Origin of the sequence: Serratia sp. AKBS12 (assembly GCF_024793895.1) — a bacterium.
Taxonomy (GTDB): Bacteria; Pseudomonadota; Gammaproteobacteria; order Enterobacterales; family Enterobacteriaceae; genus Serratia_F.
This window is the reverse complement of the sequence record NZ_JANUSB010000016.1, coordinates 115343-228258: the sequence shown is the minus strand read 5'-3', so window position 1 is coordinate 228258 and position 112916 is coordinate 115343. Positions and strand designations below refer to the sequence as shown.

The window sequence follows — 112916 nt, the reverse complement described above, 5'->3', positions numbered from 1 at the left end:
CCAGACCGCAACCAATCGTGGGTAATCGTCGGGCGTGCCGGCTCTGATAACCATCTTTTCTACCTCCTGCATTAGCCCACCGGCTACTCTATAACAAAGCCGAACCACGGGAAACGCTCCGTCATCCTATACTTCGCGCTGCAATCCTGACCGGGCTGGCATTCGCCTGCGCCATGGCGGCCTAACTTGTCTTATGCGGCCAGAGTGCGCGGCCTGGCGGTGAAAAATGGTAAAAAATCGGCCGCTTGGCGGAATTTTGAGAATTTTACGCGTGATCCGGTTGGCGAATGCGTTTTACACTGGCAAAAAGCAGATTTCTATTTCGCGCAGGATTATTTTTCTTGTCTGCGCAGTGACCCTATTGAGGCGATATGAACCAGTCATATGTACTTGCTGAAGTCAGTAATGAAAACCAAACGCTGGTGGCGGTGGTTCAGCAAGATCACCGGGCAGCCTATTTTTATATTTATCCCGCAGAGGCGTTCAGCGAACGTTTTCAGGTGCGCGCCTGCTGGCTGCGTAACCTGGCGGCCGCGCCGCAGCAGGAAGATCGCGCCGCGCTGGAACTGGGCCAGCCGCCGATGCTGGCTGCGGAATTTTGCCGCAATCTGGAGGGAGAAGCGCCGCTGAACCCGGAAGGGTTACAGGTGATTTGGAATGAAAGCGATGACGGCGCCGCGTTGTGGTATTACGGCCAGCTGCTGTCGGTGATCCCCGGTTGGAGCCTGTATATCGATCATTCGGTGTGTTATTCCGCCAGCTGCATCAAGGAAAGCCCGCTGGCTTATCCACTGGGTTCTGCATCAACCAATACGCAATATGCGCTGGCGGAAAATACCCGACAGTTTTGGCGCAGTTGGCAGCGCGAGGAAGGCAACCCGTGGCCGAAAATGCAGCGTGACTATCTGGCGCAGTATGAACAGCATTTTGGTCCGTCGGTTAAATACTACGCGATCGATCAGGGTAAGTGGCCGCCGATGGCCATCAGCCAACATGAACGCGACGGTATATACTATTTTCTGACCATGGGGGTCAGCATTCGACCGATGCCGTGGGTCGAGATCCTGTTCAATGACGATGCCGCGCAATACCGGCGCATGGAGCTGGCTATCGCCATCGACGGCCAGTACATGACCGAAGACAACGCGGTGCAGATGGCCAGCGCGCTGGCGGGCTTTGCCCACGTGCCCTGGGCGCAGGTAACCTGGATGGGGGAAGGGCACACTCTGGCGTCGGAAGTGGCGCCGCAGGGCTATGAAGGCTATGTGCTGTCTTCGCTGTTCTACCCTTATCAGCAGCATTTGACGTTGCCGACCCAGTACGGCGATCCGGTCAATCTTTACTGGGCCAGCCCGGTGTTTGAAAACGAACGTACCCAGGCCCAGGCGACGCCGAACGGCGGGCATGAACTGGTGGCTAGCCTGTGCGAGCAGGGGGTTGACCATATCTTTCGCCCACGTCAGCCGCTATGCTGACGTGAAACTCATTGATGGAGACCTGCAATGACCGCAGCGCTGTTGATTATTGATGTGCAAAAAGGCCTGTTTACGCCGCCGCCGGCCGATGCCGATGCGGTGATTGATCGGATCAATATGCTGAGCGCCGCCGCGCGTCAGGCGCAGGTGCCGGTGATTTTCATCCAGCATCAGACTGCCGATGATGAACTGCCCCACGGCAGCGATGCCTGGCAGGTTGATTCGCGTTTACGGCAGGTTGCGGGGGATTTGCGGGTAGAAAAAACCACGCCGGATTCTTTTTTGCGCACCAATCTGCAAGCGCTGTTGCAACAGCACGGCGTTACGCAGCTGGTGATTTGCGGTTATTCGTCCGAATATTGCGTTGACAGCACCACCCGCCGTGCTGCCGGGCTCGGTTATCCGGTGGTGCTGGCAGCTGATGCTCACACCAGCCATGACAAGGCGCACGCCAGCGGTGAGTGGATACGTCAGCACCATAATGCCGCGCTGTCGAGCATGGAAAGTTTCGGCGTGCCGATCCGCGCGGTTGCCAGCGCAGCTATCCGCTTCTGATCCTTCCGAACGCCTGGTGGGCGCTCCCCGTCGGTTAACTGCCGACGCGGGCCCCGCCGTTAATCGGTAACAGCGTACCGGTAATGAACGCCGCCGCCGGCGACGCCAGCCAAAGTGCCGCTTCGGCGACGTCCTCCACCTGGCCGGTACGTGCCAGCGGCGTGTCGGCGGTAATGGCGTCAATGGTGGCGGCTGGCAGACCGGTGCCAAAAAACCGCGTATCGGCGATGTAGCCAGGCGCAATGGCGTTAACGGTAATGCCTTGCGGCCCCAGTTCACGCGCCAGACTGACGGTCAGGCCAACCACGCCGGCCTTGGCGGCGGAATAGCCCAGCGCGCCGGGGTTGCCGCTGCCGCATTGCGCAGCGATCGAACTGATATTGACGATGCGTCCGCCCGGCTTGCGCAGGTGCGGCAGCATGGCCTGGGTAAACAGAAAGGTGCTCTTCAGGTTACCGTCAATCACCGCATTCCACTGCTGCTCGGCCTGCGCCAATGGCGTGTCGACGCTGATGACACGGGTAAATCCGGCGTTGTTGATCAGCACATCTACCGTGCCCAAAGCCTGTATCAGACGCGGCATCAACGCTTCTATCTCGGCGCGTTGGCTGAGATCCGCCGAAAAGTGCAGCGTGCCGTTGCCGATCCGTTGCGCCGCCGCCTGCAAACGTTGCAGGCAGCGCGCCACGATGGCGACACGATACCCCTGCATTGCCATTCGTTGTGCGGTGGCCAGCCCAATGCCGCTTGAGCCACCGCTAATCACGACCGTAGGTTGTGTCATGTGATATTCCTCCAACTGTCTGTGGCGCGTCTGCGCCGGTGATGTCGACGGAAAGTATTGGTATTTACCATCGATACCGCCAATACTGTTTTTATGATTCGATGATATGAAAAAGGTATCGCGTGATTGAACTACGCCAATTACGGCAGTTTATTGCCGTGGCTGAAGAGATGAGCTTTCACCGCGCCGCGCAACGCTTGCATATGGCGCAGCCGCCGCTGACGGCGGCAATTCGTAAAATCGAGCAGGAACTGGGGGTTACGCTGCTGGAACGCGGCAACCGCATTACGCGCATTACCGACGCCGGGCAGGTATTTTTGCTCGAAGCGCGGCGCACGCTGGCGCAGTTCGAGCGTACGCTGTTGCATACCCGGCGTGCCGCGCAGGGGCAGACGGCGTCGCTGCGACTGACCTTTGTCGACAGCACGGTCAATGCGCTGCTGCCGGGACTGTTGCGCCAGTTTCGCCAACGCTATCCGCAGATTGATTTTCAACTGCAGGAAGCCGCCACGGCGGAACAGCTGATTGCCTTGCGCGACGATCGCGCCGATGTCGGTCTGGTGGTGCTGCCGATTGCGCCGCAAGCGGGCATACAGTTAACGCCGCTGCTGTTGGAGCGCATGGTGCTGGCGCTGCCGGAACACCATCCGCTGGCAAACGCCGCACAGGTCGGTTTATCGGACGTGGCCGATGAGCCCTGGGTATTGTTCCCGGCGCATTATGGGCCGGGGATGCACGCGGCGATTCTACAGGCATGCGCAATGGCCGGTTTTACCCCGCGAGTAGTGCAGCAGGCGCGGCAAATGCAAACCATTGGTGGGCTGGTGGCCGGTGGGGAAGGCGTTGCGCTGATGCCGTCGCTGTTTGCGGCGTTGCAACCGCCCGGTGTGGTATTCCGCGAACTCAGCGGTATCGGCACGCCGGTGGCGTATTCGCTGGCTCTGGCCTACCGTCAGGCATCGCCATTGATCGAGGACTTCATCCAGCTTGCGGTGCGGCACGCGGCGGAGTATCAGCAAGAGATACTGCACCTCACGCCCTGAGGCGACAAGCGCGTCGGCGACATGTCAGGGAGCGCCATTCCTGCCACATTGGCAACAGGAATGGCAGTGATATTGCAGCTTAGGCCGGGCTATCGGTAATCGGCTGTTTGACCACGAAGATATACGACAGGGCGCCAATCAGGGTAAAGCAGGAACACAGCGTCAGCGCCAGGCTAAACGAGTTGGTGGTATCAAGGATCCAGCCGGTGATCACCGGCGCAAACGAGGCGAAGATAAAGCTGGCGAAGTTCTGGATGCTGCCCACCGAGGCGGTCATGCGCGAAGTAACCGCCACGTGGATCAATCCCCAGCAGGAGGTACCGGCAAAGTGAATGCAGAACAGCGCCATGCCGATCAACAATACCGCGCTGTAGGTGGTGGTGGCCTGCGCCACTACCGAGGTGAAGGCGGCGGAAAGCAGCATGCCGGCAACGATGCAGATCTTGCGGCTCTTGAGCGGCGCCATGCCGCGCTTGACCAGCCAGTCGGTGACGAAGCCGTTGGACAACATGCCGGCGGCGCCGAACAGGAACGGAATGGCTGACAGCATCCCGGTGCTTTTCAAATCCAGATGGTAGGTAGTTTGCAGATAGCCGGGCAACCAGGCCAGATACAGCCAGGCGGTGTAGTTGATGCCGCTAAAGCCGATCATCATGCCCCACATGGTGCGATTCTTGAACAATGCACGCCATTCCTTCAGGTTCATCGGTTCGCGACGCGCGCTGACGCTGCCGGCATTCAGATAGGTTTGCTCCTGTGCGCTGAGGTCGAGATCCTGGCGGTTGCGATAAATCATGTACCAGCCGATCGACAGCGCGATGCCAAGCACGCCAATGGTAATGAACATGCCGCGCCAGCCAAATGCGATCATCATGGCTGTGAGGATGGGCGGGCTGATGGCCAGGCCGATGGTCGAGGCGGCGTTGAAAATGCCCATTGGCATCCCGCGATCTTTAATGTTGAACCAGTCGTTAATCACTTTTACGCCGCACGGGTTCATGGGCGCTTCACCAATGCCCAGACCGATGCGCACCCAGATAAACTGGGTAAAGCTCTGGATCATGCCGGACAGAGTCTGGAACAGCGACCAGACAAACATCCCCAGCCCGAGCATGATGCGCGGCCCCTTGCGATCCAGCAGCGGGCCGCACGGCAGTTGCGCAATGCCGTAGGCCAATGAAAACGCCGAAAGCAGCAGGCCGATTTCGGTACCGCTCAGCCCCATTTCTTCGCGAATCGTCGAGTTGGCAACCGACAGTGAACTGCGATCGAGAAAGTTAATGATTGCCGCCAAGAATAATAAAATCATTGAGGTAGTCTGAATTTTTTTTATTCTGGCTGAACGAATGATGGCACCGTCCGGTGGCATAGGAATAATGGTATCCGAGTAATTTTCCTCTTGTCTATCACCGGTGCTGGCAGGGCTCACTTTTTCCATCTTTTTCTCCAGATGTGTATTTGGTATGTGACTGCAAGTAATCGGTATAGAGGGCGCGGCGATTTGGTGGTGTGATTAATGCGCATTCCGTGCGCCGGATAGGCTTTTGCTGTTTTTTATCGGCTTTAAATATGCCGATGGCAAATAAAAGGGCGGCATTCAGGCTACGGACTGGTTAATCGAACGAATCATCGATTGCTTGGCGGTGTCGAGATGATGGTGCAGTTCACGGGTAGCTTCCTGGTCGTTGCGGCAGATAAGCGCACTGAGGATCGCCATATGCTCCTCGATGGCAATAATGTTCCGCTGCTTGAGATCGGTTTCATCCCATTGATAATGAAAGTGGAAAATCACCGAAATAATCTCCAGCGACTGGTTGAAGAACGGGTTGTTGGCGGCAGAAAGGATCAGTCCGTGCAGATCCCGATCGAGTTGCGAAAACAGCCGGTAATTGCTGCTGATGGTTTCACGCAGTTCACGGTGGCGGCTCAATAGCTCTTTGGCCTGCAACCAGCGTTCATCATGCGCCGGCAAATTCAAAAAGCGTGACAGGGCGTGGGTTTCCAGCATCTGCCGCAGTTCAAACAGCTGCTCGGCATAGTGCCGATCGAACTGCTTCATGCGCCACTGGCCGCGTTTGACGTTGTCGAGCAGATTGTAGCGGCTAAAGCGCAGCAGAAATTCCCGCACCACTACCGGGCTGACGTTGACCAGCCGCGCTAGTTGCAGTTCGCTGAAGCTGTCGCCGGCGCGCAGCTGTTTTTGGTTAATCATCTGGTAAAACGCCTTTTCAAACAGCGTGCTTTGCGCCTCCGGAGTTTGTGCCATACAGTCGAAGCCGTCTTCCTCCTGCGGCATACGCAGGATCGCATAATTATCCTGCACCTTTTCCAACACCCCGCAGCGCTGAAAATGGTCCAGGGCATGACGTACCGTGGTGCGGCTGATGTTGTACATTTCGGCCAGCGCCGCCTGGGAGGGCAGCGGCGAGCGGATATGTCCGTGAATCAGGCCATCGATCATCTGGTTAATCACATTTTGCCGCAGATTTTGGGTTCGGCTCATGGCGTACCTCAGCTGTTTTTTATGAATTTAAAACCAATTTAAAACGGTTTATTTGGCGCTGAATCACAAATCACCATAATTAAAACGTCAGCCGGTTATTTTTATTTAATAACCAACTCCAGATAACTGGAGGAACGATAATGACCACAATGAATACATTGATTTGCCAGCAACCCACACAATTGGTTTATCAACAGCGGCCGATACCGACGCCGGCGGCGAATGAGGCGGTGATTAAAATGATTACCGTGGGTATCTGCGGCACGGATATTCATGCCTGGTCGGGTAATCAGCCTTATTTCAGCTATCCACGGGTTTTGGGTCATGAAATATGCGGAGATATCGTTAGCGTGGGGAGCCAGGTTAGCGGCTTGCGCGTTGGACAGCGCATGGCGGTGATCCCGTATCTGTCCTGTGGCCAGTGCGGGGCCTGCCACAGCGGGCGCAGCAACTGTTGTGAAAACATTTCGGTGATCGGCGTGCATCAGGACGGCGGTTTCTGCCAGTATCTCAGCGTACCGGCCAGCAATTTATTGCCGGTGGGGGATATCGCGCCGGAGGCCGCAGCGCTGATCGAACCGTTTGCCATTGCCGCCCATGCGGTGCGACGGGCAGCCATCGTTGCCGGCGATCATCTGCTGGTGGTAGGTGCCGGGCCGATTGGCCTTGGCGTGGCGGCGATTGCCCTGGCGGATGGCGCCCGGGTGGTGGTGGCCGATACCAGCGAACAGCGGCGGGCGCATGTTGAGCAGGTGCTTGGCGTCGCCACGCTGGATCCGGCGCAGGCGGGATTCGACGCGGCGCTGCGCGAGCTGTTTGACGGCAGTCTGGCGGCGAAGGTGATTGATGCCACCGGCAATCAGCGGGCGATGAATAACACCGTTAACCTGATCCGCCATGGTGGTAGCATCGTGTTTGTCGGGCTGTTCAAAGGTGAATTCAGCTTCTCCGATCCGGAGTTTCATAAAAAGGAAACCACCTTGATGGGTAGCCGCAACGCCACCCATGAAGACTTCGTCAAGGTGGGCCGATTGATGGCGGCCGGCAGCATCACCGCCGGCATGATGCTGTCGCATCATTTTGACTTCGATACCCTGGCACAACGTTACGAAAGCGAGGTGATCAATAATAAATCATTGATTAAAGGCGTGATTCATTTCAGCTGAATAATTACTCCCCGCTTGCCAGCGACGGGTGCAGCACGCAGTGCCCGTCGTTCGGTCGTCATTTTCCGGCCATAAAACCATCATCCAGATGTCATAAACTTATCCCTTAATAGGTGCCGATAACGAATAGCCAACCTAACCAATGAGAGATGGCTTATGGCTCAGGCACAGTTAAAACTTGCAACAACCGATTTCCCAGGGCACCAGTCGATCCCGCTGCGCAAAGTCCTTGCGGTCAAAGGGCTGGGTAAAGCCTATAAATCCCAGCAGCGGGTATTGGACGATATCAATTTCGATTTGCACGCCGGCGAGTTTGTCGCGGTGATTGGCCGCTCCGGCGCGGGCAAATCCACTCTGCTGCACACGCTCAACGGCACCATTCCTTCCAGCTGCGGTGAAATGCTGCACTTTGACGAGGCTGGCGTGGCGCAGGATATAGCACAACTTTCCGCCCGTCAGATGCGCCAATGGCGCGCCCGTTGCGGCATGATCTTCCAGGATTTCTGCCTGGTGCCGCGTCTGGACGTGATTACCAACGTGTTGCTCGGGCGGCTCAGCCACACCTCTACGCTCAAGTCTTTTTTCAAAGTATTCGACGATGTCGATCGTGCGCGGGCCATCGAGCTGTTGCAGTGGCTCAATATGCTGCCGCATGCGCTGCAGCGGGCCGAGAACCTGTCCGGCGGGCAGATGCAGCGAGTGGCGATTTGTCGCGCATTGATGCAGAACCCCAAGATCCTGCTGGCGGACGAGCCGGTCGCCTCACTGGATCCGAAGAACACCCGCCGCATTATGGACGCCTTGCAGAAAGTCAGCGAAAACGACATTGCGGTGATGGTGAATCTGCACTCGGTTGAACTGGTGCAGGAATACTGCACGCGGGTGATTGGTATCGCGCAGGGAAAAATTGTTTTTGACGGTCATCCATCACAGCTGAATGACCGGATTTTGCACCAGTTGTACGGCGAAGACGTTAATCAAATACATTAATTTAAAAGGCTACAGCAATGAAAAAAATATTCAGTCTGACCACCATGATGGCCGGCGCGATGATGGTATTTAACGCTGGCGCAGCGGACGCGCCCAAGGAGCTTAATTTAGGCATTCTCGGCGGTCAGAACGCCACCCAGCAGATTGGCGACAACCAGTGTGTGAAGCAGTTCTTTGACAAGGAACTGAACGTTGATACCAAACTGCGCAACTCGTCCGACTATTCCGGCGTGATCCAGGGGCTGCTGGGTGGCAAGATCGACCTGGTGCTCAGCATGTCGCCGGCGTCGTTTGCCTCGGTGTATATCAAGGATCCGCAGGCGGTCGATCTGGTCGGCATTGCCGTCGACGATGTCGATCGGTCGCGTGGTTATCATTCGGTAGTGATCGTCAAGGCCGACAGTCCTTACAAGAAACTGGAAGATCTGAAAGGCAAATCGTTCGGTTTTGCCGATCCGGATTCTACCTCCGGTTTCCTGATGCCGGATCACAGCTTCAAAAAACTGTTCGGCGGTAGCTCGGACAATAAATATAACGGCTTTTTCTCCAGCGTCACCTTTTCCGGCGGCCATGAGCAGGACATTCTCGGCGTGCTGAATGGCCAGTTTGAAGGTGCCGTTACCTGGACATCGCTGATTGGCGATTACAACACCGGCTATACCAGCGGCGCGTTCACCCGCATGATTCGCATGGATCAACCGGATCTGATGAAAAAGATCCGCATCATCTGGCAATCTCCGCTGATCCCGAACGGCCCGATCCTGGTGCGCAATGCGTTGCCGGCCGACTTCAAGGCCAAGGTCGTGGCAGCGATCAAAAAGCTGGATAAGGAAGATCACGGCTGCTTTATCAAAGCGATGGGCGGCAAGCAGCATATCGGCGAAACCACGCTGGCGGAATACCAGCCGGTGATTGACCTGAAGCGCGCGTTGGCGAAAGGCGAACGCTAAACCAGCGCTGGACGTTCAGGCATGGGGCGTGGTACGCCGCGCCCGTTTGACATCAACAGGTTAAGGTGGACCGCGCGGTTCAGTCTCTGACGGTGAGTTATTTTGAATACAGATTTTGCGCATTACTACCAGCGGGTTCGCAGCAAGCAAAAGCGTGAAACGCTGATATGGTCGCTGACGCTGGCGGTACTTTATCTTGGCGCCGGCAGGCTGGCCGAGTTCAATTTGCATACCGTCTGGGTATCGCTACCGAATTTCTTTGATTATCTTGCCGAAACGTTGCCGATCCTGCATTGGGATCGCCTGTTCGCCGATGGCCATACCGAAGGCTCGTTGGCCTATTGGGGCTACCGCCTGCATATCCAGCTGCCGTTACTGTGGGAGACCCTGAATCTGGCGCTGGCGGCAACCCTGCTGTCGGTACTGATTGCCGGCGTGCTGGCATTTCTGGCTGCCAACAACACCCATAGCCCGGCGTCGCTACGCATGGCCATTCGCACGCTGGTGGCCTTTTTGCGCACCATGCCGGAGCTGGCCTGGGCGGTGATGTTTGTGATGGCGTTTGGCATCGGCGCGATACCCGGCTTTATGGCGCTGGCGTTGCACACCATCGGTAGCCTGACCAAGCTGTTCTACGAAGCATTGGAAACCAGTTCCAACAAGCCGGTGCGCGGTCTGGTTGCCTGTGGCGCGACGCCGTTGCAACGCATGCGTTTTGGCCTGTGGCCGCAGGTCAAACCGGTGTTTCTGTCGTACAGTTTCATGCGGCTGGAAATCAACTTCCGTCAGTCTACCATTCTGGGGCTGGTGGGCGCGGGCGGCATCGGTCAGGAACTGATGACCAATATCAAACTGGACCGTTACGATCAGGTCAGCATGACGCTGTTGCTGATTATCGTAGTGGTGTCGTTGCTGGACTACGTCTCCGGCAATCTGCGCAAACGCGTGGTGGAGGGGGGCAAATGATGCTCGGACAAACGGTTTCCGCAGAACGGTTGCAAGCCCTGCAACGGCAGCATACGGTCATTTTTTCGCAGCAACGCCGTTATCTGCGTACCCTGGGCCTGATTGCCGCGGCAATTGGCGTATATTATCTGTTCTTCTTTCTGTATTTCGGCATTTCCTGGCCACAGCTGCTGAATGGCTGCCAGCAAATCGGCCGCTATTTCATGCGTATGTTCGTCTGGCGTGACTTTGTCAACTGGCCGTTCGGCTATTATTTCCAGCAGATCTTCATCACCATCGGCATCGTGTTTGCCGGCACGCTGACCGCGACGCTGCTGGCATTGCCGCTGTCGTTCCTGGCGGCACGCAACGTGATGTCTACCCCGCTGTTGCGGCCGATCGCCGCGCTGGTGCGCCGCTTGCTGGATCTGCTACGCGGCATCGATATGGCGATCTGGGGGCTGATTTTCGTGCGCGCCGTCGGCATGGGGCCACTGGCCGGGGTGCTGGCGATTGTGGTGCAGGATGTCGGCTTGCTGGGCAAGCTGTATGCCGAAGGGCATGAAGCGGTGGACAAGTCACCGGGGCGTGGCCTGACGGCGGTGGGCGCCAACGGTTTGCAGAAACATCGCTACGGCATCTTTACCCAGTCGTTTCCCACCTTTCTGGCGCTCAGCCTGTATCAGATTGAATCCAATACCCGTTCTGCGGCCGTGCTCGGCTTTGTCGGTGCTGGCGGTATTGGTCTGGTGTATGCCGAAAACATGCGGTTGTGGAACTGGGACGTGGTGATGTTTATCACGCTGCTGCTGGTGGCGGTGGTGATGACCATGGACAAGGTTTCTTCAGTACTGCGCAACAAATACATTATTGGCGAAGACATTCCGTTGTATCAGCAAAAAAGCCAAATCGATTGAGAAACCCCTTACCGATCCCTATACTGCCGCACATATTCAAGGCGTGCGGCAGTCTTTCCATTTCGCGCTGCGCGTCTTCCCGCTTTACCAGCTATAAAGGCAATTCCATGATTAACAATGACGTCCTGCGCAGTGTGCGCTACATGCTGAGCATTAACGACGCAAAAATGGTTGAGATCGTCAAACTGGACGGTTTTGACGTTGATGTCGCGGCGATGGGCGCTTATGTCATCAAAGAAGGCGAGCCGGGCTTTGAAAAATGCCCCGACGAGGTGATGGCGCATTTCCTGAATGGCCTGGTGTTCTTTAAACGCGGCAAGGATGACAAATTCCCGGCACCGCCGGTTGAACTGCCGATCACCAATAACCTGGTGCTGAAGAAACTGCGCGTGGCGTTCGAACTGAAAGATACCGATCTGTTCCAGATCTTCACCGCCGTGGATTTCCGCATTTCCAAGCCGGAGCTGAGCGCGCTGTTCCGCAAGCAGGGCACCAAGAACTACCGCCCATGTGGCGATCAGATGCTGCGCTACTTCCTGAAAGGGCTGGCGCAGCGCGTACGCGGCGCATAATCCGTACCTGGCCTGGCGACCCCGCTTTAACGGACAAGGTCGCGGCAATCACCAGCACCTCTTTCGAGGTGCTTAGGTTGCTGACAAAGCAGGAAAAAGCGTGGTTTTTCCTGCTTTGTGGTGAGCGGCCGAAAATCAATAAATTGATTTTCCTGATTTTTTATTTATTGACCTCTATTCGTTCAGTGCAGGAATGAGGTTTGTCATCAGTCTGAGCACCTCTTTCGAGGTGCTTTTTTTTTGCACTTTTTTGTTCGCCGTCTGCACAGCGCTGGCGCCTGTTTTCTGACCGCCGAACAACCTGCCGAGCGCTAGAGAGAATGGGGGGCCGCGGAGTTGTCAAAAGGGGCCGAGACGTGGCCGACGGCATACCACTGGGCCGCACGGCTGCACCGTGCCGGCAGCGTTCGCCACAGCCGCATGTGCAGCAGTTGCCAGGCAGCGGGATCGAACGCGGTGACGCTGGCCAATGCCAGAGGATCGGCGCGTTGCCGGCTGCGCAAGCGCGACAGATTGCTGAAGGGGGCAATTGGCCGCCGCTCAATACTGGCAAAGCGCGCGTGCGACAACTGCGCGCGATCGAAGTGTGTCAACCAGGGCAGCCAATGGTCGACCTGCGGCCAGCCGAACGACTGCGTCAAGCCGACAAAACCCTGGCCGAGCAAAAACTCGCTCATGCCCTGACTGCTATTCCACAGATAAAACGGCGCGTAGCGGTTTTCCGCGCCGTGCTCCCCTTTTAACGCATAAAGATAGGCTTTAACCATCAGCTGTGGACAGTTGTCGAGCTGCGGGCCGGCGGTGGCGATGCGTTGGCGAATGATTTCCATCGGGTAGTCGGCCGGCAGGGTAAAGCTGTATTGCATGGCAAGCATGATGATTCTCCGCAAAGTCGTTGACACCTTCAGCCTGACACGCGATGTTTATTATTAAAATCGACATTATTTTGACTAACAGTCCATAAAATCAGGATGGTCAGCATGGGGCGAATCACCTTTGATCTCGACGACTTGCGTAGCTTCGTCACTGGCATTGAGCTGGGCAGTTTTGCCCGGGCGGCGCAACGCCTGGGGCGTTCGACCTCTGCCGTCAGCGCGCACCTGAAAAAACTGGAGCAGCAGGTGGGAGCGCCCATTCTGCGCAAATCCGGGCGTGGCATGGTGATGACCGAAGCGGGAGAAATGCTGCTCGGCTATGCCCGTCGGCTGCTGGAGTTGAATGATGAGGCCGCCTGCGCGGTGCGTGGCTGGGATCTGCACGGCACGGTACGACTCGGGCTACAGGAGGATTTTGGCGAAACCTTTTTGCCGCAGGTGCTTGGCAGTTTTGCCCGGGCGCACCCACGGGTGCGCATTGAAGCACGCATTGCCCGCAACGCCGAATTGCTTGACTGGGTGAACAACGGGCAGCTTGATTTGTCGTTGGCCTGGGATGGCGGCGTCAGTACCCCCTTTCAGCAGGCGCTGGGGCAACGCATGATGCGTTGGATAGCTCCGCCGGCGTTTGCTATGGCGCCATGGCAAGCCAGTGGCCAGCCGTTGCCGCTGGTGGTGTTTGACGCCCCCTGCCTGATGCGCAGTGCGGCGACGCAGGCGTTGGATCGTGCTGGCATCCCCTGGCGTATTGCCTTCACCAGCCGCAGTTTGAACGGCATATGGGCAGCCGTCAGCGCCGGCTTGGGAGTCACGGTGCGTACCGAGGTCGGCATGCCGGCAAGAGTGGCGCCGTTGCCTGACGGGCAGTTGCCGGCGCTCAACCCATTGGGCGTGGTGCTGCACCGCGCCGAGGATCGGCCAGACGCCGCGGTGCAGCGTCTGGCGCAGATTGTCGTTGAACGGCTGGCGCTTTAGCGGGTTGCTATCGGCTGACTGCCGTCCAGCGCTCCCCACTCGGTCCAGGAACCGTCGTACAGCCGTACCTGCGGCGCTTGCAGTGAAAGCAGAGCAAACGCCAGCACCGCAGCGGTAACCCCGGAGCCACAGCTGGTGACGATCGGGCCGTTGAGATCGACCCCTTTATCGCTAAACAGTTGTTTCATTGCCTCCAACGACTTGAAACGGCCATTTTCCAGCAGTTCCGGATAGGGAATATTGATGCTGCCGGGAATGTGCCCACGGTGCAGGCCCGGGCGTGGTTCCGGCGCATCGCCATAAAAACGCGGCGCGGCGCGAGCGTCGAGAATTTGCGTCGGCCCACCCAGCGCCTGTTCAACCTGTCGCAGGTTCACCAGCGCATCGGCGTTGAAACGGGCATTGAACCGGGTCGACGCGCGGGTGCCATCACCGGTAGCCAAGGCGTTGCCGCGCGCTTTCCAGCCGTCCAGCCCCTCGTCCAGTACATAAACCTGTTGCGCGCCGAAGGTGCGGAAGGTCCACCAGCCGCGTGGCGCGGAAAACTGGTTGCCCTGGTCGTAAAACACAATGGTGCTGTTTTCGCTGATGCCCAATTGACCAGCGGCGGCGCCAAAGGTCTCGGCGTCAGGCAACATATGCGGCAACGCGGTGGTGGTGTCTGCGACCGCGTCGATGTCGAAATACACCGCGCCCGGGATGTGGCCGGCGGCAAATTCTGCCTGCATGTCTTTTTTCGGCACCAGCCCGACGGGCGACATGCGTACGTCGACCACCACCAGATCGCCGTCGTCAAGGTGTTGTTCAAGCCATTGAGGAGTCACTAAAAAGGGAGAGTTCATCGATCCTGTTCGCCTGTAGAAAAACCGTTTTTTACTATACCCTAAATTATTCGGCTTGCATTAGGGCTGTATGGCTTGAGGTGCCAGCGAGGTTTACTTCTACCGGTTGGGTATCATCGGCGGCGCGGGTCGTCAGGGGAGCAGGCATGCAAGCGCAGAGTTTCGGTGGGGCAAAAATTGCCTTGCTGCATCAGGATCGGGTATTGGTTTATTTACGTGATGAGCGCTCGGACATCCCGTGGCCCGGCCTGTGGGACCTTCCCGGCGGTGGACGCGAAGGCAACGAAACGCCGTTGGAGTGTGTGCAGCGAGAAACACAGGAAGAGTTCGGGCTGCTATTGCCGCCGCAGCATGTGCTGTGGCAGCGCCGTTATCACGGTATTCAAGCCGGCAGTCCCGCGACCTGGTTTATGGTCGGCATTATCACTGCACGGCAAATCGCCGCGGTGCAATTTGGCGAGGAAGGCCAATATTGGCAGATGATGGCGGTTGAGCAATTCGTGCACCACCCGCAAGGGATCCCCCACCTGCGCCAGCGACTGTCGAGTTACCTCGCCCGGCGCTGAGCCTGTTGTTGCTGTTCGACGCGTTCGATCAGCGCCGTTATCTGGCGGTGCGAGAACACTTCAATACCGTGTTGACGCAACAATGCGCTGGTGACGCCGTTGCCGGGCTTGCTGCGGCCGGCGAAGGCGCCGTCATAAATCAGCTGGCTACCGCAGGACGGGCTGCCGTCGGTGAGCAAGGCGAAACGACAGCCTTGTCGGCGGGCGGTTTCCAGCGCCAGATGCGCGCCGAGCAAATATTGCGCCGTGACGTCGTTGCCAGTGGCCTCAATCACCTGCGCACGCTGTGCCAGCACCGCGTCGCCGTCGGCCGCCGGGCTGATTTCCGCCGGCGGGCGCGGCGTGGCAAAGCCGGCAGCCAGTTCCGGACAACACACCACCAGACGGCCTTCCCGCTGCCAGCGAGCCAGCGTGGCATCGACCAGCGGTTTGTCAGAACCGTTATAACGTACTTTAAAGCCTGCCAGGCAGGCGCTGATGAGGATTTTGGCCGACATGGTTAAGAGTCCCTAATCGCGAGGGCGAAAGTGCAGGGCATCGCCGCTGCACGCGCGACATTATGCTAGCAAAATCGCGCGGGCAAAACATCTGTCATCAGCATCAGCGCATCAAGGATGGCCAAGTTGATGGTGTAAAATGAAATTTTTCATTCATTATTTCAGATTTTTTTTATCGTGATGTGGCGCAGTGTATCGTCAAAAAGTCAATTGTTGCTGAATGAATGGCGAATCATGAACGCCATCACGAATAGCGAGGTTTGTTTTTCATTTCACTTGATTTTGAAATGTTGATTCCATATAAATCAGCGATAAATTACTCATTCCATTTTATGGCCGACTGGCGACAGCCCGGCCCAACGCTGAGGAAACAACGATGAAACAGGTTCGCGTCGGATTAATTGGTACCGGTTATATTGGCCGTTGCCATGCCATTGCTTACGCACAGGCAAGCACGGTTTTTCCACTGAAAGGCGAGTTGGTGTTGGAAATGCTGGCGGAAGTGACGCCAGAACTGGCCAGCCAGCGCGCCATGGAGTTTGGTTTTGCACGTTCTACAGGCGATTGGCGGCAGTTGGTGGCCGATCCTGACATTGACGTGGTGGATATCTGTGCGCCCAATTTCCTGCACAAGGAAATGGCACTGGAAGCGATTCGTCATGGCAAGCATGTCTATTCGGAAAAGCCGCTGGCGCTGGATGCCGGCGACGCGGCGATTATGGTGCAGGCGGCGCGTGAACGGGGTGTCAAGACGCTGGTGGGTTTCAACTATATGAAGAACCCGACCAGCCAACTGGCGCGTGAAATTATCGCCAATGGTGAAATCGGCGAGGTGGTGCATTTTTACGGCACCCATAATGAAGACTATCTGGCCGATCCGCGTACGCCGATTGACTGGCATTGCCGCAAGGCCAGCGCCGGCCTTGGGGCATTGGGCGATTTGGCGGCGCATATCGTCAATATGGCGCATTATCTGGTGGGGGACATCGTGGCGGTCTCCGGCGACATGCAAACCCTGATCAAACAGCGGCCGGATCCGCAGGATGCAACCCGGTTATGCGAGGTGGAAAACGAAGATCAGGCCAGCGCACTGGTTCGTTTTGCCAGTGGTGCCATGGGGACCATTGAAACCTCGCGTATTGCCTGCGGCCGCAAGATGGGGCTGACCTATGTGGTTACCGGTACCAAAGGAACGCTCAGCTACACCCAGGAGCGGATGGCTGAATTAAAGGTTTATCGCCACGATGAGCCAGCCGAACGGCAAGGATTCAAAACGCTGCTGGTGGGGCCGAAGCACCCGGACTATGCCGCATTCTGTATCAGCGCTGGGCACGGCATTGGTTTCAACGATCAAAAAACCGTGGAAGTGCGCGATCTGGTGAACGGCATTGCGGCCGGCGATCGCCTGTGGCCGGATTTTGAAGAGGGCTGGAAAGTGTCTTGCGTGCTGGATGCTATCGCCGCGTCGGCGCAGCAGCGTCGCTGGCTGGAGGTCAATAATAAATAGTTAACCTGTTAAGTTAATTGGCTGGCAAGTTGTGCTGGCCAAGTGGCTTAATGGCTTACGATGCTGCTAGCTTAATAAGCTATTTTGTTGGCAAGTGAGTAGGCTGTTGAGTTGCCTGGCTATTAAATTAGGCGGTTGGTAAACTGACAGGCTGCCAGGGTATGACGCTGGCAGCCTGTTCAATTAGCCGGTTGTGTGCTTAGAACGCAAAGCAGGAACAGCCAAAGGCGCCCCAGAACGCATGTTCATCGGCCACCGGGATGCTGGAGCGGCGGGCAAGGTCATGCTGATGCGCGTGTACGCCGCACGGGCCACAGCATTGATGCGCCTGACTCAGCACCCCGTTGCCGACCATGGCGGCAGGCGGCGCAGCGCGGTAATGTCCCGGTACCTGGCTGACCGGCGACCATTCCGGCAGCACCGGTAGCGGCGGCGGTGCCAACGGCGAGAAGCTGCCGGCGGCATACACCACTTTACCGTCGACCACCGTCATCAGCGCTTCGATGTCCTTGATCTGCTCCTCCGGCACGCTGAAATAGTCCTGCGACAGCACCGCCAGATCCGCCAGTTGTCCGACCTTGATTTGCCCCTTCTTGCCCTGTTCGGTCGAAAACCAGGCGCTACCCTGGGTCCATAGCATCAACGCGGTGTCGCGATCCAGTCGTGCATCGTCGTGGTACATCGCCATGCCGCCGACGGTACGGCCGGAAACCAGCCAGTACAGCGCGGTCCACGGGTTGTAGCTGGCAACGCGAGTGGCGTCGGTACCCAGTCCGACCGGCAGTTCCGCTGCCAGCATTTTCGCCACCGGCGGGGTGTGGCTGGTCGCTTCCTTGCCGTAGCGTTCGGCAAAATACTCTCCCTGGAAGGCCATGCGATGCTGTACCGCGATGCCACCGCCCAACGCTTTTACCCGTTCGATATTGCGTTCGGAAATGGTCTCGGCATGATCAAAAATCCAGTGCAGACCGTTAAACGGGATTTCACGGTTAACCTTTTCAAACACGTTAAGCATACGGCTGATGGATTCGTCGTAGGTGGCATGCAGGCGGAATGGCCAGCGGTGTTCGACCAGGTGGCGTACTACGCGCTCCAGCTCATCCTCGGTGCCTGCCGGCAGATCCGGACGCGGCTGCAGGAAGTCTTCAAAATCGGCGGCGGAAAACACCAGCATTTCGCCGGCGCCGTTATGGCGATAGAAATCCGTTCCCTGGCCCGGTTTCAGCATATCGGTCCACAGCTGGAAATCCTCCAGCTCCTGTTTTGGCCGTTGGGTAAACAGGTTGTAGGCGATGCGGATGGTCAACTGCCGTTTTTCATGCAGTTCGGCAATGACCTGATAATCATCCGGGTAGTTCTGGAAGCCGCCGCCGGCGTCGATGGCGCTGGTCAAACCGAGGCGGTTCAGTTCGCGCATAAACTGGCGGGTGGAGTTCACCTGTTGCTCCAACGGCAGTTTCGGCCCTTTCGCCAGCGTGGCATACAGGATCATGGCGTTGGGTTTTGCAATCAGCATGCCGGTCGGATTACCGTTGCGATCGCGCTGAATCTCGCCGCCCGGAGGATTAGGCGTGTCTTTGGTATAGCCGACCACCTTCAGGGCAGCCCGATTGAGCAGGGCGCGATCGTACAGGTGCAGGATGAACACTGGCGTATCCGGCGCGGCCTGGTTGATTTCCTCCAGCGTCGGCATACGGCGTTCGGCAAACTGGAATTCGCTCCAGCCGCCCACCACCCGCACCCATTGCGGACTCGGCGTGCGTAATGCCTGTTGCTTGAGCATGCGCAGGGCGTCAGCCAGCGAAGGCACGCCTTCCCAGCGCAACTCCAGATTGTAGTTAAGCCCACCACGAATCAGGTGCAGGTGGGAATCGTTCAGACCGGGAATGGCGGTATGGCCCTGCAAGTCGACAATCTGCGTTTGTGGGCCGGCGTGGCGCATCACCTCGCTTTGGTCGCCGACCGCCAGAAACTTGCCGTCCTTGATGGCAACCGCCTGCGCGGTAGGGTTGTCGCGATCGACGGTATGAAACTTGCCATTGGTGATAATCAATGAGGCCGTATTACTCATTTCTTTTCTCCCGACGCCGTCTCAGTGACGGGTCAGCCATTGATGAAAGACGCGCGTCACGATCGGCATCCACAGGAACACCACTAATGCCACCACGCTGGCGTCGTTGAGCAGGTGGCCGCCGAGTGTCCCTTGCAGGCTTGGCAGCAGCGTGCTCCAAAACCACGGTACCAGATTGGTCGACGGAAAGATCACCAACAGGGTGATCAGGAACTGCTTCCACTTGGCGGGTGGGCGTACCTGCGCATTGGCAGGCGTGAACCAGAATTCCGCGCCGGGGCGAATTTCAATGTGATCCTGTTCCAGCAGCAGCGGTGACACCTCGGCAATGTATTGATTGCGTTTGGGGGAATGCAGCCAATGATAAAGATTGTCGATGTTGTCGAAACGCACCAGGATGGTATAGGCCTGTTCCGTGCTGGACGGGCGGATCACGTTGACGCCAAGGTGCCCGTGGTATTCGGCGGCGTCCGGCATAATGCGCTTGAGCCAGGCTTCATAGGCCTGTTGCTGGCCCGGCGCCAGCCGGTGGGTGATAACCAGGGTGACATGCTGCGGGTGTGACATAAACGCGCGCTCCTAAACCGGTCCTCCCCGGCTGGCAGGCCGGGGAGGGGCATCTTATTTGAGTTCGCGCGCCGGCGCGTGGTGCACCATGGTGTAGGCATAGTCAACGCCCATGCCATAGGCGCCGCTGTGTTCGCGTACCAGTTCCATTACCGCGTCATAGGTTTCCTTGCGCGCCCAGTCGCGTTGGTACTCAAGCAGTACCTGTTGCCAGGTCACCGGGATGGCGCCGGCCTGTACCATGCGTTCGACCGAGCGTTCATGCGCATCCACCGAGGTGCCACCCGAGGTATCGGTTACCACATACACCTCATAGCCGGCTTCCAGTGCCATCAACGCCGGGAAGGTCAGGCAGACTTCGGTCCATAGCGCCGAAATGACCAGTTTTTTGCGACCGGTGGCTTCGACGGCGCGCACGAACGCGGCGTCTTCCCATGAGTTCATTGAGGTGCGTTCAATGGGTTTCACCTGCGGGTGAACCGCCAATAATTCTGGCCAGATATAACCACTGAAGCTTTCGGTTTCAACCGAGGTAAACAGGGTTGGCACATTGAAGATTTTACCGGCCTTTGCCAGCGCCACCACGTTGTTTTTCAACTGCTGGCGATCGATATTGGCGACGCCAAAAGCCATTTGCGGTTGATGATCGATAAAGATCAATGCGGAATTGGTTGGGTCAAGCAATTGAAACTTGGACATGTTTTACCTTCCTAGTGGTACACCAGTTGAACGAGCTTTCAGGGTTGCTGCAATGGAATGCATGGTAGGCAGGTGGTGATTTCAAAGATAGCGTAGAATTTTCGTGGTCTTGTTAAGTTTTTTTATACACAGGGGAACAGTGTGAGATTAAATCTGGATGCGTTGCTGATTCTTGATGCGCTTGACCGTCACGGTTCGTTCGCCGCGGCCGCGGCCCGGCTGTATAAAACGCCGTCGGCGCTCAGTTACATGGTGCAGAAATTGGAAAGCGATCTCGACGTGACGATTCTCGACCGCTCCGGTCATCGCGCCAAATTTACCGATACCGGTAAGTTGATGTTGGAGAAAGGCCGTTTACTGTTACGGGCGGCGCAGGATCTGGAACAACAGGCGCGTTATGTCGAAAGCGGCTGGGAAAGTGAGATCACCCTCGGTATCGATGCCTCGTTTCCCTTTGAGCGACTGCTGCCGCTGATCGACAGTTTTTACCGTCAGCATCACCATACGCGTCTGCGGTTTAGCCATGAAGTGTTGGCCGGCTCCTGGGAGTCGCTGATTTACGGCTGCGCCGACATTATCATCGGCGCCATTTGCGAACCGCCGTCACGTACCGGCTATGCCTTCAGGCCGTTGGGCAAGTTGGAATACGTATTTGCCGTAGCGCCGCAGCACCCGTTGGCTACGCTGCCTGAACCGTTGGTCAAAGACACGGTGCGCCAGCATCGGGCGGTGGTGGTGCGTGACACTTCACGTATCAATACGCCGCAAAATCTGCATATTCTGGATGAGCAAGACACGCTGACGGTGTTTAATTTCGATGCCAAGCTGGCTGCACAGCTTGCCGGGCTCGGCTGTGGCTATTTGCCGCGCTATCTGGCACAACCTTATCTGGCGCGTGGCGAACTGGTGGCGAAGAGCGTCGAAGGTGAATATTGCAGTGATGCGGCCTATTTCGGCTGGCGTGAAAGCGCCACCGGGCTGGCGGTGAAGTGGTGGCGTGAGCGCTTGCAGGCCTACGCCGACGGTGAACAGGCCTACCCAGACTAATCATGGTCCGGCGCGGCGCGCAGCGATAACACCTGCGCGCCGCCGGGGAGCGAGAGGGTAAAATGCCCGCAGGGTGCGGTCACCCGTGCTGGAAGTCTTCCGCGTCGACGTCATAGCCGGCCGGTTCCCAGCGGATCGCCAGCAGGGCCGTCAAGCCGGCTAACGGCGCTAGCGCAATCACCCAGAACACGCCGGTGCCGAGCGTTGCCGACAGCACCGGAAACAGGAACAGCGACAGGGTGGAGCTGGAACGCATCAGGGTTTGGTTAAAGCCGACGCCGACGCCGCGCAATGACGTCGGATAGCTCAAGGAGGCAAACGTCATGCTGTGCGAGCCGGGGCCAAAACCCTGCCCGAGCAGGAACAGCGCCAGCATGGCGATGGAAAATGCCGCCTGCCCGCCGTTGTCCGGCAGACCAGTCAGCGCCAGACCAAGCAGTGCCGCCAGTTGGCAGGCGTAACCGAGCACCGTCATCTTCCAGGCACCGAAGGTCGGCACCAGCCGTACTGCCAGCAGGCCGCCGACAAAGGCGAACAGCAGGTTAAGTGCCAGCGACACCAGAATGGTGCTCAGCATGGACTGCGCCAGGAAGGTCGACAGGATCACCGGCAGTCCAAACGCCACCGCGTTATAGGCGAAGGAAGAGGCAATCGCGATGATGGTCGCCAGTACCGTACGCCGCAAATATACGCCTTGCAGCAGCGTGCCGTAGTTGCGCCACGAGGCTTGCCGCGTCTGCGGCGGTCGGCCGGTTTCGGCGTCATCAGCCACCACCACGTTGACGTTGTACGAGCGGCGTAAAATGGCCGCCGCGCCCTGCAAATCGCCCTGATTGGCCGCCCAGACCGGAGATTCGCTCATATAGCGGCTGCGAATGGCGATAATCAGCAGCGCCGGCACCGCGCCGAAGCCGAGAATCAGCCGCCATAGCCAGTCGGTATGGCTTTCCGGCAGCACGGCGTAAAGCAGCAGCACCAGCAGATAGGAAATGCCGATCGCCGCGTACCAGGTGGGGCACCACATGGCGATACGCGCAGCCTTGTTGCCGCGGCCGGAAAGGCGTGAAAACTCTGCGAGAAACGCCATTGCCACCGGCAGGTCGATGCCGACCCCCAACCCCATGACAAACCGTGCGCCGCCCAAGACCCATTCGTTGGGCGCAAACGCGCAGGCCAGCGCCGCAACCACAAAGAAAAACATATCGGCCATAAATACCCGATAGCGGCCGATTTTATCAGTCAGATAACCGCCGATAAATGCGCCGATAATGGCGCCGAACGTGATGGCCGAGGCCACCAGCCCGGTACCGGTTGGCGACAGATTGAACTCGCGTGCCACGTCCTTGATGCCAAACGCCAGTGCGCCGAGATCGTAGGCATCAAGGAACACCCCGCCCAGCGCGATGGCGACCACAATGCGCGCATCGTTACGCTTGGCCGCGCCGCCGTTGACCAGCCTGGCGACGTCGGCGGCGCTGCGGATCGCTATTGCCTCGTGATTGCTGGCCGGTGGGGTCCCTGTTGAAACGCTGGCGTCAGGCGCCACAATGGTTGTCGACATGTTGATTCTACTTTATAGGCAAAAATCCGAGCATAACGGCGTGGCCTGACGTTCAACCAATTCTTTCTGGTTATAAGCTTACAACCAGAAGATGTTGAAAAATCATCATGTTAAACGCGGACTCAGGGTGTGGTTTTATGCGCTTAGGGAAAACGTAGCACCGCCTTGATGCTCTTACCCGACCGCGCCGCGGCCAATGCCTGATTAATCGCCTCAAAGGGGTAGAAATCAATCAACCGTTCGAAGGGAAAATGCCCGGCCTGCCACTGCGCGATCAGATAGGGGATGAAACGCTGCGGGACGGCATCCCCCTGAATAACGCTGATAATCTGTCGATGATGAGAAAGTTTCATCGCGCCGCCGCCGGTCAGGCGCACCAGCGTGCCCCCCGGGCGTAACCGCTCCAGCGCCTGTTTTTCCAGATCCGCGTTGCCGGTGGTGTCGATGACGTAATCCAGCGGCGCCAACTGAAGCAACTGCTGCGCCGTCTGCAACATCTGGGTTGCCCCCAGTTCGCCTGCCAGCCGTAAACGTCGGGCCTGGCTGTCCAGCGCGACGATCGACGCCGCTCGCCGCAGCCTGGCCGCCATCACCGCCGCCAGGCCGACGGTGCCGACGCCCAGCACCAACAGGCGCTCGCCGCTTTGCAGGTTCAGTGAGTTGAGCACCGTGCCGGCGCCGGTTTGTAGCCCGCAGCCGAGCGGTGCCAGCGTTGCCAACGGCAGGGTATTGGCAACGCGCACCACATTGCGTTCGCTGACCAGCGCATGGCTGGCAAAAGAGGACTGACCAAAAAAATGGCCGTGTAGCGGGGCAAGATAGCCGCTGCTGCCGTCCAGCCGCTGAAAGTCGAAATTCAACTGCCAAAAATTGTCGCAGTGCGCAGGACGTTGCTGCCGGCAGGGAACGCAGCAACCACAGGACTGATAAGAAAGCACCACCGCATCGCCGGGCTGTACGGCACGCACCGCGCTACCGGTTTGTTCGACGATGCCAGCGCCCTCGTGGCCGAGTATCGAGCCGGCGCTGGCGCTGGCGCACATGGCGAGATCGGTATGACAGATGCCGCAGGCTACCAGGCGCACCCGCAGCTCATCGACGCGTGGCGGCCGCAGGCGCAGCGGGCGCATCACCAGTTGAGTGCCGGTGGTATCAACCACCGCGGCACGGCGTTTGGCAGTCATGGGGTCTCCTCGTCGTTGGCGGCGTATCTCTCCAGTATAGTTTTCGAACAACGGGCGGATTTTCGCTAAGCTTTGCCATTTTGTTTATTTTGCGCGCCGATCCGGCTCGCGGATACTGTGGCAAATTATTGCCAGCGAGCCGCTAACCGATGTCAACGCCAGCGCATCATAGCCACTATCTTCACCCCGCGCAGCGGGCCTGGATCCAGCAACTCAAGCGACAGTGGCTATGGCGGCTGGAACTGCCGACCTGGTGGGTGTTGGCGCTGGTGTACGGCGGCTGGTTCGGCGTTGTGCTGTGTTGGCAGACCCTCGGTCCCTGGCTGGGGACACCGTTGCTGATCTTGCTCACCACCGGTTATATGTCGTTGCAGCATGAGCTGATCCATGGTCACCCGACGCGCTGGCCACGGCTCAATCAGCTGTTTGGTCTGGCGCCGTTGGCGGTGTGGTATCCCTATGGTTTGTATCGCGATACGCATTTGCAGCACCACCGCAACCAGCAGTTGACCGATCCACGGCACGATCCGGAAAGTTACTATTTTACCGCCGCGCAATGGCAACGCCTGCCCGCTGCCGTCGTCTGGTTGGTAACAATTCGTAACACCTTGCCCGGGCGAATTTTTCTTGCTCCGCTATGGGATATCGGCACCACGGCGTTTGGCGCGCTGAAAAGCGTAACGGCTGGCGATGGTGCCGCGCTGATGATGTGGTTGGTCCACGGTGCGCTGCTGACATGCCTGCTGGGCTGGCTGCAGCGGCAGGGGGTATCGCCGCTGTTTTATCTGCTGGCGGTCAGTTACCCGGCGTTAGCCATCACCAAAATCCGTTCTTTTTATGAACATCGTGCAGAAAAAGCGGTGGCGGCCCGTTCGGTGATCAACGAGGCTGGCTGGCCGTGGCGGCTGCTGTTCCTCAATTTGAACTATCATTTAGTGCATCACGACTTACCCGGGTTGCCGTGGTACGGACTGCGAAAAGTCTATCAGGCAGAACGCGTTGCCTATCAACAACGCAGCCAGGGATTCGTGGTACTCGGCTATGGCAGGTGGTTTGCTGCGCATGCCGTTTCGCCGGTCAGCGTCGCCGTACACCCGTTTTTAGCCGGGGAGTCGACGGGACATCAGGGGGCCGTCGCACCGTCGGCGGCGATTGTGGCTCGTGGGACACAGGCCGCAGCGGATTTCTGCATCGAAAAATAATCAAGGGGAAGCAACAATGGCATTTATCTCTTCACGCGGCCGTTTTCTGGCGTTGGCGCTGGGTATCGTCACGTTGGCCACCGGTGCGGCACAGGCTGCCGATTCGGTGCGCGTAGGGTCAAAAATCGACACCGAAGGCTCGCTGCTGGGCAATATCATTGTTCAGGTACTGGAAGCCAATGGCATCAAAACCACCAATAAATTACAGCTTGGCACCACCAAAGTGCTGCGCGGGGCGATCGTCGCCGGTGAGATCGACATCTACCCGGAATACACCGGCAACGGGGCGTTTTTCTTTGCCGATGAGAAAGATCCGGCGTGGAAGGATGCCAAGGCCGGCTTTGACAAGGTGAAGAAGCTCGATTATGACAAAAACAAACTGGTGTGGCTGGACGCCGCACCGGCCAATAATACCTGGACCATCGCGGTGCGCCAGGACGTCGCCGATGCCAACCATTTGAAGACCCTGGCCGATCTGGGCAAGTGGATCAACGGCGGCGGCAAGTTCAAACTGGCCGCCTCGGCAGAATTCATTGAGCGCCCGGATGCGTTGCCGGCTTTCCAAAACGCCTACGGCTTTAAACTGAACCAGGATCAGCTGCTGTCATTGGCCGGTGGAGATACTGCGGTGACCATCAAGGCGGCGGCGGAGCAAACCTCTGGCGTCAATGCGGCGATGGCCTACGGTACCGATGGTCCGGTGGCGGCGCTTGGCCTGCAGACGCTGGAAGATCCGCAGGGTGTCCAGCCGATTTATGCACCGGCACCGGTGATCCGCGAGGCGACGCTTAAACAGCATGCCAATATTGCCGAGTTGCTCAAGCCGGTATTCGCTACCCTGGACGGTCCGACGTTGCAGCAACTGAACGCGCAGATAGCGGTAGAAGGGCAAGATGCGAAACAGGTTGCGGCAAGCTATCTGAAACAAAAAGGGTTGATAAAAGGATAATGCATCGCCAGGGCGAAGCACGGTCTTCGTCCTGGCGACATGGGCACACCATGGAGCCGGAGAATTTGTTTGATTAGCCTCCTGAAAAACCGCGTCTTGCTGACGCTGTTTATCCTGTTGATACTGGCAGCGTTCAGCCTGCCATTCCTTAGTTATGCCCCCAACCGCCTGTTGTCGGGTAAAAGCATCGGCCTGCTCTCGCTGTTGCATGGACCTGCGCTGTGGCTATTGCTGCCGCTGGGCGCACTGGCGCTGCTCAGCCTGCTGCCGCCGCTGCGGCGCCATGCGGTGCTGACGGCGGTCTGCGCATCGGCGCTGCTGTGCCTGACCTTTTGGCTCAGCGGTCACGGCGCGCAGCAGTTGGCGCTGGAGGGCTCCCGGCTGGCTCGCACTTCCTGGGGCAGCGGCTGCTGGCTGATGCTGGTGCTGAGCCTGCTGATGGCGGCTGACGCCATCGCGCGCATTACTCCCTCGCACCTGTGGCGCATTGTCGGTAATACGCTGGTGCTGCTGCCGACGGTGGCGCTGCTGTTCAGCCATCAGTTGGACGGGTTATCGCTGCTGAAGGAGTACCGCAACCGGCAAGAGGTGTTCGACGCCGCGCTGTTGCAGCACCTGACCATTTTGCTGCTTACCGTGTTGCCGACGCTGGCGATCGGCATACCGCTCGGGGTGCTGTGCTACCGTTCGCAACGCTGGCAGACGCCGATTTTCTCGACCCTGAATATCATTCAGACGGTGCCGTCCATCGCCCTGTTCGGGCTGTTGATCGCACCGCTGGCCGGGCTGGCGGCGGCTTTCCCCTGGCTGGCACAGCATGGTATCAACGGCATTGGCCTGGCGCCGGCGATCGTGGCGCTGGTGATGTACGCGCTGCTGCCGCTGGTGCGCAGCGTGGTGGCGGGGCTGCAAAGCGTGCCGGCCAACGTGATTGAATCTGCGGTTGGCATGGGCATGACGCGCGGACAGATTTTCCTGCGCATCCAGCTACCGCTGGCGTTGCCGCTGTTCCTGACCGGCGTGCGCATTCTGGCGGTGCAAACCGTCGGCATGGCGGTGGTGGCGGCGCTGATCGGCGCCGGCGGTTTCGGCGCCATCGTTTTCCAGGGATTGCTCAGCAGCGCGCTCGATCTGGTGCTGCTTGGCGTGATCCCGGTGATCGCGATGGCCGTGATTGTCGACTCGTTGTTTAAATTCATTATTTCAGCTTTGGAAGTGAAGCGCCGATGATTGACTTTGACCAGGTAAGCAAAATATTTCAGGGCAAAGCGGCGGTGGATACGCTGTCGCTGAACATTGCCGAAGGGGATTTCACCGTACTGATCGGTACCTCCGGATCTGGCAAGTCCACGACCTTGAAAATGATCAACCGTTTGATCGAGCATGACCAAGGCAAGATTTATTTCGCCGGTGAAGAGATCCACAGGTTCAAACCGCAGGATCTGCGGCGACGCATGGGCTATGCCATCCAGTCGATTGGCCTGTTCCCGCACTGGACGGTGGAGGAGAACATTGCCACGGTGCCGCAGTTGCTGAAGTGGCCGCGCGCGCGCATTCGCGACCGGGTAACCGAGCTGATGGAATTGCTGCATCTGGATGCCGAGCTGTTCCGGCGGCGCTATCCGCATCAGCTGTCCGGCGGGCAGCAGCAGCGCGTCGGCGTGGCGCGCGCGTTGGCGGCCGATCCCGAGGTATTGCTGATGGACGAGCCGTTCGGCGCGCTCGATCCGGTAACCCGCGCGGCACTGCAAACCGAGGTGGCGCGTATTCACCAGCTGTCTGGACGAACCATCGTATTGGTGACGCACGATATTGACGAGGCGCTGGCGCTGGCCGATCGTATCGTGCTGATGGACGCCGGTCGGGTGGTGCAGCAGGGCACGCCGCTGGAAATGCTGACCGCGCCGGCGAACGACTTTGTGCGCGATTTCTTTGGCCGCAGCGATCGCGGCATCAAGCTGCTGGCGCTAGGCTGCGTCGGCGAACGGGTGCGACCGGGACAGGCGCAAGGAGAGCCGATTGCCGCCGAAATGAACCTGCGTGAGGCGCTGTCGGTGTTCGTGGCGCGCGGCAGTGATTGCCTACCGGTGGTCAATGCGCGCGGCGAAGCGCTCGGCGTGCTGCATTTTGCCGATCTGATCGCGCAGCGGGCACTGTCATGAGCCGCGCCGGCGCGCCACAGGGCGCTGGCAGGCAACGTGGATGGCGCGACCCGCTGCCGTGGCTGATTGCGCTACTGCTGGCGCTGGTGTTCGGGATGAACCATCTGCATGGGCTGTTTGCCGCCTGGTTCCCCGATCTGCAACGGCCGGTCTACCAGCAGGACAGCTTTGTTTCACTGCTGCTGGCGCACCTGCTGCTGGTGGCGGTTTCCAGCCTGATCGCGGTGCTGATCGGCGTGACGGCAGGCGTGGCGGTAACCCGACCGGCCGGCAAAGAGTTTCGTTCGCTGGTAGAAACGGTGGTGGCGGTTGGCCAGACATTTCCACCGGTGGCGGTGCTGGCGATCGCGGTGCCGGTAATGGGATTCAGCGAACAACCGGCGATTATCGCACTGGTGCTGTATGGCCTGTTGCCGATCCTGCAGGGCACGCTGGCAGGCATTGATTCGCTGCCAGCCGCCACGCGCGAGGTGGCGCAAGGCGTTGGCATGAGTCCGCGGCAGATTCTCTGGCGCGTCGAGTTGCCGCTGGCTGCTCCGGTGATCGTGGCCGGTATTCGCACCTCGGTAATCATCAATATCGGCACCGCGGCGATTGCCTCTACGGTGGGTACCAAATCGCTGGGATCGCCGATTATTATCGGCTTGAGCGGTTTTAATACCGCCTATGTGATTCAGGGCGCGCTGGTGGTGGCTTTACTGGCTATCATTATCGATAGGATCTTTGAGCGTTGGGTGAATCATCTCACCGCCTGGCGTCAGCAGACGCTGACCACATCGTCTACCGTAGGATGAGGGAGTTATCATGCAGGTCTCTTTGCCCATGTATGGCGTCACTCGACAACAGGTTGAACCTTTCTGGCACGCGTTGCGTGACAAGTTGCTGCGGCTTGGGCTGACGGAGGTGCCGGAAGCCTTGAGCTGGCCACAGGATCTGGCACAGCACTGGCAACGACCGGACCTGCTGCTCAGCCAAACCTGTGGTTATCCGCTGGTGGCCTATCTGCCGCAGGTGCAACTGGTGGGGACCTATCACTTCCGGGTTGAAGGGTGCAACGGCCCGAACTACAGCAGCTGGCTAGTGGTGCGGGACAGCGATCCAGGCCAGCGGCTGGCGGATTTTCGCGGTCGGGTGGCCGCCTATAACAGCAGCGACTCGCATTCCGGCTACAACAGTTTGCGTGCCCTGATTGCGCCGCTGGCGGAGAACGGCCGTTTCTTCAGCAAGGCGATTGTCTCTGGCGCACATTATCAGTCGCTGCAGATGATAATGCGCGGCGAGGCGGATATTGCCGCCATCGACAGCGTCAGTCTGGAATTGCTGAAACGCGCGCAGCCGCAGGCATTGGTCGGGGTGAAAATCATCGGGCGTACCGCGTCGGTACCCGGCCTGCCGTTAATCACCGCGGCGGGCACTTCGGCGGAACGGTTGGAAATATTGCGTGCCGCGGCCAACGAAATGGTCAACCATCCGGCCAGCGATAGCCTGTTGATCGGTGACTTTAGCCTGGTGACGCGTGCGGATTATCAGGTGATTGCACAATTGGAACAGCAGGCCGCCGAGGCTGGCGTAACGGCGCTGTAACGCCGCCCGGGGATCAGTGCGTCTCGACCACCGGGGCAGGGGTTACGCTCGGAGCCGCGCTTTCGCCGGTGGTTTCTTGCTGTGGCGTGGTGGAGCGGGTATAGATGTTCAGCCCGGCCAGGAATACGCCGCCGAGAGAACCAAAGGCGCACAGGGCGATGATGATGACGAACGCTTTTTTCAGCATGGAATTATTTTCGCAGGTTGCTTAGAACAGCGGCAATTATAATCCTTGTGCGTGCTTTGTGAAGCACCTTGCCGAGTGCGGATTTTTATTGCAATAAATTCAAAAACCTACCGAGCCCTTGTTAAGGCTGAACGCTAGCTCTGCTGGCCAAACGCCTCCCGCGCCTGACGAAATTCCTCGGCATGACCCAGTATCCACTCCCACAGTGGAAACATATTAAGCAGCATGCCTTCGCCTAATGTCGTCAATTGATAATCCACCCGCGGATGCGGCGTTTTCTGCTGATGGTCGTGGCGGGAGATCAAGCCGTCGCGCTCCAGCTGGCGCAGCGTTCTGGTCAGCATGCGCTGGGTCACGCCGGGCAAGGCGCGCGCCAGTTGCGCATGGCGTAGCGTGCCTTGCGTACCCAGTGCGTAAATTACTCCCAGTGACCAGCGGTTGCCGGCATGGGTCAATACTTCGCGCTTCAGGCTGTCGTCCTGTTCACTGAGCGCATCACAAATGTGTGAAAATTGTGCTGTCTGCTCCGCGCTGAGTTTCATAAATTCCCCCGGTATCATTGGTGTACCTGATTGCAACTGCTGCGCTGGGTTGGCAGCATGAGGCCGCAATCACAGGAGGAGCATATGAACGATACCATGCAGCGTCAATGGCGCAACATACTGATTCTCGGCGCAGGTGAACTGGGAATGGCAGTGCTTGAAGGGTTTGTCAAACAGCGCGCGATGCATCCGGAGATGCGCCTGAGCGTGTTGTTGCGGCCGGCGTCGTTGCAGCGACAGCACGCCAGCGATCTGGCTCGGCGTCGGCAATTGGCTGACTGGAATATTGCCACCATCGGCGCAGATTTCAGCCACCAATCAACGCAGCAGCTGGCGCAGTGCTTTGCCGATTATGATGCAGTGATCAATTGCAGCGGCTTCGTCGGCGGGCTCGGCACGCAGCTGAAGATCACCCGTGCGGTGCTGGCCGCCGGAGTTGACTGCTATATCCCCTGGCAGTTTGGCGTTGATTATGACCGCATTGGCCAGGGTAGCGGACAGCCGGTGTGGGATGAGCAACTGCAGGTGCGTGAACTGCTGCGCAGCCAGCAGCAAACCCGCTGGATTATCGTGTCGACCGGTATGTTTACCAGCTACCTGTTCGAGCCAGATTTTGGCGTGGTAGATGTGCCGGCACGCAGGGTAGTTGCGCTCGGTGATGCGGATTATGCCTTGACCCTGACGACGCCGCAGGATATTGGCAGCCTGACGGCGGCGATATTCTGTCATCGCCCCGAGTACCAAAACCAGGTTGTCTATGTGGCCGGCGATACGTTGAGCTACCGTCAATTGGCCGAGGTCTTGAGCCAGCATTATCGCCAGCGGTTTACCCTGACGGTGGCGGAACTGCAAACGCTGCGCGCGGCGGTTGATGCACGTCCCGACGATAATGCCGCCGCGTATCGGCTGGCTTTTGCCCGCCCTGACGGCGTAGCCTGGCCGTTGTCGGCCAGCTATAACGCGCGCCATGGCATTGCGCTCACCGACGTCAAGGGGTGGCTGGCCGCCAATGACCGCTGAATCAGGCGGCCTGCCGGCCGCTGTCGGTTATTCCAGCGATTCGACGCGGCTTGGCCGCTGGAACAGATACTTGCCCAGCGTCACCAGCACCACGGCGGAAACGATCACCAGCAGCGCCAGCCATTCGCGCAGTTCCAGCGTCTCGCCGGCGAAGCCGACGCCGAGCAGCACCGCCACCACCGGATTGACATAGGCGTAGCTGGTTGCGACCACCGGACGTACGTTTTTCAGCAGAAACATATAGGCGCTGATCGCCAGCATCGAACCGAAAACAATCAGGTAGCCAAGCGCGAAAAAGCCGCCGGCGGTTGGCATGCTGGTCAAGCGCTCACCGCTGAGCTGGCTGACTAGCAGCAACACCACGCCGGCGACCAGCATTTCGGCGGCGCCGGCCATCGGTCCGGCGGGCAGCGAAATGCGTGACCCAAGCACCGAGCCAAATGCCCAACTGGCAGAAGCCAGCAGGATCAACAGCGCGCCGGTGGGATTGCCAATCAGGTTATTGCCAGTATTGAGCAGCACGATGCCAACCAGTCCAAGCACGATGCCAGCCCATTCCAGCTTGGTGTTGCGGATACCCCAGATCATGCTGAAGCACAGGGTAAACAGCGGCACCGTCGCCACCATTACCGCCGCGATGCCGGAAGGCACCTCCTGATGCTCCGCCACGGTCACCAGCCCATTGCCGACCGCCAGCAACAAAATGCCGATGGTGCCGGCGGCGAACCATTGCTTCAGCGTTGGCAAGGCATGGCCGCGTAGCGCCAGAAAGCTGAACAGAATAATGCCGGCGCTCAGAAAACGGATCCCGGCCAACATCAATGGCGGCCAACTGGCGACCCCGATGCGAATAACGAGGTAGGTTGAGCCCCAGACAATATACAACGTGAACAGGGCGCCGATCAGCGGTAGCAGACTACGACTTTGTTGACTCAACATGGGTTTTTATCGGTAGGGCAAAAAAGTGGGAAGAGGTTTTAGTAAACCCCAAGCTGCAGGTAATACGCAATGAATTTTATTATTAAAGTTCGCTAAAAATACGCGGATGACAGCATGAAATCCGCGCAATTTGTCGGCGTCAGCGCGCGGTGAACTGGCGCATCAGTGGCCAGCTTACCGCAGGCAGGTAGATGGCCCAGCCAATGGCCAACGCCAATAACATCAATTCGGGGGCAATCAGCGGCGTGATGGCGGTCAGTTTCCAGCTAATCAGAGAGCTTAGAGGGCCAAAGACCGCGCCAAATACCGCCACCGGCCAGCCTGCACTTCTCACCAGGCTCAACAACCAGCACCACCAGCAGCTAAAGGTCAGCCACAGTGCCATCATCCACAGCGGCACGACGCTGCCGTGCCCGCTAAATTTCAGCACCCCGGCGTAACACCAGGCCGCATCCATCGCGATACCGCTCAACGTCGCCAACAGCACCCACTTGCGGCGCGGCGCGGCGGTAAACATCAAGGACAGGGCCGCCCCCGCCAGCAGTAGCGCCACCGTGGTGTCTCGCCCCAGCACGGCCAGTGCCCAGTAAGCGCCGAGGCCAAGCGTCGCCAGCCAGAATCCGGCGTGCAGTCTCATGGATGCTCCATCTCGGTCAATAACGCGCTGCTGCCGATCAGGGTAATATCCAGCCCGTGATCCTGCCAGATGGCGAGCTGTTTGCGCTGCGGTGCGCTCAATGCCCCTTCGGCACGCAGAAAATAGCGATCGGCCTTGAACAACTGTGGCTGCGGCTGCGCCAACGGCTCAGGCAATAGATCAACCCGCATACCGGACTTGGCCAGAACGATCGCCTCCAGCCACAGTTCGGTGCGATCGGCGCTTGCCCCCCACGCCAGCAACAGTGCGTTCTGCCCCGGTTTTTTTCGCGCGGCCGCCATGCAAAATGCAGCGTATTCAACAATGATGCCGTCCAGCAACGCGCGCAGGGATTGCAACAGGGGATTTGCCGCGCTCAATTGAGCGCGCAGCGGGCGCAGCACGTTGTCGATAAGCGCATTGACCGGGTATTCGCGGCCCAATTCATAGAGACGGTTGCGCAGCGCGTTGGCCGCCGGCGCATGCAGCAGGCCCATCAGCTGTTGCTGCAGCAGGGCCCAATTGGCCTGGCTGTTGGCCGGCGCATCACCGGCCAACAACGCCTTGACCTGGCTAACCGGTACGCCAAGGGCGATCCAGCTGATTATCGCACGAATGCGCGCCACGTCGCTGTCATCAAATTGACGATGTCCGCCTTCGCTGCGCTGCGGCTTTAACAGCCCGTAACGGCGTTGCCAGGCGCGTAACGTCACCGGATTGATTCCGCACAGCTGCGCCACTTCGCCAATGCTGTAAACCGCCATTGCGTCTCCTCGTTTCATGCGCCACCGCAGGAAACAGGGTGACGAAAGGTAAACTTATACAAGTCGCAACGGTGGTACAACTGCTCGGGTTCCTAATTCACCCTGCGGCGGCCGATTAAACCGGAGAAATGTGATAGGCGCAGCGTCGCGCACCGGCAAGAATATGTTCAACGCGTTCGACCTGTGCCCGTAGCACCTCGCTGAAAATATTCAGCTCGGTGCGGCAAAAGCCCTGGCATACGCTGGCTGCCGCGCAGATTGGGCAATGATTTTCCACCAGTTGGAAAGTTCCGTCCTGCAATTGGCGCCATTCGGCCATATAGCCTTCCTGGCAGCGGATGGCCGCCAGCCGTGCCACGCGTTCCTGTAGCGTGGCGGCACCCACCATCGCCTGAATGTAATTGATGCGGTTTTCCTGCTCGCGGCTTTCAATCAGCACATCCAGCGCGTTTTCTCCCAGCTTGTCGCGTACCGTGCGCAGTAATTGCACCGTCAGTTCGGCATGGGTGTCAGGAAAGCAGGCGACGCCGGCCGGCGTCAGCTGCCACTGTTGCACCGGGCGGCCCACGCCACGGGTTTCCGCCTTGGCTTCGACCAGCCCCTCTTTCGCCAGTTTGACAAACTGCTGGCGTGCGGCTTCGCCGGTGGTACCGAGGGCTTTGCCTGCGTCGGATGCTTGTTGCGGGCCACGGGTTTTCAAGAGCTTCAACAAACGGTCGCTAACAGAATGTGCTGTGCACTCGCCATTTTCCAAGCTAATCCTTGACATATTTCACCGCCTCACCCTTACTTATTCCAAGTTAATACTTGTTAAATTTAACGCACTCTAATCTTTAACTCAATCACCGATGCGCGGAAACGGAAGGATAAACGTGATAACTGATGATGAAACTCGCTGGAGCGACCTGTTCTCCGCTCAAAACGCCGCCAGCGCCATTGCGCTGGCGCTGGGGGTGGCGCTGCATGCCGTCAACATTCTGGTGGCTACCACTATTCTGCCGTCGGTGGTACAGGATATCGGCGGGCTGAATCTGTATGCCTGGAACACCACGCTGTTTGTGGTGGCGTCGATTCTGGGTTCCGCCCTGTCGGCGCGGTTGCTGAGCGCTTACGGCGCCCGCAGCGCCTATCTGGTGGCATCGCTGTTTTTCATCATCGGTGCGGCGCTGTGCGCGTTGGCACCTTCGATGCCGGTGATGTTGATTGGCCGCACGGTGCAGGGGTTTGGCGGCGGCCTGATATTTGCGCTGTCGTATGCGATGATCAATCTGGTCTTTCATCAATCGCTCTGGCCACGCGCCATGGCGCTGGTTTCTGCCATGTGGGGCATTGCGACGTTGGTCGGCCCGGCGGTAGGCGGTATCTTCGCCGAGCTGCACGCCTGGCGCTGGGCATTTGGCATTCTGCTGCCGATCATGGTGCTGTACGCGGCGTTTACCTTCAGCATCCTGCCGAAGGGTAAACCGCAGCAGGCGGCGGCACCGCTGCCGCTGGCACAGTTGACCCTGTTGGCAGCCTCGGTGCTGATCGTCTCGGCTGGCAGTCTGGCGAGCAACCCGTGGGTCAACGTGGGCGGCATTGTGTTGGCACTGTTGCTGATGGCATGGTTGCTGCAACGTGAGGCGCATTCCCGCGCCCGCCTGCTGCCACAGGGCGCGCTGCGGCGTGGATCGACCCAGGCGGCGCTATATCTGACAGTTTCACTGTTGGTGATCGGCATGACCAGCGAGATCTTCGTTCCGTATTTTCTGCAGATACTGCACGGCCAGTCCCCGCTGATCGCCGGTTACATTGCCGCCACCATGGCCGCCGGCTGGACGCTGGCTGAAATCCTCAGTTCCGGCTGGCGCGGTGCCGGCATTCGCCGGGCGATTTTCAGCGGGCCGCTGCTGGTGATGACAGGCTTGCTGGCGTTGGGGCTGCTGATGCCGATAGCGTCTGGCGGCCACTGGGCGACGTTGGCGCCGATCGTTATCGCATTGACGCTGGTGGGTTTTGGCATCGGCTTCGGTTGGCCGCATTTGCTGACGCGGATACTGCAAACGGCGCCGGAAAGCGACAAGGACATCGCCGGTGCGTCGATTACCACGGTGCAACTGTTTGCTACCGCGTTCGGCGCCGCGCTGGCCGGCCTGATAGCCAACCTGGCGGGGCTGAACGTACCGGGTGGCAGCGCCGGCGCAAGCTCTGCCGCACGCTGGCTGTTCCTGCTGTTTGCCCTGGCGCCGCTGGCGGCGGTCTATTATGCCTGGCGCTGCGCCTACCTGCCGCCGAAAGCGGGCAATATTGTACAAAACCCGACTTCCGACCGATGCTAGAATAGCCGATATTGGCGGAGGTAACGATGACCAGGCAAACCCCGACGGGGCGACAAGAACAAACGCATTTTATGCACCTCGATGAACTCGGTGGGCTGGAGGTATTGCAGGCCAGTTATCTGCGCCAGTCGTTTTCCCGTCACAGTCATGAAGGCTATTGCATTGGCGTCATCGACGATGGCGCGCAGCGGTTTTACCGTTCCGGCGGCGAGCACGTTGCGCCGCACGGCAGCATCATTCTGGTGAACGCTGACGAAGTCCACACCGGCAGCTCGGCGGCAGAAAACGGCTGGGCCTATCAGGCGATGTATCCCACACCGGAACTGCTGGCCAACCTGGCGCGAGATCTGAAAACCGGCAGCGGCGGCGCGCCCCATTTTCCGCAGGCGGTGGTGCATGACGTCGGGCTGGCGAGCCAGCTGCGGCTGGCGTTTGGCCTGTTGCACAGCAAGGAAAACCGACTGCTGAAGGAAACCATGCTGTTCTCCGCCCTGACCTGGCTGATGTTGCGCCACGGCAAAAGCCGCATTGAGCCGGCGGCGCAGAGCAGGGCGCAACGTCAGGTGGCACTGGTCAAGGCGTTGCTCGACGACTTTCCGGAGATTGACATCTCGCTGCTTGAACTGGCCGATCGGGTGGCGCTCAGCCCGTATTATCTGCTGCGCCAATTTCAACGGGTTACCGGTTTGCCGCCGCATGCCTATCAGATCCAGGCGCGCCTGCGCAAAGCGCGCGACATGTTAAAACGCGGGCATGGCGTGCTGGAAAGCGCGCTGGCCTGCGGTTTTCACGATCAGAGCCATTTTCACCGCCATTTCCGTAAATCGATGGGCGTCACCCCTGGCGATTACGTCAATTCGCTGCGCTAACTGCGCAACGGCGTGCAATACCGGCGCCGCGTCCATGTTCTAGGCTGCTCTTTTTTGCCGGAGAGCGCCATGAACCATCCCAACACACTGACATCTACGCCAATACTGCGGCCTGCGCTACAGGGGGCAGTTGCGATGCTACCGTTGTGTCTGGCGGTGCTGCCCTGGGGCATGCTGGCCGGTTCGATGGCGATGCAAAGTGGCCTGACCGCCGCGCAGGGGCTGGGCATGTCGGCTATTGTCTTTGCCGGTGCCTCGCAGCTGGTGGCGCTGGGAATGCTCAAAACCGGTGCCGGGTTGCTGGCGATCCTGGTTTCCACCTTTTTTATTACCGCGCAGCATTTTCTCTATGCGCTGCGATTGCGAGACTGTGTTGCGCCTCTGCCGCTGCGTTGGCGGCTGCTGTTGGGCTTTTTGCTGACCGACGAGCTGTTTGCCCTGACCGGCGAGCAAGGGCCGGCGCGTTTTAACCGCTGGTATGCGCTGGGTGCCGGGCTGACGTTTTATATTTGCTGGTTTTTGGCCACCTGGCTTGGGATCGCTGCCGCCAGTCTCGGCGACCTTGATGGTTACGGGCTGGATTTTTCCATTGCCGCTACCTTTATCGCCATCGTGGTCCCACTGATCCGCACCCTGCCGGTACTGGCCTGTTCGCTTACCGCGCTGCTGCTGTCGGTGGTGTTGCATCGCTATCAGATCCCCGGCGCGCTGGTGATTGCCACCCTGACGGCGATGCTGGTGGGGCTGCTATGCAGCAAGGGGGCGCAATAATGGTGTGGCTAGTCATCGTGCTGATGGCATTGGTGGTGTTTTTTAACCGTTACTTTTTTCTGGCACCGAGCCTGCGTTTGCGGCTGTCGGCTCGCATGCATGCGCTGCTGGGATTTTCGGTGCCGGCGGTGTTGAGCGCCATCTGTGGACCGATCGTGATGTATAGCGACGATCGCTGGCGCGGCGTGGCGGAAAACCCCTACCTCTGGGGCGCGCTGTTTGCGGTTATTCTGGCGTTCTTTCTACGAAATATGCTGCTGGTGGTGCTGTTCAGCATGCTGATTTTTGTGACCCTGCGTGGGCTGATGTGAAAATGCGCTTGCGATTTCTCTTATTTGAGATATTTTCTCTTTATTGAGATTTCAGGCGAGGGTAAGCATGCAGCAGATACAGGACGACATCGACCAGCGCCTGGCGCAGCGGTTGGTGGCATTGCGCCAGCAGCAGGGGTGGTCGCTGGAGGCGTTGGCGCAGCATACCGGCATCAGCCGTGCAACGCTGTCGCGCATTGAGCGCATGGAAACCAGCCCGACGGCGTCGCTGCTCAACAAGCTGTGCGCGGCATATGGCCTGACCATGTCACGCTTGCTGAGCGAACTGGATAATGAGCCGCCGGAGTTGTTGTCACGCCAACAGCAGCCGGTGTGGGTCGATCATGCCAGCGGATTTCATCGGCGTTCGGTGTCGCCGCCTAGCGCGCTGTACCAGGCCGAATTTATTGAAGGCACGCTGCAGCCCGGAGCCCGCATCGATTACGACGCGCCGTCGATTCACGGCCTGGAACACCATCTGTGGATGCTGGACGGCGAGCTGACGCTGACCCTCGACGCGCGGCCGTTTCGACTGCAGGCCGGGGATTGCCTGCGCTATTGCCTGACCGGCAGTTCACAGTTTCACGCCAGCGGCGCACAGCCGGCCCATTACACCATCATTATTTGCAGGCCATAACCATGATTGACATTCGGCAATTGGACGTCGCCGCGGCGCAAGCTGCCATCCCCGATCTGGCGCAGGTGCTGCACGCCAGCGTCTGGCAGGGGGCCAGCATTGGCTTTATTACCCCGTTCAGCGTCGAGCAGGCGGCGGCGTTTTGGCACAGTCTGCTGCCGGCGATCGCCAGCGGCGAGCGGCTGATGTTGGCGGCACTGGATGGGCAACGCATTGTCGGCACGGTGCAACTGCTGCTGGCGATGCCGGCTAACGGTGCCCACCGGGCCGAGATAGTCAAGCTGATGGTGCACCCACAGGCGCGTCGTCAGGGCATCGCCCGGAGCCTGATGCAGCACGCCGAGCGATTGGCCGTGGCGCATCAGCGTCGGCTGCTGGTGTTGGACACCGTCAGCGATTCGCCTGCGGAGAGCCTGTACCGTCTGCTGGGGTTCCAGCTGGCAGGGCGCATCCCACAGTATGCCCGCGCCAGCCTTGGCGATACGCTGGATGCCACCAGCTATATGTTCAAGCTGTTGTAGCGACGATGGTGGTACTCAGTACATGCTGAGCGATAGGGTCATTTCGCATTGCCGTAGCGACTCCTCGCGCCAGCCGATGCGGGTAAAGAAACCGGCTGCGCACTGCGGAACGTAGACGTTGGCCATTAGCGGCAAGGGTGCGCACCGGCTCTGCAACGCCAGCAGCAGCTCACGGGCATGGCCCATGCCGCGCAGCGCCAGCGGGACGTAAATCATACGCAGGGCACACTGCTTGGCGCCGGGCACCACCAGGGCGAACGCCTGTTGATTCAGGGTAAAGGCGCGCGATTCGCCCGGCAATTTGTACAGCGTTTCTGGTGCGATCAACCACGGCAATGGGCCAATGTTGTCCGCAATCAAACGGCGTGACAGCACTAGTGGGTCTATCTCTTGCAGCGGTTGCGGGGGCGGTACGGCGTCGAGCGGGGCATGAAAACCGCGCAACGAACCGCTGACGGTTAACCCGGCCTGTTGATACAGCGCCAGCGCCGCATGGTTACCGTCGATCACCTCGAGAGAAAGCTGCCGGTCGCCGCGCGCCCGCGCGTCGGCGATCAGACGCGCCATCAGCGCCTTGCCCAGCCCCTGACCGCGCATTTCGGGGCGAATCGACAGGGCGGCTATCCGGCTGTGGTGACCGCGGCGGGCGATGAGCGCCAGAGCCACCGGCTGCTGGTGGTAAGTGACCACCAGGCTGTCGTTCAGGCTGAGATCTTCGGCGTGGAAACGGCTGGCAAAGTTGCTGCCCTCCATGGCAAACGGCACGATATAGTTTTCAAAACAGTGGGTAAGAATTTGCGCCAGCCGATCGCTGCTGTATCGCAGGGCATTGTGGTATTCAACCTTGGCGGCGTGCATGGAATGGTTCCGGATGGCGACAGAAGAAGCTATACATGTAGACCGAATTGCCAGATATGACAAGCCGTGTTGCCGGTTAATGGCAAAAAACAAAAAAACCGGGCGCAGCCGCCCGGCAAAAGATGCATGAACAGATTAATTAGCCGCAGCTAAAATTGCAGTGGTGGTTATGCATGACGATTTAGAACTGATAAACCAGGCCTACGGCGACCACATCATCATCGGTCAGACCCAGTTTATTATCGCTATCAAGCTGGTTGATTTTATAATCCACATAAGTAGACATGTTTTTATTGAAGTAATAATAGGCGCCGATATCGACATATTTAACCAGGTCTACGTCGCCGATATTTTCAATATCCTTGCCTTTGGACTGCACATAGCCAATCGACGGACGCAGGCCAAAGTCGAATTGATATTGCGCCACTACTTCAAAGCCCTGGGCTTTATTGGCGAAGCCGCTGACTGAGGTCGCGGAACTGTTAATGGTGGCGGTACCGGAAATTGGCACGATATTGCGGCTTTCCGAGTAGGTTGCGGCCAGGTAAACGTTGTTATTGTCGTACTTCACGCCGGCGGCCCAGATGTCGGCCTTGTCGCCTTTGCCGAAGCTGCCCTGTTTCTGGCTTGTGGTACGGTTGGACGAGGCATAGGCTGCACCGAGGCTGAAGCCGTCAATGATTTCGTAGCTGGATGACAAGCCCCAGCCGTCGCCGTTGGCCTTGCTGCTGGAGCGGCCATCGTTTTCATTTTTGCCCTGGTACTGTACGGCAAACTTCAGGCCGTCGACCAGACCAAAGAAGTCGTTGTTACGGTAGGTGGCGACGCCATTGGTACGGCCGTTCATAAAGTTGTCGGTCTTGACGTAGGCGTCATCACCGAACTCCGGCAGCATATCGGTCCAGGCGCCGACGTCATAAATAATGCCGTAGTTGCGGCCGTAATCGATTGAGCCGACGTCTTTCAGTTTCAGACCGGCAAAGCCCAGACGGGTCTTGGTGTCCTTGGCGCTGTCAGATTCGGTATGGTTGGCGGAAATCTGGTATTCCCACTGACCATAACCGGTCAGTTGGTCATTAATTTGCGTGGCGCCCTTAAAGCCAAAACGGACGTAGGATTTGTCACCATCGCTGCCGGCATCATCAGAAAAATAATGCAATCCTTTGACTTTACCGTACAGGTCGAGTTTATTTCCGTCTTTATTATAGATTTCTGCTGCGTACGTCGAAGGCGCGATCAAAAGTGCCGGAATAATAACGGCAAGAAGTTTACGTTTCATATTTATCCCTGCTTTTCTCTATTAAAAGACGCTTATCATCAAGCTTATTGCTGTTAGGTTTGCTGGCGGATTTATCGCAGCGCAGAATTTTTACCAAGGTTGTGTGATGTATTTATGACAGAATATTTATTTCTATGTTGAATGATGAAAAAAACGTCGCCAAAGGCACGATTAGCTGCCGGACAAGGCCAAATCGGTGGTCTACAGTTAACGGTACGGCTAATTTGTCTGCGGAGGAATCATGCGTGAGGCTTATACATTACTCGGTTGTCGTGGTTGCGGTTCCACTATCGTTGCCGCCGCTCTGGAGTTGACCGGCTTTCCCTGGGGTTATGAAGAGGTCGACTACGATGTCGACAGCCCCGAACGCGACCGCCTGCTGGAGTTGAATCCGCTGGGGCAGGTACCGACGCTGATCCTGCCGGATGACGAGATAATGACCGAAAGCGCGGCGATCATTCTGCTGCTGCACGATCGGGCACCGCATGCCGAACTGGTACCCGATGCCGGCGCGGCAATGCTACCGCGCTTTCTGCGTTGGCTGATGTTCATCAACTGTGCCATCTACCCGACCTTTACCTATGGCGACGATCCGGAAAAATGGCTGCCGAAAACCCGCAATCCGGAACGACTGGAGGAGACCATCGGACCGCACCGCCAGCAGCTGTGGCTGACGTTTGCCGCGGCAGCCAGCGATGCGGGGCCCTGGTTCCTTGGCCGCACCTTCAGCGCGCTGGATTTGTACATTGCGGTCATGTGCAATTGGCGTCCGGGACGCCGCTGGTTCGATCGGCACTGCCCGCAGCTGGTGGCGATTGCCGAAAGGGTAGAGCAGCTGCCGGAGCTGAACGCGCTGTTTCATGCGCATTTCGATCATGTCGCCCCGCTGGAGTAGCGGCGCATTATCGTCCTGTTTTTCTGAACCATGGATGCCGAAAATGCCGATTTTCCTCACGGCCGGTGACGGGTAGCGTAAGGCCATCGATCACCGACCGGAGAACATCATGCAGATGCAAAACACGCTTCCCCCCCAATCACGCGCCGGCCAACAGGCCTTTGGCGATATCGCGCCCAAGCTGGCGCAGCTCAGCGATGCGGTACTGTTCGATGACGTCTGGCAGCGCCCCGAACTTGGTTCGCGTGAGCGCAGCCTGATCACCGTGGCGGCGCTGGTGGCGCTTAACCGGCAGGAGCAGCTGCCGTTCCATTTGCAACTGGCGCAGCGCAACGGCGTCAGCCGCGAGCAGTTGGCGGAGCTTATCACCCACCTGGCTTTTTATGCCGGCTGGCCTGCGGCGGCCTCGGCGGTAGCGCGCCTGCGTGAAACGGAGGAATAACCCATGCCGTTTACCCGCATCGCACTGCATGACGGTAAAACGCCGGCCTATCTGCAAACGCTGTCAGACTCGCTGCATCAGGCGCTGGTTGAAGCGTTCGAAGTGCCGCCGGACGACAGGTTCCAGGTTATTGACCAGTATCGTCCCGGTGAACTGATTTATGATGTCCATTACCTCGGTGGGCCGCGTTCCGAGGACTACGTGCTGTTTTACATTACCGTGGGTCGGGCGCGCACTGCGGCGACCAAGCAGCGTTTCTACCAGCGACTGGCGGCGCTATTGCAGCAAAACCTGCAACTGCGGCCACAGGATGTGATGGTGGTGGTGGTGAGCTCGCAGCGGGAAGACTGGTCATTTGGCCCCGATGATGTCTGAACCCCGCCACGATACGCGGGGCATTGCGCAATATTGAACGCTGGGCGAGACGTGGGCTGACTGGACGCAACGCTTGTGGGACAATAGCGCCATCATTTCGTTTAGATAAGAGTTGAATGGCGCTCTCTACCTCAGTTAAAACTCAGATCGGTCAGTGGTATAAAGCCCTGCAACAGCAAATACCGGATTTTATTTCCCGCGCGCCGCAACGGCAGATGATTGCCGAAGTGGCGAAAACCCTGGCCGGTGACTACCCACGCCATTTGGCGATCGAAGCCCCGACCGGCGTGGGCAAAACCTTGTCGTATCTGATCCCCGGCATCGCCGTCGGGCGCGACGAAGGCAAACCGTTGGTGGTCAGCACCGCTAACGTGGCCTTGCAGGACCAGATCTTCAGCAAGGATTTGCCGCTGCTCAAGAAGATCATTCCCGATCTGAAATTCACCGGGGCGTTTGGCCGCCGGCGCTACGTGTGTCCGCGTAATCTGGCGTCGATGAGTACCGACGTGGCCGAGCAGGGCGATTTGATGCTTTACCTGGATGACGACGAACGACTGCCGTCCAATGGCGAAGAGCAGGCGCTGTGCCAGAAATTGTCCACCTCGCTCAGCCGACATGAGTGGGACGGCCTGCGTGACCACTATGCCCAGTCGATCGACGACACGCTGTGGGCCAAGCTGAGCACCGACAAGGTCAACTGCCTGGGGCGTAACTGCCATTACATTCGCGAATGCCCGTTTTACCTTGCCCGTAAGGAAATCGAAAGCGCTGACGTGGTGGTGGCCAATCATGCGTTGGTGATGGCGGCGCTGGAAAGCGAATCGGTGCTGCCGAATCCGAAAGAGCTGCTATTGGTGCTGGACGAAGGGCACCATCTGCCGGAGGTGGCACGCGACGCGCTGGAAATTGAAGGTGAAATTACCGCGCTGTCGACCAACCTGCAGCTCGATATGATCGTGCGCCAGGTGGAACAGTGCATGGCGCAGTACCGGCCGAAAAACCCACCGGGCCTGGCGAATAGCGAACGCTTGAAGAATCACTGCGAGGAGCTGCGCGAGCTGGTGCAGATCTTCGAACAGCAGCTGAGCGCCTACCTGCCGGGCGATAGCGCAGAGGCGCAATACCGTTTCGAGATGGGCGCGCTGCCGCCGGAAATGGTCGAGGCGTGCGCACGGCTGTTCAAATTGACCGATGCGCTGCGTGGGCTGGCGGAATTTATCCTCAACGATCTGACCGAGCAGAGCGGCAAGCATGATATCGTGCGGCTGCACCGCGCCATTTTACAAATGAGCCGCACGTTGGGTTATCTGGAGGCAATGAGCAAACTGTGGAAGCTGGCCGCGCTGGAGAAATCCTCCAATGCGCCGATCTCCAAATGGGTGACGCGCGAGCTGCGCGATAACGTCACTCATCTGTATCTGCACTGCGTTGGCATTCGCGTCAGCGATCAGCTGGAAAAACTGTTGTGGCGTAATGTGCCGCACGTAGTGGTCACCTCGGCCACCCTGCGTTCGCTTAACAGCTTTGCGCGGTTGCAGGAGATGAGCGGGCTGAACGAAAAGGCCGGCGATCGCTTCGAGGTGCTGGCTTCGCCGTTTAACCACGTCGAACAGGGTAAAATCGTCATCCCGCAGATGACGTTCGAACCGGCGATCGCCACCGAAGCGGAGCACCTGGAGGAGATGGCACGTTTCTTCCGGGCGCAGGTGGCCGGCGCACAGCACAAGGGCATGCTGATCCTGTTCAGCAGCAACCGGGCGATGCAAACCTTCCTTGGCTACGTGACCGATCTGCGCCTGATGTTGCTGGTGCAGGGCGATCAGCCGCGTTATCGGCTGGTGGAAGAACACCGCAAGCGGGTGGAAAAAGGCGTGGCCAGCGTTCTGGTCGGTCTGCAGTCGTTCGCCGAAGGGCTGGATCTCAAGGGCGACCTGCTGACCCAGGTGCATATCCATAAAATTGCGTTTCCACCCATCGACAGTCCGGTGATCCTCACCGAAGGTGAATGGCTGAAAACCCTGAAACGTTATCCTTTTGAAGTGCAAAGTTTGCCCAGCGCGTCGTTTAATTTGATCCAGCAGGTCGGTCGATTAATTCGCAGCAATGAATGTCGTGGTGAAATCGTGATTTACGATCGCCGGCTGTTGACCAAAAGCTACGGTGCACGTTTGCTGTCGGCGCTGCCGGTATTCCCGATTGAGCAGCGCGAGGTACCGGCGGCCGACAAGGCGCACAAAGCGGCGCTGAAATCGGTGGCGGAGGCGACGAAAAAGCAGAAAAAAGCCGCCAATCCGTTTGCCCGCCGTCGACGCCGCTGAGCGTCACAGCGGCGGCAGGCGGCGTTTTACCGGCGTGGTTTTCACTATCGAGGTATTGCTCTGCGCCCGCTCGGCCAGCCGATCGAGGATCTGGTCGAGCTGCTCGAGCGAATGGGCCACCAGACGCACGATAAAACAGTCTTCGCCGGTGACCTTGTCGCATTCGATCGCCTCGGGCGTCTCGACGATCATCTGTTCCACCTTTTTCAGCATGCCCGGCAGCGGTTTGACGCGCACCAGCGACTGGAACGCGTAGCCCAGCGCCGGCAGATTGACGTTCAGGGTGTAGCCCTGGATCACGCCGCTCTCCTCCAGCCGCCGCAGCCGTTCCGAAGTACTCGGTGACGACAGGCCCACTTTGGCGCTCAGCGTCTTCAGCGACATGCGCGCATCCTCGGCCAGCAAGGCCAACATTTGGCGATCGATATCGTCCATAGCGACTCCGTTAGGGTAAATAAGGCAATTTCCTTAGATAAAAAGGAATTTAAACACCAATGCCTTTTTTATTCCATGTATTGTCGTCAAAAATCGTTGCACACTATTTCCTCTGTCCAAGAGGGGAACGAGATGAACACAGACATTAAACGCGGCTCGCTGGAGATGATTGCGGCAATGCTGATTTCCGGCAGCATTGGCTGGTTTGTACTGATGTCCGGTCAGCCGGTGGTCAACGTAGTGTTTTGGCGCTGTGTGTTTGGCGCCGCGGCGCTGTTGGTGGCCTGTGGGCTACGGGGGCAACTGCGCCGCTCGAGGTTGACCCGCGCTATGTTGCTGTTGGCGGTGGCGGGTGGCGTTGCGCTGGTGATCAACTGGCTGCTGTTGTTTGCGGCCTATGCCTACGCCTCTATTTCCATCGCCACTGCGGTGTACAACACCCAACCGTTTATGCTGGTGGTATTGGCTGCGCTATTGTTTGGTGAAAAGCTGACGGCGCGTAAAATACTGTGGCTGACGCTGGCGTTTATCGGCATGGCGCTGGTGGTGCTGTCGCAGCCAGGGCAGCAGAGCGAACAGCAACATTATCTGTTGGGCATTTTGCTGTCGCTGGGCGCGGCATTTTTCTATGCGTTGATGACGCTGGCAGCCAAACGTCTGACCGGCACGCCGCCGCAGGTAATTGCACTGATCCAGGTCAGCGTCGGCGCGCTGATGCTACTGCCGCTGGTGGACTTTGGGGTGGCAACCAGCGGTGGACAATGGGGGTTATTGATTACCCTTGGGGGGCTGCACACCGGCGTGATGTACGTGTTGCTGTATGGCGGTATCCAGAAATTGCCAACCCACCTTACCGGTTCGCTGTCGTTTATTTATCCGCTTGCGGCCATGCTGGTCGACCGGTTTGCCTTTGGTCATCAACTGGTTGCGCTGCAACTGGCCGGCGCGGCGTTGATTCTGCTGGCAGCGGCCGGCATGAATCTGCTGGGAGAGCGGCAGGCGCCTACTGCACCGGGCGCCGAGTGCAATAATTTGCCGTGTGATACTGGTAAAACGCCGCGTGCGGATTATGATTGAAGGCAACTTTCCCCGCCGTTTGATCAGGTAACCCCGAATGGACATTACGACGCTGTTGCTGTTTTCCGCCGCCTGCCTGGCACTGGCCGTTACGCCAGGGCCGGACATGTTGTTGATTGCCTCGCGTAGCCTCAGCCAGGGGCGTCGAGCCGGCTTCGCCTCGCTGGCCGGTATCCAGCTTGGCACCTATTGCCACGCTCTGGCTGCAGCGCTCGGCTTGTCGCAACTGTTTGTGGCGGTACCGCTGGCTTATGATGCGGTCCGCCTGTTGGGGGCGGCCTATCTGCTGTATCTGGCGTGGAAAACGCTGCGCGCAGGGAGTAACTTGCAGGCCACTGCCAGCTTGCAGACGGTAGCGGTGGGGCGGATTTTGCAGCAAGGTCTGTGGACCAACATACTTAATCCCAAAATGGCGCTGTTCGTGCTGGCGCTGTTCCCGCAGTTTATCAACCCACAAGCCGGATCGGTGGTGGTGCAGATGCTGCTGCTGGCTACGGTGCTGAACGTGATTGGTCTGGCGATCAATGGCGGCGTCATTTTGCTGATCGGTGGGATGAAAAGCCGCTTCGCCGGGCGGCGGTTCAGCGCCCGCTGGCCGAACTACCTGCTGAGCGGCGTGTTTGCCGGCCTGGCCTGCAAGCTGATTTTCGACAGCCGTAAATAATCGCGGCGCGTATGGCGCCTCAGCTTCTTTCTACCAGCGCCACGATGGTCACCAACAGCTCGCGTTTTGCTTCGTCGGGGCTGATTTGCTGGCAGACCGCCGCGCATGACAGCGCTTCTGCCGCCCCCAGCATTGCCCACAGCCCCGCGGCGGCAATGTCGTTGCCGCTGGCGAACGGTGCCAGCATCTGCCGGCATTTTTCAATAAACGCCACTTCATAGGCGCGTTTGATCTTTTCAAGCTCCGGCGTACCGGCCAGCGCGGCGATAATGCCGGGGATTTCGCGTCCTTGCAGCAGCACGCAATCGACATATGCGGTGGCAATCACCGTGGCGCGACCAATCAGCGTGGCCTCGCTGGCCTGTAACATCTTATCGAACAGCGCGTTCTGGCGGGCGTCAAACTCTTGATACAACGCCGCCAACAGTCCAAGGCGCGTCCCAAAGTGATCGTACACCACCGGTTTGGTCACGCCAGACTGCTCAGCGAGCCTGCCCAGCGACAGGTTTTCCGTTCCTTCCTGGCCGATTATCTGCCATGCGGTATCCAAAAGTTGGCGGTTGCGCTCCTCGCGTGACAGACGCTGACGCGGGGTTGCCGTGGCGGATTTTTGTTGCGTGGATAATTTAGCCATTGCTAATATACCAATAGTAGGTTACTAATGGTATATAGTTTACGCCAGTTCCTGAAAATCAGCAATCAGAGAGGTCAACATGCATTATCTTATCGTTACCGCACACCCGGTTCAGAGCTCGTTGACTCACGGTGTGGTGCAGCGCATTGCTGCGGGCGTTGCCGAGGGTAATCACAGCGTCGAGATCGCCGATTTGGCGGCGGAGGGGTTTGACCCGCGTTTTTCTGCCGATGATATCAGCGCATTTCACCTGCAGGCGCCTATCCCGGCGGACGTGCTGGCCGAGCAGCAGCGTATCGATCGCGCCGACGCCGTGATACTGGTCTATCCGGTATATTGGTGGTCGATGCCAGGCCAGCTCAAGGGCTGGATCGATCGGGTGTTCACCAACGGCTGGGCGTACCAAGACGGTGGGGACGGCAAAGTGCAAAAGAAACTGTCGCATCTGAGGGTGCATCTGGCGGCGATTGGCGCCGCAGATAGGGGCACCTATGACCGCCATGGCTATACCAGCGCGATACAGACCCAGATCGATCACGGTATTTTCGATTATTGCGGTGCGCGGGTGGTGACCTCTGAACTGCTGCTGACGCCGGAGTTCCCGCATATCGAGGCGCTACTGGCGTCGGCGCAGGCGCTGGGTAGCAGGATGGCTGGCGTCACCCAGCCGCAGATGGCCGTCTAGCGCCTCGCGATAATATTGCTTCGAATGCCGCGCTGGGCGTTGTATCGGCCAGCGCGCTGTACATCACCAGCCGCAGATGATTTTCTTCATCAACCACAAAGGAGGCGTGCTCGAAGGTCACTTCTCCCACACCGTCGATCCGAAACGTTCGTTGCCCCTGGCAGCGGCCATGAATATCGTGCTGCTGCCAGAGTTGGCGAAACTGCGGTGAAATGTCGGCTAGCGATTGTACCCGCTGCTGCATGGTGGCGTCGTGCGGTGCGCGGGCATAGTCGCGGCGAAAACTGGCGAGGATTTGCGGCGCTTGCGCCTGCCATTCAAGCAGGCGTTGCTGAAGCTGTGGATCGGCAAACAGCATCCACAGCATATTACGCTGCTCTGGCGCTCGTTCGGCAATGCCGAACAGTGCGTCTGCCGCCGGGTTCCAGGCAATGATGTCCCAACTCAGGTTCATCACGTAGGCCGGGCGCAGGGTCAGATCGTCGAGCAGACGCCGTACCAGCGGCGAGATCTGACACCATTGATGCCCCGTGGCCACCGGTGGGCGCTGATGAGCCAGCAAAAACAGGTGATAGCGTTCGGTTGCGTCCAGTTTCAGTACCCGTGCCAGGTTTTCCAGGAAGTCGACCGACGGATTAATTTCCCGCCCTTGTTCCAGCCAGGTGTACCAGGTCAATCCCACCCCGGCCAATGCCGCCACTTCTTCCCGGCGCAAGCCGGGGGTGCGCCGTCGGCTGCCGCTTGGCAACCCTACCGCCAGCGGCGTGAGCTTTTCCCTTTTCTGACGTAAAAAATCGGCCAGCTCCTGGCGGGTTCTCTGTAGCGTGCGTGGTGGCATAAGCGTCCTGTTACCAATAGTAATAGTATAAATGGCTATATAGTAACAGCTTAAATCATCATCCATACTGCCGGCAATACCGATTAAGGAGGCGTTATGGAGCATATTCTTTCCTGCCGCAGTCGCGGCCTGCCGGGATTGCCGGTGCTGTTGTTGGGCGGTTTTGTTACCGTTTTCGATTTGTTTGTGGTCAACGTGGCGGCACCGGTTATTCAGCAACAATTTGCCGCCAGCTTCGCCGCTATTGGCATGATTATCGCCGGCTATGAATTGGCGTTTGGCATGCTGTTGATTGGCGGTGGGCGATTGGGCGATCGCTTTGGCCGTCGCCGGCTGTTCCGCCTGGGGATGCTGGCGTTTACGCTCACCTCGGCGCTGTGCGGTCTGGCAACTTCGCTCACCATGCTGATCGTGGCGCGTTTTCTGCAAGGAGCGGCGGCGGCACTGTTGTTCCCGCAAATCTACGCTCTGCTACGGGTACTGTACGATGAACAGCAACGGCGGCGCGCCTTTGCCTGGTTGGGTATGACGCTGGGTCTGGCGGCGATCGTTGGCCAGGTGTTTGGCGGCATGATCGTCGAGGCCGATATTTTTGGCAGCGGTTGGCGCACGATCTTTTTGATTAATCTACCGATTGGCGTGGTGGCGATAGTGGTGGCGCGGCGCATCCCCGAGTCGCGTCTCGAGCATGCGCAGCGGCTGGACGGTATCGGACTGCTGTTGGCCGCGGCCGGCTTGCTAATGCTGTTTTTGCCGCTGCTGGAAGGTCCCTCGCGCCATTGGCCGTGGTGGATAGCGCCGATGCTGGTGGCCGGTATTGTACTGCTGTGGGCATTTTGGCATTGGCAGCGGCACCTGACCCGGCGGGCGCAGGATGCGGTACTGGATCCTGCTCTGTTTCGGCAAGGAGCCTTCACTCGCGGGGTGGCGGTGGTATTGGCGATTTATTCAACGGCATCGTCATTCTTCCTGTGTTTTGCCTTGCTGTTGCAGTCCGGTATCGGCCTGTCGCCGTTTCAGGCCGGGACGCTGTTTGCCCCCGCCAGCGTGGCATTTATCATCGGCTCGCTCCTCGCACCGCTGGGGGTACGACGCTGGGGCGACGCTGCGTTGGCCGGCGGTGTGCTGATCTATGCCGGCGGGCTGGGCATGTTGCTGGTGCAGATCTGCTGGGGAGAGGGAGGGGCGCAGCCGCTGTGGCTGGTGCCGGGGCTGGTGGTGTTGGGTTTTGGCCAGGCGCTGAGCATGACGCCGTTGCTGAATCGGCTATTGGGCTGGGTACCTGCGCCGCAGGCGGGCATGGCCGCCGGGGTGATCGCGACCGTACAGCAAATAGGCGGCGCGCTGGGAATTGCCATCAGCGGAATGCTGTTTGTGCCGTTGCTGGCGGAGGCTGGTCACCTGGAACGTTATGTGCAGGCCTTTGCCGGTGCGATGGCGTACAACCTGCTGGCGCTGCTGTTTGCCCTGCTGATGCTGATCGGACTGATTCGGCGCAGGCGGGGCAAAGAAGTTGAGCACTATCGCGGATAGGGTATGCTAAACAGACGCACCAGGGGAGGCCTGCATGGATTACACCAAAATTATCAAAGAAATAGGGCGTGGAAAGAATCACGCGCGCGATCTGGATCAAGCAACGGCATTTGCGCTTTATCAGGCGATGCTGGCCGGCGAAGTGCCGGAGCTGGAACTGGGCGGCGTGCTGATCGCCATGCGCATCAAGGGCGAGGCCGAGGCCGAGATGCTCGGCTTCTACCAGGCAATGCAGCAGCAGATACTGCGGTTGCAAAAACCGCACGGGCGGCCGATGCCGGTGGTTTTGCCAAGCTACAACGGCGCGCGCAAGCAGGCAAATCTGACGCCATTGCTGGCTCTGCTGCTGGCGCGCGCTGGTTTGCCGGTGGTGGTGCACGGCGTACTGGATGACAGCACGCGGGTCACCAGCGCCGAGATCTTCCAGGCGTTGGGGATTGCCTGGTCGGAGAATGCCGCCGATGCCCAGCAGCGGCTGGAGAGCGGTGAGCCGGTATTTATACCTGTTGGCGCACTGTCCGCCGCGCTTGATCGTCAGTTGAGCCTGCGCTGGCGCATGGGGGTACGCAATAGCGCCCATACGCTGGCCAAACTGGCGACGCCATTTGGCGATGCAGACGTGTTACGCATTGCCAGCGTTTCGCACCCGGAATACGTTGGCCGCGTGGCGTCATTTTTCCGCCAGATCGGCGCCCGCGGTTTGTTGATGCATGGCACCGAAGGCGAAGCCTACGCCAACCCGCTGCGTTGTCCGCAGATCCACTATATCGTCAATGGTGAGCAGCAGATTCTGCTGGAACGCCCGGCGCAGGAGGATCTGCCGCAGTTGCCGGAGGCCAAGGACGCCGAAACCACCGCACGCTGGATTGAACGCTGTCTGGCCGGCGAGGTGGCAATTCCGAACGCGTTGGCACGTCAGGTGGCCTGTTGTCTGTTGGCCAGTGGTGAAGTCGACACGTTCGAACAGGGGTTGGCGCGTCTGGCATGATTGCCGGTGGCTATACTGACAGTTTTCATCGCGCATCGGAAGGATGTCTATGCAACAGGCTCTCGATTATTTCAATCAATTGAATCAGGACTATCTGCGCGTTCACCAGACCAAGGAAGATCTGTTCTGGCAGAACTATATGGGCATCGGCGCGACAGACGTATCGGCACGTTTTGCCGCCGCGGAAAGCGCCTATAAGCGTTTTATCGCCGAGCCGCGCCGTCTGCCGGAGATTCGGCAGCTGGTGGCCGAACTGGAGGCGTTACCCCCCACGCAGGAGCGCCAGGCGCTGCTGCATGGATTAAACGGCTGGCAGCGGTTCTTTGAGTGCAACGTGATTGAGGACCCGCAGGCGCAGACGTTGCTGGATCAGATCATTGCCGCCGAAGCCGATCTGTACGATCGCCGCAAGGCTCACCCGTTAACCCACCTGAATGCAGAGGGGCATCGGGTGGCTGCGTCGCTGGGTGAGCTGCTGACCAATCAGGCCACCAACCAGAATGAAGATTACCGCCGCAGTTCACAAACCGCGCTGCGCGAGCTGGAACAGTGGCTGCTGCATAACGGCCTGCCGGCGCTGATCGTTTTGCGCAATCGTTTTGCGCGCCAGATGGGGTATCGCAACTATTTTGATTACAAGGTAAACAAGACCGAACGTATGACGCCGGAGCAGCTGTTCGCCATTCTTGACCGTTTCGAGCAGCAAACCCGCGAGGCCAATGCGCGCAGTCTGCAACAGCTGGCGGCGGAGAAAGGCGCGCAGGCGCTGGAGCCCTGGAACCTGCGTTTTGCCAGCGCCGGCGACGTTACCCGTCAACTGGATCCGTATCTGCCGTTCGCTCAGTCGTTGGCGCGCTGGGTCGACAGTTTCAAGCGGTTGCATATCGGTTTTCGCGGTGCGGAAATGAACCTCGATCTGCTGGTGCGCGTGGGCAAATATGAGAACGGTTTTATGCATGGCCCGCAGCCGCCGTTTTTCCAACGCGGCGAGTGGCGGCCGGCCAGGCTCAATTTCACCAGTCTGGCGCAGCCGGGGCAGGTTGGTAGCGGCGCCCATGGCCTGAATACCCTGTTCCATGAGGGCGGACACGCGGCGCACTTTGCCAATATCTGTCAAAATGCCCCCTGTTTCTCGCAGGAGTTCCCGCCAACCTCAATGGCCTATGCCGAAACGCAGTCGATGTTTTGCGACAGCCTGCTGGATGACGCGGACTGGCTGAAACGTTATGCCAAGAACGCCGCCGGTGAAGCGGTACCGGATGCGCTGATCAAGGCCAGCATTGAGGCGCGGCAGCCGATGCGCGCTTTCAACGAGCGCCATATTTTGCTGGTGCCGTATTTTGAATGGGCGCTGTATCAACGGGATGAGGCACAGCTGACGCCGCAGGCCATTACCCAGTTGGCGCGCGACACCGAACAGAAAATCCTCGGTGTCAGCGGCAGCCCGCGGCCGACACTGGCGATACCGCACCTGCTGTCGCTGGAGTCGGCCTGCTCTTATCAGGGCTACCTGCTGGCGTTGATGGCAGTAGAACAGACGCGTCAGTTCTTCTTGCAGCGCGACGGTTATCTGACCGACAACCCGGCGATAGGCCCCGATCTGGCGCAGCACTATTGGCAGCCGGGCAACAGCGTCAGCCATGATGACACCTTGCGCAGCCTGACCGGCGAGGGCTTCAACCCGGATTATCTGGCGGCGGCCTGTAACCAGACGGTCGAGCAGGCGTGGCGGATGGCGCAGGAGACCATGGCGGACGCGGCGCAGCGTCCGCAACCGGCTGCCGACTTCGACTTGGTGGCGCATATCCGGGTGGTAGACGGTGAGGTGCTGCTGGCGGACAACGCCGACGGTGACCAGAAGATGTGCCAGGACTTTGCCGCCGCGATCGCTGCCCGGCAGTAGGTGGGTTACCGCCGGTTTGCCCCGGCGGTAAGGTTATTTAGCTGCGTCCGGTCGCACCAGATCGAAACGCTGCTGTTCGGAAATGCCATAATACGCCGTCGGCCCGCCGGCGCGCAGAATCGGCTGGGCAGCGGCGGTCTGGTACACGCCGTGTTGATCCAGCAGCGTGCGATCGATATGCACCGCCACCACTTCCCCCAGTACCAGCCAGGATTCCACCTGCTCGCCGGCCGCCGTTTGCAACTGGATGCACTGGCTCAGTCGGCATTCAAAGTGGACCGGGCTTTCTGCCACCCGATCGACCCTGACCTTGCGGCCCGGCAGCGGCGTCACGCCGGCGAAGGCAAATTCGTCTCCGCCTCGTGGTAGCGACGCCGAGCTGTTGTTCATCGCTTCCGCCAGCGGGCGCGTGGCCAGGTTCCAGACGAACTCGCCGGTTTCGATGATGTTCGCCACGCTGTCCTTCCAGCCAGAGCTGGCAAAGCCAATAATCGGTGGGCGGTAGTTGAAGCAGTTAAAGAAACTGTACGGTGCCAGATTGCGGTGTCCGGCGGCGCTGACGGACGAGATCCAGCCGATCGGCCGTGGCCCGACGATGGCATTCAGCGGATCGTGCGGCAGGCCATGGCCGGCGGCAGGCTCATAGTAGTAATGCGTTTCACTGCTCATAGCGTCCCTTGTCTTGATAAACGAAGCTTTTATTCTGACCGGTTTGTCACAGGCTGCAAGTTTGGTCGGGGGATATGTTATCTTATGCGCCAGAACCCGCCAGCAAGAGTCAGTCAGGTGCAAAAAAAGAAAACTTTCCCGCAGCAGAAAAAAGGCCTGCATCCCCGTAACCGCCACCGTTCCCGTTACGACTTCCCGGCGTTGATCGCCAGTTGTCCGGCGCTGGAATCATTTGTCAAAGTCAATGAATGGGGCAATGAGTCGGTGGATTTTGCCGATCCGGCCGCGGTGAAAATGCTTAACCGCGCACTATTGCAACATTTTTACGGTATTGAGCATTGGGATATTCCTGCCGATTACCTGTGTCCGCCGATCCCCGGGCGCGCGGATTATCTGCACCATCTGGCGGATCTGCTGGCCACCAGTAACGGCGGCGAGATCCCGCGCGGTAAGGGCGTGGCGATCCTCGACGTTGGCGTAGGCGCCAATTGTATTTATCCGATTGTCGGTCTGCGTGAGTACGGTTGGCGTTTTACCGGTTCGGAAATCGATCCGGTTTCGCTGAACTCGGCCAAAATGATCGTGGCGATGAATCCAACGTTGAAAAACAGCGTGCGCCTGCGGTTACAAAAACAGCCGACACGTATTTTCGATGGCATCGTCGGCGTTGCCGAGCGTTTTGACGCTACGCTGTGCAACCCGCCGTTCCACGGTTCTGAACAGGAAGCTCGCGCCAGCACCCGATTGAAGCTGCATAAATTGGGCAAGGGCAACGTGGCGGATAAACCGGTACAGAACTTTGGCGGCAAGAATAATGAGCTATGGTGTGACGGTGGCGAAGAAGCTTTTGTACGCACCATGGTGGAAGAAAGCGTCGCCAAGGCAAAAAACTGCCTGTGGTTTACGTCGTTGATCTCCAAAAACACCACGCTGCCGTCGATTTACCACGCGCTGAAACTGGCCGGAGCACAACAGGTGCGTACCATCGAAATGGCCCAGGGACAGAAAATCAGCCGCTTCGTCGCCTGGACATTCCACGACGCCGAACAGCAAGCGGCCTGGGCCGCCGAACGCTGGCAAAGCGCCCCGCTAGCGCAGGGTTAATCTACCCGTCTGGGAGGCAACTCCCAGTTTGGTCTTTTGCTGTCACCGCTCGGTTGACAGAATGCTTAACGGTTCCTTAACTGTATCCATACCTACAATACGCCTTTCCAGCAGTGTGCAGCGTCTCCGTTTATGCCGCAGGAGACAGGATCACGGCGCCTGACGCCGCGTTGCTACCCTTCACATAGCGAGAGTTCCCATGACTTCTTTATCAACGCAGAAACAGGTTGGTGCATTGATTATCGGCATTTATGGCCGACAGCCGACGCTGGACGAAATCAACCAGCTTGATAGCCAATACGATCTTGGCAGCCTGCCGCCTGCCTATATTGCCACGGTTCTGATGAGTCAACCCGACGCCGACTGGATGAACGGGCAAAGTGATTTTGACATTCTCAGCACGGTCTATAGCTCGATTTATCAGCAACCCGCCGATGCAAATTACATTAATTCTTTACTCGAGATGGGGCATTTTAACGCCGCCGTCGCCAGCGTGGTGATGGATCTGTTCAATTATCTCGGTGATGACCCGGCGCTGCTGGCGCAGCAGCAGGCGTTGGATCGGCAGATTGACGATGCGCTGTTCCCGCACGATCTGCCAGGCAGTTTATATCAGGAGCAGGTTGCCGCCGTTTTCCTGGCGGTGCCCGAACGCGCTATTGACGCCGGTTCGCTCGATCATTGGAGCAACACGCTGGCGTCGGGCGAGATGAACTACCATCAGTTGATTGGCGCACTGTTGGCGACGCCGGAGTTTCAGCAGCAGATTGGCGATTTGCAGGGTGACGCGTTTATTCAGCATATCTATCAGGCCGTGCACGGGCGTGTGGCGAACGCCGAGCAGCTGGCGGCGTACCGCGAGTTGGGCGATGACCAGGCGTTGATCGTGCAACGGGTGGTGGAGGATCTGCGCGGCAACGACTCGCCCGATGCGGTCACGCAGCATGAACAATGGCAGTTTGCCCGTGATATTGGCAACAGCCTGACCTATCAAAGCACCGCTTCGCTCAGCACCAGCGAGGGCGGTGGCAATGCCTACGGCACGGTGAACGGCTACGGCGGCCATAGCTTGAGCGATGCGGAAACCGCAGTGCTGTACCGCGTCTTTCTTGACGCCGATGCGGCGGTGTCGGTGGATCTCAGCTATGCCTATCAGCTGTCGTCACTGACCGTCAACGGGACCAGCGCCGCCAAGATCACGCTGCATAACAATCAGTATGTAAGTTACGGCGTCGACGTCATCCTCAACAATGCCAATGTCACGCTTAACGGCACCTATGGCGGCGATACGCTACAGATTAGCGCACTGGCGCAGCTCAACGACGCGCGTGGCAATTTCCTGCTCGACAACGGTAATGACCGCTTGCTGTGGGCCGGCAACGGTGATGGTGGTGCCAACCAGGTCGGGGCTGAATTGCGCGCCGACGGCGGCGCAGGGCACGACGTGCTGTCCGCCAATCTGATCGTCAAATCGATCGCCAGTATCGATCTGTGGGGCGCACGGGTAACTACCATCGACAGTAACGTGGACAATTTCCGCCATTTTGAGCAGTTGGATATGGCTGGCTACATCGGCCAGGCAGAGGCTACGCTGCAACGCATCAACTGGAGCGGCAGCAAAACTGACAGCCTGGCCACCCAGGCTCACGTGTTCGACTATGGTTTGCTGACCGGCGACGCCACGGCGGAAGGCACCCGTGGCGGCTATGTGATCCAGCATGCGCTGCCGGACGATCTTGGCAGCGCGGGACTGCTGCTGTCGGGCAAGGCGGATAACGTCAAGGTGATCAATGCCAGCGGGGCCGCCGGTAAGCTGGAGATCGACAGCGTAGGCAATCAGGCTGACAGCCTGTTGCAGATCGATTTTCTGGCGAACGCGCTCAACCGCTTTGAGGTGCTGTTCTCCGGCGGCAACAATGCCGGTACGCTGGTGCTCAACAGCAGCGGCGATGATAATCCGCTCAGTCAGATTGCCATTACCACCGGCGCGTGGCGCGGCGGCGAGCTGACGCTGGCGGGCGATAATCAGCAGATACGGGAAATTATCCTGGATGGCAAGGCGGCCTTGACGCTGCACCTGTCTGACGGCTACGACAATCTGGCGCTGATCGACGCCTCGGGGTTCGAGCGTAACGCGCTGAACCTGACTACCGGTGACGGTGGCAGCGGAGACGGTATGTTGATTCAAATGCTGGATTTGTTGCCGTTGAGCGATGGCACGCAGGCGGCGCTGGCGCCGATATTGACCGATCTCGGCCTGCACGGCGAGCAATTGCTGGTGAAAGGCGGCGGTGGCAACGATCGGTTCAACGTTGCCGGCGATACCACCCTCGTCGGCGGCGGCGGTAATAACAGTTTTTCTCTGCAATCCAGCACCGCCGAATCCGGCGTAACGCTACGCGATTTTTCGCTGTCCAGCGGCAGTATCAGCGATGCCTTATCCAACCTGCGCTTCTCCACGCAAAGCGGTAGCGCATTGACGGATTATGGCATCAGTAACGCGCAGGACATTGAAGCGCGGGTTGGTGCATTGAGCGAACAGCCGCACAGTGCCAGCGCACTGTTGGCTGCACTGCTGGATCTGGATCAGCCAGGCGCGCTCAGCGCCAAAGCGGGCATCAGCAGCGTGCTGGGAGAGGAAAACAGCAGCTATCTGATTGTTGATAACAATGACAATCATGCGCTGGACGCGGCGGACAGTGTCATCATGTTGCAAGGACTGGCACACCAGGCGCTGCTTGATGGATTGCACTACGCACCGCAGCAGCTGGCGATAAATGGCGTTGCCGATCAACCAACCGATCTGGCGGCATAGCGCCGCTAGCCGATGCCATGATGCCGGCGTGCTGTCGGCATCATGCCGGTGAGGTTGATTCGGCCTCAAGGTGCATGCAGGCGGTGGTGAACAACCGCTGCCCGGCAGACTGGGCAATGTGCGGATGGCCTGGCCGCGGCCGGCGAAAATAAATAGTTTGCTGGCGCTGTTCTTTTTTCTGCTTTACGTTATTCTCAAATCAGCAATATTTCCTGTGCATAATTAGAAATTACTATTTTAAAATTAATAATTGCTTTTATTTATTATTTCTCTGCGGTTACAAGACGGCGGTAAGCGTTTGCTCGCCGGCGGCGGTGCGTTAGTGTGGGCTAAACGTACGGCAATAAAAATATCAGAACGTAAAATCACCTGTCAGAAGGATGCCCACTTTATGCTGTTACGATTCAGTCAGTTAACTATACCCTGGCGCGGCGAGTTGCGCGCCATTGAACATGCCGTGGCGATGATCGTATTTAAACCCGATGGTACCGTGCTGCGCGCCAACGATCTATTTTTGCAATGTCTGGGATATGAACGTAGCGAAGTCATCGGCCAGCACCACCGTATATTTTGCGACGAGCAATACGCTACCAGCGCTGCCTATCGCCAGCATTGGCAGCGGCTTAATCGAGGTGAATCGATAACGGATAATATTAAGCGTCGCCGCAAGAATGGCGAGCTGCTATGGCTGCAAGGTACCTACACCCCGATAGTTAACCGCCGGGGGAAAGTATTGGCGATCGTTAAGCTGGCCTGCGAGGTTACCGACCGCGTAGTGCAGGCGCAGCAACAGAGCAGCCTGCTGGCGGCATTGGATCGTTCGATGGCGATCATCACCTTTACCCCACAGGGGGTGATTCTGGATGCCAACGATAACATGCTGGCGCTGATGGGCTATCGCCTGGAAGAGGCGCGTGGCCAGGCACACAGCGTGCTGTGCTCGGCAGAACTGGCCGCGTCGGCACAGTATCAGCAGCATTGGCAGCGTTTGGCGCGTGGCGAGTTTATTACCGGCCGGTTTGAGCGGCTTAACCGCCGTGGTGAGCGGGTGTGGCTGGAAGCGAGCTACAACCCGATTCTCGATGACCAGGGGCAGGTGATCAAGGTGGTGAAAATTGCCCAGGACATAACGCGGCTGATGGTGCAGCAGCAACAGGAAGAAGCCCTGATGCGCGATGTGCACCATTTGTCACTGGTGACCGATAAAAGCGCAGCTCAAGGGGCGACCATCGTTCAGCAGGCGGTCAACGGCATGCAGCAGGTGGAACAGGCCGCCCGCCAGACGTCACGAGTGGTGAGCGATCTGGGCGACTATTCGCAACAGATTGACGGCATTGTTGCGGCGATGCGCAAGATTGCCGCGCAAACCAACCTGTTGGCGATCAACGCGTCGATTGAAGCGGCGCATGCCGGTGAGCATGGGCGCGGCTTTGCGGTGGTTGCCAATGAAGTCCGCGTACTGGCGGAGCAGTCTCGCAGGGCGGCGGTTGAAATCGAAGGCATGACAAAATCGATTCAACAAGGGGTGGCGGCGGCGATAGCCGGTATGGCCACCTGCGTGGAACAGGCCGGCGGCGGGGTGGCGTTGACTCAGGATGCCGGTCAGGTAATCGAGCAGGTAAACGTGGGCATGCAGGATGTGGTCAGGCTGATGCAGACATTTAGAACGGTGAAGCAGGAGGAGGCGTTGTCCTGATGGCGTCGCTGCCGGGTTGAGCACCAGGCGATGCCGCCCGCAATACGCAGCAGCGTGGCTGAACGGCGGCCAGGAAAGGCCGCCGTGGCGGTGCGGGACCCGCGTCAGGAAACGTGTTGCAGGAATTCCTGCAAACGCGGGCTTGGCGGGGTGTTGATCAGGGTATGCGGATCGCCATCCTGTGCGATACGCCCTTTATCGATGAAGATCAGACGCGAGGCGACTTTTTCGGCGAAGCCGACTTCGTGGGTTACGATCACCATGGTCATGCCTTCCTCCGCCAGATCCTGCATCACTTTCAATACTTCGTGGCGCAGTTCCGGATCCAGCGCCGAGGTCGGCTCGTCAAACAGCATCATTTTCGGTTTGACCGCCAGCGCACGCGCGATGGCGACGCGCTGCTGCTGGCCGCCGGACAGCTCGGACGGGTAGTGGTGCGCACGTTCCGCCAGGCCGACTTTCGCCAGCAGTTCACGCGCCAGCTTTTCAGCATCGGCTTTCTTCAAGCCACGCACGCGAATCGGGCCGAAGGCGACGTTTTCCAGAGCGGTCAGGTGTGGGAACAGGTAAAACTGCTGGAATACCATACCGGCTTCCTGGCGGATCAACCGTTCGTCGACCTTCGGGTCGTTGACTTTTAGCCCGTCGACGATCAGATCGCCGCTGGTGATCTCTTCCAGTTTGTTGATGCAGCGCAGCAGGGTAGATTTGCCCGAACCGGAAGGCCCGATGATCACTACCACTTCGCCCTGGCTGATCTTCAGATCGATATCGTGCAGCACCTGGGTTTTGCCAAAGTGCTTGGAGACGTTTTTAAATTCAATCACAGGATTTTCATCCTTCTTTCCAGACGACGCAGAACAAAGCTCAGCACCAGAGTGATAATAAGATAGATAACGGCGACGGCGCTCCAGATTTCCAGCGCACGGAAGTTGCCGGCGATGATTTCCTGTCCCTGGCGGGTCAGTTCCGCCACGCCGATGACGATGAACAGCGAGGTATCCTTGATGCTGATGATCCATTGGTTGCCGAGCGGGGGCAGCATGCGGCGCAGGGCCAGCGGCATCACGACGTAGCGGATGGTTTCGCGGCGCGACAGGCCCAGCGCCAGCCCGGCTTCACGGAAGCCGCTGTGAATCGACAGCACCGCCCCGCGGGTGATTTCCGCAATGTAGGCGCCGGAGTTGATCATGATGGTCACCACCGCAGCGGTGAACGGGTCGATGCGTAAATCGCTGAATGCCATTGGCAAGGCGAAGTAGATAAACATCACCTGCACTACAATTGGCGTACCGCGAATCACTTCGATAAAGGCCAGTGCGATATGGTTGGCGATCCAACCGCCGTAGGTGCGGGCGAAGCCGGCAACCAAGCCGATGATCAAGCCGCCAATCAGACCGAGGACCGAAATCCACAGGGTCATTTTGGCGCCTTCTAACAGAATGGGGATGGCGGGCCAGATGGCGCTCCAGTCGAACTGCATGGTATTTTCTCCCGGTGATCCCAAACGTGGGTATCAGATACGGCAAAGCGCAGAGGCCGTGCGGCGCCCCTGCGTTTGATACGTTAACTGCCTAAAGTCATTACAATTACTTGGGTTCGGTACCGAACCATTTTTTGTAAATTTCGTTATAGGTGCCATTTTCGCGCAGGGTTTTCAGCGCGCCGTTCACTTTTTCACGCAGATCGCTGCCTTTCGGGAACGCGATGCCGTACTGCTGTGCTTCCAGTGAGTCGCCTACCGTCTTGAACTTGCCGGCGCCAGCGGTTTTGATGAAGTACAGGATGTTTGGCGTATCGTGAACCACGGCGTCGGCACGTTGGGTGCCGAGTTCCATATAGGCATTGTCGATGTTCGGGAATTGGCGCAGGTCTTTGGTTTTTACGTTTTGTTTAACGTAGTCCACCGAGCCGGTACCGCTCTTCACCGCAACCACTTTGCCGTCCAGATCCTTGACGCTCTTTACGTCGTTATTGTTGGCGTTGACCATCACCAGCAGGCCGCTCTTGTAGTAGCCGTCCGAGAAGTCGATAGCTTTTTTACGTTCGTCGGTAATGGTGATGCCAGCCAGCGCCAGATCGATATTCTTGGTCTGCAAGGCTGGGATGATGCCGCCAAAGTCCATTGGCTTCAGGGTGTAGTCCAGCTTCAGTTCTTTGGCGATGGCGGCCCACAGATCAATATCGAAACCGACATACTGGTTGCCCTGTTTGAATTCAAACGGCACGAAAGCGGTGTCGGTGGCGACCACCAATTTATCTGCTGCGTGAGAACTTACTGCAAAGGCCAGCGACAGAGCGGCCAGCGAGACGTTGAAAATTGACTTCATAAGAGGAATTTCCTGTACAGGTTGCGGTTTACCCATTTTGTTATTGCATTCATGCCATGAAATATTCGTGCCATAGTTGCAATTATTATAAAAACAAGGGGTTGCGATGTGATGTTGTGCCGAATTGGCCAATTTTTAAGATAATGCACCAAAAGGAGGCCCTGAAATGGTGCTCTGCGATCCTTGATGGTGCATGTGGTTATGATTAACCAATTTATGGCTGGGAAACAACCGATAATTAACAATTATGCATCAATACTGATAACTAACTCTAACTTTAGCGGCGCGATACCGCACAAACAGGTGCAACCCGGGCCGGTGGGGATCGGCATTCAGGCAGGAGCCGCGAGCGCTAACGGTCAGACCGGTTGGGGGAGGAAGCTAGCGCAATTGGCTGTCTTTGCTGCCGCGTCGGTTGTACAGGCTGGCTGCCGCGTGCTGTTTATCCAGCGCGTTTTGGCAGGCGAGACAATAGCGTACGCCTTGTAATGCCTCGCGACGCGCCTGCGGGATGGCTTCGCCACATTCATGACAATATTGAGCGCTTTCGCCTTGGCCCAGCGCCTCCCGCGCTCGCTGTACGGCATCGTCGACGGTAGAATCTATCTGATCCTGCACTGCGCCATCTGCTGCCCATCCACTTGCCATGGTCACCTCGCTTACGCCGGATATTCGGCGCGTTATCGGTTTGCGCGTTGACGTGCAACGAAAAAACAGGTTGGGCACTGGCCGCAACCTGTTCTGCCACCCTACAACACGCAGGATGTATGCCAAACAACCCTATTGATGGTTATTCGATATTGGATTCAATAAACCACAGGAACTTGTCCAGATCGCGTGAAGCGGCGGTGAACATGTCTGCAGTATCTTCATCTGTCACTTCGCCAATCGCTTGGCGAATGTCGTTGGCTACGGCACCGTAGCGATCCGCCAGCGCCTTAAGATGCTCCTGTACGCTGTGAATATTGGTTGGGTAACTTTTTAACGGTGTCTTGTCATTAACCACCTGCACGGTACCCAGAGCCACGCCGCCCAACTGCACCACGCGCTCGGCAAAGGTATCCTGATGGTCGATAATGGCGGTACGGAAACTGTCGAGCATTTCATGCACGGCGATAAAGTTGGCGCCACGCATGTTCCAGTGAGCCTGCTTAGTGATCAACGACAGGTCGATAAACTGGACTACCTGATGATTCAGGGCCTTGATGGCCTCCAGTTTGGTTTTTTCATCCATGTCATTGCGCGTGTAAAGTAGGTCAGAAGATTTCGTTTTAACCAGTTTAGCGGTGCTCATATCAGATATCCTCTTGATTAGTCGTTGTCCTAATTTGCTACGGGAATAATTATAGCAGTGACTGAACATTTTGCCGGATGAAAAAAACGATGGATTAAATCGGTTTAAACCATTGTTAAATTACTTTCATCAAGAGTAGGATAAAAAGGATTATAAATTAATATTTGAATTTTAATAAGTTACGATCGCCTGTTGTTTTGTGGTAACCGATTGTTAATAATGATTAACAACGCTTTAGCAAATATTACAAGCACATGTCTGAACATCCCACTGCTTTATTCTCTGAGCGATAATAGCCTGCCTATGGATTTATTTAACCAGCAATTACCATGCCGCCAATCCTGTCAACCGAACGGCAGAAAACAACGGCGGCAAGGCGATGGCAATAACCTGCTGGTGCTGGTGCTGGTGCTGGTGCTGGTGCTGATGCATACGCAGACGCAGACGCTGACGCTGATGCTGACGCTGATGCCGGCATTAATGACCGTGACGCATCCTTTGAGGGCCACAAATCCTGTCCGCTTCGGCCTGGAACCTGCCAATAGGAGTCACACTTTGTGTCATGTTGATTGAGCGTCGCCTGGATGCACGCGGTCACACCTTCACTGTAAATGTCGCAGGCTGATACATTTCAGCATCTTTCAGCTTAAATGGTGATTTCGTGCACGATTTAATGTAAAAATTTATTATCTTTTCCATTTAAATTTGCCATTCGTCACGTATTAACTGCGCGGAAATACGTCTTTTTTCGAAAAGTGACCCGCTTCGCATTTTCACCCACGATGAAAATCTACTTTGTGCTGGCTTTAGCTAAAACCTTTCAGCTAACCACAAGGGCAGGAAAAATGAAGACGCTAATCGCAGTTTCAATCACCATCTCTTTGATTTCCGGATATGCCGGAGCGCAGAGCTTTGTATTGACCGACAGTGAAAAAGGCATCGAACAAGGCAATTGGCACACCGACAGCCAAAAGCTGAACTTGCCGGGACCACGTTTCAGCGTGCAGCAGCAGATCCTGCATGGCGGCAAACAGGAGGGATCGAAAGTGATCACCTTGACCAGCCCGGGGCTGACCATTGCCCTCAGCCCAACGCGTGGCATGGACATTCTGCATGTGAATGGCTCAGGGGTACGTTTGGGCTGGGATTCGCCGGTTACCGAGGTGGTCAATCCGGCGTATATCAATCTTGATAGCCGCAATGGCCTCGGTTGGCTGGACGGTTTTAATGAAATGATGGTGCGCTGCGGATTTGAATGGACCGGACACCCGGGAGTGGAAAACGGCACGTTGTATACCCTGCATGGCCGGGCCGGCAATACGCCAGCGTCCAAGGTGGTGGTGGAGATTGATGACAAAGCGCCGTATGCCGTGCGTATCCGCGGTTTGCTGAAGGAAAACACCTTCAAGAAAAGCAACCTGGAAACCTGGACGGAATTGCGTTACGTGCCGGGGGAGGAGAGCTTTACCCTCCACGACCGGTTAACCAACCGGGCGGATTACCCGCGCGATTACCAAATCATCTACCACAGCAACTTCGGCAAACCGTTGCTGGAAGAGGGGGCAACGTTCAGTGCGCCAATCAAGGAAATTTCACCGTTCAATGATTACGCCAAGGCTGGGTTGACGGAATGGCAGCGTTATCAGGGGCCAACCAAGGGCTATGACGAGATGGTATTCAATATCGTGCCGTATGCCGATGCCCAGGGCAAAACGCTGGCGATGCTGAGCAACCGGCAGGGCGACCGCGGCGTGGCCATCGGGTTTGATACCCGGCAGTTGCCATTCCTGACACTGTGGAAAAATACCGATACCGAACGGCAAGGCTACGTGACCGGTATTGAACCGGGCACCAACTATGCCTATCCGGTGAAAATCGAACGCGAGCAAGGGCGCATCAAGCAGCTGCAACCGGGCCAGAGCACTGATTTTGAACTGCGTTATACCTTGCTGAAAAATGCTGAACAAGTGCAGGCGTACCAGCAAAAAGTCAAGGAGCTGCAAGGGGGGAATCAGGTCAAGCTGGTGCAACAGCCGATCGCCGTGGAATAACCGCACGTCGTCAACCTCGCCAGGTCAGCCGGTCAGCAAGCCGGCTGACTGCGGTCAACTGAGCTGCTTGATTTGCGGTTTGGGTTTAATGGTCAGCGTGGACCCCATCGACGCCGTGATAATCGCCGCCAATGCCAGCCACTGGATGCCATTGAGGTGCTCGTTGAGGAAGATCATGCCGGAAAGGGCGGCCATCGCCGGCTCCAGACTCATCAGCGTGCCGAAGGTGCGCGCCGGGATTTTCGGCAGTGCGATGATCTCAAGGGAATAAGGCAGCGCGGTGGACAGGATAGCTACCGCCAGCGCCAGCGGCAGGATATCCACGTTGAGCAGTGCGCTGCCGGTTTGCCAGGCACCGATCGGGCAGAACACCAGCGCGGCAATCAGCGAACCCACGGCGACGGTGCCGGGGCCGTGATCGCCTCCGGCCTTTTGCCCAAAGATAATATATACCGCCCAACAGGCGCCGGCCCCTAGCGCGCAGGCCGCACCTAACGGGTCGATGCTGCCCATGTCATGACCCAATGGCAACAGGAACCACAGCCCGACCATCGCCAGCGCGACCCAGATGAAATCAACCACCCGGCGTGAAGAAAACATCGCCACGGCCAGCGGCCCGGTGAACTCCAGGGCAACGGCAATACCCAGCGGGACGGTCCGTAGCGAGAGATAGAACAGATAGTTCATGGCACCGAGCGACAGGCCATAAATCAGCAGCGGCAGGCGGCTACCGGCGGCAAAGCGCATACGCCACGGCCGGAATATGACAAACAGAATCACGGTGCCGATACTCAGGCGCAGCGTGGTAATGCCTTCGGCGCCCACGAGCGGGAACAGGCTTTTCGCCAGTGATGCACCGCCTTGAATCGATACCATGGCGACCAGCAGCAGACAAATCGGCAGCAGTCTGGCAGAGGTTTTTGCAGTAGGAGACGACATCCTTTCAGCCTTCTTGAACACTACCCCCACCGGCCGGCAGGAGCACACTAAACAGAGGTGTTTGAGTGTAAATGAAATGCTGTCTATCTGTCTGAGAAAAGCGTGGAAAGCAGGGAATTAAACGTTTCGTTTAAGTAAAAGTGGTGGTTTAGTGCAAAAAGTGCGCAATTGTTTAAGATTTATCTGGATATTAAATAGGTGATTTTTGTCACATAAAAGTTTAGAATACGCCCGAAAATTAAGCGAAATGAAGCAGATGCGTTGTTCTTGAAATTTTCTGTTACACGATACTAAGTGTTAGACATCGATTTCAGGGCAGAGTTTCACGCTAATTTTTGTTATATTTTCAATGCATGACAAATGGATGTACTTAATAATAAAACGCGTTTGAGGTGGTTATGAAAAAAATTGCATGTCTTTCCGCAGTAGCAGCTTGTGTATTAGCAGTGACCGCAGGTACCGCTTTCGCTGGTCAGAGCACCGTCTCCGGTGGCTATGCTCAAGGCGACCTTCAAGGTGTTGCTAACAAAGCAGACGGTTTCAATCTGAAATACCGTTACGAGTTCGACAACAGCCCACTGGGTGTTATCGGTTCCTTCACCCACCTGGAAAAAGATCGTGCTGAAGCTGGTCAATACAAGAAAGCTCAGTACAACTCTATCACCGCAGGTCCAGCTTACCGCTTCAACGATTGGGCAAGCATCTACGGTGTGATCGGTGTGGGCTACGGTAAAAACGTTGATAACGCACAAAACGGTTCTCACCGTGGCGGCAGCAGCGATTACGGCTTCAGCTACGGTGCTGGTATGCAGTTCAACCCAATCCAGGAAGTTGCTCTGGACGTGGGCTACGAGCAGAGCCGCATCCGCAATGTGGACGTTGGCATCTGGAGCGTTGGCGTAGGCTACCGTTTCTAAGAATTCCCGTTGGTGAGCCGCTTCGGTGGCCCCCGCGACAAAAATCCGCCTTCGGGCGGATTTTTTTTGCCTGCGGCTTGGCGTCATCACCCTTGGTGCGGGTAGGCCGTTGCGAAAAACGCGCGCTGCGGGCGTCGCGTTCAGACCCTCTGCGGTTCACTGAGCAACCGATACAGCGCCGGCCGGATGCGCTGCGGGATAATTTTATTCAACGGGTGCGGCAGCACGCCACGCCTTAACGGGGGCGTTGCATAACGACGATCGGTTTCTGGTGATACTCGGTGCGGTGGCTTTCGCTGAAACCAACCCTGGCCGCCAGCTTTAGCGATGCGCGATTCTCTGGCGAAATGATGCACAACAGTTTATCCGTCGGCAGGTGCGCTTGCGCCCAGCCCAGAGCCGCTTGCAATGCTTCGGTGGCATACCCTTTGCCTTGTGCCGCCGAGGCCAGCGTCCAGCCCATTTCCGGCGCATCCAGCGGTGGGGTGATATCCCGTTGGAAGTTGATAAAGCCGATGCTGCCGATAAAGGCTCCACTGACTTTTTCACGCACTGCCCAGCAGCCGTAACCTAACAGTTGCCAATGGCCGATGTAGCGTAGCAGGCGGCCCCAGCTGTCTTCGCGATCGCGCGGCGTGCCGCCGATATAGCGCACCACCTGCGGATCGGCCCACAGGGCGGCTATCGCGTCAAAATCGTCAATGGTATGGCTATCCAGAATCAAACGGTCGGTGACTAACAGCGGGGCGGTGGTGTAGAGGTTCATTTGCTGCTCCAGCATCTATGCGGGCAGCGTACCAACGCCACCCGCAGCAAAGGGATGATAAACGTTATATCATTAACCACACCAACCAGGTAAACAGGAAGCCGCTGACGCCGAGGACGGTGGTCAGCACGGTCCAGGTTTTCAGGCCATCGGCAACCGACAGGCCGAGGTATTTGGTGACGATCCAGAAGCCGGAATCGTTGACGTGCGACAGTCCCAGCCCACCGAAGCAGGTGGCCAGCGTCACCAGCGTCAGCTGAATGGCGTTCAGCCCACTCACCGCTTCAGACAGCAACCCGCCGGTGGTCAAAATTGCCACCGTTGCGGAACCTTGCGATGCGCGCAGCGCCAGCGAGATGATGAACGCCGCGGGGATAAGTGGCAGCCCAACGGTGGTCAATACCTCCGCCAGCGCTTTGCCGACGCCGGATTCCACCAGCACTTTGCCGAATACGCCACCGGCACCGGTGACCAGGATCACCACTGCCGCGGTGGGCAGGGCTGCGCCCATCACGTCGCTGGTGTGTTGCAGGCTCCAGCCACGACGTGCAGCCAGGAAGTAAAAGGCCAGCGCCAGAGCAATCATCAGCGCCACTGCCGGCGCGCCAATCAATGAAAGCACATCACGTAACGCATTACCCGGTTCAAGCAGCGTGGCGGAAACGGTACCCAGCATGATGATGGCGATGGGAATGACGATCAGTGCCGACACCAGCCCGGCGCTCGGCGGGTTCAGGCGATCGCTGAGCGGTGCCTGGTCTGCCGTTGGCGGTTCCGGTGCCGCCAGCTGCAGTTGTTCCAATACCTCGATGGACAATGGATAGGTTTTGCGGTTGAGGTACTTCGCCACCAGGTAGCCGATGATGCCGACCGGGATACAGATGGCGATACCGATGATGGTCAACCAGCCAATGTCGCTGCCCAGCAGGCCGGCGGCGGCCACCGGGCCCGGGTGCGGCGGCAGCGCGACGTGCACCGTCAGCATCACGCCGGCCATCGGCAGGCCGAACTTGAGCGGCGAGACTTTGGCCACTTTGGCGAAGCCGTAAATAATTGGCGCCAGAATGATAAATCCGACGTCAAAGAATACCGGTATGCCGAGAATGAACGCCGCCAAAGTCAGCGCGGCAATGGTGCGTTTGGGCCCCAGTGCCTGACTGAAACGCTGCGCCAGCGATTCCGCACCGCCGGAATGTTCAATCATCCGGCCGAGCATGGCACCCAGGCCGATAATAATGGTAACCGAGCCGAGCACGCCGCCCATGCCGGCGGTCATCACTTTCATGACCTCACCGGTAGGAATGCCGGCGGCCAGCGCCACCAGCAGGCTGACAACCAGCAGCGCGACAAACGGCTGCACTTTGGCCTTGATGACCATCAGCAGGAGCAGCAATACGCCTGCCAGGGCGATTAACAGTAACATTGTGGTAGACATGGTGTAGCCTCGGGGTAAGCGTTCGGCACCGCGATCGCCTGGCAGGGCGATACGGGTGCGTTTAGTTTTTATGTTTGCTATTGGGCAGTAATCTGGTGTTGGCGCGTTCGGCGGTTATAAATAGGGGGTTACCCAGGCAAGCCCGGCGCTGGTTTCGCCGCGCGGCTTGTATTCACAACCGATCCAGCCGTGGTAACCCTGCTGGTCCAATCGTTCGAACAGCCAGCCATAGTCCAGCTCGCCGCTGTCCGGCTCATGACGATCGGGCACCGAGGCGATTTGAATATGTCCGTAGCGGCCCGCCAGCGAGGCGATTAGCCCGCTGATGTTGCCGTCGACCAATTGGGCATGGAAGAAATCAAACTGGATAAACACGTTCGCTCGATCGATCTCCGCCTGCAGTGCCGCCGCCTGGTGTTGGCTGGAGAACAGATAGTTCGGCTTCACCTGTGGACTGAGCGCTTCGATCATCACCTTGATGCCGTGTTTCGCATAGGTATCGGCCGCGTAACGCAGGTTGTCGATAAAGGTATCGCGATAGCGCCGGACGTCTTCGCCCGGCGGAACTACCCCGGCCATCACGTGCACGTTAGGGCAGTCGAGCGCCAGCGCATAGCTCAGCGCACGGTCGATGTCGGCCCGCGCGTCCAGCTCCCGGCCCGGCAGCGCCGCCAGTCCCCATTCGCCAGCGCCGACATTGCCCGGCGCGGTGTTGAACAGCACCTGTTGCAGGCCATGCTGGCGCAGTTTTTCTGCCAGCAGATCGGCCGGGTAGTCATAGGGAAACAGGAACTCTACCGCTTTGAAACCGGCGTTTACGGCGGCGGCGAAGCGATCAAGAAACGGCAATTCGTTAAACATCATCGATAAGTTGGCAGCAAATTTAGGCATGGTTAACTCCGTAACTCGGCAATTTCGTCATCGGTCAAATAACGGATCGGGCGGTCGCCAAGCGTGAAAATCAGCTTCGCCGCATCCTCCATCTCTTCGGTGTTGTCGGCCGCGGCGCGCAGATCCGCGCCGGTCACTACCGGGCCGTGGTTGGCCAGCAGGAAAGCGCGATGCGTTGGGGCCAATTTGGCCAGGTCGTGTGCCAACCGCTCGTCGCCTGGACGGTAATACGGTACCACCGGGACTTTTCCCACCCGCATGACCACGTACGGCGTGAACGGCTTGATGGCGTTTTCGGTATCCAGCCCCTGCAGACAGGACAGAGCGGTCAGATAGGTACAGTGCAGATGCACCACCGCTTTGCATGCCGGGTTATTCAGGTACAGCGCCCGGTGGAAGCTGATCTCTTTTGACGGCTTGTCGCCGGAAAGCCACTCGCCGCTCAGACTGACTTTCGACAGGCGTTCGGCCTGCAACTCCCCCAGACAGGAACCGGTCGGCGTCGCCAGCAGCGTACCGTCCGCCAGTAGCAGCGACAGGTTGCCGGCGGAGCCGGTGGCATAGCCACGCTGGAAGAACGATGCACCGAGGCGCACCATTTCTTCACGCGATCGTTGTTCGGCGGCAAGCAGTTGCTCAGTGGTCAACGTCATAGTGGAAACTCCGTTTGCGCCCTGGCAAAAAAGTTTTCATCGCCAAAATTGCCCGACTTCAGGGCCAGTGAGACAGGTTGTTCGATGGCGCGCACCCAGGGCACGCCGGGTGAAATGCATGGTCCAATGTAGAAACCGCGAATGGCCAGCGCCTGAGTCACCACACCGGAGGTTTCACCACCGGCAACGATAAAGCGGCTGAACCCGGCTTGGTGCAATAGCTGCACCAGCGCGGCGAACAACGCTTCGACCGCATGACTGGCGGCATCTACTCCATACTGGCGCTGGATTTGTTGCAAGGCGTCCGGTTCGGCGGTGGCGTACACCAGCGGGGCCAGCGCGTTGGCGGCGGCCTGCCGTTGTACCCAGTCGCTTAATTCGCCGGCATAGGCGGCACGATCGTCTGCGGCGATACAACGTGCCACATCAATGGCGTGCGACGCCGCCTGTTGACGATAACAGGCAACCTGCCGGTTGGTCATGGTAGAACAGGAGCCGGACAGTACCACCGCTTTGGCTCCCTGCGGTGCCCCGGCGGCCTGTGCCTTATGGTGGCCCGGTTGCGCCCACTGGCGCGCCAGGCCAATCGCCAGGCCGGAGCCGCCGGTTACCAGCTTCATGCTTTTTAGCGCTTCACCCTGCGTCAGCAGATGCTGTTCGTTCAGAGTGTCCAGCACGACATAGCGCACACCCTGCTGCGCCAGTTGGCGCAGTTTGCCCTGTACTGCCGCTGCGCCGCGATCGATTTCGCTGGCGTTGACCAGGCCGCAGCGGCCTTCTGCCTGCGCTTCCATCAAACGCAGCAGGTTACTGTCGGTCATTGGCGTCACCGGATGGTGGCGCATGCCGGATTCTGACAGTAACTGATCCATAACGAACAGATAGCCTTGATATACCGTGCGGCCGTTCACCGGCAGCGCTGGCGAGATCACCGTTTGGTTTTCACCCAGCGCGTTGAGCAGTGCGTCGGTGACCGGGCCGATATTACCCCGTGCGGTACTGTCGAAGGTGGAGCAATATTTGAAATAGAATTGTTGGCAACCCTGGCGTTGCAGCCAGGCCAGCGCCTGTAGCGATTGTTCGACTGCCTGATCCACTGGGCATGAACGTGACTTCAGGCCGATCACCACCGCCTGCGCGGCGAGCGGGCTGTCATCCTGTGGCACGCCGTTGAGTTGTATCGTCGGCAGACCATTTTCCACCAGAAAACTGGCGATATCGGTCGCGCCGGTAAAATCGTCTGCAATAACTCCAAGCAACATTATGGCTGCTCCTTCTTCTGTGGCAGGTTAATGCCGGAGAAAATCTTGATCACTGCGCTGTCGTCCTCTTTACCGTAGCCGGCGTTGCTGGCGGAGGTGAACATATTGAAGGCGGTGGACGCGAGGGGCAGCGGGAAGTGCAACGCTTTGGCGGTATCGGCCACCAACCCCAGATCCTTGACGAAGATGTCTACTGCCGATTTCGGCGTGTAATCGCCGTCGACCACGTGGCGCATGCGATTTTCAAACATCCAGGAATTGCCGGCCGCGTTGGTGACCACGTCGTACATCACGTCCAGCGGGATACCGGCACGGGCGGCTAGCGCCATCGCTTCGGCACCGGCAGCGATGTGCACACCGGCCAGGAGCTGGTGGATAATCTTCACCGTAGCGCCGAGGCCGATCTGTTCACCGATGCGGTACACCTTGCCGGCCACCGCGTCCAGCACCGGCTGCAGCAGGGCAAACGCCTCTGCGCAACCGGAGGCCATGACCGTCATTTCCCCTGCGGCAGCCTTGGCCGCGCCGCCGGACACCGGTGCATCCAGCATAAGCAGGCCGTGCGCTTGCAGCTGGCGCTCGATTTCCTGGGCATCGGCGGCAGAAATGGTCGAAGACACCATCACCGGCGTGCCGGGGTTCAGCCGCGCAGCCAGCCCGTTGTCACCAAAAAGAATCTGTTTGACCTGCGCGGCATTCACCACCAGCAACACCACGGCGTTCAGGTCGCTGGCGAAGGCCTCTGCGCTGGTGGCGGCCTGTTTTGCGCCAGCCTGTTGCAGCGTCGCTAGCGCCTGGGGGTTAAGATCGACACCGTAGGTGGACAAACCGGCCTTGACGCACGACTGTGCCGCACCCATGCCCATTGATCCCAAACCGACGATGCAAACGGCGTAATCACCTGGCTGTGTCATAACTACCTCGTGTTAATTTTAGTGATAATTTGTTTTGTTGTGTTAAATATAAGCGTTTATTTACGCCGTGTAGGTGATCCTCTTCACAATAATTAACATGTGTATTTATAAGGGAATGGGGCAGGATGCCTGAAGGTGGGTGGTTTAACCTTTTGTTTTTAAATGTTATGTAATGATTCTTTTCATTGGGATGGCGATCACGCGCTGACAAGGTGGTGCTGTGCCCGCACGAAAATTGACGTAAAATCACATTTATTATCACTAACGAGATGAGTGCAAGTCGTGATCCCTGTAGAACGTCATCAACAAATTCTGGCTCTGGTCGCCGAACGCGGCGTGGTCAGCATCGCAGAATTGACCGAACGGTTGGCCGTATCGCATATGACCATCCGCCGGGATCTGCAAAAACTGGAAGAGCAGGGGGCGGTGGTCACAGTGTCCGGCGGAGTACAGTCTGCGGAACGGGTGGCGATTGAACCTTCCCATCAGGATAAAGAAGGCATGTCCAGTCAGCAGAAGGCTGTCATCGGCGCACTGGCCGCACGCCAGATCCCGCCCAATAGCTGTATTTATCTGGACGCAGGCACCACCACCCTGGCATTGGCCAGGCAGATTGGCGAACGTGATGATTTAACGGTGGTGACCAATGACTTTGTTATTGCCGGCTACCTGATAGAAACCAGCCAGTGCAAAATCATTCACACCGGCGGCACGGTGTGTCGCGAGAACCGTTCCTGCGTTGGCGCCGCTGCCGCTCAGGCGCTGCGCAATCTGTTCATCGATCTGGCCTTTATTTCTGCGTCGTCATGGAGTATGCGCGGCTTGTCGACGCCAAATGAAGACAAGGTGATGGTCAAGCAGGCGATTATCGACGCCAGCCGACGCCGGGTACTGTTAAGCGACAGCTCCAAGTATGGCAAGGTGGCAACCTATCTGGCGCTACCGATCGGCGTCTTTGATACCATTATTACCGACGTCCATTTGCCGGAAAGCGCCCGCGAGGCAATCTTGCAGACAAATATCGCGCTGATGATCGCCGGAGAATAAACCTGCCGCAGAGGGGGTAAAACCAAGCATATGAGTTGCGTTTTACTGCTATTTTGGTACAGGTCGTCGTCAGCCGGGCTAGCTTGCCCGGCGGTAAACGACGTTTGAATAAGACGATTATAATCCGATATGTAGATATATTTAATGTTTTATGTAAATTATTATCGCATTAAAAGAAAATAATTAGTGCATGCTTTAAGAATTTAAATCGTAAAATAAACTAATAAGCAAAACAAAAAACTAACTTTATCGAAATTTTGAATTAATTATATCAATAACCTTTCTGTTTGTATAATCTTGCATTAATACTCATGAGAATTTTCCTATGCCAATGAAAGTTTTTGGGTAGTGCGCTATGGGGATGGCGACTAATTAATTGATTTAAATCAAAATGAAATGATTATTATAATTTTAATTAACTTTTTAGGTATTGATTAATGTTTTCAAAACATTTAAAGCCCATCGCCAGATATAACAGTGGATACCATGAAATATAGAATCAATGGACATGTTCTTTTTGATGCAGACAGCGGAAGCCTGAGTTTAATGGTTTTTTCTGACGATCCTCTTGCCGTTTCCAATCCCACCAAACGCCTGTTGTTGCTATTGATTATCAATCATGGTGAACCGGTTAGCCGAGAAGTGATATTTCGCAAGGTGTGGGATGATTACGGTATGGTATCAAGTAATAATAATCTCAATCAGTGTGTCAGTAAATTACGCCGAATACTCAAGACATTAGGGATTGAGGAAGAGGTGATTATTACCGTACCAAAGGTTGGATTTATGCTTAGTCGCGATATAGCAATCGAATGCGTGGATGAGCTGCCCGCCACATCGGCGATGGCCGAAGAAAACATTATCGCCACGTCGTTGCCGGATCGGTTGCCTGCGGTTGAACCGTGCGTCGCACCCCCGTGCAATAACAGGCGGCCGTGGCGTCGTTGGGCTGCGATCGGCGTTGCACTGGTGCTGCTGATCGCACTGGCAGTCGGCATGACGATTTACTTCACCGGTTACGGGCGTAATCAGGAACGGTTTATCGGCGCTACCGATCGCTGCAAGGTATTCATGTCGACCTCGGGTCAGGCTTTTACCTCTCAGGGCACTTTTAATCGCGATATTTTGTCATATGCCAACACCAAGCCCGGCGACTGTAATGCCGATGAGTATATTTTGGTGGTACGCAGCAATCAGGTTCATTCCTACATCTCGGGCATATCTCGCCTGTTTCTTCTGAAGTGTAAAATATTGCGCGAATATCGCCTGGAGATCTGTTATGGCCTGCAAGATGAACAATTACATTGAATTGACAAAACATTTAAACCTGAGGCACGTGTTGACGCCGGGCTAAAACTCTGGCGTGATGCCCGAGCAATAAAGCCGCGACGCCAACCGGTGCCATTCTGCAAGGATGATATCGCGATGGAACGTATGAAAACAGAGATGGCTGCCGGTGATTTTATATTTTATGACCCGGTCTCCTGGGTGCATCAGGGATTAATGGCGCTGTTACAACCCAGTATTATCGGCTCATGTCAGGCGACGGCCTTTCATCAGATCACCGCCGCTCTGGAAATGCAGCCGCGCCAAACGGTGATTATGGAGCTTTACGGTGTCAATGAACGGGTAATTGACGGCGTACGTTTTATATTGGAAGCCAAAAGTCTGTGGTCGGAAACCGCCTGGGTGATATTCACCGATATAGAAAATTACAGCGTATTGCATCTATTGGCATCGATACCGCAGATAGCGTTAGTATCAAAACGCGATGGAATGGCGTTATTACTGGCCGGTATCGAATCCGCCCGCGCGGAGCTGGCTTATCAAAGCCCGCGTATAGCGCAGACGCTGGAACGCCATCCCTGTCCTGCACCGATGAAAGGGCTTTCTGGCAGCGAATGGCGCATCATGGCGATGATGGTCACCGGCCTGACTCCGCAACACATCGCCACCAGTACGCGGCTGGCGTATAAAACGGTTAGTAGCCATAAATGCAATATCGTGAATAAATTATGCTCAACACGGACCGGATTCATCAAGATGCTACTGACACTGCGCAAACGTGCCATCTGATTCCCCTCTTTCCTGATTTTGCTCAGCATATCTTTAATGCCGGATGCCTATCCGGCATTTTGCCGCTGCGGCATAAACCCGGTTCCCGCCGACGCCGAGCAGACAACCGATGTCTGGGCACCGGTAGCGAGCATTTCCCGGATCGTTTCCTGTAGCTAGCCCTTCTGATACCGGCGCATAAACCTGGCCGTCCGGCACATGTGCGCAGTATTGCGTGCCGTTGCCATGCACGCCGATTGGATTGGGCAGCGTGCCGTGGGCCGCGCCGGCATAGGGCGCGCGTATCAATACCGAGGCGAGGCCAGGGGCGGATAAATCACCACATGGCAGGGTTTGCGATGCTGGGGATTATCCCTTGCAATGGCTATGGTTAATTGCCGCCTGCTAGAAAAAATCTCAAGGGTCTTGTTCTGCTTTGAATAATTCGAATAGTGATTTATACGTTAACTGACATTAATTTATATTAAAAATGGAATTAATTTCTAAATATTTGTCAGTTAATAGTTAATGGTTCTTTTATGACGATTTGACGTTAAGCTTTTTCTGGTCATTAGTCGGCATCATCGTTTTGGCGGATATCGCCGGAAGGGGTGTCCCGCTGGCAGCTGGCTTGCCAGAGCAAGGTGGAAATGACACAGCACGTCACGTCAAAGGACGAAAAAGATCGCATTCAACATTTAAGGGAGTTTTACCATGAAAAAAATGACACTGGCATTAGCTATCGTTTCTGCATTTGTCGCGGTGAATACCGCTCAAGCTGCCGACGTTACCGCGCAGGCTTTGGCAACCTGGTCTGCAACCGCCAAGAAAGACACCAGCAGCAAACTGGTAGTAACGCCGATTGGCAGTCTGACTTTCCAGTACGCAGAAGGCATCAAAGGCTTTAATAGCCAGAAAGGCCTGTTCGACGTCACGGTTGAAGGTGACGCCACGGCGACGGCATTCAAACTGACCTCCAAACTGGTTTCCAACACGCTGACTCAGCTCGACACCTCCGGCTCTACGTTGAATGTAGGCGTTAACTATAACGGTGCCGAGGTAGTGAAAACGGCTGAAACCACCATGATCGATACCGCCAACGGTATCCTGGGCGGCAACCTGAGCGCACTGTCAAACGGCTATAACGTTGCTAGCCGTAGCAGCGCGCAGGATCAGTTCACCTTCAGCATTATTGGCGCAACCACCGATGGCACCACGGCAGTTACCGATTACTCCACGCTGCCAGAAGGGATCTGGAGCGGCGACGTAAGCGTCGAGTTCAACGCCACCTGGACTATCTAATCCACCGAGTTTTTTGAATTTGGCAGGGGGGAACTCCCCCTGCTTGTTCACGTTGTTGATGACTGTCATCTGGAATAGCGCCATGAAACGATTCCATCTTGCCCTTTGCCTGCTGTTTCCCCTCAGCCAGACCGCCTTTGCCCTTGACGTTGGGGAAATCAGCGCCTTTATGCACAGCGACCATGCGCGCCTGTCAAAAGAAATCAGAAATACCACCGACAGCGGCCGTCTGGTGAATATCAACGTTGAACGTATTTCCAGCCCGTTGGAGTCAGGCCAGGTCATGGCGATGGAGTCGAAAGATGAAATGCTGCTTTCGCCGGCCAGCGTGATGCTGCCAGCCAACGCACGCGAAGTTATCCGCTTTTATTACAACGGCCCGAGCGATGCCCAGGAGCGCTATTACCGCATTGTCTGGTTTGATCAGGCCTTGAGCGATGCAGAAGAAAATAGTGCCCGGCGCAATGCCGTGGCGACTACCTCGGCGCGTATCGGCACCATTCTGGTGGTGGCACCGCGCCAGGACCGATTTAACTATCAGTTTCGCAACGGGAAAATTAAAAACACCGGCAATGCCACCTTCAAAGTGGTGGTCTATGGCACCTGTCTGACCCACAAGATCCCCGAAGGGTGCAAGGAAAACTATTTTGTGATGCCCGGCAGAGAAAAGGCCTTCTCCCGCGTAGACGTCAATGACAAGAAAGGCCGAGTGGCTCTGTGGCACGGTGAGCAATTTATCCCGGTGAAATAAGCGTCGGCACCCGATGTGCAATGACCAAGGAAGGGGCGTCATGACAATGGAACAAGGGAGGCCGAGGTGAAAAGGACTCTGCGTAAGGTAGTGACCAATTCGTTGATAATGGCTGGCGCGGCGATGGTTCCTGTTGCACTTATACCGGCACAGCAGGTGATGGCAGCAGGGTTGACGCAGATTGACGGCGTGCTGATCCCGCAGGCTTTCAGCCAGGCATTGCGCGAAGGCATGAGTATCCCGTTATTGCTGCACTATGAGAAAAATAAAGGCATTAAAGACGATCAGCGTATCGGCCATGCGTTGCTGTTTCTCGACTCGCAAGGGTTGAAAGTTCGCCAAATTACGCTGGAAGATAATGACGGCGGTGCCCGCCTGACCGAGGATACCATCCGGCAGATTGAGGCGCTGAACAACGTCGGTTTTAACCCGCAACAACGTATTGAGCTGGCGGCAAACGCCTGGCTGGCGCTGAATTTCCGTCAGCTTAATCTGCAACTGGTGGTAAAAGAGTCGGCGATTGGCACGGTGCTGCGTGCGCGTTCCAACGATATCGGCGCTTCCAGCGTTGACACCCTCAGCAGCACGCTCAATTACGATCTGGGGATTTATGATTACCGCGCCAAAGCCAGCGAAGGTAATACCTCGAGCTACCTTTCCCTTAACAGCGTGACGGCGCTGCGTGAGCATCATGTCGAGGTGAATGGATCGCTGTACGGCATTGGCAGCAACAATCAGGATGCCACCTTGTACAAGGCGATGTACGAACGTGATTTTGCCGGCCGACGCTTTGCCGTCGGTATGCTTGATAGTTGGAACCTGCAGTCGCTTGGGCCGGTTACCGCGCTTAATGCGAGTAAAATATACGGTTTCTCTTATGGTAACCGCGCCAATTCCACCGTGTTTGATAATTCGCAGTCGCTGACGCCGATCGTGGTGTTTTTCCCTTCGGCCGGCGAGGTGCATTTATCTCGTGACGGACGCCTGCTCAGCGTTCAGAGCTTCACCATGGGTAATCATGAAGTGGATACCGGTAACCTACCGTACGGTATTTATGATGTGGAGGTCTCGGTGGTGGTGAATGGCAAGGTGGTCAACCGGCATCGACAGCGCATCAACAAGCTGTACAGCCCCGATCGTGGTGCCAATGCCGCATTATCCTGGCAGGTGTGGGGCGGGATGATCCGCATGGACCAGTGGCGGCGGCAAGACGATCGTTACATCGCCGGCAAAGATGCCTATCTGGCGGGGATATCCGCCACTGGCAACCTGCATATCCTCAACTGGGCGCTGTCCGGCTATTCGTTTGACGGCAACTCGGTTGGTGAGGGACGTTTCTCGCTTCCCTTGAGCGAGTCGCTCCAGTTTACCCTGCAAAACATGGTGGCATCGGACAGCTCATGGAGCCTGGTGAACAGCCTCAGCGCAGCGTTGCCGGGGGGGTTTAGTTCAATCTGGCTGAATCAGGAGAAAACCCGCATTGGCAACAGGCTGCTGCAAAGCGATGCAGAAAACCGGGCGATTGGCGGCACGCTCAACTTTGGCGCGCTAACCCCCGGACTGGGTACCATGAGCGTCAGCTACAACGACGATGTCAAAAATGATACGCGTTACTATAACGTTGATTTTTATCAAAATGTTTTTACCGGGCGCTATGGCACGCTCGGCGTGCGCGCCGGCGTTCAGCGTTACAATAACGGCCGTTCAGGCTCCGATACCGGTAAATATATAGCCCTGGATTTCTCATTGCCGCTAGGGAACTGGTTCAGCGCCGGCATTTCCAATCAGAACGGTTATACCACCGCAAACCTTGCCGCACGTAAAGAGCTGTCGGATGGGCCAATTCGTACCGTTGGTGCCAACCTGTCACGGGCCATTTCCGGTGATACCCAGGGTGACAGCAGCTTGAATGGCGGCGGCTACGTACGCTTCGATACCAAGTATTCTACCGGGACGGTCAACGTCAGCAGCTCCGCCGACGGTTATGTCAATACCAGCCTGAGCGCGAATGGCAGCCTGGGATGGCAGGGTAAAAATATTGCTGCCAGCGGCCGCAATGAAGGCAACGCCGGCATCATCTTCAATACCGGCATCGAAAACGATGGGCTGCTGGCGGCGCGCGTCGATGGGCGAGTGGTCAAGCTGAGCGGCAGCAAAAACTATCTGCCGCTGTCACCCTACGGTCAATATGACATTGAACTGATGAACAACAAAAACTCGGCTGAAAGTTTCGACATTGTCACCAAACGCAACAGCCGGCTGACGCTGTACCCGGGTAACGTGGCGGTCATTACGCCGGAGATCAAGCAGATGGTAACGGTATTTGGCCGCATCAAGGCAGAGGACGGTACGCTGCTGACCCATGCCGATATCAAGAATCACATTGGCCGTACGCGCACCGACGAGAAGGGCGAGTTCGTGATGGACATCGACAAGAAATTCCCGGTGATCGACTTTGTGCATGGGGATAACCAGAGCTGCGAGGTGGATCTGGAACTGAGCAACGCTCGCGGGGCGATTTGGGTCGGTGACGTGGTGTGCGTCGGCTTGAAAACCTATGCCGAACGACGGCCGACGGGAGAAAAGAATAATGAAAGTTGATAAGGCGCTATTTGCACTGGCGTTGCTCGCCCCGGTGGCGCAGGCTGCGGTCAACGTTACCACCTGGCCGGACGCGGCGGCGACGAAATTTGTCTTTGTCGAGAACAATGCCGACGATAACTATTTTGTCACTCCCGCCGGTGTGCTGGATCCGCGCATGACCGGCGCCAATCAGTGGACCGGACTGAAGTATGGCGGGTCGGGCACCATTTACCAGCAAAGTCTGGGCTATGTGGACAACGGCTATAACACCGGTTTGGTGGCCAACTACCGTTTTGATATGTGGCTGGAAAATGCGCCGATCAAAAATCCGTTTCTTGGCCTGCGCTGCATCAACTGGTACAGCGGGTGCAATATGGACACCAGTCTGATCCTGCCGCAAACCACCGATGATAAAGGCTTCTATGCGGTGACGGTACCCAGCGGTGGGCAAAAATGGATGCATGGCATGATGTCGCCGAGTTTTTACCAATACTTGAAACAGATGGCGCCGGGCGACAGTTTCAGCATGCAGATTAACAGTTGTCAGACCTCTGCCTCCTATGATGCGGCCGCCGGCGGCCGCTGCCAGGATCAGGCCAGCGGGAGCTGGTACAAGCGCAAGGTAACGCACAGCAAGGGGGCGCACCTGCGTTTTATCAATACCAATGCGGTGTCGGAAGTGTTCGTCAACAGCGACGGTGTGCCGATCATCGGTGAAGGCAATGCCGACTGTAAGAATCAGACCATCGGCACCCGCTCCGGCATCATGTGCAAGATGGTCAGCTATGATCTGCAGACCGACGGCAGTGTCAGTAACACCTCGATTCACATTTTCCCGGCGATCAACAATGCCCCGTTGAATTCCGCGGTGGCATCGGCCGATCTGCAGTTCAGCCTTGACGGCAACGGTTGGAAGCCGACCTCCGGTATAACCTATTACTATAATTTCAATGAATTGAAGAGCAGTAATGCCATTTACGTTTTTTTCTCGAGTAATTTCTTCAAACAGATGGTGCGCCTGGGGATTTCCGACAGCGGCACGCGAGATTTGATCAATTTTCGTTTCCAGAACATCACCTCGGCGGAATCCGGCTGGTACGAGTTTTCTACCTCGAACCAGCTGATCGTCAAGCCGCGCGATTTCAGCATCAGTATCATTTCTGACGATTATGAAAATAATCCGCATCGTGAAGGTTACGTTGGTCCGACGGAGCCAGCGCTGGAGTTCGGTTATATTGTCACCACCAGCGGTAAAACGTCAGCCGACAGCGTGCGTGTGATGGCCACCGGCCCGACTCAGACGCTCAACGGCATCAATTACTGCATTTTTTCTTCGCCGGATAACGGCATACAGGTGCCTTTCCCGGCACAGCTGAGTATTCGTACCAGCGCCGGGGGGCAACAGACGTTCGATGCCGGTTGTGACGGCCAGTGGCATGACATCACCAATGCGTTGTGGAGCAGTACGCCATGGAATGATATCTCCGGCGACGTCGGGGTGCTGAATAAAACCAACGTCAGATTTACCCTGCCGATGAACGATCCAATCTCGTTGAAAACGGTGGAGGGCAATGGCTGGTACGGCGACGTCAGCGCGGCTGGCGAAATCCACGTGGAAGCCACCTGGCGTAATATCAACTAGGAGAGGGACGATGAAGGGATTGTTGCCATGGCTGCTGTTTTTGCCTTTTTCCGTCAGCGCCATCAATGTGGGAACCCTGACGTTTGCCATGGATCAGCACCAGACGTTCGTCTCCAAACGGGTGTTGAATAACAATAAAAGCGCGCGCATCTACCAGGTGACCATCCGCGCTGTCGATCGACCCGGCGAACAGGAAGTGCGTAGCCGACCGGCTGACGGTGAAATGCTGTATGCGCCGAAACAGCTGATGCTGCAAGCCGGGCAGGACGAATACTACAAGTTTTTCTACCATGGCCCGCAAGATAACCGCGAACGTTACTATCGTATTTCGTTTCGTGAAATACCGGCCAGTTACTTTGACGTGTCGCAACGCAGTCGCAATGGCGCCAGACTGGAGCCGGTGGTGGTGATGGATACCATTCTGGTTGTGCGTCCTCGCCAGGTAAACTTTGCCTATCAGCTTGATAAAGCACGCGGTTCTCTGAGCAATATCGGCAATACCTACTTCAAGCTATTGATCAAACCGGGTTGTGACAGTAGCGATGAAGACGGCAGCAGTTACTATTTGCGGCCGGGGGAGCGGTTGACGGAAAAGACGCTGAGCTTGCGCGGACAGAAATTTATTATCTACAACGGCAGATTTATCAATATCGACCGCAGTTGCGAGCGGTAACGGGTGAAAAAGCAGGTGGCGCGGCGACTGCCGCCACCACCCGCCATCGGGTTACATATCCGGGAAGGTCAGGGTATTGCCCGGCGCTTCACGGTGAATATGCAGGAAGTTCAGGTGTTTCTCATACTGGTCAAGAATATCGCCAATCACCTGTTCTTTGCTGTAGTCCATCAGGTCGTTGCCCTGGGTGCCTTCCATCAGGAAGGTTTCCAGCCGGTAATAGTGCGACTTGCCAGAACGGGCGCGATAGGTGAAGCCCGGCACCGAATAACGCTGCGGCCAGATCTGGTAGACGAAGTTCTGTTCTTCACCCAGTCGTACCAGTAATTCCAGATGCGGCAAACGCTCTTCTTCGCTGGGTGGAACCTCGGTAAAATCGACCTTGGCGCCGCGCAGTTCCAGCTCGCGCGCCACCTCCTGCATGGCTGGTCGGCACACCAGATCGAGCATTTTCTGGGTGTATTTGGTGCCCGGGTAGTTCATCACCCGCGACAGGCGCTGCTTCCAGTTCAGCACATCGTTGCTGGATACGGGCGTTGGCGCCGAGGTGTTCAGCGCACCGGCCTTGCGGTAATCCTCCACCCGCAGCGACTTGTACAAACCGGCCATCACGAAGAAGATCACGAAGCTGAACGGCAGTCCCATGATCACCGTGGCGTTCTGCAGTGCCGACACGCCGTTGGTCATCAGCATGCCGATGGTCAACAGGCCGATGGTAACCGACCAGAAGATGCGCAGCCAGTTCGGTGCATCGTTGTTGATGTCGACCAGGCGTGAAGTAAAGTTGCCCAGCACCAGCGAACCGGAATCGGCGGAGGTGACGTAAAACAGCAAGCCGGTAATGGTTGCCACCGACGCGCTGAAGGTAAAGGCCGGGTACTGTGCCAGCAGGCTGTAGAAGCCACGTTCAGGGTACTGCATCACTTCCTGTGCAAAGCCGATGTTGCCGTGAATCACCTGGTACAGCGCGCTGTTGCCGAAGATAGACAGCCACAGCAGGGTGAATACAAACGGAATAATCAGCGTGCCGACCACGAACTGACGGATGGTACGCCCGCGGGAAATTCGTGCCAGGAACAGCCCGACAAACGGCGACCAGGCAACCCACCAGGCCCAGAAGAACAGCGTCCAGTTGTTCATCCACTCGACCGGACGATCGAAGGCGAAGCTGTTGAGCGTCATGCCCATAAAGCGATTGATGTAATCACCGACGTTCAGTACCAGTGCGTTGAGCAGGAATTCGGTATTGCCGAAGAACAGCACAAATGCCATCAGCCCCACCGCCAGCCAGACGTTCAGCTCAGACAAAATACGAATGCCCTTGTTGACGCCGGAGGTGACGGAAATGGTCGCCATCACTACCGACAACAGGATCAACGCCGCCTGAACCGTCAGATTTTCCGGCAGGTGGAACAGCACCTTGAGGCCATAGTTCAACTGCACCACGCCAATGCCCAGGGTGGTGGCAATACCGAAAATGGTGCCAACCACCGCGGCAATATCCACGCTGTGGCCAATCGGCCCGTTAATGCGTTTACCGAAGATCGGGTACAGCGCCGAACGAATGGTCAACGGCAGGTTATAGCGATAGCTGAAGTAGCCCAGCGCGATGCCCATCAGTGCGTACATCGACCAGCCGGTCAGACCATAGTGGAACAGCGTCCATACCATGGCCTGCCGCGCGGCTTCCAGCGTCTGGCCCTGGCCTTCCGGCGGCATCATGTATTGGGTGATCGGTTCGGCGACCGAAAAGAACATCAGATCGATGCCGATGCCGGCGGCAAACAGCATCGCTGCCCAGCTTAACAGGCTGAATTCCGGTTTGGACTGCTCTGGCCCCAGCTTGATCGAACCGAAGCGAGAGGCGGCAATGAACACCACAAACACGATATACAGCGTGGCGGCCAGCAGGTAATACCAGCCAAAGGTGGTTGAAACCCAATTGAGCGTCCGGGTAAGCCATTGACCGGAAAAGTCGGTGAAAAATATCGTCATCAGCGAGAAGGCCAGTATCAGCCCTGCCGAGGTAAAGAAAACCACCGGATTCAGCCGATCCTGTTGCGGTTTTGAGGAGGTTTCGCGTGTTGTCATCGTCTTCCTCTGGTGTTTAACAACTGAGTAAAATCGAGCTCCTGCCGAACAGCCGGCAGGGCGCGGTCGACAGACCCGCAGCAATCATTACTTTTTCTTGCCAAATATTGCCGAAGGTGCCGTTAGCGCAGCCAGCCAGCGCTGCGGGTGGGAACCGCTTACAGCCACTGATTTTGGTCAGATTCGTTAAATACCTCACAAAAATCAGCCAGTTCCACAACCGAAAAGTACATTTTTGTAACCAAACGGCAATAAAATATATGCAATTTTTATTGAACGTTCAATCAAAAAAAAGTTTAATAGTTAACGTTAAGACCTGTTTTGAGAGTCGGAGCCATGCCAAAAGTAGGAATGCAGCCGATACGAAGGCAGCAATTGATTGATGCCACGTTGGCTGCGGTAAATGAAGTGGGAATGCACGACGCCACCATCGCGCAAATTGCGCGCCGGGCCGGCGTGTCGAACGGCATTATCAGTCATTATTTCAAGGACAAAAACGGCCTGCTGGAAGCCACGATGCGCTATTTAATCAGCCATCTGGGCGAAGCGGTGAAGCTGCGGCTGCAGGCATTGCAAGATAACAGCCCGGCCTCGCGATTGCAGGCCATCGTCGCCGGCAATTTTGACGACAGCCAGATCAATAGCGCGGCGATGAAAACCTGGCTGGCATTTTGGGCCAGCAGTCTTCACCAGCCGCAGCTTAATCGGTTGCAGCAGGTGAACGGACGCCGGCTGTATTCCAACCTCAGTGCCGAATTCCAGCGCGCGCTGCCCCAGGCGCAGGCGCGGCTGGCGGCCAAAGGGTTGGCGGCATTGATTGACGGCCTGTGGCTGCGCAGCGCATTGCGCGGCTCCGCCTTCAATCAGGCTCAGGCGCTAGCGCTGACCACCGACTACATCATGTTTCAACTCCGGGGGCATACGCCGCCCTGAGGACAGTAATAAAGGAGAACCTTATGTCCCGTTTTGGCTTGCAGAAGCTCTATATCCATGGCGCTTATGTAGACAGTAGCGAAGGGAAAACCTTCAACGCCATCAACCCGGCCAATGGCGAGGTTATCGCCGAAGTGCAGGCTGCCAGCGCTGAAGACGTCAACCGTGCGGTGGCGAGTGCCGCCAGCGGGCAGAAGGTATGGGCGGCAATGACGGCGATGGAACGGTCGCGCATTTTGCGCCGTGCGGTGGACATTCTGCGTGAGCGCAACGACCAACTGGCCGAGTTGGAAACGCTCGACACCGGTAAGGCGCTGTCCGAAACCACCGCGGTAGACATTGTTACCGGCGCGGACGTGCTGGAATATTATGCCGGTCTGATCCCGGCCATCGAAGGACAGCAGATCCCGCTGCGCGATACTTCCTTTGTCTATACCCGCCGTGAACCGCTCGGCGTGGTTGCCGGCATCGGCGCCTGGAACTACCCGATTCAGATTGCCTTGTGGAAATCTGCGCCGGCGCTGGCGGCAGGCAACGCGATGATTTTCAAACCCAGCGAAGTAACATCGCTGACCGCGCTGAAGCTGGCGGAAATCTACAGTGAAGCCGGCCTGCCAGACGGCGTGTTCAACGTGGTCACCGGCAGCGGGGCGGAAGTTGGCCAGTACCTGACCGATCATCCGGGCATCGCCAAAATCTCGTTTACCGGCGGTGTGAAGACCGGCAAGAAAGTGATGGCCAATGCTTCCAGCTCGACGCTAAAAGAAGTCACCATGGAACTGGGCGGCAAATCGCCGCTGATCGTTTTCGACGACGCCGATCTCGATCGCGCGGCGGACATTGCCATGATGGCCAACTTCTACAGTTCTGGCCAGGTGTGCACCAACGGTACCCGCGTGTTTGTCCCTGCGGCGTTGCAATCGCAGTTTGAGAACAAAATTCTGCAGCGGGTCAAAGGTATTCGTCTGGGCGATCCTACCGATCCGAGCACCAACTTCGGGCCGCTGGTTAGCTTCCCGCACATGGAAACGGTACTGCGCTTTATCGAAAGTGGCAAAAACAGCGGTGCACGCCTGCTGTGCGGTGGTGAACGGGTGACCGACGGTGAATATGCCAAAGGCGCATATGTGGCGCCAACGGTGTTTAGCGACTGTACCGACGAGATGGAGATCGTACGTGAAGAAATCTTTGGGCCGGTGATGAGCATTCTCAGCTACCAGAGCGAAGCTGAAGTGATCCAACGCGCCAACGACACCTCCTATGGCCTGGCCGCCGGGCTGGTGACGCGCGATCTGGCTCGTGCCCATCGGGTGATTCATCAGTTGGAAGCTGGCATTTGCTGGATTAATACCTGGGGTGAATCACCGGCGGAAATGCCGGTCGGCGGTTACAAGCATTCGGGCGTTGGGCGAGAAAACGGTCTGACCACGCTGGAACACTATACGCAAATCAAATCGGTGCAGGTCGAACTGGGCGACTTCGCTTCGGTCTTCTGATCTCCCGCCGTCTTTCGTGCTACCGCGTTCGCAGTTCCCCGGCTACTGGCTTGAGTCAGCGGCTGGGGCTGCCAGACCGCCTGGTAGTAACGCGAAATCCACGGGGGAGTAATGCCCCTGATGTTGAATGCAATCTTGCCTGACCGTCATGCACAGGGCCTTCAGGCCAGACTGCGCATGCAGGCAGTTAATTATTAAGGAGATAATGAATGGAATTTGATTACATCATTATCGGCGCCGGTTCGGCCGGCAACGTACTCGCCACCCGTTTAACCGAAGACGCCGACGTCAGCGTCCTGCTGCTGGAAGCCGGCGGCCCGGATTATCGGATGGATTTCCGTACCCAGATGCCGGCCGCGCTGGCCTTCCCGCTGCAGGGACGCCGCTATAACTGGGCGTATGAAACCGATCCTGAACCGCATATGAACAACCGCCGCATGGAATGTGGCCGTGGCAAGGGACTGGGCGGTTCGTCGCTGATCAACGGCATGTGTTACATCCGCGGCAACGCGATGGACTTTGACAACTGGGCCACGGCGCCGGGTCTGGAAGACTGGAGCTATCTTGACTGCCTGCCGTATTTCCGCAAGGCGGAAACCCGTGACATCGGGCCGAATGATTACCACGGTGGCGACGGTCCAGTGAGCGTCACCACGCCGAAGGCCGGTAACAACGAACTGTTCCATGCAATGATTGAAGCAGGCGTGCAGGCCGGCTACCCGCGTACCGACGATCTGAACGGCTATCAGCAGGAGGGCTTTGGCCCGATGGATCGCACCGTGACGCCAAAAGGCCGCCGTGCCAGCACCGCTCGCGGTTATCTCGATCGGGCACGCTCGCGTCCCAACCTGACCATCGTCACCCATGCGCTGACCGACCATATTGATTTTGCCGGCAAGCGTGCAGTTGGCGTCAGCTACCTGAAAGGGGAGGGTAATCGCATGCACAGCGCACGCGCGCGTCGGGAAGTATTGCTGTGCGCCGGCGCGATCGCCTCGCCGCAGATTCTGCAACGCTCCGGCGTCGGCCCTGCTCCGCTGTTAAACAGCCTCGACATCCCAGTGGTGCACGATCTGCCGGGCGTCGGGGAAAACTTGCAGGATCACCTGGAAATGTACTTGCAGTACGCCTGCAAGCAGCCGGTGTCGCTGTATCCGGCGCTGCAATGGTTCAACCAGCCGAAGATTGGCGCTGAATGGCTGTTTAACGGCAGCGGCGTCGGTGCCAGCAACCAGTTTGAAGCCGGCGGCTTTATCCGCAGCCGCGAAGAGTTCGCCTGGCCGAACATTCAGTATCATTTCCTGCCGGTGGCGATTAACTACAACGGCAGCAATGCGGTCAAAGAGCATGGTTTTCAGGCGCACGTTGGCTCGATGCGTTCGCCGAGCCGCGGCCGGGTTCGGGTGAAGTCGAAAGATCCGCGCCAGCACCCGAGCATTCTGTTCAACTATATGTCCAGTGAACAGGATTGGCAGGAGTTCCGCGATGCGATCCGCATCACGCGTGAAATCATGGCGCAGCCGGCGCTGGATCCATACCGAGGCCGTGAAATCAGTCCTGGGGCCGATGTCACCAGTGACGAACAACTGGACGCCTTTATTCGCGAACATGCAGAAACCGCCTTCCACCCGTCCTGCTCGTGCAAAATGGGCGAAGATGACATGGCGGTGGTCGACGGCCAGGGCCGGGTTCACGGCATGGAAGGGCTGCGGGTTGTGGATGCGTCGATCATGCCGCAGATCATTACCGGCAATCTGAACGCCACCACCATCATGATCGCGGAAAAGATCGCCGATCGCATTCGCAACCGCGCCCCGTTGCCGCGCAGCAGCGCAGAATACTATGTGGCGGGCGATGCGCCGGTGCGCAAATAACCCCGATTATTACAACATGTCCTCTCGCCGCCGAGGGGGAGGGCCGCCGTAGCAAGCACCCCTCTCCAACGCTCTTCCCCGAGGCGAGGGGGCAATTTCTGCCAATTTATCCTGCCAGCGCAATCACCTGCGCATCAAAACTGTACGGCGTAGCCATGTGCCACATACGGGCATAAAACTCGCTTTCGATCTCTTTTTTTAACAGGGCACCCGGTGCCAGATAATAGTAGATATCGGCATACACTTTGATCTCCGTAGCGGTAATACGGCGCAGCATATGATGTGACGTCAACTGCTCAGGCCGGCTGATACCCGCCGCTGCCAGCATTTCCGCCAGCGCTTTCAGCGTATTTTGCTGGAAGTGATAGACCCGCTCGGCCTTGTTTGACACCACCAATGCTTTCTGACGCAACGGATCCTGGGTGGCGACGCCGGTCGGACAATGATTGGTGTGGCAGCTCTGCGACTGGATACACCCCACGGCGAACATGAAACCGCGGGCTGAATTCACCCAGTCGGCGCCCAGCGTCATCACGCTGGCAATGTCAAAGGCGCTGATGATTTTGCCGCTGGCGCCGAGTTTGATTTTGTCACGCAAGCCGCAGCCGACCAGGGTGTTGTGCACGAACAGTAGCCCTTCGCGTAGCGGCATGCCCATGTAGTTGGACAGTTCGAGCGGGGCGGCACCGGTGCCGCCTTCCTTGCCGTCCACCACGATAAAGTCCGGCAGGATCTGCGTGTGCAGCATAGCTTTGGCGATGGCGACAAACTCCCATGGGTGACCGATGCACAGTTTGAAGCCAATGGGCTTGCCAGCGGACAGTTCGCGCAGCTGCCCAATGAAATGCATCATCTCAACCGGCGTGCGGAATGCGCTGTGCGATGACGGTGAAATACAATCCTCACCCTGTGGCACGCCGCGGGTGGCGGCGATTTCCGCATCAACCTTTTTTGCCGGCAGTATGCCGCCGTGGCCCGGTTTGGCGCCCTGGCTGAGTTTGATTTCAATCATTTTTACCTGCGGGCTTTGCGCCTGTTCGGCAAAACGCTGCGGGTCAAAATGGCCATCGGCGCTGCGGCAGCCAAAATAACCACTGCCCAGTTCCCACACCAGATCGCCGCCGTGCTCGCGGTGATAACGGCTGATACTGCCTTCGCCGGTGTCATGATAGAAATTGCCTTTGGCGGCGCCAAGGTTGAGGGCACGAATGGCGTTGGCCGACAGCGCGCCAAAACTCATTGCCGAAATGTTGAAGATCGACGCCGAGTAGGGCTGGCGGCAGTCCGGCCCGCCAATCAATACCCGGTAGCTGGCCGGATCGGCCACCGGTACCGGGCACATTGAATGACCGATACATTCATAACCGGTCTGATAGACGTCGAGAATGGTGCCAAACGGCTTGTCATCCATTTCATTTTTGGCGCGGCGGTACACCAGCGTGCGCTGCGTGCGCGAAAACGGGATCTGCTCGTCGTCTTCCTCCAGCAGGTACTGGCGCAGTTCGGGGCGGATAAATTCAAAAAAGAAGCGCAGGCGGCCAATGATCGGATAGTTGCGGCAAATGGCGTGGCGCGGTTGAGCCAGATCGTAAATGCCCAGCGTGGTCAATGCGCCAAAAACCAGGGTCGGCAGCCAGAACCACGGTTGTTCGACGGTGCTGAATAAGCAGGCGAGGGTAATGATGATGCTCAGCACAAAGCAGGTATAGCGGCTGAATAAAGAGGATTTCATAACATCTCCCGATAGTTGTTTTTTAATCCAGACGACGTTGCAGTGGCAGGGCAGGTAACGCATAAACGCTGCCCCTGGCCGTAGGGTTTGCGTGGGCGTATGGTAAACAATCGGCTTGTATGTTATGTGGCTGTTACTGCTGGCTCATTGTTTGTTACATTAATTTAACGATATGCGCCAAGCTGACACTACGGTGAGGCGCCTCTACGCCGGTGCGGCACAGTTTTGGCCGCGCCGGCGTCAATACCGTTGCGCCTACCAGGGCATCAAGGTTAAGCAGCATGCGATGCTGCTGCGTTGGCGGCACAGCCGCAGCCGGTTGATGCCCCGACCTCGGCGTGGCGCAACGCGCTATTTCGCCGCAATGAAAATCGAGCTCATGCTGCGCAGTCGTAGCTTGCGCATCGCGCTGTATTTCTGCGAAAAAATGGTTTTGGGGTGCGTGCCGCGTTTTTCGGCAATATGCAGCAGACTGTCGCCGCGCAGCAGGTTGAAAATGACATCGCTTTCTGCCGGGCTGAGCTCGCGGGTTTTTTGTACCCGGATCCCTCCCGGAGCCTTGCTGTCCAACAGTTGCTGCAATTTTTCCTGCAATGAATAAAGTGGCATGCGGGTAGAGACCAGCTCAACGGAAATGCCTAAAATCGACAGCAGTTTCACCACTCGCTCGTCATCATAGAACACCAGAATCCGCGTTTTGCTGCGGTATTGCTGATGCATCGCCACCAGGCTTTCAATTACGTTGACGCTCTGTTCCAGATTCTGCGAGGTAAAAATCAACGCAATATCATGCCTTGTTATTTTTTCTGCCGTCGAACCGCCGCGCATAAAGTCTGAAAACAGGCGCAGAGGGTACTGACCATAATTTTTTTTCAGCAATACTGACAGCCCAACGTAACTGTACTTACATTCACTGATTACAAGGACACTGTTTTTAGACATACTGGTTAACGCCATAAATGAGTTAAAAGTATTCAGCTGTAAGAAACGAGTTTAAATCCTTGATATTGGATTCCTTCCACAGCTTTCCCTGCAATGCGTAATAGGGCATTTCATCCAGCCATTTTTTGTGGTCGGTGGTTTCCACGCCTTCAATAATCACTTTGTAATGATTCAAGTAAAAAAAACGCAATAAAGCGCGCATCAACCCTTCACCGCCGGGTTTTTTCATAAAGCTCCACAATAAAAAACGGTCGAGCTTAACAAAACGGAACTGGCTGTTATAAAGTGCGGAAAATCCGGCGTAGCCAGAACCAAAATCGTCGAGCCAGAATGAATAACCATTCAATAGTGGATCGCCATGAACCCGATCTTTTACCAGACGCGTGGCGCTTTCACTGATTTCAAAATGAATACAATGAACGGCCCTGATTCTTTCAGCCAACTGGTTGCTGGCTAACGAATGCAGCGTAGCGTCATCGACGTTGAGCGTAACGATGACTTGATTTTTATCGAACCAGTTTTGGTATTTCTCAATCAGTTCGATCTGTTCCAGCAAAATCTCAACGCGCATGATGCTATCGGCATGCTGGAAAAACTGTTCAGGAGAAAAATGCGCGTATTTACTGTCAAACGTGAAGCGTGATAAGCATTCTACCGCCAGCAACTGCCCCGTCCTGCCAAACATCGGCTGGAAAACAAAATAAATTCCGTTATTTTTCGATCTAAAAGAACTCTTCATTTTCCAATCCCTGGACTGAATTATAAGCCACTGTTTTTAATTGCAAAATAAATTAATGGTGCCTGTTTCGTTGGTAGTATTCTTATTTACCCGGCCAGTATGGTGACGTAGTGTTTTCCGCCAACAAAATACATGCCGAGTCGTGATGTCAAAAAATATCAACGCGTTACAATATGTGATTTTACGGGATAATATCCTGATTTTATGGGCTATTGCTGATATTTTTGACTTGTAAGCTTTTCAAAACACAGATTATTCCTATTTCGTTGAATCGTCAACATCGATCGATAGGTATTTGTTGATAGTTTATTCCTATCAAGGAGGGGGTTATGAATGTTTTAAACGATTTAACAATAAGAATCAGCTTGGTTTATATTTCGCCGGCAATGGATTCATCGGGCTTCATTCCTGACAAGGAGTAGCATCGTTGAATGTACTTAATAGTTGTATTAATTCATCGAGAGTCTAAATATGAAAATCACCAAATTGTCTGCCATATTGGCATTGGCAGTAAGCACCGCTGCAATTTCTTCTTTCTCGGCGCAGGCTGCGGATGGCACTATTACTTTTAATGGCAAGGTTACTGACCAGACTTGTACTATTAGCACGCCAGGCGGTAAAGATTTTACCGTGACGCTGCCAACTGTTTCTTCTTCCACGCTGGCGGCGCAGAGCGCAACAGCAGGCCGTACCCCATTCGCTATTAACCTGACTCAGTGCTCTAAAGGCCAGGTTGCAACCTATTTCGAACCAGGTTCAACCGTTGATTTCAATACCGGCCGACTGAATAACCAGGCGCAGACTGATGCCGCAACCAACGTACAAATTCAACTGTTGGGTAGCAATAACCAGTTCCTGCCGATCCTGGCGGCGACCAATAATGGCGCTCAGGCCAATTCCCAATGGGTAACCGTAGCTAACGAAGGTGACTCTGCCGACCTGAACTATTATGCCGAATATTACGCTACCGCTGCTGCGGGCGCGGGTGATGTGACGTCCAACGTGCAGTACACCATTATCTACCAATAAGTAATATTCTTAATTCTGGCGGGGAATATATCCCCGCCAATATTCCCTACCTCAGTGATAAAAAATGAAAATGTCATTTAAGAAATACAGTGTATTGCTGGTTGCATCGCTTTTCAGCAGCAGCGTTTTTTCCAGTGTCATTATCAACGGTACGCGTATTATTTATCCGGGAAAACAGCGGGAAGTTACCGTTCAATTAACCAATAACGGCCAGTCTCCGGCCCTGATTCAATCCTGGATCGATGAGGGCAATCCGCAAACCACGCCGGAAAACAGCAAGGCGCCGTTTATCCTGACGCCACCCATCAGCCGCGTAGAGCCGAAAACCGGCCAGGCGCTTCGGGTGTCGCTCACCAGCAGCTCGCTGCCGCAAGACAAAGAATCCCTGTTCTGGTTGAACGTGCTGGAAATACCGCCGGCACCGACCGGAGCCAAAGACAGTGCGCCGGAAAACTTCCTGCAAGTGGCGTTTCGTACCCGCGTGAAACTGATTTATCGCCCGTCAGGGTTGAGCGGCGAGGCCAACGATGCCCCGGAGAAACTGCAATGGCGCTTTAGCGCTGCCGGCGTCAGCATCAAGAATCCAACGCCGTATTACGTTTCGTTCACTGAAATCAACGCCGTAGTTAACCAAAAAAAGCTGCCGTTGGCACCACACGGCGACATGCTGGCACCAGGCCAGGAAAAAACGCTGGCGTTCTCGGGTGACAGCGCGCGTATCGCCGATGTGGAATTCACCACCATCAACGATTTTGGCGGACGCGTAACACGGACGAAAAACAAACAAAAGTAACTCTTGGAACAGCGCCTCGGGCCGCTGCGCAAGCGGATGGCAGAGTGAGCTTAATTTGGTAAAGGAATGCTTGTATATGAAAGAGTTACCTCTATCATCCGCGGTAAGAACGGCATTGTTCACTTATCTTCCCTGCGTTATTCAGCTGGCATCGTTAGCGGCGTTGCCCGCGCTGGCTCGCGCCGCCGAGCAGCCGGCTGCACCGGTCGAGGCCACGTTCAACAGCAACTTTTTGATCGGTGATGCTCAGGGTGTCGATCTTTCGCGTTTTCGCGACGGCAACCCGGTATTGGCCGGCAAATATTCGTTGGATATCTACGTCAACGGCGAATGGAAGGGCAAAAAGAACCTGGAATTTACCAACGTGCCGGGGAAAAACAGTGCGGATACCTGTTTTTCACTGCTGTCGCTGGATGAGTTCGGCGTAGATACTGCGACGATGAGCAGCGGTCCGACGGTAACCCCTGCGACCTGCAAGGCGTTGGGGCAGTGGATCCCGGAGGCCTATTACCGTTTTGATACCAGCACCCTGCGTCTGGACATCAGTATTCCGCAGGCGGCGCTGCGCCGCACCGCGCGTGGCTATGTCGATCCGAAGTTCTGGGATCGCGGCATTACCGCCGGCAGCCTGTCGTACAACTTCAACGCCTTCAACACCCACAGTTCCAGCGGCAGCAACAGTCAGGATTCGACCAATGCCTACCTGACGCTGAACGCCGGGTTAAACATCGCGGGCTGGCAATTGCGCCACGATTCCAACGTCAACTGGCGCTCGAAAGAAAGCACCCACTGGCAGAACACCGCCACCTATGCCCAGCACGCCATTCCGTCAGTACGCGGCATGCTGACGCTAGGGGACGCCTATACCAACGGCGACTTTTTTGATTCCATCGGTTTTCGTGGCGCTCAGATCGCCAGCGATGATCGCATGCTGCCCGATTCGCTGAACGGCTATGCCCCAGTGGTACGCGGCGTGGCTCAGAGCAACGCGCTGGTGGAAATCCGTCAGAACAATCAGCTGATTTACCAGACCACGGTCGCTCCCGGCGAGTTTGTGATTAACGATCTGTACCCCACCGGCTACGGCGGCGATCTGGACGTCACCATCAACGAAGCCGACGGCAGCAAGCGTCAGTTCAGCGTGCCCTATGCCTCGGTGGCACAGATGCTGCGCCCGGGCATTGCGCGTTATGCGCTGACTGCGGGCCGAGTACGCGATGATAATTTGAGCAAGGAGCCTGAAATGCTGCAGGCGACTTATCAACGCGGGTTCACCAATATTTTCACCGGTTACACCGGCGCTACGGTCAGCGATGGCTACAGTGCCGTGCTGGTTGGCAGCGCGGTGGCCACTCCGGTTGGCGCCTTTGCCCTTGACGTGACGCAGGCAAATACCCGCCTGAAGCAGGGCGATCAGTCAGGCCAGAGCTACAAGCTCAGCTACAGCAAGCTGATGAGTGAAACCAACACCAACTTCACCATCGCGGCTTACCGTTATTCCACCTCCGGCTATCTGTCATTACGCGATGCGCTGTATTCCCGCGACAACGAACGCAAGGGGCTGAGCGCCGATGCGATTAACCGCCAGCGCAGTGAATACCAGCTGACGCTTAATCAGGGGCTGGGCGACAGCTTTGGATCGCTGTATGTCACCGGTTCGGTTCGCGATTACTGGAACCGCGGCGGCAGCACCAAGCAGTATCAGGTCGGTTATAACAATTACTTCGGCCGCGTAACCTATGGCCTGTCCGCCATGCGCACCACCGATGCCAACAACCGTGACGAAACGCGCTATTACCTCAACCTTTCGGTGCCGTTCAACGTCGGTTCGCAGACGCTGAGCCTGAACAGCTCGCTGGGCTACAACGACAACGGCTATGACAGCAGCCGTATCGGCGTCAACGGTTCTACCGGTGAAGATAACAACATCAGCTACAGCGCCACGCTGGCGAACGACCGCACCGGTGGCACCAATACCAGCGTCAGCGGCGAATACCGCAGTCGCTTCTCTACGCTGAACGGCTCTTATAGCTACGGCAAGGATTATCGCCAGTCTTCGGTCGGCGCCTCGGGCAGCATCGTGGCGCACAGCGGCGGGGTGACCATGACGCCGCAGCGCGGGCAGACCATGGTGCTGGTGGAGGCGCCAGATGCCGCCGGCGCGATTGTCACCAATTCGCCGGGCGTACGTATCGATAACAATGGCTATGCGGTGGTGCCTTACGTCGCACCGTATCGCATGACCAGCGTGACGCTGGACCCGAGCGGCATGTCGCGCGATGTCGAGCTGGAAAGCAGCAGCCAGCAGGTAGCGCCTTATGCTGGCGCCATCGCCCGTTTGAAATTCAAAACCAGCAAAGGCCAGGTGATTATCATTCACGCCACCGGGCCGGGGGGCAATGCGCTGCCATTCGGCGCTGACGTTCTGGATCCCCGCAATCAGGCGATCGGCTTTGTCGGGCAGGGCAGCCACATTTATCTGCGCACCGAAATGATGAAAGGAGTGCTGCTGGTGAAATGGGGAACGCAGCCAACCCAGCAATGTACCGTCAACTACACGGCGAAACCGCAAAACGGTACTGATTACGTTATTAATGAGGCAAGTTGCAAATGAATCCAATGCGAATCCTGTCGCTGAACAAGGTGGCAATGCGTCTGGCCCTGTTGGGTCTGCTGATGGCGTCCGGGCAGACGGCGTTTGCCGCCTGTTTCGTGAATAGCGGCTACAAGGCGCAGGTCATCAATATGAAACTTGGTCGGGTACTGGTAACCCCCGACAGTCAGGTTGGCGATACGCTGGTGACCGGGCAGTTCCCGATCAATGCGGTTAGCGGCTATGGTCGCTGCTATAACGGCGGCAGCGCCATCGGCACCATCATGCAGGGCAGTCGCACCAGTTTTAACAACGTGTGGAGCACCAATATTCCCGGTATCGGTATCCGCCTGTACCGCGAAGCCGGTACGGTGAGCAATTATTATCCGCATACCCTGAGGCTGAGCGGTAATACCAGCGTCAACCTTAACGGCGGCTACTTCAAGATTGATATTGTCAAAACCGCGGCCCAAACCGGCACCGGCCAGTTGACCACCGGGCTATATACCAATTACTACATGGACGGTTCCGGGCCGGGCTTGCCAATGCTGCAATCGATTGTTGATGCCAACAGCCTGACCATCGTTACCTCGACCTGCAACGTGGAAGCCGGTTCGAAAAACAAGGTAGTCGATCTGGATACGGTGACGGCCGCCTCGTTTGGCGGTGTAGGATCGACTCAGGGGGAAAAAGCGTTCGACATCCGCATCAACTGCGTCGGTGGCGTCGGCGAAGATCTGTTGCCCGGTAACAGTGGGCAGGGCATGGTCAACGTGCGCTTCAATTACGATCAGGATGCGTCAAATGCGCCCGGCGTCATCAAGTCGCAGCCGGGCACCAACGTGGCTGCCGGAGTTGGCGTGCAGTTACTCACCGGTAACACCACGCAGCCGATCAAAAATGGCGAGGCGGTGTATGCCGGACATACCATCGCCAACCAGGCCAATACCCTCACGCTGCCGTTGAAGGCGCGTTACTACCGGACCGGCAACACCATCAAGGGCGGCAATATCAAATCGATGGCGACCTTTACCCTCGAATACAATTAACCGATCTAAAACGCAAAAAGCCAATGTGGGTAACCGCATTGGCTTTTTTGGCATTGATGAGGTTCAGTGTTGTCCCATCCAGCTGTTGCACTTGCCGTCGACGCATTTATTGGCAAACAGCAACTGCAGGCCGGGCGATTCGTGGTGATGTTCCTGCAGCGGCTTGCCCTGCAAAAGCTGGGCGTCGGACACGTCCCAACGGGTGGTGCGGCGATACACCGCCGGCGTTTTGCCAAACTGTTTCTTGAATGCGCGAGAAAATGAAGGCTGGGAATCAAAATGGAATTGCAAGGCGATATCCAGAATCGGCCGCGGGGTAGACCGCAGTGCCTGCGCCGCTTTCGACAGGCGCCGCTCACGGATGTAGCTGCCCAGCGCGTGGCCGGTAGTGCTACGGAACATACGTTGCAAATGCCACTTCGAATAGCCAGACTTGGCCGCCACGTTATCTAACAACAGCGGTTGATCCAGATGAGTTTCAATCCAATCCAGCAAGTCGTGAATGATATTGGCGCGATCCATTATTTAAATTCTCCCGCAGGTACGACATTCAGGTCACAGCAGATAAGTCTAATTATCCAAGTTCGTTCTTTGATAATAGGTGCGCAATGGCGGTTATGCAAGCGTAAACTTGGTAAATGGCGGTAGCGAAAAATGCTCCGCCGGCAGCAGGGAAATAAAAAAGGCCGCACCTGGCGGCCTTGGGCAGCAGCGAAAACTCAGAGGGTTTCCGGCTTCACATCGATATAGTTCAGCTGCAATACGTCACTGGTGTAGCGACGGATCTTGTTGGTCATCTCCACGTCACCGTTCAGCTTGCTGCCGTAGGACGGGATAATTTCTTTCAGCTTGCTCTGCCATTCCGGCGTGGCAACTTTATCCTTGAACACTTTTTCCATCAGGTGCAGCATGATCGGCGCAGCGGTAGAAGCGCCCGGAGATGCGCCCAGCAGTGCAGCGATGCTGCCGTCCTGAGAGCTGACCACTTCGGTACCGAATTGCAGTACGCCGCCTTTATCCGCGTCCTTCTTGATGATCTGTACACGCTGGCCTGCGGTCCATAGCTTCCAGTCTTCCTGCTTGGCATCCGGGTAGTATTCTTTCAGCGCGGCGAAACGGTCATCGTCGCTCATCATCAACTGGCCCAGCAGATACTTCACCAGATCAAAGTTGTCCATGCCAACGTGGGTCATCGGCATCACGTTGGAGCTGTTCATTGACAGTACCAGATCAAACAGCGAACCGTTCTTGAGGAATTTGCTCGAGAAGGTGGCGAAAGGTCCGAACAGCAGCACGCGCTTGCCGTCCAGCATGCGGGTATCCAGGTGAGGAACCGACATTGGCGGTGAACCGACGCTGGCCAGTCCGTAAACCTTCGCCAGATGCTGGTTGGCAACCGCCGGGTTGGAGGTGACCAGGAACTGGCCGCCAACCGGGAATCCACCGTAGCCGTCGGCTTCCGGAATGCCGGATTTTTGCAGCAGGTGCAGCGCTGCGCCACCTGCGCCGATAAATACGAACTTGGCGTTAACGGTGGTTTCCTGCTCGCCATTTTTCAGATCGGCAACGGTAACGGCCCAGGTATTGTCCGGGTTGCGTTTGATATCGCGCACTTCATGGCTCAGGTTGAGCTTGAAATTTTTGTCCTTGGACAGCGAGTCCACCAACTGGTGAGTGATCACGCCGAAGTTGACGTCGGTGCCAAGCGGCATACGGGTGGCGGCAACTTTCTGCGTCGCATCGCGGCCGTTCATTGCCAGCGGCGCCCACCGTTTGATTTGCTCAGCATCTTCAGAATATTCCATACCACGGAATAAGGTGCTGTGTTGCAGCGCGGCATAACGCTTGCGCAGGAAGTTGATATTGTCATCTCCCCAGACAAAGCTCATGTGCGGTACGTTGTTAATAAAGCTTTTCGGATCGCGCAGGATATTGTTTTTAACCTGGTATGACCAGAATTGACGGGAAATTTCGAATGATTCATTCACCACCACGGCTTTGCTGATATCAATGCTGCCGTCTTTCTTTTCCGGGGTGTAGTTCATTTCGCAAAATGCCGAATGGCCGGTACCGGCATTATTCCAGCCGTTGGAGCTCTCTTCTGCCACGCTGTCCAGACGCTCATACATGTCGATGGTCCAGTTCGGCTCCAGCTCACGCAGGTAAGTACCCAACGTGGCGCTCATGATACCGCCGCCGATCAAGACAACGTCAACGTTTTTGTTTTCTGCCGCTAGCGCATTTTGGCCCAGGCCAAACAGGTTAAGACAGAAAAACAGGACGACTAATTTTCTCATTAAATAAAATCTCTTGTGGGTAAATTCTCTACATCTGCAGGTGAAAAGAATTTAGCGGGGTTACCCTGGAATACGTGAAAGCATGAGGCGGCGGCTAGCGAAATAGCCAGGAAAATCCTTTTGGTTAATAGGGTATTTAACGAAAAGCGATCTGATTGCCACGATGTCGCCGTTTAATTGTGCGATTCACGTTTACGGACGGGGTATTATTGTTTGCAAGAATGTTAAAAACTACTTTTGTAACTAAAAAAAGTTTTAATTCGGTAGGCAGGGTAGGGGTATTGGCGCACCAATAGGCGGTTTAGCGTAATTTAACGCCGGTTTAGGTTAATTAACGCGGCTCGCCGTGTGCTAATGAAGTTATTTAGCGTCATTTCGGCGCAATTAATGGTAAATGGCAAGCGGCTGATGGTAACAAAAAGAAAATAGGCGAGTTTAACCACTTACAAGCTAATAACCATGCCGTCGGTCGACGGTGACAGATTTACGTTTTAAGATCTGCCAACTGAAGAAAATAGAGATCAAGCCATTCTTTTCGTTGACGTAGCCCGGTTTGTATAAACTCGCTGCCAGCGAAACAAAACCCGGTTTTCTGCAAAACGCGGCCAGATGCCGGATTACACCGCAAATGGCGACCTTGCAGTCGATGAAGACCTAACGATGAAAAGGCGAAACGGCACAGCGTTTGGCAGGCCTGGGTTGCAATACCTTTTCCCCAATGCTTTTCTCCCAACCAGTATCCTATCTGCGCTTGCCGACGCTCGATCTCTATTAGCGAAACGGCACCGAGTAGCTGTCGGTTGTGCTGGTTGACGATAGCGAAAATGGCATCGGTGCCGGTCTGCCATTGTCGTGGGTGCAGGGAGATCCACTCTTCGGCCATGTCGTTGGTATAGGGGTAGGGAATATTGGCGGTCATTTGCGAAACGCGCGGATTGTTAACCAGCGCCTTTACCCGTGGCGCATCGCCAAGGGTAAAGGGGCGCAGTTCAAATTGCCCGGCGTGAATAACAGGTTGCTGCATCCCATCTCCTTGTTAGCGATTGCCCTTGCTTCAGGCGTAACGAAATCGCGGCAATCAGCACCTGGCGATAGTCACTCGCGCGCCGGGATCAGTAATCCGCGTTGTACCGCCGGGCGTGCCAGCCCGCGTGCCAGCCAGGCCGCCACCTGTGGGAAGCTGTCGAACTCCACCAACTCCCGCGCCTCGTAGAAACCAATCAGGTTGCGTACCCAGCCGAGCAGTGAAATATCGGCGATGCTGTACTCGTTGCCCATGATCCACTCGCGGCCAGCCAGTCGGGTTTCCAGCACGCCCAGCAGGCGTTTGGATTCTTTCTGATAGCGTTGCAACGGGCGCTTGTCTTCATACTCACGGCCGGCGAACTTATGGAAGAAGCCGAGCTGGCCAAACATCGGGCCGATCGCCGCCATCTGGAAGAACACCCATTGCAGGGTTTCGATACGCTGCACCGGATGGTTCGGCAGCAGTTGGCCGCACTTTTCTGCCAGATACAGCAGAATGGCGCCAGATTCAAACAGCGCCAGCGGCTTGCCGTCCGGCCCGGCCGGATCGAGGATCGCCGGTATTTTGCCGTTCGGGTTCAGCGCCAGGAACTCTGGCGTCCAGGTTTCGTTATTGCCGATATCAATCAGATGGGGTTCGTAAGGCAGGCCGATCTCTTCCAGCATGATCGACACCTTGACGCCATTGGGCGTGGGCAACGAATAAAGTTGCAGCCGTTCGGGGTGCTGCGCTGGCCAACGTGTGGTAATCGGGAATTTATTGGGATCAAACATGATGGTTCCTCACCGTTTGCGGGTTCAGGTTAAGCGTACCGTTCAAGTATTGCAGTAAAGCTAACGCAGTCCATCATGACAGCACCAGACCAAAATGCGCCATCAGCGCCTTTTTGCCGGCGGCTGTCAGTTGCAGTTCGCGACTGTCGAGCCGTTTGCGCAGCCAACCGCGTTGTTCAAAGGTGCTCAGCAGCGCCGCACCCAGCGCGCCGCCGAGATGTTCGCGCCGTTCGCTCCAGTCCAGGCAACCGCAGGCAAAGCGCCGGCGGGAAGGCATTGGCGCACAGTCTACGCCCAGTTGGCTCAGCGCCATGCGGCCGGTTTCGCTGAGTTGATAGTCGCTGTCCCCGTGCAGCCATTGCAGTTCAAACAGCCGGTTGTGCAATTTTACCGCCACTTCCCCGGCCATATGGTCATAGCAGGTACGGGCGAACTGCAGTGAGTTCGGCGTACTGCTTTTGACCCGCGGCTGTTCGACGCCGGCCAGCGCCATCAATGATTCCAGCGTGGTCGCCACCGCGCTGCTTGCCAGGCGGAAATAGCGATAGCGCCCCTGTTTGACGCAGACGATCAACTGCTGCAGCTGCAGGCGCGCCAAATGACTGCTGGCGGTAGACGCTGCCACCTCTGCCGCTACGCCGAGTTCGGTGGCGGTATAGGCGCGGCCGTCCATCAGCAGGCACAGCATGCGCGCGCGGGTGCGGTCGGCAATGGCGGCGCTCAACGCCGCCAGACGGTCTCCGATATCTTCGGCATGCATATTTCGTTCCTTAGCGAAGCGTTGCGGATGCGCTGAGTTTAGGCTGGCATCAACCGATCAACAAGGAGTATGCCAATGAGCCATTGTCCTTTTCATCTGACTGACGCCCAACAGGTGCAGGCCGCGCTGAGCCATGCCGAACTGACGGTACGGCCGTGGCAGCAGCCGGTGCCATTACCGTTGATTGACACGCCGGCGCAGGGCATTTTTGCTGCCATGGTGCGTATGCGCGACGGCGAGGCGCACCGGGGGCTGAAGGCGGCGGTCAGCCAGGCGTTGGCGGATATCGGTGCGCAGCAGATTGAACGGTTTTCGCTACACGCCGCGCAGCAGCTGGCGCCACAGGCGCCTGACGCCGAGGCGCTGACGCGGTTCAATTATGCGTTGCCGGTGTGCGTGCTGGGGCTGGCGCTGGGGATTGAGCCACCACACTGGACAACGCTGGTGGATGAGGTGCTGGATTTTGTGCGTTGTATCGCACCGGGGGCAACGCCAGCGCAAATGGCGAGCGGGGCGGTCGCCGCCGGCAGGCTGTATCAACGGGTCAGTCAGGGGCAGGGGGTGCTGTGCGTCGCGCTGCTGAGCCGTTGCAGGCAGTTTGGCAGCGATAGGCATAGCGCGCTGGCCAACGCCGTGGGGTTGCTGTTCCAGGCCTGCGAAGGCACCGCGGGGCTGATGGGATTGGCATTGCTGGCCGGCGCCGGCGCCGCCGTCAGTGCGGAAACCGCCATCGAGCGGGTACTGCGCGATACGCCACCGATCCAGAACACCCGACGCTTTGCCGGTCGCGACGGCGCGTGGCTGGCAGGGCAACGGCTGGTGGCCGAGCAAAGTGTGCTGGTACCGCTGCACACGCCGCAGGCCAGTTTCGCCTTTGGCCATGGCGTTCATCGCTGCCCAGGAGAACTCTGGGCCAGAATCATCGCGCTTAACGGTCTGCGCCATCTGGCTGCGTTGGGGCTCGATCGCCGGCCGTTACGGCATGTTCGCTGGCGCGAGTCGCAAAATGCGCGCGTCGCTGAATTTTATACTCTGGAGGAACAGGCATGATCGCAGTTATTTTTGAACTACAGGCGGCCGACGGCCAGCGCGACAGTTATCTGCATCTGGCCGCCGAACTGAAACCGCTGCTGGCACAGATTGACGGCTTTATTTCTATTGAGCGTTTTCAAAGCCTGGCCGAGCCGCAGAAATTGCTGTCATTGTCGTTCTGGCGCGACGAGGCGGCGGTGCAACAATGGCGTAATCTGGAAGCGCACCGGGCGGCACAGGAACGGGGACGCAGTCAGCTGCTGGCGGATTATCGTTTGCGGGTTGCGCAGGTGGTCAGGGACTATGGGCTGCAACATCGTGAGCAGGCGCCGAGCGACAGTCGGCAGGTGCATGGTTGAGGAGGTGAAAACTACAGCCCGCCAGGCGCGGGCTGAAGCTGTACAGGATTATTTTCGGGTAATGATTTTACCCAGAATGAAACCTGCACCGGCGGCAATCAGCAATGCGGCCAGCGGGGAGGATTTGGTTTGATCCTTCACCGATTCAATCACGTCATCCACGGTATAGGCACCGCGTGCGAGCTGCTTGCGCACTTTACCTTTGAACTCGTGCTCGGGTTGGTCAAAGGTTTTGCCAAACTGCTCCTGTCCTGCGCCGATGGCTTCATCGATCTTGTCATTAGCCTTATCGAACATATTGCCTCCTTGGTTTAGGTCAGCCCGGGGCGGGCACAGTTTTAAACATAGTTGAGAACGTGGGGCAATGCGCGATTAAAATGTGTTCAAGTATTGCACCGCTGCCGATAGAAACGGTTTATTGCCCTGCGGCGTTGGCATTTTTCATCAATAGATGTTCCAGAACCTGTCGATAGTTCTGTAGCTGGCGTTCGTCTGACTCCAGTTCCAGTTTATAAACCAGACGCGCCACCAGGGTTTTATTGGATACCGGCTGCCCATCCTGCATCATTTCGTTGATCAAAGCCGTTAGGGTTGGCGCATGTCGGTTGGTCTCGGCATCGGAGGCATTGAAGTAGTCGGTAATTTCTTTGGCAGTTTGTCGAATGCTGTGCTGCATGATCGTTCTCCAACCTCGGTGAGTCTTCATACGCTGTATAAGTCCCGGCCGACACGGCACAGGAAAATAAAACCGCTGGAGGCAAAAAGAGATCTGGCCTCCAGAGGCGATGCAACTGCATCTTTCGTTACAGGGATGTGGCAATCCCCGCGATAAACTTATACAACAAGTGTTGATTTGTACAATATGTTGGCGATCATTTTATGCGGTCTTTAAACGCCGCTGGCCTCAGGCGCCGTTTCTACCCGTCGTTTGGCCGGTGCGTTGCTACGGTAGATCAGCACCAGTGCTACAGCCAGACAGAGTAGCGCCAGCGCACGGTTAAGGGAAAACGGGATTTCCGCGTTGCCCAGCCAGCCAAAGCTGTCGATCAGCACGCTCATCGCCAGCTGGCCGAAAATTACCGCAACGGTGGCTACGGCGGTGCCGATGCGCTGTACCGCCAACACCATAATGATGATGTAAGGCACGCCAAACAGGGCGCCAAGCAGTTGCCACTTCGGCACGCTCAACAAAGTGGCGTTCATCGGTTGGGCGAAAAACAGAATCAGCAACGCGGTGACCAGCGCGCCGAGGAAAAAGGTGAGAAACGCACTTTTCAGCACGCCTACGCTCTGGCCCAATCGGCCGTTTATTGCCGCCTGCATGCTTAATACTGCACCGGCCAGCACCGCCAGCATAATCATGATCAATGTCATAGCTTGTCTCCTGCGATCAGTGCCAATGCCGCGATGATAAATACCAGCGCCAGCATGCGCTGGCCGTTAACCCGCCTTGCCGGGGTACCAAACCAGCCAAAATGGTCTATCAGCAGGCTTTTACCCACCTGTCCAGCCAGTATGGCGATCATCGTCATGGCAATGCCGATGGTGGGCGTCGCCAGGGTCAATACCACCACGTATACCGGGCCAAGAATGCCGCCTAGCAGTTGCCAGCCCGGCTGCGCCAGATAGGAGGGCGCATTGCGTGGGCCGAAGAAGATCACCAGCAGCAGAGACAGCACCGCGCCGACGCTAAAAATGCTGAAGGTGGCCCATAAATGGCCGACTTCGCCCCCCAGCGGCCCGAGCAGACCGGCCTCCACCGACAGCCCCATGCCGCCTAATACCACCAGTGCGATCAAGACGATATTCATCAATTGTTGCTCCAAAAAAACCAGTCGCACACTGTAGGCTGTTGCGTCGTTTCGAAAAACAGCATAATAAGGGAAACAGCTTTGCAGGATTTGCACAGATGGAAGACTTGCAACAGATCACTATCCGCACCATGCGGTTGTTCGTGGCCATTGTCGAACTGGGTAACTTTTCCGAAGTGGCCCGGCGAGAAGGCATCGCCGCGTCCTCGGTTTCACGGGTAGTACAGCAGTTGGAAAGCGCATTGCAGACGCAACTGCTGTATCGCAATACGCGTGCCGTGGTGCCGACCGAAGCCGGGCGACTATTTGCCCGTTACGCTCGCTCGATGCTTGACCAGATGAACGAAGCGCAGTGGGAGTTGCAGCAACGGGCGCGTGAGCCGAGCGGGCTGGTGCGGCTCAATGCCCCGGTGGTGTTTGGCCAGCGGCACATTGCGCCCTGGCTTGGGGAGTTGAGCGACCGGTATCCACAGCTCAACATCGAACTGATGCAAACCGACGAGTTTATCGACCCTCACCGCGATGCCACCGATTTACTGTTTCGCATTGGCGTACTCGGCAGCTCGACTTTGCATGCGCGGGTGTTCGCCACGCCGCAATATCATCTGGCGGCCAGCCCGGCGTATCTGGCGCATGCGCCCGCGCTGGCGCAGCCGGCAGATCTGTATCGGCATAACTGTCTGGTCTATCGCGGCTTTGCCGGGCCGCAACGCTGGTTCTTTCTCGATAACGATCGGCGCTGGCAGCCGCATACGTTCAGCGGTTCGCTGACCTCGAATAATGCCGAAACGCTGGTCAGCGCCGCGCTGAACGGCATGGGGATGGTGGTATTCCCCGACTGGCTGATTGGCGACGCGTTGAAAAGCGGCGCGCTGGTGCCGGTATTGCCGCAGTTTGCCGTGTCCACCACGCTGGAGCCGCAGGCGATCGCGGCCATCTATCCCAACGTACGCCGCCCACCATTGAAAGTCCGTGCGGTGATTGACTTCTTCGTCGAGAAATACGGCTCGCCGGCCTATTGGCAATACCGATGAGCGTCGCGGGGCGAACAATTTAGTTACCAAATGCAGCCATCAGCGCAAGCCGCACAAATCTTCACCAAAACTTCCGACGATCTCTGTGTTTCGTTATGGCATAATGCGCGCCAAATCACATTCCCAATGAAGAGCGAGCGTTGTGTTAAGTACTAACAACATCACTATGCAGTTTGGCAGTAAGCCGCTGTTTGAAAACATTTCCGTCAAGTTTGGCGGCGGTAACCGCTACGGTTTGATCGGCGCCAACGGCTGCGGCAAATCGACCTTTATGAAAATCCTGGGCGGCGATCTGGTGCCGAGCGGCGGCAACGTGTTCCTCGATCCGAACGAGCGTCTGGGTAAACTGCGTCAGGATCAGTTCGCCTTTGAACAATTCAGCGTGCTTGATACCGTGATCATGGGCCACACCGAACTGTGGGCGGTGAAGGAAGAGCGCGACCGCATCTATGCTCTGCCGGAAATGAGCGAGGAAGACGGCTATAAAGTGGCCGATCTGGAAGTCGAATACGGTGAAATGGACGGTTATACCGCCGAAGCGCGTGCCGGCGAACTGCTGCTGGGCGTGGGTATTCCGGTTGAACAGCACTACGGACCGATGAGCGAAATCGCACCGGGCTTCAAGCTGCGCGTGCTGCTGGCTCAGGCGCTGTTTTCCGATCCGGAAATTCTGCTGCTTGACGAACCGACCAACAACCTGGACATCGATACCATTCGTTGGCTGGAGCAGGTGCTTAACGAACGCAACAGCACCATGATCATCATTTCGCACGACCGCCATTTCCTGAATATGGTCTGTACGCACATGGCGGATCTGGATTACGGCGAACTGCGCGTTTACCCGGGCAACTACGACGAATACATGACGGCGGCAACCCAGGCGCGTGAACGTCTGATGGCCGACAACGCCAAGAAGAAGGCGCAGATCAACGAACTGCAATCGTTCGTGAGCCGCTTTAGCGCCAACGCCTCCAAGTCCAAGCAGGCGACCTCGCGTGCGCGCCAGATCGACAAGATCCAGTTGGAAGAGGTCAAGGCCTCCAGCCGTCAGAACCCGTTCATCCGTTTCGAGCAGGACAAGAAACTGTTCCGTAACGCACTGGAAGTGGAAGCACTCTCCAAGGGCTTCGATAACGGCCCGCTGTTCAGCAAGTTCAACCTGATGGTTGAAGTGGGTGAGAAAGTGGCGGTGCTGGGCCCGAACGGTATCGGTAAATCCACCCTGCTGAAAACGCTGGTGGGTGATGCACAACCGGACAGCGGCACCGTCAAATGGTCGGAAAACGCGCGCATCGGTTATTACGCGCAGGATCACGAATACGAGTTTGATGAAACCCTGACCGTTTTCGACTGGATGAGCCAATGGAAACAGGAAAAGGACGACGAGCAGGCGGTACGCAGCGTGCTGGGCCGTTTGCTGTTTAGCCAGGATGACATCAAGAAGAAGGTGAAGGTGCTGTCGGGTGGTGAGAAGGGCCGCATGCTGTTTGGCAAGCTGATGATGCAGCGCCCTAACATCCTGATTATGGATGAACCGACCAACCACATGGATATGGAATCGATCGAATCGCTGAACATGGCGCTGGAAATGTATGAAGGGACGCTGATCTTCGTTTCCCACGACCGTGAATTCGTCAGTTCGTTGGCGACCCGCATTCTGGAGATGACGCCGAACAAGGTGATCGACTTCAGCGGCAACTACGAAGATTACCTGCGTAGCCAGGGCATCGTTTAATTGTCCGCTCTCACGCTACGTTCTGCCGAGCGTAGCGTGAGGGATTGCTAGCTTTTTCCGCACACCTCGCATTGGGCATCCTTCGGCAGCTTCATTTCGCGAAACTGCATCGACAGCGCATCGAACATCAACAGCTTGCCAACCAGCGGACGGCCAAAATTCGCCAATAGCTTGATAGCTTCCATCGCCTGCAGCGTGCCGATGGTGCCGACCAGTGGTGCCATCACCCCGGCTTCGACGCAGCTGAGAGCATTGTCGCCGAACAGCCGGCTCAGGCAGCGGTAGCAGGGCTCGCCGGGCTGATAGGTGAACACGCTAAGCTGCCCCTCCATGCGGATTGCCGCACCGGACACCAGCGGTTTGCGCTGCGCATGACATACGCGGTTCAGCAGGTCGCGGGTCGCTACGTTGTCGCTGCAGTCCAGCACCACGTCGGCGGTGGCCACCAGCGCGGTCATCTGCCGTTCGTCCAGTTGCTGCTCCAGGGTGTCGATCTGTACATGCGGATTGATACTCCGCAGCGCCTGCTGTGCCGAGGTGACTTTGGCCATGCCGATACGGCTGTCGTTATGCAGGATCTGGCGCTGTAAATTGGACAGCGCCACGCTGTCGAAATCAACCAGCGTCAGTCGCCCTACGCCGGCCGCAGCCAGATAGGGCGCTGCGGCGCAACCCAATCCGCCGAGACCGATCACCAGCGCATGAGCGGCTTTCAGCTTTTCCTGGCCGTCAAAGTCGAAACCGCGCAGCACGATCTGGCGGTTATAGCGCAGCGCTTCGGCATCGGTTAATTCCGGCAGCATCGTCAGTTCCTCAGCAGCATATTGAACGGCTCAATCTCGACCATTTCACCCGCCGCCACCGCACCGCGATCGCGTTCGAGCACGATAAAGCAGTTGCCCTGGCTGAACGAGCTGAAGACGTGCGATCCCTGATGGCCGGTGGTGGACACCTCCAGCTCGCCGAGGGCGTTGCTGGCGAATACGCCACGTTGAAAATCGAGGCGGCCGGGCGCTTTCTTCAGCGGTGTCAGCGCACGGGCGCGCAGCCGCGGTGGCAGACGCCATTCGCTGTGGCCGGCCAGCTTGGCCAGCAGCGGCTGCACCAGCTGATAAAAGGTCAGCGCTGCGGACACCGGGTTGCCCGGCAGGCCGCAGAACCAGGCGTGCTGCAATTTGCCGAAGGCGAACGGCTTGCCCGGTTTGATGGCCAGTTTCCAGAAACCAACCTCGCCCAGTTCATCGAGCATCTGTTTGGTATAATCCGCTTCCCCCACCGAAACACCGCCGCTGCTGATCACCAGATCGGCGCGGCGATCGGCCTGTTCGAACGCTGCGCGCAGCGCAGCCCGATCGTCGCGGATAATCCCCAGGTCGATGACCTCGCAGCCCATCTGTTCCAGCATCAGCCGTACCGCAAAGCGATTGGTGTCGTAAATCTGGCCGTCTTGCAGCGGCTGGCCGACCGGTTGCAGTTCATCGCCGGTAGAAAACAGCGCGACTTTCAATTTGCGCATCACCCGTAGCTCGCTGATACCCAGGGAGGCCAGTAATGGCAGCTGTGCGGCGCCCAGCCTGACGCCGGCCGGCAGTACGCCGGCCCCCTGCTGAATATCTTCGCCCGCCAGACGCACGTTTTGCCCGGCGTGCACCACGGCGTTAAAGCGCACGCCTGCCTCGCTGACCTCAGCCTGTTCCTGCATGATCACCGCCTCGGTACCGGCGGGTACCGGTGCGCCGGTCATGATGCGTATGCAGCTGTTTGCCGGCCAGGCGTCGTTGAACGGTGCACCGGCGAACGCCTTGCCGGCGATCGGCAATGGCGCGTTGGCGTTGAGTTCGCTGATGCGCACCGCATAGCCGTCCATCGCCGAATTGGCGAACGGCGGTACGTCAATCGGTGAAATGACCGGCGTGGCGGTAATGCGCCCACAGGCGTCGTTGAGCGCGATGGATTCGGTTTCATCAAGCGGCACAACCTGGCCGAGCATGGTGTCCAGCGCCTGTTCGAGGGAGATAAGACCGGAAGTAGGGCAATGATCCATAAAGAGAACTCCGTAATCAATGTGCGCGAAAATAAGCGGCAAAGTGCGGTTATTATGGCAGATAACCCCGCGTGGGAGAATGCCGCCAACGGGGGACTCCCTGCCGCTGTTGGCGCCGGTTGCGCACGCCGCACACGCCGGTCGAGCGATTTTTGCGCTATACCATGATATCTGGACAGGGGAGAACGGCAATGCACAAACAGATAATCGACTTTTGGTTCGAGGAAATCGACCCGGTAATGTGGTTTAAAAAAGATGATGAGTTTGATCGTCAGCTGCATGGGCGATTTGCCGAAATATGGCAGGCGGCGGCGGCGGGGGAGCTGGCGCATTGGCGTGATACCATCGAAGGGCGG

General features: G+C 57.2%; 114 protein-coding genes (2 of these 114 running past the window's edge). 62 read left to right on the top strand and 52 right to left on the bottom strand.

Annotated elements, in window-relative coordinates:
* A protein-coding gene (locus NYE85_RS20415) for a GNAT family N-acetyltransferase (RefSeq protein ID WP_259006570.1) crosses the window boundary here: on the bottom strand, positions 1 to 54 show its 5' end (the start). It extends 387 nt beyond the left edge of the window; the window shows 54 of its 441 coding nt (coding positions 1-54); the start codon lies at positions 52 to 54; the stop codon falls past the left edge of the window.
* 317 nt (positions 55 to 371) lie between these two features.
* Between NYE85_RS20415 and NYE85_RS20410 the strand changes: the two genes are divergently transcribed.
* The gene (locus tag NYE85_RS20410; RefSeq protein ID WP_259006569.1) at positions 372 to 1475 is read left to right on the top strand and encodes a suppressor of fused domain protein; all 1104 of its coding nucleotides are present in this window, start codon (positions 372 to 374) and stop codon (positions 1473 to 1475) included.
* A 27-nt stretch (positions 1476 to 1502) separates the two neighbouring features.
* A complete protein-coding gene (locus tag NYE85_RS20405; protein ID WP_259006568.1) occupies positions 1503 to 2030 on the top strand; it encodes a cysteine hydrolase family protein in 528 nt (175 codons plus the stop codon).
* 34 nt (positions 2031 to 2064) lie between these two features.
* On the opposite strand, the gene NYE85_RS20400 is transcribed toward NYE85_RS20405, so the two are convergent.
* Positions 2065 to 2814: an SDR family NAD(P)-dependent oxidoreductase gene (locus tag NYE85_RS20400; RefSeq protein WP_259006567.1), complete on the bottom strand. Its 750-nt coding sequence runs from the start codon at positions 2812 to 2814 to the stop codon at positions 2065 to 2067.
* 122 nt (positions 2815 to 2936) lie between these two features.
* On the opposite strand from NYE85_RS20400, the gene NYE85_RS20395 reads away from it, so the two are divergent.
* On the top strand, positions 2937 to 3857 hold the full coding sequence (locus tag NYE85_RS20395) for a LysR family transcriptional regulator (RefSeq protein WP_259006566.1): 921 nt from the start codon (positions 2937 to 2939) through the stop codon (positions 3855 to 3857).
* Between the two features lie 79 nt (positions 3858 to 3936).
* Here NYE85_RS20395 and NYE85_RS20390 read toward each other — a convergent pair whose 3' ends face one another.
* Together NYE85_RS20390 and NYE85_RS20385 are read right to left on the bottom strand one after the other, a co-directional pair.
* Entirely contained in the window at positions 3937 to 5295 is a 1359-nt protein-coding gene (locus NYE85_RS20390) for an MFS transporter (protein ID WP_405050694.1), read from the bottom strand.
* A 159-nt stretch (positions 5296 to 5454) separates the two neighbouring features.
* Positions 5455 to 6360 (bottom strand): GntR family transcriptional regulator, encoded by a 906-nt coding sequence (locus tag NYE85_RS20385; protein ID WP_259006565.1) that lies wholly within the window; start codon positions 6358 to 6360, stop codon positions 5455 to 5457.
* Between the two features lie 140 nt (positions 6361 to 6500).
* On the opposite strand from NYE85_RS20385, the gene NYE85_RS20380 reads away from it, so the two are divergent.
* The 6 genes from NYE85_RS20380 to NYE85_RS20355 all read left to right on the top strand — a co-directional run bounded on the left by NYE85_RS20380 (position 6501) and on the right by NYE85_RS20355 (position 11900).
* The gene (locus NYE85_RS20380) at positions 6501 to 7526 is read left to right on the top strand and encodes a zinc-binding alcohol dehydrogenase family protein (RefSeq protein WP_259006564.1); all 1026 of its coding nucleotides are present in this window, start codon (positions 6501 to 6503) and stop codon (positions 7524 to 7526) included.
* Positions 7527 to 7682: 156 nt separating this feature from the next.
* Positions 7683 to 8516 (top strand): phosphonate ABC transporter ATP-binding protein, encoded by an 834-nt coding sequence (gene phnC, locus NYE85_RS20375; RefSeq protein ID WP_259006563.1) that lies wholly within the window; start codon positions 7683 to 7685, stop codon positions 8514 to 8516.
* Positions 8517 to 8533: 17 nt separating this feature from the next.
* Positions 8534 to 9466 (top strand): phosphonate ABC transporter substrate-binding protein, encoded by a 933-nt coding sequence (phnD, locus tag NYE85_RS20370; RefSeq protein WP_259006562.1) that lies wholly within the window; start codon positions 8534 to 8536, stop codon positions 9464 to 9466.
* 102 nt (positions 9467 to 9568) lie between these two features.
* Entirely contained in the window at positions 9569 to 10432 is an 864-nt protein-coding gene (gene phnE, locus NYE85_RS20365; protein ID WP_259006561.1) for a phosphonate ABC transporter, permease protein PhnE, read from the top strand.
* The gene (gene phnE / locus NYE85_RS20360) at positions 10432 to 11328 is read left to right on the top strand and encodes a phosphonate ABC transporter, permease protein PhnE (RefSeq protein WP_405050701.1); all 897 of its coding nucleotides are present in this window, start codon (positions 10432 to 10434) and stop codon (positions 11326 to 11328) included. The genes phnE (NYE85_RS20365) and phnE (NYE85_RS20360) overlap by 1 nt, the downstream gene beginning before the upstream one ends.
* A gap of 107 nt (positions 11329 to 11435) precedes the next feature.
* Complete coding sequence (locus NYE85_RS20355) at positions 11436 to 11900, top strand: DUF1456 family protein (RefSeq protein ID WP_004965561.1); 465 nt, start codon at positions 11436 to 11438, stop codon at positions 11898 to 11900.
* A gap of 311 nt (positions 11901 to 12211) precedes the next feature.
* Here the strand turns inward: NYE85_RS20355 and NYE85_RS20350 are convergent, their stop codons facing one another.
* Entirely contained in the window at positions 12212 to 12775 is a 564-nt protein-coding gene (locus NYE85_RS20350; protein ID WP_259006559.1) for a DUF4865 family protein, read from the bottom strand.
* Between the two features lie 105 nt (positions 12776 to 12880).
* Here NYE85_RS20350 and NYE85_RS20345 point away from each other — a divergent pair, with 105 nt between their 5' ends.
* Positions 12881 to 13750: a LysR substrate-binding domain-containing protein gene (locus tag NYE85_RS20345; protein ID WP_259006558.1), complete on the top strand. Its 870-nt coding sequence runs from the start codon at positions 12881 to 12883 to the stop codon at positions 13748 to 13750.
* On the opposite strand, the gene sseA is transcribed toward NYE85_RS20345, so the two are convergent.
* On the bottom strand, positions 13747 to 14592 hold the full coding sequence (gene sseA / locus NYE85_RS20340; protein WP_259006557.1) for a 3-mercaptopyruvate sulfurtransferase: 846 nt from the start codon (positions 14590 to 14592) through the stop codon (positions 13747 to 13749). The genes NYE85_RS20345 and sseA overlap by 4 nt on opposite strands.
* A 146-nt stretch (positions 14593 to 14738) precedes the next feature.
* Here sseA and NYE85_RS20335 point away from each other — a divergent pair, with 146 nt between their 5' ends.
* On the top strand, positions 14739 to 15158 hold the full coding sequence (locus tag NYE85_RS20335) for an NUDIX hydrolase (RefSeq protein WP_259006556.1): 420 nt from the start codon (positions 14739 to 14741) through the stop codon (positions 15156 to 15158).
* On the opposite strand, the gene NYE85_RS20330 is transcribed toward NYE85_RS20335, so the two are convergent.
* Positions 15140 to 15655 carry a DUF523 domain-containing protein gene (locus tag NYE85_RS20330; RefSeq protein ID WP_259006555.1) on the bottom strand — a complete coding sequence of 172 codons (516 nt, stop codon included), beginning with the start codon at positions 15653 to 15655 and terminating at the stop codon, positions 15140 to 15142. The two genes, NYE85_RS20335 and NYE85_RS20330, sit on opposite strands and share 19 nt — an antisense overlap.
* A 376-nt stretch (positions 15656 to 16031) precedes the next feature.
* On the opposite strand from NYE85_RS20330, the gene NYE85_RS20325 reads away from it, so the two are divergent.
* Positions 16032 to 17162, top strand: a complete 1131-nt coding sequence (locus NYE85_RS20325; protein ID WP_259006554.1) for a Gfo/Idh/MocA family protein — start codon at positions 16032 to 16034, stop codon at positions 17160 to 17162.
* Between the two features lie 199 nt (positions 17163 to 17361).
* Here NYE85_RS20325 and NYE85_RS20320 read toward each other — a convergent pair whose 3' ends face one another.
* Genes NYE85_RS20320 through NYE85_RS20310 form a run of 3 tightly spaced genes read right to left on the bottom strand, consistent with a single transcriptional unit; the run spans position 17362 to position 20499 of the window.
* Positions 17362 to 19233, bottom strand: a complete 1872-nt coding sequence (locus tag NYE85_RS20320) for an amidohydrolase (RefSeq protein WP_259006553.1) — start codon at positions 19231 to 19233, stop codon at positions 17362 to 17364.
* Between the two features lie 21 nt (positions 19234 to 19254).
* Positions 19255 to 19800 carry an antibiotic biosynthesis monooxygenase gene (locus NYE85_RS20315; protein WP_259006552.1) on the bottom strand — a complete coding sequence of 182 codons (546 nt, stop codon included), beginning with the start codon at positions 19798 to 19800 and terminating at the stop codon, positions 19255 to 19257.
* A gap of 54 nt (positions 19801 to 19854) precedes the next feature.
* Positions 19855 to 20499 (bottom strand): hydrolase, encoded by a 645-nt coding sequence (locus tag NYE85_RS20310; RefSeq protein ID WP_259006551.1) that lies wholly within the window; start codon positions 20497 to 20499, stop codon positions 19855 to 19857.
* A gap of 141 nt (positions 20500 to 20640) precedes the next feature.
* Here NYE85_RS20310 and NYE85_RS20305 point away from each other — a divergent pair, with 141 nt between their 5' ends.
* The gene (locus tag NYE85_RS20305; RefSeq protein WP_259006550.1) at positions 20641 to 21546 is read left to right on the top strand and encodes a LysR family transcriptional regulator; all 906 of its coding nucleotides are present in this window, start codon (positions 20641 to 20643) and stop codon (positions 21544 to 21546) included.
* A 79-nt stretch (positions 21547 to 21625) separates the two neighbouring features.
* Here the strand turns inward: NYE85_RS20305 and NYE85_RS20300 are convergent, their stop codons facing one another.
* Entirely contained in the window at positions 21626 to 23107 is a 1482-nt protein-coding gene (locus NYE85_RS20300) for an MFS transporter (RefSeq protein WP_259006549.1), read from the bottom strand.
* A gap of 143 nt (positions 23108 to 23250) precedes the next feature.
* The gene (locus NYE85_RS20295; protein WP_259006548.1) at positions 23251 to 24291 is read right to left on the bottom strand and encodes an NAD(P)-dependent alcohol dehydrogenase; all 1041 of its coding nucleotides are present in this window, start codon (positions 24289 to 24291) and stop codon (positions 23251 to 23253) included.
* Positions 24292 to 24440: 149 nt separating this feature from the next.
* Here NYE85_RS20295 and NYE85_RS20290 point away from each other — a divergent pair, with 149 nt between their 5' ends.
* From NYE85_RS20290 to NYE85_RS20265, 6 genes are read left to right on the top strand one after another with little or no spacing between them, the layout of a single operon-like run.
* Positions 24441 to 25493, top strand: coding sequence for a fatty acid desaturase (locus NYE85_RS20290; protein ID WP_259006547.1), 1053 nt, complete (start codon positions 24441 to 24443; stop codon positions 25491 to 25493).
* 16 nt (positions 25494 to 25509) lie between these two features.
* Entirely contained in the window at positions 25510 to 26442 is a 933-nt protein-coding gene (locus tag NYE85_RS20285; protein WP_259006546.1) for an ABC transporter substrate-binding protein, read from the top strand.
* A 39-nt stretch (positions 26443 to 26481) separates the two neighbouring features.
* Complete coding sequence (locus NYE85_RS20280; RefSeq protein ID WP_259006545.1) at positions 26482 to 27672, top strand: ABC transporter permease; 1191 nt, start codon at positions 26482 to 26484, stop codon at positions 27670 to 27672.
* A complete protein-coding gene (locus NYE85_RS20275; RefSeq protein WP_259006544.1) occupies positions 27669 to 28604 on the top strand; it encodes an ABC transporter ATP-binding protein in 936 nt (311 codons plus the stop codon). Before NYE85_RS20280 ends, NYE85_RS20275 begins: the two co-directional genes overlap by 4 nt.
* Positions 28601 to 29398 (top strand): ABC transporter permease, encoded by a 798-nt coding sequence (locus NYE85_RS20270; RefSeq protein ID WP_259006543.1) that lies wholly within the window; start codon positions 28601 to 28603, stop codon positions 29396 to 29398. The genes NYE85_RS20275 and NYE85_RS20270 overlap by 4 nt, the downstream gene beginning before the upstream one ends.
* A gap of 10 nt (positions 29399 to 29408) precedes the next feature.
* Positions 29409 to 30188: a phosphate/phosphite/phosphonate ABC transporter substrate-binding protein gene (locus NYE85_RS20265; RefSeq protein WP_259006542.1), complete on the top strand. Its 780-nt coding sequence runs from the start codon at positions 29409 to 29411 to the stop codon at positions 30186 to 30188.
* A 13-nt stretch (positions 30189 to 30201) separates the two neighbouring features.
* Here NYE85_RS20265 and NYE85_RS20260 read toward each other — a convergent pair whose 3' ends face one another.
* Together NYE85_RS20260 and NYE85_RS20255 are read right to left on the bottom strand one after the other, a co-directional pair.
* Complete coding sequence (locus NYE85_RS20260) at positions 30202 to 30375, bottom strand: hypothetical protein (protein WP_259006541.1); 174 nt, start codon at positions 30373 to 30375, stop codon at positions 30202 to 30204.
* 134 nt (positions 30376 to 30509) lie between these two features.
* Positions 30510 to 30917, bottom strand: coding sequence for a helix-turn-helix domain-containing protein (locus NYE85_RS20255; protein ID WP_259006540.1), 408 nt, complete (start codon positions 30915 to 30917; stop codon positions 30510 to 30512).
* Between the two features lie 84 nt (positions 30918 to 31001).
* Here NYE85_RS20255 and NYE85_RS20250 point away from each other — a divergent pair, with 84 nt between their 5' ends.
* Complete coding sequence (locus NYE85_RS20250) at positions 31002 to 31937, top strand: aromatic alcohol reductase (protein WP_259006539.1); 936 nt, start codon at positions 31002 to 31004, stop codon at positions 31935 to 31937.
* 27 nt (positions 31938 to 31964) lie between these two features.
* Here NYE85_RS20250 and yedA read toward each other — a convergent pair whose 3' ends face one another.
* From yedA to NYE85_RS20230, 4 genes are all read right to left on the bottom strand, one after another.
* On the bottom strand, positions 31965 to 32876 hold the full coding sequence (gene yedA / locus NYE85_RS20245; protein WP_259006538.1) for a drug/metabolite exporter YedA: 912 nt from the start codon (positions 32874 to 32876) through the stop codon (positions 31965 to 31967).
* A gap of 139 nt (positions 32877 to 33015) precedes the next feature.
* A complete protein-coding gene (locus NYE85_RS20240; protein WP_259006537.1) occupies positions 33016 to 33513 on the bottom strand; it encodes a DUF2878 domain-containing protein in 498 nt (165 codons plus the stop codon).
* Positions 33510 to 34277: a MerR family transcriptional regulator gene (locus NYE85_RS20235; protein ID WP_259006536.1), complete on the bottom strand. Its 768-nt coding sequence runs from the start codon at positions 34275 to 34277 to the stop codon at positions 33510 to 33512. The genes NYE85_RS20240 and NYE85_RS20235 overlap by 4 nt, the downstream gene beginning before the upstream one ends.
* Positions 34278 to 34392: 115 nt before the next feature.
* A complete protein-coding gene (locus NYE85_RS20230) occupies positions 34393 to 35046 on the bottom strand; it encodes a metalloregulator ArsR/SmtB family transcription factor (protein WP_259006535.1) in 654 nt (217 codons plus the stop codon).
* Positions 35047 to 35149: 103 nt separating this feature from the next.
* Here NYE85_RS20230 and NYE85_RS20225 point away from each other — a divergent pair, with 103 nt between their 5' ends.
* The 6 genes from NYE85_RS20225 to NYE85_RS20200 all read left to right on the top strand — a co-directional run bounded on the left by NYE85_RS20225 (position 35150) and on the right by NYE85_RS20200 (position 39704).
* Positions 35150 to 36595 carry an MFS transporter gene (locus tag NYE85_RS20225; protein WP_259006534.1) on the top strand — a complete coding sequence of 482 codons (1446 nt, stop codon included), beginning with the start codon at positions 35150 to 35152 and terminating at the stop codon, positions 36593 to 36595.
* 26 nt (positions 36596 to 36621) lie between these two features.
* Positions 36622 to 37464 carry an AraC family transcriptional regulator gene (locus tag NYE85_RS20220; protein WP_259006533.1) on the top strand — a complete coding sequence of 281 codons (843 nt, stop codon included), beginning with the start codon at positions 36622 to 36624 and terminating at the stop codon, positions 37462 to 37464.
* Between the two features lie 69 nt (positions 37465 to 37533).
* Positions 37534 to 38235 carry an AzlC family ABC transporter permease gene (locus tag NYE85_RS20215; RefSeq protein WP_259006532.1) on the top strand — a complete coding sequence of 234 codons (702 nt, stop codon included), beginning with the start codon at positions 37534 to 37536 and terminating at the stop codon, positions 38233 to 38235.
* Positions 38235 to 38546 (top strand): AzlD domain-containing protein, encoded by a 312-nt coding sequence (locus NYE85_RS20210; RefSeq protein ID WP_259006531.1) that lies wholly within the window; start codon positions 38235 to 38237, stop codon positions 38544 to 38546. The genes NYE85_RS20215 and NYE85_RS20210 overlap by 1 nt, the downstream gene beginning before the upstream one ends.
* Before the next feature lie 67 nt (positions 38547 to 38613).
* Entirely contained in the window at positions 38614 to 39183 is a 570-nt protein-coding gene (locus NYE85_RS20205; RefSeq protein WP_259006530.1) for a helix-turn-helix domain-containing protein, read from the top strand.
* 2 nt (positions 39184 to 39185) lie between these two features.
* Entirely contained in the window at positions 39186 to 39704 is a 519-nt protein-coding gene (locus NYE85_RS20200; protein WP_259006529.1) for a GNAT family N-acetyltransferase, read from the top strand.
* Positions 39705 to 39719: 15 nt separating this feature from the next.
* Here NYE85_RS20200 and NYE85_RS20195 read toward each other — a convergent pair whose 3' ends face one another.
* Both NYE85_RS20195 and ompC read right to left on the bottom strand, forming a co-directional pair.
* Positions 39720 to 40562 (bottom strand): GNAT family N-acetyltransferase, encoded by an 843-nt coding sequence (locus NYE85_RS20195; RefSeq protein ID WP_259006528.1) that lies wholly within the window; start codon positions 40560 to 40562, stop codon positions 39720 to 39722.
* Positions 40563 to 40743: 181 nt separating this feature from the next.
* Complete coding sequence (ompC, locus tag NYE85_RS20190; RefSeq protein ID WP_259006527.1) at positions 40744 to 41841, bottom strand: porin OmpC; 1098 nt, start codon at positions 41839 to 41841, stop codon at positions 40744 to 40746.
* 241 nt (positions 41842 to 42082) lie between these two features.
* On the opposite strand from ompC, the gene NYE85_RS20185 reads away from it, so the two are divergent.
* The 4 genes from NYE85_RS20185 to dinG all read left to right on the top strand — a co-directional run bounded on the left by NYE85_RS20185 (position 42083) and on the right by dinG (position 45871).
* Positions 42083 to 42736, top strand: a complete 654-nt coding sequence (locus NYE85_RS20185) for a glutathione S-transferase family protein (RefSeq protein ID WP_259006526.1) — start codon at positions 42083 to 42085, stop codon at positions 42734 to 42736.
* A gap of 109 nt (positions 42737 to 42845) precedes the next feature.
* On the top strand, positions 42846 to 43178 hold the full coding sequence (locus NYE85_RS20180; protein ID WP_259006525.1) for a carboxymuconolactone decarboxylase family protein: 333 nt from the start codon (positions 42846 to 42848) through the stop codon (positions 43176 to 43178).
* A 3-nt stretch (positions 43179 to 43181) separates the two neighbouring features.
* Complete coding sequence (locus NYE85_RS20175) at positions 43182 to 43553, top strand: tautomerase family protein (protein WP_259006524.1); 372 nt, start codon at positions 43182 to 43184, stop codon at positions 43551 to 43553.
* Between the two features lie 116 nt (positions 43554 to 43669).
* Positions 43670 to 45871: an ATP-dependent DNA helicase DinG gene (dinG, locus tag NYE85_RS20170; protein ID WP_259006523.1), complete on the top strand. Its 2202-nt coding sequence runs from the start codon at positions 43670 to 43672 to the stop codon at positions 45869 to 45871.
* Between the two features lie 3 nt (positions 45872 to 45874).
* On the opposite strand, the gene NYE85_RS20165 is transcribed toward dinG, so the two are convergent.
* Positions 45875 to 46306: an Lrp/AsnC family transcriptional regulator gene (locus NYE85_RS20165; protein WP_259006522.1), complete on the bottom strand. Its 432-nt coding sequence runs from the start codon at positions 46304 to 46306 to the stop codon at positions 45875 to 45877.
* 132 nt (positions 46307 to 46438) lie between these two features.
* Between NYE85_RS20165 and NYE85_RS20160 the strand changes: the two genes are divergently transcribed.
* Positions 46439 to 47383, top strand: a complete 945-nt coding sequence (locus NYE85_RS20160) for a DMT family transporter (RefSeq protein WP_259006521.1) — start codon at positions 46439 to 46441, stop codon at positions 47381 to 47383.
* 37 nt (positions 47384 to 47420) lie between these two features.
* Positions 47421 to 48047 carry a LysE family translocator gene (locus tag NYE85_RS20155; RefSeq protein ID WP_259006520.1) on the top strand — a complete coding sequence of 209 codons (627 nt, stop codon included), beginning with the start codon at positions 47421 to 47423 and terminating at the stop codon, positions 48045 to 48047.
* A 19-nt stretch (positions 48048 to 48066) separates the two neighbouring features.
* Here NYE85_RS20155 and NYE85_RS20150 read toward each other — a convergent pair whose 3' ends face one another.
* Positions 48067 to 48681: a TetR/AcrR family transcriptional regulator gene (locus NYE85_RS20150; RefSeq protein WP_259006519.1), complete on the bottom strand. Its 615-nt coding sequence runs from the start codon at positions 48679 to 48681 to the stop codon at positions 48067 to 48069.
* Positions 48682 to 48760: 79 nt separating this feature from the next.
* Here NYE85_RS20150 and NYE85_RS20145 point away from each other — a divergent pair, with 79 nt between their 5' ends.
* The gene (locus tag NYE85_RS20145; protein ID WP_259006518.1) at positions 48761 to 49366 is read left to right on the top strand and encodes an NAD(P)H-dependent oxidoreductase; all 606 of its coding nucleotides are present in this window, start codon (positions 48761 to 48763) and stop codon (positions 49364 to 49366) included.
* On the opposite strand, the gene NYE85_RS20140 is transcribed toward NYE85_RS20145, so the two are convergent.
* The gene (locus tag NYE85_RS20140; protein WP_259006517.1) at positions 49341 to 50204 is read right to left on the bottom strand and encodes a helix-turn-helix transcriptional regulator; all 864 of its coding nucleotides are present in this window, start codon (positions 50202 to 50204) and stop codon (positions 49341 to 49343) included. The genes NYE85_RS20145 and NYE85_RS20140 overlap by 26 nt on opposite strands.
* Before the next feature lie 96 nt (positions 50205 to 50300).
* Here NYE85_RS20140 and NYE85_RS20135 point away from each other — a divergent pair, with 96 nt between their 5' ends.
* The 3 genes from NYE85_RS20135 to NYE85_RS20125 are packed head-to-tail and all read left to right on the top strand — an operon-like array spanning position 50301 to position 54628.
* Positions 50301 to 51737 carry an MFS transporter gene (locus NYE85_RS20135; RefSeq protein ID WP_259006516.1) on the top strand — a complete coding sequence of 479 codons (1437 nt, stop codon included), beginning with the start codon at positions 50301 to 50303 and terminating at the stop codon, positions 51735 to 51737.
* Positions 51738 to 51771: 34 nt separating this feature from the next.
* The gene (gene ybiB, locus NYE85_RS20130; protein WP_259006515.1) at positions 51772 to 52725 is read left to right on the top strand and encodes a DNA-binding protein YbiB; all 954 of its coding nucleotides are present in this window, start codon (positions 51772 to 51774) and stop codon (positions 52723 to 52725) included.
* 49 nt (positions 52726 to 52774) lie between these two features.
* On the top strand, positions 52775 to 54628 hold the full coding sequence (locus tag NYE85_RS20125) for a M3 family metallopeptidase (protein WP_259006514.1): 1854 nt from the start codon (positions 52775 to 52777) through the stop codon (positions 54626 to 54628).
* A gap of 33 nt (positions 54629 to 54661) precedes the next feature.
* Here NYE85_RS20125 and NYE85_RS20120 read toward each other — a convergent pair whose 3' ends face one another.
* Positions 54662 to 55297, bottom strand: coding sequence for a flavin reductase family protein (locus NYE85_RS20120; protein WP_259006513.1), 636 nt, complete (start codon positions 55295 to 55297; stop codon positions 54662 to 54664).
* A 117-nt stretch (positions 55298 to 55414) separates the two neighbouring features.
* Here NYE85_RS20120 and rlmF point away from each other — a divergent pair, with 117 nt between their 5' ends.
* The 3 genes from rlmF (at position 55415) to NYE85_RS20105 (ending at position 60912) form a co-directional block, all read left to right on the top strand.
* Entirely contained in the window at positions 55415 to 56401 is a 987-nt protein-coding gene (gene rlmF / locus NYE85_RS20115) for a 23S rRNA (adenine(1618)-N(6))-methyltransferase RlmF (protein WP_259006512.1), read from the top strand.
* Between the two features lie 199 nt (positions 56402 to 56600).
* On the top strand, positions 56601 to 59216 hold the full coding sequence (locus NYE85_RS20110) for a DUF4214 domain-containing protein (RefSeq protein ID WP_259006511.1): 2616 nt from the start codon (positions 56601 to 56603) through the stop codon (positions 59214 to 59216).
* Positions 59217 to 59607: 391 nt separating this feature from the next.
* Positions 59608 to 60912 (top strand): PAS domain-containing methyl-accepting chemotaxis protein, encoded by a 1305-nt coding sequence (locus tag NYE85_RS20105; RefSeq protein WP_259006510.1) that lies wholly within the window; start codon positions 59608 to 59610, stop codon positions 60910 to 60912.
* A gap of 104 nt (positions 60913 to 61016) precedes the next feature.
* Here the strand turns inward: NYE85_RS20105 and glnQ are convergent, their stop codons facing one another.
* The 5 genes from glnQ to dps all read right to left on the bottom strand — a co-directional run bounded on the left by glnQ (position 61017) and on the right by dps (position 64536).
* Complete coding sequence (gene glnQ, locus NYE85_RS20100; protein WP_259006509.1) at positions 61017 to 61739, bottom strand: glutamine ABC transporter ATP-binding protein GlnQ; 723 nt, start codon at positions 61737 to 61739, stop codon at positions 61017 to 61019.
* Positions 61736 to 62395, bottom strand: a complete 660-nt coding sequence (gene glnP, locus NYE85_RS20095) for a glutamine ABC transporter permease GlnP (RefSeq protein WP_004965440.1) — start codon at positions 62393 to 62395, stop codon at positions 61736 to 61738. Before glnP ends, glnQ begins: the two co-directional genes overlap by 4 nt.
* Positions 62396 to 62501: 106 nt before the next feature.
* Complete coding sequence (gene glnH / locus NYE85_RS20090; RefSeq protein WP_039992324.1) at positions 62502 to 63242, bottom strand: glutamine ABC transporter substrate-binding protein GlnH; 741 nt, start codon at positions 63240 to 63242, stop codon at positions 62502 to 62504.
* Positions 63243 to 63623: 381 nt separating this feature from the next.
* A complete protein-coding gene (locus NYE85_RS20085; protein ID WP_259006508.1) occupies positions 63624 to 63890 on the bottom strand; it encodes a DksA/TraR family C4-type zinc finger protein in 267 nt (88 codons plus the stop codon).
* A 142-nt stretch (positions 63891 to 64032) separates the two neighbouring features.
* The gene (gene dps, locus NYE85_RS20080) at positions 64033 to 64536 is read right to left on the bottom strand and encodes a DNA starvation/stationary phase protection protein Dps (RefSeq protein WP_259006507.1); all 504 of its coding nucleotides are present in this window, start codon (positions 64534 to 64536) and stop codon (positions 64033 to 64035) included.
* A 219-nt stretch (positions 64537 to 64755) separates the two neighbouring features.
* On the opposite strand from dps, the gene NYE85_RS20075 reads away from it, so the two are divergent.
* A complete protein-coding gene (locus NYE85_RS20075; RefSeq protein WP_259006506.1) occupies positions 64756 to 65109 on the top strand; it encodes a hypothetical protein in 354 nt (117 codons plus the stop codon).
* Positions 65110 to 65381: 272 nt separating this feature from the next.
* Positions 65382 to 66587 carry an aldose 1-epimerase family protein gene (locus tag NYE85_RS20070; protein ID WP_259006505.1) on the top strand — a complete coding sequence of 402 codons (1206 nt, stop codon included), beginning with the start codon at positions 65382 to 65384 and terminating at the stop codon, positions 66585 to 66587.
* A gap of 54 nt (positions 66588 to 66641) precedes the next feature.
* Here NYE85_RS20070 and rhtA read toward each other — a convergent pair whose 3' ends face one another.
* Positions 66642 to 67526 (bottom strand): threonine/homoserine exporter RhtA, encoded by an 885-nt coding sequence (gene rhtA / locus NYE85_RS20065; protein WP_259006504.1) that lies wholly within the window; start codon positions 67524 to 67526, stop codon positions 66642 to 66644.
* A gap of 398 nt (positions 67527 to 67924) precedes the next feature.
* Here rhtA and ompX point away from each other — a divergent pair, with 398 nt between their 5' ends.
* A complete protein-coding gene (gene ompX / locus NYE85_RS20060) occupies positions 67925 to 68443 on the top strand; it encodes an outer membrane protein OmpX (protein ID WP_259006503.1) in 519 nt (172 codons plus the stop codon).
* Between the two features lie 235 nt (positions 68444 to 68678).
* Here ompX and NYE85_RS20055 read toward each other — a convergent pair whose 3' ends face one another.
* From NYE85_RS20055 to ltnD, 6 genes are all read right to left on the bottom strand, one after another.
* Positions 68679 to 69209 carry a GNAT family N-acetyltransferase gene (locus NYE85_RS20055; RefSeq protein ID WP_259006502.1) on the bottom strand — a complete coding sequence of 177 codons (531 nt, stop codon included), beginning with the start codon at positions 69207 to 69209 and terminating at the stop codon, positions 68679 to 68681.
* Positions 69210 to 69273: 64 nt separating this feature from the next.
* Positions 69274 to 70644, bottom strand: a complete 1371-nt coding sequence (locus NYE85_RS20050) for a GntP family transporter (RefSeq protein WP_259006501.1) — start codon at positions 70642 to 70644, stop codon at positions 69274 to 69276.
* Between the two features lie 114 nt (positions 70645 to 70758).
* Positions 70759 to 71535 (bottom strand): 2-oxo-tetronate isomerase, encoded by a 777-nt coding sequence (gene otnI / locus NYE85_RS20045; protein WP_259006500.1) that lies wholly within the window; start codon positions 71533 to 71535, stop codon positions 70759 to 70761.
* Positions 71536 to 71537: 2 nt separating this feature from the next.
* Entirely contained in the window at positions 71538 to 72188 is a 651-nt protein-coding gene (otnC, locus tag NYE85_RS20040) for a 3-oxo-tetronate 4-phosphate decarboxylase (RefSeq protein WP_259006499.1), read from the bottom strand.
* A complete protein-coding gene (otnK, locus tag NYE85_RS20035; protein WP_309600883.1) occupies positions 72185 to 73450 on the bottom strand; it encodes a 3-oxo-tetronate kinase in 1266 nt (421 codons plus the stop codon). The genes otnC and otnK overlap by 4 nt, the downstream gene beginning before the upstream one ends.
* Complete coding sequence (gene ltnD / locus NYE85_RS20030; protein ID WP_259006498.1) at positions 73450 to 74364, bottom strand: L-threonate dehydrogenase; 915 nt, start codon at positions 74362 to 74364, stop codon at positions 73450 to 73452. Before ltnD ends, otnK begins: the two co-directional genes overlap by 1 nt.
* 282 nt (positions 74365 to 74646) lie before the next feature.
* Between ltnD and ygbI the strand changes: the two genes are divergently transcribed.
* The 8 genes from ygbI to NYE85_RS19990 all read left to right on the top strand — a co-directional run bounded on the left by ygbI (position 74647) and on the right by NYE85_RS19990 (position 84417).
* Positions 74647 to 75411 carry a DNA-binding transcriptional repressor YgbI gene (gene ygbI, locus NYE85_RS20025; RefSeq protein ID WP_259006497.1) on the top strand — a complete coding sequence of 255 codons (765 nt, stop codon included), beginning with the start codon at positions 74647 to 74649 and terminating at the stop codon, positions 75409 to 75411.
* A gap of 486 nt (positions 75412 to 75897) precedes the next feature.
* The gene (locus NYE85_RS20020; protein WP_259006496.1) at positions 75898 to 76719 is read left to right on the top strand and encodes a winged helix-turn-helix domain-containing protein; all 822 of its coding nucleotides are present in this window, start codon (positions 75898 to 75900) and stop codon (positions 76717 to 76719) included.
* Positions 76720 to 76836: 117 nt separating this feature from the next.
* Positions 76837 to 77487, top strand: coding sequence for a LuxR C-terminal-related transcriptional regulator (locus NYE85_RS20015; protein WP_259006495.1), 651 nt, complete (start codon positions 76837 to 76839; stop codon positions 77485 to 77487).
* 693 nt (positions 77488 to 78180) lie between these two features.
* A complete protein-coding gene (locus NYE85_RS20010; protein WP_259006494.1) occupies positions 78181 to 78768 on the top strand; it encodes a common pilus major fimbrillin subunit EcpA in 588 nt (195 codons plus the stop codon).
* Between the two features lie 82 nt (positions 78769 to 78850).
* Positions 78851 to 79519, top strand: coding sequence for a hypothetical protein (locus NYE85_RS20005; RefSeq protein WP_259006493.1), 669 nt, complete (start codon positions 78851 to 78853; stop codon positions 79517 to 79519).
* A 108-nt stretch (positions 79520 to 79627) separates the two neighbouring features.
* Positions 79628 to 82120 (top strand): CS1-pili formation C-terminal domain-containing protein, encoded by a 2493-nt coding sequence (locus tag NYE85_RS20000; RefSeq protein WP_405050700.1) that lies wholly within the window; start codon positions 79628 to 79630, stop codon positions 82118 to 82120.
* Entirely contained in the window at positions 82110 to 83744 is a 1635-nt protein-coding gene (locus NYE85_RS19995; protein WP_259006492.1) for a hypothetical protein, read from the top strand. Before NYE85_RS20000 ends, NYE85_RS19995 begins: the two co-directional genes overlap by 11 nt.
* Positions 83745 to 83754: 10 nt before the next feature.
* Positions 83755 to 84417 carry a fimbria/pilus periplasmic chaperone gene (locus tag NYE85_RS19990; protein ID WP_259006491.1) on the top strand — a complete coding sequence of 221 codons (663 nt, stop codon included), beginning with the start codon at positions 83755 to 83757 and terminating at the stop codon, positions 84415 to 84417.
* A 51-nt stretch (positions 84418 to 84468) separates the two neighbouring features.
* On the opposite strand, the gene NYE85_RS19985 is transcribed toward NYE85_RS19990, so the two are convergent.
* Positions 84469 to 86508, bottom strand: coding sequence for a choline transporter (locus NYE85_RS19985; RefSeq protein WP_259006490.1), 2040 nt, complete (start codon positions 86506 to 86508; stop codon positions 84469 to 84471).
* A 336-nt stretch (positions 86509 to 86844) separates the two neighbouring features.
* Between NYE85_RS19985 and betI the strand changes: the two genes are divergently transcribed.
* The 3 genes from betI (at position 86845) to betA (ending at position 90811) form a co-directional block, all read left to right on the top strand.
* Positions 86845 to 87441, top strand: a complete 597-nt coding sequence (betI, locus tag NYE85_RS19980; protein WP_039992306.1) for a transcriptional regulator BetI — start codon at positions 86845 to 86847, stop codon at positions 87439 to 87441.
* A 23-nt stretch (positions 87442 to 87464) separates the two neighbouring features.
* On the top strand, positions 87465 to 88937 hold the full coding sequence (gene betB / locus NYE85_RS19975; RefSeq protein ID WP_259006489.1) for a betaine-aldehyde dehydrogenase: 1473 nt from the start codon (positions 87465 to 87467) through the stop codon (positions 88935 to 88937).
* A gap of 209 nt (positions 88938 to 89146) precedes the next feature.
* On the top strand, positions 89147 to 90811 hold the full coding sequence (gene betA / locus NYE85_RS19970) for a choline dehydrogenase (protein ID WP_259006488.1): 1665 nt from the start codon (positions 89147 to 89149) through the stop codon (positions 90809 to 90811).
* Between the two features lie 106 nt (positions 90812 to 90917).
* On the opposite strand, the gene NYE85_RS19965 is transcribed toward betA, so the two are convergent.
* From NYE85_RS19965 to NYE85_RS19950, 4 genes are all read right to left on the bottom strand, one after another.
* Positions 90918 to 92543, bottom strand: a complete 1626-nt coding sequence (locus NYE85_RS19965) for an FMN-binding glutamate synthase family protein (protein WP_259006487.1) — start codon at positions 92541 to 92543, stop codon at positions 90918 to 90920.
* A 154-nt stretch (positions 92544 to 92697) separates the two neighbouring features.
* Positions 92698 to 92826, bottom strand: a complete 129-nt coding sequence (locus NYE85_RS19960) for a hypothetical protein (protein WP_259006486.1) — start codon at positions 92824 to 92826, stop codon at positions 92698 to 92700.
* Positions 92827 to 92894: 68 nt separating this feature from the next.
* Complete coding sequence (locus NYE85_RS19955) at positions 92895 to 93485, bottom strand: LuxR family transcriptional regulator (protein WP_259006485.1); 591 nt, start codon at positions 93483 to 93485, stop codon at positions 92895 to 92897.
* Positions 93486 to 93507: 22 nt separating this feature from the next.
* The gene (locus tag NYE85_RS19950) at positions 93508 to 94224 is read right to left on the bottom strand and encodes an EAL domain-containing protein (RefSeq protein ID WP_259006484.1); all 717 of its coding nucleotides are present in this window, start codon (positions 94222 to 94224) and stop codon (positions 93508 to 93510) included.
* Between the two features lie 471 nt (positions 94225 to 94695).
* On the opposite strand from NYE85_RS19950, the gene NYE85_RS19945 reads away from it, so the two are divergent.
* The 4 genes from NYE85_RS19945 to NYE85_RS19930 all read left to right on the top strand — a co-directional run bounded on the left by NYE85_RS19945 (position 94696) and on the right by NYE85_RS19930 (position 99688).
* The gene (locus NYE85_RS19945; RefSeq protein WP_259006483.1) at positions 94696 to 95253 is read left to right on the top strand and encodes a fimbrial protein; all 558 of its coding nucleotides are present in this window, start codon (positions 94696 to 94698) and stop codon (positions 95251 to 95253) included.
* A gap of 64 nt (positions 95254 to 95317) precedes the next feature.
* Entirely contained in the window at positions 95318 to 96046 is a 729-nt protein-coding gene (locus NYE85_RS19940; protein ID WP_259006482.1) for a molecular chaperone, read from the top strand.
* A gap of 76 nt (positions 96047 to 96122) precedes the next feature.
* Positions 96123 to 98660, top strand: coding sequence for a fimbria/pilus outer membrane usher protein (locus NYE85_RS19935; RefSeq protein WP_259006481.1), 2538 nt, complete (start codon positions 96123 to 96125; stop codon positions 98658 to 98660).
* Positions 98657 to 99688 (top strand): fimbrial protein, encoded by a 1032-nt coding sequence (locus NYE85_RS19930; protein ID WP_259006480.1) that lies wholly within the window; start codon positions 98657 to 98659, stop codon positions 99686 to 99688. Before NYE85_RS19935 ends, NYE85_RS19930 begins: the two co-directional genes overlap by 4 nt.
* A 63-nt stretch (positions 99689 to 99751) precedes the next feature.
* Here NYE85_RS19930 and NYE85_RS19925 read toward each other — a convergent pair whose 3' ends face one another.
* The 5 genes from NYE85_RS19925 to NYE85_RS19905 form a co-directional block, all read right to left on the bottom strand.
* On the bottom strand, positions 99752 to 100210 hold the full coding sequence (locus NYE85_RS19925; protein WP_259006479.1) for a helix-turn-helix domain-containing protein: 459 nt from the start codon (positions 100208 to 100210) through the stop codon (positions 99752 to 99754).
* Between the two features lie 197 nt (positions 100211 to 100407).
* Positions 100408 to 101985: a malate:quinone oxidoreductase gene (locus NYE85_RS19920; protein WP_259006478.1), complete on the bottom strand. Its 1578-nt coding sequence runs from the start codon at positions 101983 to 101985 to the stop codon at positions 100408 to 100410.
* Between the two features lie 484 nt (positions 101986 to 102469).
* Entirely contained in the window at positions 102470 to 103009 is a 540-nt protein-coding gene (locus NYE85_RS19915; protein ID WP_259006477.1) for a GNAT family N-acetyltransferase, read from the bottom strand.
* 71 nt (positions 103010 to 103080) lie between these two features.
* Positions 103081 to 103785, bottom strand: a complete 705-nt coding sequence (locus NYE85_RS19910) for a glutathione S-transferase N-terminal domain-containing protein (RefSeq protein WP_259006476.1) — start codon at positions 103783 to 103785, stop codon at positions 103081 to 103083.
* Between the two features lie 73 nt (positions 103786 to 103858).
* Positions 103859 to 104545: a helix-turn-helix transcriptional regulator gene (locus NYE85_RS19905; RefSeq protein ID WP_259006475.1), complete on the bottom strand. Its 687-nt coding sequence runs from the start codon at positions 104543 to 104545 to the stop codon at positions 103859 to 103861.
* A 75-nt stretch (positions 104546 to 104620) separates the two neighbouring features.
* Here NYE85_RS19905 and NYE85_RS19900 point away from each other — a divergent pair, with 75 nt between their 5' ends.
* Positions 104621 to 105595 (top strand): cytochrome P450, encoded by a 975-nt coding sequence (locus NYE85_RS19900; protein ID WP_259006474.1) that lies wholly within the window; start codon positions 104621 to 104623, stop codon positions 105593 to 105595.
* Entirely contained in the window at positions 105592 to 105936 is a 345-nt protein-coding gene (locus tag NYE85_RS19895; protein WP_259006473.1) for an antibiotic biosynthesis monooxygenase, read from the top strand. Before NYE85_RS19900 ends, NYE85_RS19895 begins: the two co-directional genes overlap by 4 nt.
* A gap of 48 nt (positions 105937 to 105984) precedes the next feature.
* Here the strand turns inward: NYE85_RS19895 and NYE85_RS19890 are convergent, their stop codons facing one another.
* From NYE85_RS19890 to NYE85_RS19875, 4 genes are all read right to left on the bottom strand, one after another.
* Positions 105985 to 106233 (bottom strand): hypothetical protein, encoded by a 249-nt coding sequence (locus NYE85_RS19890; protein WP_004965363.1) that lies wholly within the window; start codon positions 106231 to 106233, stop codon positions 105985 to 105987.
* Positions 106234 to 106351: 118 nt separating this feature from the next.
* On the bottom strand, positions 106352 to 106612 hold the full coding sequence (locus NYE85_RS19885; RefSeq protein WP_259006472.1) for a biofilm development regulator YmgB/AriR family protein: 261 nt from the start codon (positions 106610 to 106612) through the stop codon (positions 106352 to 106354).
* Positions 106613 to 106824: 212 nt separating this feature from the next.
* The gene (locus NYE85_RS19880; RefSeq protein WP_259006471.1) at positions 106825 to 107310 is read right to left on the bottom strand and encodes a DMT family transporter; all 486 of its coding nucleotides are present in this window, start codon (positions 107308 to 107310) and stop codon (positions 106825 to 106827) included.
* The gene (locus tag NYE85_RS19875) at positions 107307 to 107747 is read right to left on the bottom strand and encodes a DMT family transporter (protein ID WP_259006470.1); all 441 of its coding nucleotides are present in this window, start codon (positions 107745 to 107747) and stop codon (positions 107307 to 107309) included. Before NYE85_RS19875 ends, NYE85_RS19880 begins: the two co-directional genes overlap by 4 nt.
* Before the next feature lie 98 nt (positions 107748 to 107845).
* Between NYE85_RS19875 and NYE85_RS19870 the strand changes: the two genes are divergently transcribed.
* Together NYE85_RS19870 and NYE85_RS19865 are read left to right on the top strand one after the other, a co-directional pair.
* Complete coding sequence (locus tag NYE85_RS19870; protein WP_259006469.1) at positions 107846 to 108781, top strand: LysR family transcriptional regulator; 936 nt, start codon at positions 107846 to 107848, stop codon at positions 108779 to 108781.
* Positions 108782 to 108923: 142 nt separating this feature from the next.
* Positions 108924 to 110516, top strand: coding sequence for an ABC-F family ATPase (locus NYE85_RS19865; protein WP_071586689.1), 1593 nt, complete (start codon positions 108924 to 108926; stop codon positions 110514 to 110516).
* Positions 110517 to 110563: 47 nt separating this feature from the next.
* Here the strand turns inward: NYE85_RS19865 and moeB are convergent, their stop codons facing one another.
* Both moeB and moeA read right to left on the bottom strand, forming a co-directional pair.
* Entirely contained in the window at positions 110564 to 111319 is a 756-nt protein-coding gene (moeB, locus tag NYE85_RS19860; protein WP_259006468.1) for a molybdopterin-synthase adenylyltransferase MoeB, read from the bottom strand.
* Between the two features lie 2 nt (positions 111320 to 111321).
* Positions 111322 to 112560 carry a molybdopterin molybdotransferase MoeA gene (moeA, locus tag NYE85_RS19855; protein ID WP_259006467.1) on the bottom strand — a complete coding sequence of 413 codons (1239 nt, stop codon included), beginning with the start codon at positions 112558 to 112560 and terminating at the stop codon, positions 111322 to 111324.
* 191 nt (positions 112561 to 112751) lie between these two features.
* On the opposite strand from moeA, the gene NYE85_RS19850 reads away from it, so the two are divergent.
* Positions 112752 to 112916: the 5' portion of a DUF924 family protein gene (locus NYE85_RS19850; RefSeq protein ID WP_259006466.1), read on the top strand. The gene runs 372 nt beyond the window's last position; only the first 165 of its 537 coding nucleotides appear in the window; its start codon is at positions 112752 to 112754; its stop codon lies beyond the right edge, outside the window.

Coding starts and splice junctions, on each gene's coding strand:
- NYE85_RS20410 (WP_259006569.1), top strand. CDS start 372: ATGAACCAGTCATATGTACTTGCTGAAGTCAGTAATGAAAACCAAACG.
- NYE85_RS20405 (WP_259006568.1), top strand. CDS start 1,503: ATGACCGCAGCGCTGTTGATTATTGATGTGCAAAAAGGCCTGTTTACG.
- NYE85_RS20400 (WP_259006567.1), bottom strand. CDS start 2,814: ATGACACAACCTACGGTCGTGATTAGCGGTGGCTCAAGCGGCATTGGG.
- NYE85_RS20390 (WP_405050694.1), bottom strand. CDS start 5,295: ATGGAAAAAGTGAGCCCTGCCAGCACCGGTGATAGACAAGAGGAAAAT.
- NYE85_RS20385 (WP_259006565.1), bottom strand. CDS start 6,360: ATGAGCCGAACCCAAAATCTGCGGCAAAATGTGATTAACCAGATGATC.
- NYE85_RS20380 (WP_259006564.1), top strand. CDS start 6,501: ATGACCACAATGAATACATTGATTTGCCAGCAACCCACACAATTGGTT.
- phnC (WP_259006563.1), top strand. CDS start 7,683: ATGGCTCAGGCACAGTTAAAACTTGCAACAACCGATTTCCCAGGGCAC.
- phnD (WP_259006562.1), top strand. CDS start 8,534: ATGAAAAAAATATTCAGTCTGACCACCATGATGGCCGGCGCGATGATG.
- phnE (WP_405050701.1), top strand. CDS start 10,432: ATGCTCGGACAAACGGTTTCCGCAGAACGGTTGCAAGCCCTGCAACGG.
- NYE85_RS20355 (WP_004965561.1), top strand. CDS start 11,436: ATGATTAACAATGACGTCCTGCGCAGTGTGCGCTACATGCTGAGCATT.
- NYE85_RS20350 (WP_259006559.1), bottom strand. CDS start 12,775: ATGCTTGCCATGCAATACAGCTTTACCCTGCCGGCCGACTACCCGATG.
- NYE85_RS20345 (WP_259006558.1), top strand. CDS start 12,881: ATGGGGCGAATCACCTTTGATCTCGACGACTTGCGTAGCTTCGTCACT.
- sseA (WP_259006557.1), bottom strand. CDS start 14,592: ATGAACTCTCCCTTTTTAGTGACTCCTCAATGGCTTGAACAACACCTT.
- NYE85_RS20335 (WP_259006556.1), top strand. CDS start 14,739: ATGCAAGCGCAGAGTTTCGGTGGGGCAAAAATTGCCTTGCTGCATCAG.
- NYE85_RS20330 (WP_259006555.1), bottom strand. CDS start 15,655: ATGTCGGCCAAAATCCTCATCAGCGCCTGCCTGGCAGGCTTTAAAGTA.
- NYE85_RS20325 (WP_259006554.1), top strand. CDS start 16,032: ATGAAACAGGTTCGCGTCGGATTAATTGGTACCGGTTATATTGGCCGT.
- NYE85_RS20320 (WP_259006553.1), bottom strand. CDS start 19,233: ATGAGTAATACGGCCTCATTGATTATCACCAATGGCAAGTTTCATACC.
- NYE85_RS20315 (WP_259006552.1), bottom strand. CDS start 19,800: ATGTCACACCCGCAGCATGTCACCCTGGTTATCACCCACCGGCTGGCG.
- NYE85_RS20310 (WP_259006551.1), bottom strand. CDS start 20,499: ATGTCCAAGTTTCAATTGCTTGACCCAACCAATTCCGCATTGATCTTT.
- NYE85_RS20300 (WP_259006549.1), bottom strand. CDS start 23,107: ATGTCGACAACCATTGTGGCGCCTGACGCCAGCGTTTCAACAGGGACC.
- NYE85_RS20295 (WP_259006548.1), bottom strand. CDS start 24,291: ATGACTGCCAAACGCCGTGCCGCGGTGGTTGATACCACCGGCACTCAA.
- NYE85_RS20290 (WP_259006547.1), top strand. CDS start 24,441: ATGTCAACGCCAGCGCATCATAGCCACTATCTTCACCCCGCGCAGCGG.
- NYE85_RS20285 (WP_259006546.1), top strand. CDS start 25,510: ATGGCATTTATCTCTTCACGCGGCCGTTTTCTGGCGTTGGCGCTGGGT.
- NYE85_RS20280 (WP_259006545.1), top strand. CDS start 26,482: ATGGGCACACCATGGAGCCGGAGAATTTGTTTGATTAGCCTCCTGAAA.
- NYE85_RS20275 (WP_259006544.1), top strand. CDS start 27,669: ATGATTGACTTTGACCAGGTAAGCAAAATATTTCAGGGCAAAGCGGCG.
- NYE85_RS20270 (WP_259006543.1), top strand. CDS start 28,601: ATGAGCCGCGCCGGCGCGCCACAGGGCGCTGGCAGGCAACGTGGATGG.
- NYE85_RS20265 (WP_259006542.1), top strand. CDS start 29,409: ATGCAGGTCTCTTTGCCCATGTATGGCGTCACTCGACAACAGGTTGAA.
- NYE85_RS20260 (WP_259006541.1), bottom strand. CDS start 30,375: ATGCTGAAAAAAGCGTTCGTCATCATCATCGCCCTGTGCGCCTTTGGT.
- NYE85_RS20255 (WP_259006540.1), bottom strand. CDS start 30,917: ATGAAACTCAGCGCGGAGCAGACAGCACAATTTTCACACATTTGTGAT.
- NYE85_RS20250 (WP_259006539.1), top strand. CDS start 31,002: ATGAACGATACCATGCAGCGTCAATGGCGCAACATACTGATTCTCGGC.
- yedA (WP_259006538.1), bottom strand. CDS start 32,876: ATGTTGAGTCAACAAAGTCGTAGTCTGCTACCGCTGATCGGCGCCCTG.
- NYE85_RS20240 (WP_259006537.1), bottom strand. CDS start 33,513: ATGAGACTGCACGCCGGATTCTGGCTGGCGACGCTTGGCCTCGGCGCT.
- NYE85_RS20235 (WP_259006536.1), bottom strand. CDS start 34,277: ATGGCGGTTTACAGCATTGGCGAAGTGGCGCAGCTGTGCGGAATCAAT.
- NYE85_RS20230 (WP_259006535.1), bottom strand. CDS start 35,046: ATGTCAAGGATTAGCTTGGAAAATGGCGAGTGCACAGCACATTCTGTT.
- NYE85_RS20220 (WP_259006533.1), top strand. CDS start 36,622: ATGACCAGGCAAACCCCGACGGGGCGACAAGAACAAACGCATTTTATG.
- NYE85_RS20215 (WP_259006532.1), top strand. CDS start 37,534: ATGAACCATCCCAACACACTGACATCTACGCCAATACTGCGGCCTGCG.
- NYE85_RS20210 (WP_259006531.1), top strand. CDS start 38,235: ATGGTGTGGCTAGTCATCGTGCTGATGGCATTGGTGGTGTTTTTTAAC.
- NYE85_RS20205 (WP_259006530.1), top strand. CDS start 38,614: ATGCAGCAGATACAGGACGACATCGACCAGCGCCTGGCGCAGCGGTTG.
- NYE85_RS20200 (WP_259006529.1), top strand. CDS start 39,186: ATGATTGACATTCGGCAATTGGACGTCGCCGCGGCGCAAGCTGCCATC.
- NYE85_RS20195 (WP_259006528.1), bottom strand. CDS start 40,562: ATGCACGCCGCCAAGGTTGAATACCACAATGCCCTGCGATACAGCAGC.
- ompC (WP_259006527.1), bottom strand. CDS start 41,841: ATGAAACGTAAACTTCTTGCCGTTATTATTCCGGCACTTTTGATCGCG.
- NYE85_RS20185 (WP_259006526.1), top strand. CDS start 42,083: ATGCGTGAGGCTTATACATTACTCGGTTGTCGTGGTTGCGGTTCCACT.
- NYE85_RS20180 (WP_259006525.1), top strand. CDS start 42,846: ATGCAGATGCAAAACACGCTTCCCCCCCAATCACGCGCCGGCCAACAG.
- NYE85_RS20175 (WP_259006524.1), top strand. CDS start 43,182: ATGCCGTTTACCCGCATCGCACTGCATGACGGTAAAACGCCGGCCTAT.
- dinG (WP_259006523.1), top strand. CDS start 43,670: ATGGCGCTCTCTACCTCAGTTAAAACTCAGATCGGTCAGTGGTATAAA.
- NYE85_RS20165 (WP_259006522.1), bottom strand. CDS start 46,306: ATGGACGATATCGATCGCCAAATGTTGGCCTTGCTGGCCGAGGATGCG.
- NYE85_RS20160 (WP_259006521.1), top strand. CDS start 46,439: ATGAACACAGACATTAAACGCGGCTCGCTGGAGATGATTGCGGCAATG.
- NYE85_RS20155 (WP_259006520.1), top strand. CDS start 47,421: ATGGACATTACGACGCTGTTGCTGTTTTCCGCCGCCTGCCTGGCACTG.
- NYE85_RS20150 (WP_259006519.1), bottom strand. CDS start 48,681: ATGGCTAAATTATCCACGCAACAAAAATCCGCCACGGCAACCCCGCGT.
- NYE85_RS20145 (WP_259006518.1), top strand. CDS start 48,761: ATGCATTATCTTATCGTTACCGCACACCCGGTTCAGAGCTCGTTGACT.
- NYE85_RS20140 (WP_259006517.1), bottom strand. CDS start 50,204: ATGCCACCACGCACGCTACAGAGAACCCGCCAGGAGCTGGCCGATTTT.
- NYE85_RS20135 (WP_259006516.1), top strand. CDS start 50,301: ATGGAGCATATTCTTTCCTGCCGCAGTCGCGGCCTGCCGGGATTGCCG.
- ybiB (WP_259006515.1), top strand. CDS start 51,772: ATGGATTACACCAAAATTATCAAAGAAATAGGGCGTGGAAAGAATCAC.
- NYE85_RS20125 (WP_259006514.1), top strand. CDS start 52,775: ATGCAACAGGCTCTCGATTATTTCAATCAATTGAATCAGGACTATCTG.
- NYE85_RS20120 (WP_259006513.1), bottom strand. CDS start 55,297: ATGAGCAGTGAAACGCATTACTACTATGAGCCTGCCGCCGGCCATGGC.
- NYE85_RS20110 (WP_259006511.1), top strand. CDS start 56,601: ATGACTTCTTTATCAACGCAGAAACAGGTTGGTGCATTGATTATCGGC.
- NYE85_RS20105 (WP_259006510.1), top strand. CDS start 59,608: ATGCTGTTACGATTCAGTCAGTTAACTATACCCTGGCGCGGCGAGTTG.
- glnP (WP_004965440.1), bottom strand. CDS start 62,395: ATGCAGTTCGACTGGAGCGCCATCTGGCCCGCCATCCCCATTCTGTTA.
- glnH (WP_039992324.1), bottom strand. CDS start 63,242: ATGAAGTCAATTTTCAACGTCTCGCTGGCCGCTCTGTCGCTGGCCTTT.
- NYE85_RS20085 (WP_259006508.1), bottom strand. CDS start 63,890: ATGGCAAGTGGATGGGCAGCAGATGGCGCAGTGCAGGATCAGATAGAT.
- dps (WP_259006507.1), bottom strand. CDS start 64,536: ATGAGCACCGCTAAACTGGTTAAAACGAAATCTTCTGACCTACTTTAC.
- NYE85_RS20075 (WP_259006506.1), top strand. CDS start 64,756: ATGATTAACAACGCTTTAGCAAATATTACAAGCACATGTCTGAACATC.
- NYE85_RS20070 (WP_259006505.1), top strand. CDS start 65,382: ATGAAGACGCTAATCGCAGTTTCAATCACCATCTCTTTGATTTCCGGA.
- rhtA (WP_259006504.1), bottom strand. CDS start 67,526: ATGTCGTCTCCTACTGCAAAAACCTCTGCCAGACTGCTGCCGATTTGT.
- ompX (WP_259006503.1), top strand. CDS start 67,925: ATGAAAAAAATTGCATGTCTTTCCGCAGTAGCAGCTTGTGTATTAGCA.
- NYE85_RS20055 (WP_259006502.1), bottom strand. CDS start 69,209: ATGAACCTCTACACCACCGCCCCGCTGTTAGTCACCGACCGTTTGATT.
- NYE85_RS20050 (WP_259006501.1), bottom strand. CDS start 70,644: ATGTCTACCACAATGTTACTGTTAATCGCCCTGGCAGGCGTATTGCTG.
- otnI (WP_259006500.1), bottom strand. CDS start 71,535: ATGCCTAAATTTGCTGCCAACTTATCGATGATGTTTAACGAATTGCCG.
- otnC (WP_259006499.1), bottom strand. CDS start 72,188: ATGACGTTGACCACTGAGCAACTGCTTGCCGCCGAACAACGATCGCGT.
- otnK (WP_309600883.1), bottom strand. CDS start 73,450: ATGTTGCTTGGAGTTATTGCAGACGATTTTACCGGCGCGACCGATATC.
- ltnD (WP_259006498.1), bottom strand. CDS start 74,364: ATGACACAGCCAGGTGATTACGCCGTTTGCATCGTCGGTTTGGGATCA.
- NYE85_RS20020 (WP_259006496.1), top strand. CDS start 75,898: ATGAAATATAGAATCAATGGACATGTTCTTTTTGATGCAGACAGCGGA.
- NYE85_RS20015 (WP_259006495.1), top strand. CDS start 76,837: ATGGAACGTATGAAAACAGAGATGGCTGCCGGTGATTTTATATTTTAT.
- NYE85_RS20010 (WP_259006494.1), top strand. CDS start 78,181: ATGAAAAAAATGACACTGGCATTAGCTATCGTTTCTGCATTTGTCGCG.
- NYE85_RS20005 (WP_259006493.1), top strand. CDS start 78,851: ATGAAACGATTCCATCTTGCCCTTTGCCTGCTGTTTCCCCTCAGCCAG.
- NYE85_RS20000 (WP_405050700.1), top strand. CDS start 79,628: ATGGCTGGCGCGGCGATGGTTCCTGTTGCACTTATACCGGCACAGCAG.
- NYE85_RS19995 (WP_259006492.1), top strand. CDS start 82,110: ATGAAAGTTGATAAGGCGCTATTTGCACTGGCGTTGCTCGCCCCGGTG.
- NYE85_RS19990 (WP_259006491.1), top strand. CDS start 83,755: ATGAAGGGATTGTTGCCATGGCTGCTGTTTTTGCCTTTTTCCGTCAGC.
- NYE85_RS19985 (WP_259006490.1), bottom strand. CDS start 86,508: ATGACAACACGCGAAACCTCCTCAAAACCGCAACAGGATCGGCTGAAT.
- betI (WP_039992306.1), top strand. CDS start 86,845: ATGCCAAAAGTAGGAATGCAGCCGATACGAAGGCAGCAATTGATTGAT.
- betB (WP_259006489.1), top strand. CDS start 87,465: ATGTCCCGTTTTGGCTTGCAGAAGCTCTATATCCATGGCGCTTATGTA.
- betA (WP_259006488.1), top strand. CDS start 89,147: ATGGAATTTGATTACATCATTATCGGCGCCGGTTCGGCCGGCAACGTA.
- NYE85_RS19965 (WP_259006487.1), bottom strand. CDS start 92,543: ATGAAATCCTCTTTATTCAGCCGCTATACCTGCTTTGTGCTGAGCATC.
- NYE85_RS19960 (WP_259006486.1), bottom strand. CDS start 92,826: ATGCTGCTTAACCTTGATGCCCTGGTAGGCGCAACGGTATTGACGCCG.
- NYE85_RS19955 (WP_259006485.1), bottom strand. CDS start 93,485: ATGTCTAAAAACAGTGTCCTTGTAATCAGTGAATGTAAGTACAGTTAC.
- NYE85_RS19950 (WP_259006484.1), bottom strand. CDS start 94,224: ATGAAGAGTTCTTTTAGATCGAAAAATAACGGAATTTATTTTGTTTTC.
- NYE85_RS19945 (WP_259006483.1), top strand. CDS start 94,696: ATGAAAATCACCAAATTGTCTGCCATATTGGCATTGGCAGTAAGCACC.
- NYE85_RS19940 (WP_259006482.1), top strand. CDS start 95,318: ATGAAAATGTCATTTAAGAAATACAGTGTATTGCTGGTTGCATCGCTT.
- NYE85_RS19935 (WP_259006481.1), top strand. CDS start 96,123: ATGAAAGAGTTACCTCTATCATCCGCGGTAAGAACGGCATTGTTCACT.
- NYE85_RS19930 (WP_259006480.1), top strand. CDS start 98,657: ATGAATCCAATGCGAATCCTGTCGCTGAACAAGGTGGCAATGCGTCTG.
- NYE85_RS19925 (WP_259006479.1), bottom strand. CDS start 100,210: ATGGATCGCGCCAATATCATTCACGACTTGCTGGATTGGATTGAAACT.
- NYE85_RS19920 (WP_259006478.1), bottom strand. CDS start 101,985: ATGAGAAAATTAGTCGTCCTGTTTTTCTGTCTTAACCTGTTTGGCCTG.
- NYE85_RS19915 (WP_259006477.1), bottom strand. CDS start 103,009: ATGCAGCAACCTGTTATTCACGCCGGGCAATTTGAACTGCGCCCCTTT.
- NYE85_RS19910 (WP_259006476.1), bottom strand. CDS start 103,785: ATGTTTGATCCCAATAAATTCCCGATTACCACACGTTGGCCAGCGCAG.
- NYE85_RS19905 (WP_259006475.1), bottom strand. CDS start 104,545: ATGCATGCCGAAGATATCGGAGACCGTCTGGCGGCGTTGAGCGCCGCC.
- NYE85_RS19900 (WP_259006474.1), top strand. CDS start 104,621: ATGAGCCATTGTCCTTTTCATCTGACTGACGCCCAACAGGTGCAGGCC.
- NYE85_RS19895 (WP_259006473.1), top strand. CDS start 105,592: ATGATCGCAGTTATTTTTGAACTACAGGCGGCCGACGGCCAGCGCGAC.
- NYE85_RS19890 (WP_004965363.1), bottom strand. CDS start 106,233: ATGTTCGATAAGGCTAATGACAAGATCGATGAAGCCATCGGCGCAGGA.
- NYE85_RS19885 (WP_259006472.1), bottom strand. CDS start 106,612: ATGCAGCACAGCATTCGACAAACTGCCAAAGAAATTACCGACTACTTC.
- NYE85_RS19880 (WP_259006471.1), bottom strand. CDS start 107,310: ATGACATTGATCATGATTATGCTGGCGGTGCTGGCCGGTGCAGTATTA.
- NYE85_RS19875 (WP_259006470.1), bottom strand. CDS start 107,747: ATGAATATCGTCTTGATCGCACTGGTGGTATTAGGCGGCATGGGGCTG.
- NYE85_RS19870 (WP_259006469.1), top strand. CDS start 107,846: ATGGAAGACTTGCAACAGATCACTATCCGCACCATGCGGTTGTTCGTG.
- moeB (WP_259006468.1), bottom strand. CDS start 111,319: ATGCTGCCGGAATTAACCGATGCCGAAGCGCTGCGCTATAACCGCCAG.
- moeA (WP_259006467.1), bottom strand. CDS start 112,560: ATGGATCATTGCCCTACTTCCGGTCTTATCTCCCTCGAACAGGCGCTG.